This window comes from Ruegeria sp. HKCCA4008 (assembly GCF_013033125.1).
In the GTDB taxonomy this organism is placed as follows: Bacteria; Pseudomonadota; Alphaproteobacteria; order Rhodobacterales; family Rhodobacteraceae; genus Ruegeria.
In genome coordinates, this window is the sequence record NZ_WQDM01000004.1 from 1 (window position 1) to 113,844 (window position 113,844).

The window sequence follows — 113,844 nt, forward strand, 5'->3', positions numbered from 1 at the left end:
CGTGGTCCTCCGTTTCCTAAACATAACGGTGGACCAGTTCAGTGGGGGAGGCTCAGATGATGTTGCAGAACATCTCAGAGCGAGACCCGACTGGGGGCTCAGGTTCACTACACCTAGCGGCACCGCCGACATATTTTACGACGACATCATGATTAACGGCAAGCCGCGGTAAAGATCTTGCATCTATGTTTTCGCGCCATTCCAAACATTGAATCCAATGAGCCTAGTTGATTTCACGCATCGCCGCTTTAAGCATCGATCAGGTTTGGAGCTCCTTCTGAATTGGGGGTGCAGGCGCGAGAAATCGAGAAGAATGGGGTCGATGCATGAGAGTTATACTGCTTGGAGCTGGCGCATCAAAAAGTTACGACGCCTCACCGACCGGACAAAGAGTGCCGATCGCAAATGACTTCTTCCCAACTTTCTTCAAGCTGAAAGCTGCGGCGAACCCTTGGGTGTTGCGTGATGGGCTGATTCATTACCTTCAGTTGCAGAAGGGCGTCAGCGACACTGACGCCTATCTCGCGGCAGGCGTAGACATTGAAGATATACACAGTGAGATCGCCGACAGGTTGGCCAGTGTCGAGAAAGAGGCGGGTGGCATTAGTCGGATCATTCTTTCAAGGCCTTACAACCAGTTGATTTTTCTCTTCGCGACGACACTGAACGAGATCGCAAACGGCCCGGTGTCGCAGAGCCATGTCGATCTGGCCGAGTCTCTTCGGCCCGACGACGTCGTACTGACGTTCAACTGGGACACCCTGATGGATCGCGCGATGGCGGCGGCGGCGGGCTGGGCGGTCGACAGTGGATACGGGATCAAACCACATAGCGTGTTCCGCGATGGCTGGAGTCCTCCCGAATATCATCACTCGCCCAACAAATTAATCAAACTGCATGGCTCGGTGAACTGGCTCACCGCCCATCCGATCTACGAGGGTGAAGAACTAGTCTTGACGCACGCGCTTCCAGCGGAATCGCTGTTTGTTTACGAGCACGCCACCCGCCCATACGCGACTCACGCTGGTCGATATATGGATGGCTATGCGCCTTTGACTTACGGCTATTACCCACCAAACCTATCTAATGTCCCGGGCCGCTCGGCTCCAGATGGGTATTTGTTTGTTAAGGTTCAGCCCCGCATGCCTTGGATGCCGGAAGGCCGGTCGACGAAGGAAGGCATCCCTTCGATGCCACTGATTATCCCGCCAGTGAAAGACAAAAGTTACCAATTTTTTGGCTCCTTGTTCGAGTCACTTTGGCAGCAGGCGGGTGACGCCCTCCAAGCTTGCGACGAAGTAGTCGTAATCGGTTACTCCTTTCCCAGGACCGACCTCAAGAGCCTCGGCCTATTCAAAGACGCCTTCGTCCGGCGTAGGTCAGTTCCGCGCGTCACGATTATTGACCCTTCGCCAAACCGCCCGAAACAGGTTTTTCAACATGAGTTAGGAATTCCGAAGAGCCATCTCCGAGTGGTTCCAGGCCCTTTCCTTGGCGCAGAGACAATTTCCCCGCTCTTCGGGAGCTGATGCCGGAAAAAATTCAGCGTGCGTCCATCAAGGCCGCGGCGAACGACAGCTTCACCGCCGTCCCGTCCGCTGCCACGCTCCTGCAGAGAAAGACCGGAATCCGCCCTTACTTACGAATGCAGCTCCCGCAATGGTCAGGATTTCGCGCTTATGGCTAAGGTCCGGGAGGTCCGCGGAATTGCCCTCCACGATCGGCACTGCGAAAGGCTGGTTTAGCCTTGAACCGAAAGCCTGTGGTGATCTGCTCTACCGCCGGGGCGAGCAATACCCATTTGCGATGGTATCAAGCTTGGAATTTTTCGCAATTCAATCAACATGTTAATCTCATTTAAGCCTTCCGTTTCCGCTTGATATTGTCAGCCACTTGGGGTTGGCTGCGCAAAACGACAGTGATGGGCATTGCCCGACCTGAGATACAGGCAAAAGGAACCAATGATGAACCTTCTGGATTTCGCCAAACAACTACCCGAAGAGTGCTCCGAACAAGAATTTGTCGACCTCCTGAAACAGGTGATTGACCTGGGCGCGATCCAGAAGCTTTCGCGCAAGGAACGTGATGCCCTGTTCGACGCGGTGCAGTATCTCACCGATTTCGTTCTGTTTGTACGAGAGGCAAAGGGCGAAGTTGAAATGCGCGAGGGCGCGCCGATGATTGATTACCGGGGGCCCTTCATACCGAATATCCTGACCCGACCCGACGAAATGCCGTTGGACCACGCGGTTTTGCAGAACTTCGGTATTGGCGAGGCCGACAAGTATTTCGGATCTGAGGAAACGGACTGACGGCCGCGCACCACGGTCATTCAGGCCAGCGTGTTGACGCGAGCAGATCGTTCCAGGTTCGAAAGCTGCATTCAAAACCGTATGTTTCGGCGATATTCCGATATTCGCTAGTTCTGGCTTCCAGTCCGCCATCTGCTGCCACCATCACGATCTTGCGCGCGCCCGCGCCTTGCAACCGTCTCATTGCGCGCGGGAATTCCGTCTGCATGGGTGCTGTATGATCGTTCAGACAGTGAACGATAGGTGCGTAACCGGCGATGAGCTTTTCCAGTGTCTTCAGCATGAAATCCGCCGTCGGCTCCATGTCCTCCAACAGCAGAACCACATCAAAGATCAGGCGGTCACGGGTCAGCAACATGTGACGGTCTTCCATCGAACCGAGCCTGAGATCGAGGGGCATGAGGACCGTATGCGCAACCTCCTCTCCGGGGTTTTCCTCCCAGGTGAGCACCACGGCACGATTTGCGTGAGACAGGTGATGCAAGACCGGGATTGCGTCCTTCACGTTGCAAAATCGAAAACCTCCCCCGAGACTCTCATGGCGGGTGGGGTCGGAGATGAACAGGATGTCGGGCACGGCGCAACCGAGCCGGGTCCGCAAGGTTTGACAGAGGGCGGAGTCAGGGCTCTGATCCACCAGCACGACCTGCGCCTTGATCGCTTCCTCAAGAGCTTCGGAGCAGCAATCCTTGGTTGGAACGAACGCGACAATCGGGAGGCCCGTCGCCAGGGCGAGACGGCACAGAATGTCTTCATAGCGTTCGGAGTCCCGGTCAGCTTTGTATGGCCATGGCATTTCCGGCACCGGGCAAGACGGCAGAACTGGCGATGTCAGATCCAGGAAGATGGCACGCGGGCGGCTCTTGGGTCTTTCCGATGCTTCAGCCATGATGAATCCCTCTCCCCAAAACTCTCATGTGCGCCTGCCTTGAGTGGCGGCGCAACACAACCATTGCCTTAGTTCAGCATCGGCTTGCGGGCCAGCGCCTCTGCCCGCTCGAGCATCCGGCACACCGTTCTCAGGCTCAGTCGGGCATTTGCGATCGCGCCACCGTCAAACAGATCCCCTATGGCCGCAATGGCGGGCTCGGGCAACCCGCGCCGCGCCCCCTCGGCCAAGGTAAAATCGCGGAGCTGGTCCCTGGTGAGGTCCGGCAGGTCCAACACCACGCATCGGCTTTGCAACGGCTCGGGCAGGCCTTTCCGGCTGTTCGCCGTCATCACCCAGTTGACCCAGGACATGTCGCACTTGATCTGGAAGAACGGGCATTCCCACTGGGCCGCCGTCATGCGTTCCAGCAGCGGCAGGAGGGCGTCGGTGAGCGTATGCCGCACGCCCTTGTTCGAGTGCATTTCGCCCGATTTCTCGATCTCATCCACGATCACCAAGGGCCCCGCGTGACGCGCGCTCAGCACGGTCTGCATGAGCTTGCCCGGCGAGGCACTTCCCCAGCCCTTCTGCAAGCCCACCAGAGAGAAGGTTGCAGGCTCTCCCGTGGCTTCGATCTTCGTCGTGGGCACGGCAAGATGGTGCGCGAGGCGCCGCGCCCAATAGCTCTTGCCGATACCCGGCGCGCCGTTCAGCACCAGTGGCGCAAAGCGCACACCGGGCAAGCCGTCGCGGGCCGATGCCCTCAACCCGTGCCAGACCTCCTCGGTCGCGCGCGCCATCCAGGGCATCTCGGCGTGCAGGGCCGCGGCAATCTCGTCAGCCTCGTGTTCCGTCACGATGCGCGTGACGGGCAGCCCACCACGTAGCGGCGTCAACCGCGCGCGGGCCTCCTCGGAAAGGTGATACAAGCCGGTCGAAGATTGCACCCGCTCCACGTACCGCGCCGCACGGCGCTTGATCCGGGCGCGGTCCTGGTCCTCGACCAGTGTATAGGGGTTCACCAGGTCGTCCTCGGAGATCTTGCCGGCTTCATGGTCTCGGTCCTGCCTTTCCCTGCGCAAGCCGCGCAGGAACTTGTGCAGTCGGTCTTCGACGTTCCGCAACTTCGGGATGTCGTCGACGAAGGTCAGGTCATGAAACGGGATGGTCGTTGTCGAACGGTTCATGGCGGAGTCCTTTCATCGCACGACACGCGGGCCGCACAGCAATCCAGCGCCTTGGGCAACTGGGCCAATGGGGGAGAAAGGTTCCGGAACCTCGAGAACGAATAAGGAACAGATTTGCCGGTGGATCAAGTCAACCCAACAAGGCCGGCCCGCAACGGAAATGGGCGGCCCCGTCGAGAGCCGCCCACTTCGAAATCCTTATATTTCAAAGGCTTGGATTCTGATGGCAAAAATAGACCGTGTGGGTGGAAGGCAATTCGGGCCAAATGGCACTGAATAGCCTGTCATTTCACACACAAGCACTCGCCCGCGCGTCAGCCACATTTCGAATGTCCGCAGCTGCGGCAGGTCATGCAGCCCTCGATCATCACCATGTCATACTGGCCGCAGGACGGGCAGGCCTTGCCGCGGGGGGCGTCCATGTTGACCACCTGCGCCTGCGGGTCGGATTTCAGCCCCATCCCTTCGCCCTCGAGGAACCCGATCGCGATCATGTGCTGCTCGATTACGCCGCCGATCGCCGCCAGGATCGAAGGGATATACTTGCCCTGCACCCAGGCCCCGCCGCGCGGATCGAACACGGCCTTGAGCTCCTCGACCACGAAAGACACGTCACCACCGCGCCGGAACACGGCCGAGATCATCCGGGTCAGGGCCAGCGTCCAGGCGTAATGCTCCATGTTCTTCGAGTTGATGAACACCTCAAACGGACGCCGCCGACCGCCGATGACGATGTCGTTGATCGTCAGATAGATCGCGTGCTCGCTGTCGGGCCATTTCAGCTTGTAGGTCGAACCCTCAAGCGATTGCGGCCGGTCCAGCGGTTCGGACATGTAGATGACATCGCCGCCATCCACCTCGTGCGGCGCATCGGCGCTTTCGCCCGGCACCTTGTCGTCGCTTTCCGAGACGGTCAGAACCGAGCCGGTCACGTCGTTCGGGCGATAGGTGGTGCAGCCTTTGCAGCCCTGATCCCATGCTTGCATATACACGTCCTTGAAGGCGTCGAACGAGATGTCCTCGGGGCAGTTGATGGTTTTCGAGATCGAGCTGTCGATCCATTTCTGCGCAGCCGCCTGCATCTTGACGTGCTCGGCCGGGGTCAAGGTCTGGGCGTTCACGAAATAGTCGGGCAGCTCGACATCGCCGAACTTGTCGCGCCACATCTGAACGGCATAGTCCACCACCTCTTCCTCGGTCCGCGAGCCGTCCTTCTGCAAGACCTTGCGGGTGTAGGCATAGGCAAAAACCGGCTCGATCCCCGACGACACGTTGCCGGCGTAGAGAGAGATCGTCCCAGTGGGCGCGATCGAGGTCAGCAGCGCGTTTCGGATGCCGTGCTCGCGGATGGCCTCGCGAACATCGTCATCCATCTGCTGCATGGTGCCGCTGGCCAGGTATTTCTCGGCATCGAACAGGGGGAACGCCCCTTTTTCCTTGGCCAAGTCGACCGACGCCAGATACGCGGCGCGGGCGATCGCGTGCAACCAGCGCTCGGTCTGACGCGCCGCCTCGTCGGACCCGTAACGCAGGCCCAACATCAACAGCGCATCCGCCAGTCCGGTCACGCCCAGCCCGATGCGGCGTTTGTCCTGCGCTTCAGCCTCTTGTTCGGCCAGTGGGAATTTTGACACATCAACGACATTGTCCATCATCCGGACAGCCGTGGCGACAAGTTCTTGCAGGGCCTCTTCATTCAAACGGGCTTTTGCCTCAAACGGTTCAACCACCAAACGCGCCAGATTGATCGAACCCAACAGGCAGGCACCATAGGGCGGCAATGGCTGTTCGCCGCACGGGTTCGTGGCCGCGATGGTTTCAACATAGCTCAGGTTGTTGGCCTGGTTGATACGGTCGATGAAGATCACCCCCGGTTCGGCATAATCATAGGTGGCCTGCATGATCTTGTTCCACAGGTCACGCGCCTGAACCGTGTGATAGACCTTGCCGTCAAAGATCAGATCCCACGAGGCATCGGCCTTGACCGCTTCCATGAACGGATCGGTCACCAGAACCGACATGTTGAACATGCGCAGGCGGGCCGGGTCGGATTTTGCGGTGATGAACTGTTCGATATCCGGGTGGTCACAGCGCATGGTCGCCATCATCGCGCCCCGGCGCGAGCCCGCCGACATGATCGTGCGGCACATGGCATCCCAGACATCCATAAAGCTCAACGGCCCCGACGCATCCGCCGCGACGCCTTTCACGTCAGCGCCACGGGGGCGGATGGTCGAGAAATCATAGCCGATCCCCCCGCCCTGCTGCATGGTCAATGCGGCCTCTTTCAGCATGTCGAAAATGCCGCCCATGCTGTCGGGCACCGTGCCCATGACAAAACAGTTGAACAGGGTCACCTGACGCGCGGTGCCGGCACCTGCTGTGATCCGCCCGGCAGGCAGGTATTTGAAATCTTCCAGCGCCTCATAGAATTTCTCTTCCCAGTGCCCCGGGTCGTTTTCCACCCGCGCCAGATCACGGGCGATGCGCCGCCAACTGTCTTCAACCGTTTGATCGATGGGGGTGCCATCCGCCTGTTTAAAGCGGTACTTCATATCCCAGATCTGCTCGGCGATGGGGGCGGCAAAGCGGCTCATTGGTGATTCCTATTTAGCTAAGAGGCATACAAGATAGACCAATTCGCCTACATAGCGCTACAAGAACTTGATGCAAGAAACCAGCGACACTACCATATTAACCAATTCGTTCTGGGTGACTCTGTGGGAAAGCTGTGGATAATTACGTAAACCTCATAAAACTTTCGGTCGGGTCGGAAAGCGTCGACACGCTGATGGCCTGGCAGGACAGCTATTGCCAGCGGTTCGCCGATGGCCTGCCACGCCACGTCACCCGCATGTGGCCCAAGCGCGAAGCCGAAATTCTGAACGGTGGATCGATCTATTGGGTCATCAAGGGCGTAATCCAGTGTCGCCAGCGGATCCTGCGGCTGGATGAAGCGACCGGAGACGATGGTATCCGCCGCTGCGCCATTGTGCTGGACCCCAAGCTGCACCGCACCCAGAATGCCCTGAAACGCCCGTTTCAGGGATGGCGTTATCTCAAGCCTGAAGATACCCCTGCCGATTTGCCCCAAAACCGCGAGCAGGACGATGCCCTGCCCGATGATCTGAACCGCGCCCTGGCAGAAATAGGTGTGGTGTAGTTACCGCAACCGATCCAGCAGTTCGGATAGAACCGCTTTTTCTGTCGGATCATATTTTGCCACCCGACTGCGCCACAGCGTGGCCTGTGATTGCAGGATCAGACCGTCCGAGAGGATCTTCAGGTGATTCGCGCGCAGGGTCTCTCCGGTCGAGGTGATGTCGGCAATTGCTTCAGCGGTTTCATTCATCACCGTGCCTTCAGTCGCGCCCTGACTGTCGACCAGCGTGTAATCGGCCACGCCCGCGTCTGTCAGGAATTCCCGAACCAGACGGTGGTACTTGGTGGCGATCCGCAGCCGGTGGCCATGGGTTTTGCGAAACGCAGCTGCTGCCGCGTCCAGATCATCAAGCGTATCGACATCGACCCAACATGCCGGGATTGCGATGATCAGATCAGCCTTGCCGAATCCAAGCTGCGAAACCTCTTCAACCTGCTGTTCCCAGCGCGGCAGTTTCTCGTGCACCAGATCGATCCCGGTGACGCCCAGATGAATCCGCCCCGCCGCCAGTTCACGCGGGATTTCCCCCGCCGACAGCAAGATCAGAGAGACACCGTCGATCCCTTCGACCTTGCCCGCATATTCCCGGTCCGACCCGCTGCGTGACAAGGTGATGCCCCGTTTTTCGAACCATGAGAAGGTCTTTTCCATCAACCGGCCCTTCGAGGGCACACCCAGTTTCAGGCTCATACAGCACCCTCCTCGATCTCCAGCATCAGGTCGGGGCGCAACACGCCGCCGACAGCCGGGATTTCGTCTCCGCGGCCCAATTGCCGTGTCAGCGCGTCATAGCGCCCGCCCGTGGCGATCGGAGGCAGGTCAGGCCGACCTTCCGCGTAAAACCCAAAAACGAATCCGTCGTAATATTCCATCGAAGTCCGGCCATAGGCGGCCTCGAAATCCAACCGCTCGACATCGACTCCACGCGCTTGCAGCGCAGCCACACGCGCCTCCAACCGGTCCAGGGCGGGCGTGATCTGCGGCAGATCCACCGCCACGTCACGCAGCTGTTCCAACGCAAATGGCATGGTCTCGCGCACATTCAGCAACGTTTCCAGCCCGGCCAGCTCATTGTCGGAAATCGGCGGCGTATCACGGTCTTCGCGCAGGGCTTCGATGCGCGCTGCGATTTCGGCCTTGCGGCGCTTGCCGATCATAGGGGCATCAAACGCCATCGGATCGGCAGCGTCCAGCAGCGCGGCGCGCCCTTCCGAGGGCGCCTTGCGACCCGCAAACCGATCCAGCAAGACACGGAATCGGCGCGGTCTCCAAAGGTGCCGCATCAGGGCGGCCTTGCGACGCTCGGTCGTGCGCAACCCTTCGACCGCAGCGGTGAGGATGCCGATATCCCCGGTTGCCGCACGCAGGGGCAACCCACGCAACTGAAGCGCCATCAGCGAAAACACCTCGGCATCGGCCCCGGCCGGATCGTCGCGGTCAAAGACCTCATAGCCCACCTGGATGTATTCATTGGCGCGGTCGGGGTCATGCTCCTGACGGCGGAACACCTCGCCCGAATAGGTATAGCGCGCCGGTTCGGCCCCGTCGCGCATGTGCATCTGCACCACCGGCAGGGTGAAATCCGGGCGCAGCATCTGTTCGCCGCGCAGCGCGTCCGAGGTGACATAGGCGCGCGCGCGGATATCCTCGCCGTAGAGGTCCAGCAGCGTCTCGGCCGATTGCAGCAACGGCGGGTCGACGACCTGCGCCCCGGCGGCCTCGAAGCGCACGCGCATCATCGCGGCCCGGGCCTGGATCTGGGATCGGTTGGGCATGGCTCAGTCCTGACTGTCCAGAATCTCGCGCACCTTGGCGACCAGATCGCTGCGCGGCACCTCGAACTGGCTGGGGCGTTCCTTCCATTCCTCGAGCGTGGCGCTTTCGGCGATCTTGGCGCCCAGGATCAGGTCCTTGATCTGCACGATGCCTTTGGCTTTTTCGTCGCCGCCCTCGATCACCGCAATCGGAGAATTCCGCTTGTCCGCGTATTTCAGCTGATTGCCGAAATTCTTGGGGTTGCCCAGATAGACCTCGGCGCGAATGCCGGCATTGCGCAGTTCGGCCACCATCGCCTGATAATCGGCCATGCGGTCGCGGTCCATTACGGTCACGACCACAGGGCCGGTGGCCTGAGCGCTGATCCGGCCCTTTTCGCGCAGCGCGGCGAGCAGGCGATCAACACCGATGGAGATACCCGTCGCGGGCACTTCCTGTCCGGTGAAACGCTTCACCAGATCGTCATAGCGCCCGCCGCCTGAGACGGAACCAAATTGTCGCTTGCGGCCCTTTTCGTCAAAAATCTCGAACGTGAGTTCAGCCTCGTATACCGGCCCGGTATAATAACCCAGACCGCGCACGACGGAAGGGTCGATCTGGATGCGATCAGCGCCATAGCCGCCCGCGGCCAGCAATTCGCCAATCTGTTCCAGCTCGGAGATGCCTTCGGCGCCGATCTTGCTGTCACCCACGGCCGTGCGCAGGTTGGCCAGCGTTCCGGCGGCATCATCGGCCTTGGAGGTCAGGAAGGCGATCACCGGCTCGGCCTGATCGTCGGACAGGCCCACACCGTCGATGAACGCGCCCGAGGCATCCAGCCGGCCCTTGGTCAGCAACTCGCGCACGCCCTGCTCACCCACCTTGTCGAACTTGTCGATGGTGCGCAGAACGTCGTCGCGCGCTGCCGCGCCCGCGCCCAGGCCCATCGCCTCAAGCACGCCATTCAGAACCTTGCGATTGTTGACCCGCACCAGATAATCGCCGCGCGGGATGCCCACGGTCTCCAGCGTATCCGACAGCATGGCGCAGATCTCGGCATCGGCGGCCATGCTGGCCGTACCGACCGTATCCGCATCACACTGATAGAACTGACGGTACCGCCCCGGCCCCGGCTTTTCGTTGCGCCAGACCGGACCCATCGCATAGCGGCGATAGGGCGTCGGCAGGTCGTTGCGGTGCTGGGCATAGACCCGGGCCAGTGGCGCGGTCAGGTCATAACGCAGCGCCATCCAATCGCCATTGCCGCCCTCGTCAAACTCCTGCCAGGCGAACACGCCTTCGTTCGGGCGATCCACGTCGGGCAGGAATTTGCCCAACGCCTCGACGGTCTCGACCGCACTGCTTTCAAGCGCGTCGAACCCGTAACGATGATACACGCCCGCAATCGTCCGCAGCATCTCGGTGCGCTGCGTGACTTCCTCGCCGAAATAGTCACGGAACCCTTTCGGCGTGACGGCCTTGGGGCGGGGCTGTTTCTTGGGCTTGGCCATGTGGGGCGTCCTTGGGAGTGTCCTTGTTCCGCGCGCGGTCTATCCCATGGTCCGCATCGGGGCAAGGCGCGCTTTCTCTGGCCTTGGGCCGACTGTGTCGCTATGACCAGCGCAAGACAGGAGTTCCCCATGCAGCATCTGGAAGAAGAGATCGCCCATCTGACCCGTACCGTGGACGAACTGAACACGGTCGTCACCAGACAACAATCGGAAATCGACCGGCTGACCCAACGGGTTGAAATGCTGTTGCAGCGCGAAGCAGAACGGGCGCAGGAAGGTTCAGGCGGCGTTGTCTTTGGTGACGAACGACCGCCTCACTATTGATGATTTAAAGCCCAAGCGTCGATTTTACCGCGTTGTCCACAACGCCGCCCAACAGGGCGTTTTCGTCCCCGGTGCAACCCTCTTTCAAGGCGGCCACAAATGTTTCTCTCAGAGCCGCCTTTTCCTCATCCGAAGTCGCGTGGGCTTCGATGTCAACCTGACGGTTGTAAAGCGAAAGGGCCGTCATCTTCCCGACGACGTCCAGAATGTATTCTTCGTTCCCATCAGCCTCTTCGATAACAGAGGTGCAGGTGTGATACATCAGCGGCAGCGCGTCCTGCATCATCTGTTCGGCTTCCTCGTCGGCAAGGGCCAATCCGGGCGCTGCAAACACTAAGGCGGTGGCGGCTGGCTTAAGCAAATTCGTCCTCATCCGGATGCTCCTCCGCTTACTTGGAATTCGCGCCGATTAGCGCACCGGCCACCGCTCCGGCGGCGGCACCTTTGCCGTCGCCGATCAGCGCGCCGACACCCGCGCCAATCACGGCGCCTTTGATCGTGTTTTCTTTTTTCTTGTCATCCGCCAGACCAGCTGAGGCCGAGACCAAAGCCAGCGTCGCTGCTGCGCCGAATAATACCTTTCTGAACTTGAGACCTGCTATTGTCATAACAACGCCCTCCCGTGGCATGACCTAAAGACATCTCTGTCAAGTCAGCCTAGCGGGGCACCAACAGTCTGGCAACAAAGCGGTATCATATCTCTTCGACGGTCATGACGCCTTCAAGGGATTTGATCGCGCCCTTGATCTGCGGGTTGATGGGGAATTCACGTCCCAGTTCCAACTCAACATCGCCGGGCAGGCTGGGGTCCAGCAACATTAACTGGACTGGTCCCCGTGCAGCCCCTTTCGCGGCAGAGGCGGCGTCTTCCAAAACCTTGGCCACCGTTGGTACGGCCTGTGCTTCGTCAACGTAAATTCGCAGCCCAGTTGCTCCGGCCTCGGCCACGAGGGAATCCGCAGGACCAATCGAGCGGCCCAGCAGCTTGAGCTGATCGGCTTCCATCGTTGCCTCGGCAGTCAGCACGACCTGCGCGCCGGTTTCCAGAAACTCGCGACACTTCTCCAGCGTGTCCGAAAACAGCGTGACCTCATAGGCGCCGGTGGGATCAGACATTTGAACGAAAGCAAAGCGGTTGCCCTTGGCCGATTTCCGTTCCTGCCGCCCGGCGACAACCCCTGCCATCTTTGCGATGAGCGGACCAGACCGGGCCTTTTCCGTAACCTCATCCAGCGTCAGCACCTGTTTGCGCTTCAGCGCGGGCATGTAATCGTCCAGCGGATGCCCCGAGAGATAGAAGCCGATGGCCTTGAATTCTTCGCTGAGGCGCTCGGCCGGCAGCCAGTCGGGCGTCGGCGACAGGCGCGGTTCGGGCAGGTCGTCGCCTGCCTCGCCGAACAGAGACACCTGATTGGAGTTTTTCTGTTCATGGATCGCCGCCGAATACTGTACCAAACGGTCAAGGCTTTCGAACACACGGCGACGGTTCTTGTCGAGCTCATCAAAAGCGCCCGCACGCGCCAGCATTTCCAGCGGACGTTTGCCGACCTTCTTCAGATCGACCCGGCGGGCGAAGTCAAAGAGGTTGACGAAAGGCTTGTCTCCCCTGCCCTGCACCACCAGGTTCATCGCCTCGACGCCGACATTCTTGAGCGCGCCCAGCGCATAGACCAGTTGGCCATCCACCACGTCGAAGGTCGCCAGCGAGCGGTTCACGCAGGGCGGCACGTAGGGCAGGCCCAGCCCCTTGCGGACCTCTTCGAAATACACCGCCAGCTTGTCGGTCAGGTGGATATCGCAGTTCATGACGCCCGCCATGAACTCGACCGGGTGGTTCGCCTTGAGCCAGCCGGTCTGGTAGCTGACCACCGCATAGGCCGCCGCGTGGGACTTGTTGAAGCCGTAGTTGGCGAATTTCTCCAGCAGGTCGAACACCTCGGAGGCTTTCTTGGCGTCCACTCCGTTCTTGGCCGCGCCGGCCTCGAATTTCGGGCGTTCGGCGTCCATTGCCTCTTTGATCTTCTTGCCCATCGCGCGGCGCAGCAGGTCGGCGCCGCCAAGGCTGTATCCCGCCATGACCTGGGCGATCTGCATCACCTGCTCCTGGTAGACGATGATGCCCTGCGTTTCTTCCAGGATGTGATCGATCAGCGGGTGGACCGAGGTGATTTCGCGCTGGCCGTTCTTGACCTCGCAATAGGTGGGGATGTTCTCCATCGGGCCGGGACGGTAGAGCGCCACAAGCGCCACGATATCCTCGATACAGGTGGGTTTCATGCGCTTGAGCGCGTCCATCATGCCCGAGCTTTCAACCTGGAACACCGCCACGGTCTTGGCCGCGGAATAAAGCTTGTACGTCGCCTCATCATCCAGCGGGATGGCGTTGATCTGGTTTTCAGCCCCCTCGGCGGGCTCATAAAGTTCGGTGCCATCGGCGGCGATGTGCAACGGGCGCCCGGATTTGAAAATCAGGTCCATCGCGTTCTGAATCACGGTCAGGGTCTTCAGACCCAGAAAGTCGAACTTTACCAGCCCGGCCTGTTCCACCCATTTCATGTTGAACTGGGTCGCGGGCATGTCCGAACGCGGGTCCTGATAGATCGGCACCAGCGCATCCAGAGGCCTGTCGCCGATCACCACCCCCGCCGCGTGGGTCGAAGCATTCCGCAACAGCCCCTCGACCTGCTGGCCATAGGTCAGCAGGCGGTTGACCACCTCTTCCTCGCGCGCGGCCTCGCGCAGGCGGGGTTCGTCTTTCAGCGCCTTTTCGATGGAAACAGGTTTCACCCCCTCAACCGGGATCATCTTGGACAGGCGGTCCACCTGCCCATATGGCATTTGCAGCACCCGCCCGATATCGCGCACGGCGGCCTTTGACAGCAAGGCACCGAAGGTGATGATCTGACCCACCTTGTCGCGCCCGTATTTCTGCTGCACGTAGCGGATCACCTCTTCGCGGCGATCCATGCAGAAGTCGATGTCGAAGTCGGGCATCGAGACCCGTTCGGGGTTCAGGAACCGTTCGAACAGCAGGCTGTAGCGCAGCGGGTCAAGATCGGTGATCGTCAGCGCATAGGCCACCAGTGAACCCGCGCCCGAGCCCCGCCCCGGACCAACCGGAATGTCGTGATCCTTGGCCCATTGAATAAAGTCCGCAACGATCAAGAAGTAACCAGGGAAACCCATGCTTTCGATGATGCCCAGTTCGAAATCCAGACGTTCCTGGTATTCCTCGGGCGTCACGGCATGCGGGATCACGGCCAGACGTTTCTGCAAGCCGTCATTGGCGATGCGCCGCAGCTCGGCCACCTCGTCATCCGCAAATTTTGGCAGGATCGGGTCGCGTCGATAGGCCATGAACGCGCAGCGTCTGGCGATCTCGACGGTGTTTTCGATGGCCTCGGGCAAGTCGGCGAACAGGGTCGCCATCTCTTGTTGTGACTTGAAGTAGTGCTGCGCCGTCAGCCGACGGCGGCCTTCCTGCTGGTCGACATAGGCCCCTTCCGATATGCAGATCAGCGCGTCATGAGCTTCGTACATGTCCGGCGTCGGGAAATAGACGTCATTCGTGGCGACCAGCGGCAGGTTCTTGGCATAGGCCATCTCGACATGGCCGCGTTCTGTCAGGCGCTCGGCCTCGGGCTGGCCATCTTCACCCGGATGGCGCTGAAGCTCGATATAAAACCGATCGGGGAACATTGCCGCCAGCCGATCGACCAACGCTTCGGCCGCCGGGTGCTGACCCTGTTGCAGCAGCATCCCGACCGGGCCGTCAGGTCCACCGGACAGGCAGATCAACCCTTCAGATCGATCGGCCAGTTCTTCCAAAGTGACCTGAGGCAGTTGCCCGCCCTTGTCCACGTAGAGACACGTGCTGAGCTTCATCAGGTTTTCGTACCCGGTCTCGGACTGCGCCAGCAGCACCAGAGGCGCGGGGGTCTTTGGCTTCTCGCCCGGCTGGGCCTGGACATAGGTCAGATCGACCTGGCACCCCATGATCGGCTGTACCCCGGCGCCGCTTGCGGTGACCGAGAATTCCAGCGCCGAAAACATCGAATTGGTATCCGTCACGGCGACCGCCGGCATTTCCATCTTCTCGCACAGGCCCGGCAGCTTTTTCAGCCGCACGGCGCCTTCCAGAAGGGAATATTCAGTGTGAACGCGGAGGTGGATGAATCGTGGAGAACTGCTCATGACGCCCAAGCTACCCCAGCCGGCTGCGCGGCAAAAGGCTGAACCGCGTTACGTTTGCCGCAAAAAAAAATCGCCATTGATTATTCGGCTTTTTCAGAAGGTGCTTCGGGATTGACTGGGCGTCGCAATCAAAAACCGCTTTATTTACAAGTGGCTGCCCATTAATCAGAAAAGACGGTCACAGGCCGTATACGTCTAATGGTGTATAACAGAGGCGGTTTTTCTTGCCAGACAAGCCGCGCTGTTTCTAACATCTCATGGCAAGCAATTCGCCCGCCACTCTTTCTACGTCGCATCGAAGGAGGGCCACAAGGGCGCAACCGGGTAAGGCGACGGGTTTCTCGAATGAACATCACGTTTCTTCTGAACGGAGAGACAGTGGAGTTGGCTGATATCGATCCGACAGCCACCCTGCTGGATTGGCTGCGCGAAGATCGCGGCCTGACCGGCACCAAGGAAGGCTGCAACGAAGGCGATTGCGGGGCTTGCACCGTGATGGTGACGGATGACCAAGGCGCCAAGGCCCTGAACTCGTGCATTCTGTTTCTGCCACAACTGCATGGCAAAGCGTTGCGCACGGTCGAAGGTGCCAGCGGCCCGAATGGCGAAGCGCACCCGGTTCAGCAGGCAATGGTTGATCTGCACGGCTCGCAATGCGGCTTCTGCACACCCGGTTTCGTCATGTCGATGGTGGCCGGGCACACGAATGGCGCAACGGACCATGACACTTTGCTTGCAGGCAACCTGTGCCGCTGCACCGGCTATGCGCCGATCATTCGCGCAGCGAAAGCGGCCGAGGAACAGCCCGTTCCGGTTTGGGTCAAAGATAAACCACCTGCAACGATTGCCGCTTCGCGCATGCTGCCAACCTCATCCGACGAATTGGCCGCCGTGTATGCCGAGAACCCGAATGCGACTCTGGTCGCTGGTGCGACCGATGTGGGCCTTTGGGTCACAAAACAACTGCGCGAACTGGACCCGGTGATCTTCCTCAACCGCTGCGATGATTTGAAGAAGATCACGCTCGGCAGTGAAGAAGTCCGCTTTGGCGCAATGGTAGACATGAATCGCATGGGCGCGGCTATGGTCGATCTGCATCCGTCCTATGCCGAGATGATCCGCCGCTATGCCAGCGTTCAGGTCCGCCATGCGGCCACCGTGGGCGGCAATATCGCAAACGGTTCGCCCATCGGGGACAACCCGCCTGCGCTGATCGCATTGAACGCGACACTGCACCTGCGCAAGGGCGACGAGCGGCGGTCGATCCCGCTGGAAGAGTTCTTCATCGACTACGGCAAACAGGATCGGGTTCCGGGCGAGTTTGTGGAAGCCGTCAGCTTCCCCCGCCAGCCAGATCGCCTGAAGGCTTACAAGCTCAGCAAACGGTTCGATCAGGATATCTCGGCCGTCTGCGGCTGTTTCAACATAACCGTTTCGGAGGGCAGCGTCACACAGGCGCGCATCGCCTATGGTGGCATGGCTGCTGTTCCGAAACGGGCAACCCATGTCGAGGCCGCTTTGATCGGCAAACCGTGGACGCGCAAGACCGTTGACGCCGCGCTGCCATCCTTTGCCGACGACTTTTCGCCACTCACGGATATGCGCGCCTCGGCCCTGTATCGACTGGAAACCGCCAAGGCGATGCTTCAACGGTATTTCCTGGAAGATCAGGGCGAGATCACCAATGTGCTGGAGGTGTCGGCATGAGTGTGACGCAAGCCCTGCCCCACGACGCCGCCCCTTTGCACGTTTCGGGCGCGGCACGGTACGTGGATGACATCCCGACACCCAAGGGCACGCTGCACCTGGCCTTTGGCCTGAGCCAGATCGCCAAGGGCAAGATCACCGCAATGGATCTGTCGGCTGTCAAAAACGCCGAGGGTGTCGTGATGGTCATGACGGCAGAGGATCTGCCGTTTGCCAACGATGTCTCGCCCTCGATCCATGATGAGCCGCTGCTGTCGGACGGCACGGTGCATTATATCGGTCAGCCCGTGTTCCTGGTCGTTGCCACCAGCCATCTGGCCGCCCGCAAAGCGGCGCGATTGGGCAAGGTCGACTATGCCGAGGAAACGCCGATCCTGACGATCGCGGACGCCTTGGCCGCCGACAGCCGGTTTGAAGATGGTCCACGCATCTATGCCAAGGGCGATGCGGATGCGGCCATTGCCAGTGCGCCGCATGTGATCGAAGGTTCGTTTGAATTGGGCGGGCAGGAGCATTTCTATCTGGAAGGTCAGGCCGCGCTGGCCGTGCCGAATGAAGGTGCGGATATGCTGGTGCACAGCTCGACCCAGCACCCGACCGAGATTCAGCACAAAGTGGCCGACGCTCTGGGTGTTCCGATGCACGCCGTCCGGGTCGAGACCCGCCGCATGGGCGGAGGGTTTGGCGGCAAGGAAAGTCAGGGCAACGCTTTGGCAGTGGCCTGCGCCGTGGCCGCCCGCGCAACCGGCAAGGCCTGCAAGATGCGCTATGACCGTGACGATGACATGATCATCACCGGCAAGCGCCACGCTTTCCGCATTTCGTACAAGGCCGGGTTCGATGAGCATGGCCATATACAGGGCGTCTCATTCCTCCACTATGCGATCTGCGGCTGGGCGCAGGACCTGTCCTTGCCCGTGGCCGACCGGGCGATGCTGCACTCGGACAACGCCTACCTTTTGCCAAACGCCCGGATCGAAAGCCACCGGTTGAAGACCAACACCCAATCTGCCACCGCATATCGCGGGTTCGGCGGCCCGCAGGGCATGGTCGGCATCGAACGGGTCATGGACCATGCCGCGCATGCGCTGGGTTTGGATCCCGTAGAGCTGCGCCGCCGGAATTACTATGCACCCGCGCACGCTGTGGCCGAGAGCACACCGACGGAAAAACCACTGGGGCATCCCAATCCGCACGAAGACCTGACCAGCCGCGGCGCCGTTGAAATGGGCGACGCACCGGTGCGTCCTCTGCCCGCCGGCGGCAACACCACACCCTATGGGATGGAGGTCAGCGATTTCGAACTGCACGGCATGACCGAGGCGTTGCTGAAATCCAGCGACTACGCCGCGCGCAAGGCGGCTGTCGCGAAATGGAATGCCGAGAACAGTGTAATCAAAAAGGGCATCGCCTTTTCGCCGGTCAAGTTTGGTATCTCGTTCACGCTGACCCACCTCAATCAGGCGGGTGCGCTCGTACATGTTTATCAGGACGGATCAGTCCACCTGAATCACGGTGGCACCGAGATGGGTCAGGGCCTGTTCCAGAAGGTCGCACAGGTCGCCGCGTCGCGCTTTGGCATACCGCTGGAGATGGTGAAAATCACCGCAACCGACACGGCGAAAGTACCAAACACGTCTGCGACGGCGGCATCTTCGGGAAGTGACCTGAACGGTATGGCGGTGAAGGCCGCTTGCGACACGATCCGCGACCGGATGGCCGCCTATCTTGCGGAACGTCATCAGGCCGATCCATCAACGGTCACGTTCTCGGATGGGCATGTCTCGGTCTCAGAAGAACGCTACACCTTCGCCGAAGCCGCCGCACTGGCCTATCAGGGGCGCGTCAGCCTGTCGGCGACCGGGTTCTACAAGACGCCCAAGATCGAATGGGACAGGATCGCCGGGCGCGGTCGCCCCTTCTTCTACTTTGCCTACGGCGCTTCCGTTACCGAGGTGGCGGTGGACACTCTGACCGGTGAAAACCGCATTCTGCGAACGGATATCCTGCATGACGCGGGCGCGTCGCTGAATCCGGCTTTGGACATAGGTCAGGTTGAGGGCGGCTATGTACAGGGTGCAGGGTGGCTGACGACCGAAGAGCTGGTCTGGGATGACACGGGCAACCTGCGCACGCACGCGCCCTCGACCTACAAGATTCCGGCCTGCTCGGACCGGCCGGACATCTTCAACGTCACGCTTTGGGATGGCGAAAACCGTGAGGACACCATCTATCGTTCGAAAGCTGTGGGCGAGCCGCCTTTCATGCTGGGAATCTCGGCCTGGCTGGCGCTGTCGAACGCAGTTGCCGCCTGCGGAGACAGATACCCGGCCCTGAACGCTCCGGCCACGGCCGAAGAGGTTTGGCGCGGGGTCCAGAGGATGAAGGGAGGCATCTGATGGGATTTGACCTTGAGGCTTTGAGGGAGGCGGTCAAAACCCACGGGAAAGTGGTTCGGGTGGTCATCGCCGGGATCAAAGGGTCGTCCCCGCGCGAGGTGGGGGCTGCGATGCTGGTCTGGAAAGACGGGCAAAGCGGAACCATCGGTGGCGGTACGCTGGAATACCAGGCCGCGGAGGCCGCACGAACGCAAACAGTCGCCACGCGCCTGACGCATCACACGCTGGGACCGGACATGGGCCAATGTTGCGGCGGAGCAGTCTCGTTGTTCAGCGAAGTCTATGATCTCAAGAAGGTTGAAACGCTGGATGATACGATCATTGCACGATCAGCATCCGGTGGCGCCGTGCCTCTTTCGGTCAAGCGAGTGCTGGCGGCAGCACGCAGTCAGGGTATCGCACCCGAACCACGCCTGATCGACGGCTGGATGATCGAACCGGTGCACAAACCGGCACGAAACCTGTGGATCTGGGGCGCAGGTCACGTCGGACGGGCGCTGGTGGATGTTCTGTCCCCCCTGCCCGATCTTGCGATCACTTGGGTCGATACCGGCCCCGAGCGCTTTCCGGACGTGATTCCTGCAGGCGTGACCGATCTGCCAGCGACGAAACCGGCCGAACTTGTGCGACATGCACCGCCCAATGCCGAGCACCTTGTGCTGACTTATTCACACAATCTGGATTTAGAACTCTGCAACAGGCTGCTTTTGCACGATTTCCGCTTTGCGGGACTGATCGGCTCGGCTACCAAATGGGCGCGGTTCCGATCGCGGCTGGCGGCCTTTGGGCATCCGCCCGACCGGATAAGCCGGATTACCTGCCCGATTGGTGAAACGTCGCTGGGCAAACACCCGCAGATGATCGCCGTGGGCGTCGCAGCACTACTGCTGCGTCCGGCCCGGCAGAATGAGTTGAAGAAGGACCTGAGCGCGTGACCACTCCATTGCTGAGCCTGCAAGGGTTGACCAAAGCCTATCCCGGTGTCGTGGCCAACGATCAGGTGTCCTTTGACATCGGAGAGGGCGAAGTTCACGCCCTGTTGGGGGAAAACGGGGCCGGGAAATCCACGCTGGTCAAGATGATCTATGGGCTGGTGAAACCTGACAGTGGCACCATGCTGTTGCGCGGTCAGCCTTTTGCGCCGCCCGAACCCCGCTCCGCGCGGGCAGACGGAATTGCAATGGTGTTCCAGCATTTTTCGCTGTTTGACGCCCTGAACGTGGCCGAGAACATCGCCTTGGGGATGGAAAACCCGCCCGCCATGGGTGATCTGGCCTCGCGTATCCGCGAAGTATCGGAAACCTACGGCCTGCCGTTGGATCCGTTCCGCACTGTCGGCGATCTGTCCGCCGGGGAACGCCAGCGTGTTGAAATTATCCGTTGCCTTCTGCAAGACCCGAAACTGCTGATCATGGACGAACCGACCTCGGTACTGACCCCGCAGGAGGTCGAGATCCTGTTCGAGACGCTGAACAAGTTGCGGTCCGAAGGCACGTCGATCTTGTATATCTCGCACAAGCTGGAAGAGATTCGGACCCTGTGTGACCACGCCACGATCCTGCGTCTGGGCAAGAATGTGGGCGAGTGCGTCCCGTCTGAGACCTCGGCCCGCGACATGGCCGAACTGATGGTGGGAACGGCCCTGCAAACCCCGGAACGTTCGGGGCGTGAATTTGGCGCAGTGACGCTGGATGTCAGCGGGCTGTCGGTGCCTTCTCCGTCAGAATTCGGCACCGCATTGCGCAACGTGCATTTGACCGTCCGCAAGGGCGAGGTTCTGGGCATTGGCGGCGTTGCGGGCAACGGGCAGGATGAATTGCTGGGCGTCCTGTCCGGTGAAATTCTGACATCTGCCGACGCGATCAAGTTCAACGGTCAGGCGATCGGCAAGCTGGGCCCGACCGCACGACGCAAACTTGGCGTGTTGACCGCGCCCGAAGAGCGGCTGGGCCATGCCGCCGCCCCGAACATGAGCCTGACCGAAAACGCCCTGTTGACCGGGTCGGTTCGAGAGGGTCTGGAAAGCAACGGCTTTCTGAAATGGGCCGAGACCAAGAGCTTTGCAGAGAAGATCATCGAGATTTTTGACGTCAGGACACCAGGCCCGGACAACGCGGCGCGGTCCTTGTCCGGGGGGAACCTGCAAAAATTCGTGATCGGACGCGAAGTGCTGCAAAACCCGGATGTGCTGGTGGTGAACCAGCCAACCTGGGGCGTGGATGCCGCGGCGGCGGCGGCCATCCGGCAGGCAATCCTCGACCTGGCGGCAAAGGGAACGGCAGTTGTCTGCATCTCTCAGGATCTGGATGAGTTGATGGAAATCTCGGACAGCTTTGCTGCGCTGAACGAGGGCCGCCTGAGTGCACCACGTCCGACAACCGGACTGACAGTGGACGAAATCGGGCTGATGATGGGCGGTGCCCACGGAATGGAGGTGGCGCATGTGTGATCTGTTGGGCCGCCTTCGGCGAGAGCATTTGAAAAAAGATGAAGAAGTCAGGGGAACGAGCTGATGATTTTGCTGGAGAAACGTCCTCAGCCTTCCAGGGTCTGGTCTTATGCGACGCCGTTGGTTGCAGTTTTGGCGACGATGTTTTTTGGCGGGTTATTGTTTGCCATACTGGGCAAGAATCCGGTTGAGGCCATCGGCACCATCTTCTGGGAACCTCTTTTTGGTGAATTCGCCTTTTATTACCGCCCACAGCTGCTGGTGAAAGGCGCTCCGCTGGTGCTTATCGCCATCGGTCTGTCGCTGGGCTTTCGTGCAGGTATCTGGAACATCGGGGCCGAGGGACAGTATATCATGGGCGCCATCTTCGGGGCGGGTGCCGGGCTGGCCTTTTACCCTTTGGATGCCTTCTATATCTTTCCGATCATGGTGATTGCCGGCGCCTTCGGCGGCTGGTTGTGGGCCATGATCCCCGCCTTCCTGAAGGTGCGTTTCGGCACCAACGAAATTCTCGTCTCGTTGATGCTGGTCTATGTGGCCGAGCAGATGCTGGCCTCGGTTTCTCTGGGTTTGCTGAAAAACCCCGAGGGGTTTGGCTTTCCGGGGTCCCGAAATCTGCAATCCTATGACAGTGCACACAATGCCGAACTGATCGCCGGATCCGGCATGCACTGGGGTGTTGTGACCGCGTTGATCGCAGTGATCTTTGCCTATGTCCTGCTGAACCGGCACATGCTGGGCTTTCACATCCGCCTGACCGGCGAAGCACCGCGCGCCGCGAAATTTGCGGGTGTGAACCCGGCCCGGTTGATCCTGTTCTGTCTGGGTCTGTCCGGCGCGCTTGCAGGACTTGCGGGCATGTTCGAGGTTTCCGGCCCTTCAGGCGTAGTCAGCATCGATTTCAACGTGGGCTACGGTTTCACTGCCATCATCGTGGCCTTTTTGGGCCGTCTGCACCCTGTGGGCATTCTGCTGGCCGGTGGCCTGATGGCGCTGACCTATATCGGCGGTGAAATCGCGCAGTCGCAGCTCGGCCTGCCCGCCGCTGCCATTCAGGTGTTCCAGGGCATGCTGCTGTTCTTCCTGCTGGCCTTCGACCTATTGACCAATTACCGCATCCGTGCGGCCCGTAACGAGGTGGCGTGACCCATGGACCTTGGTGAAATCAATCCCGTACTTCTGGTCGCTTCACTGATGGTGGCCGCGACCCCCTTGCTGCTGGCCGCGATCGGAGAGCTGGTCGTAGAAAAAGCAGGCGTTCTGAACCTCGGCGTCGAAGGCATGATGATTGTCGGTGCGATCAGCGGCTTCGCGATTTCGGTCGAGACCGGCTCGCCCTGGCTGGGCTTTGTTGCTGCCGCGATCGGCGGCGCTGTTCTATCGCTGCTGTTCGTCTTGCTGACGCAGTTTGCGCTGGCCAATCAGGTGGCCAGTGGTCTGGCGCTGACCCTGTTTGGCCTGGGGTTCAGCGCGTTGATGGGGCAAAGCTATGTGGGGATCAAACCCCCCAGTATGGGCGACATCCATATTCCGCTGATCAGCGATATCCCGGTTGTCGGTCCGATCCTGTTTCAACATGACCCGATCCTGTATGTCGGCATCGCGATCACGGCGTCCGTCTGGGCGGTGCTGAAATACACCCGTCTTGGTCTGATCTTGCGGGCCGTCGGTGAAAACCACGATGCCGCGCATGCGCTGGGCTACAAGGTGATCAAGATCCGCATTCTGGCCATCATGTTCGGCGGCGCCTGCGCCGGTCTGGGTGGGGCCTATATCAGCCTGATCCGCGTGCCGCAGTGGACCGAGGGCATGACCGCGGGTGTCGGCTGGATCGCATTGGCCCTTGTTGTCTTTGCAAGCTGGAAGCCGTGGCGTGTCCTGCTGGGTGCCTATTTGTTCGGCGGCATTACCGTCTTGCAGCTCAATTTGCAGGCAGCGGGCGTTGCCATTCCCGTCGAGTATCTGGCAATGTCGCCCTATATCATCACGATCCTTGTGCTTGTGATCCTTTCGGCCGACAAGAGCAGCGCACCTGCCTCGCTGGGCCGGACCTTCCATGCCTCACACTAGGGGCCAACAGTACCAACTTGGGGAGTAACACATGAAATTCACTACACTTCTGACGAGCGCCGCCATGGCGCTGGGTCTGGCCTCGGGGGCCATGGCCGAAGACAAGACCAAGGTCGGTTTCGTCTATGTCGGCCCGGTCGGCGATGGCGGCTGGACCTATGAACATGACAAGGGCCGGCAGGCCGTTGAAAAAGAGTTCGGCGACAAGGTTGAAACCGTATTCGTTGAATCCGTTCCCGAAGGCCCGGATGCCGAGCGTGTGATGACCCAGATGGCGCTGGAGGGCGCTGACCTGATCTTCACCACCTCGTTTGGCTACATGGACCCGACCATCAACGTGGCCAAGAAATTCCCGGACGTGAAGTTCGAGCACGCAACCGGCTATAAAACCGCCGACAATGTCTCGGTCTACTCGGCCCGTTTCTACGAAGGTCGCGCGGTACAGGGCCACATCGCCGGTAAAATGACCAAGTCGAACATCATCGGCTATATTGGCTCCTACCCGATCCCCGAGGTGATCCGCGGCATCAACTCGGCCTATATCCACGCCAAGAAGGTGAATCCGGATGTCGAGTTCAAGATCGTCTGGGCCTACACGTGGTTCGACCCGGCGAAAGAAGCTGACGCCGCCACCGTTTTGATCGAACAGGGCGCGGACGTAATCCTGCAACACACCGATTCGACAGCGCCGCAAGCAGCAGCGCAAGAAGCCGGCAATGTGATCACCTTCGGTCAGGCGTCGGACATGAGCGAGTACGCACCGCTTCCGCGTGTGTCATCGATCATCGACAACTGGGCCCCTTATTACATCGCGCGGACAAAAGCGGTAATGGACGGGACCTGGACGTCTTCCAACACCTGGGACGGTATTGGAGCAGGAATGGTTGAAATCGGCGAGATTTCGGACGCGGTTCCCGCAGATGTCAAGGAAGAGGCTTTGGCCCTGAAGGCGGCCCTTGCAGATGGCAGCTATCACGCGTTCACCGGTCCGCTGAAGAAGCAGGACGGCAGTGACTGGCTGGCTGAAGGCGAAACCGCTGACGATGGCACGCTGGCAGGCATGAACTTCTATGTTGAAGGGTTGGAAGGCGAAATTCCGCAGTAAGCTGTATCGTCAAGGAACGGAAAGGGCCCGCAATCCGTGTGCGGGCCCTTTTTTGTGCTGTGCTCACCTGAGGTGCCGAACAACGAATGAGATTACCTGGTCGGCGCAATCGAGCTCAGATCCATCACACCCTGCCCTGTCTTCGCCACCCCAACACGCTGAGACAGGCAAACAAGACTGCGGCGACGCAGACAATTGATGGCCCCGCCGGAGTATCGAACACATAAGCTGCCCGTAACCCCGCAACTGAGGACATCGCGCCTATTGCTGCCGCTATCAACGCCATTGATTCGGGCGACCGGGCCAGATTTCGTGCCGCCGCCGCGGGAATGATCAGCATCGCCGCGATCAGCAATACCCCCACAACCTTGATCGCAACAGCCACGGTCACCGCCAGGGACAGAGTCAGAATCAACTGTTCCCGCCTCGGGTCGAACCCACTGGCATAGGCCAGTTCCTCATTCAATGTGGCCGTCAAAAGCTGAGCCCATCGCCAGGCGATCAGCGCCACGACAAGCGCCGCGCCGCCCCAGATCACAAGCAGATCCGAACGGGATACCGCAAGAATATCGCCGAACAGATATGCCATCAAATCAATGCGGACGCCGGACAAAAACGAAACGGCAACCAGACCGAAAGCCAAGGCGGAATGCGCCATGACCCCCAGCAGCGTGTCCATCGCATAACCACGACCCGCCAACAAAGTGACCGTCAGCGCCATAATCAGCGCAACAGCCAACGCACCGGTGAAGATCGACATCTGAAAGGTCAGCGACAGGGCCACGCCCAGAATCGCGGCATGTGCGGTAGCGTCACCGAAATACGCCATGCGGCGCCACACCACGAAACATCCAAGAGGTGCCGCCGCAAACGCAACGCCAATACCTGCAAGCGTTGCACGCATCATGAAATCGTCAAGCATCATTCCGCCGCTTCCTGAGGATTTGCATCATGGTCGTGATGGTGATCATGCTCGTGCCGGTACAGGGCAAGCGCACCGCCTGTTCCCGTTCCGAACAAGGCCCGGTATTCCGGTGCCGAAGCGACCACCGCCGGCGATCCTTCACAGCACACATGGCCGTTCAGACAAATCACCCGGTCCGAGGCGCTCATGACCACGTGCAATTCGTGACTGATCATCAGAATTGCACATCCGGTTTCGCGGCGCACGGCCTCAATCTGCTGATAGAAACTCGCCGATCCGCGCTGGTCCAGCCCCTGGGTCGCCTCATCCAGCAGCAGAAGGTCAGGCTGGTTGATCAGCGCCCGCGCCAGCAACACACGCTGAAACTGCCCGCCGGACAGTTGCGACATCTGACGTTTCAACAGATCCGGGACGCCCGCTTTTTCCAATGCCTCGGCGCACTGACGGCCGGAGACACGGTCTGTCAGTCGCATGAATCGCTCGACCGAGATTGGCAAGGTGGGATCCACGTGCAGTTTCTGCGGCACGTACCCGATCTTCAATCCGGGTTTCAGCGATACATGCCCGGCACTTGGCCTGGTCGCACCGATGATGGCGCGCAACAGGCTGGTTTTGCCCGACCCGTTCGGCCCGACGATGGTGACGATCTCGCCGGGTTCGACAGCCATGTCCACATGGCTCAGAACAGTGTTTGAACCATAGCGAACACTGAGATTCTCGACAGAGACGAGCGTCATTTTCAGGCCTTTTCGGTGCAGTCGGGGCAAAGTCCCTCGGCTTCTACAACCGTTCGCTCGATCTCGAAACCCGCTGCGCGCGCAGCGGCACCCAGAACACCTTTGGCCGGCGTGGACTGCGCCTCGGCAACGGCATCGCACTTTCTGCAAATCATGAATGCCGGCGAATGCGACGCGCCGGGATGAGAGCAGGCAACGAATGCATTCAGCCGCTCGATCTTGTGAACGAAGCCGTTTTGAACAAGGAAATCAAGCGCCCGATAGGCGACCGGAGGTTGAGACCCGAACCCTTCCTCTCGCAGGCGGTCAAGAATTGCATAGGCACCAAGGGCCCGATGCTCTTGCAGCAGCATTTCCAAGACCTTGCGGCGAACCGGCGTCAGGCGCAGCCCCTCGCCCTTGCAGCGCGCCTCGGCGGATACCAACGCAGTTTTGACACAACTCTGATGGTCATGTTCCTGAAACCCGACCGGGGCCGCCTCATCGACAGAGGCAGGGTTCGTATCGCTTGTCATGTTATTTCATATCATGTATTGCCATTCGTGACGTTATAAAATCACACAGAGGGTCTGATGTCCAGAAGGCTTCTTCCAGTTTCGATCACGGTTGCATTGATGGGAGGAACGGCCATCGCAGACGTTCCGAACGTCGCGGTCGATATCGCGCCGATCCACTCGCTCGTTTCCCGGGTTATGGACGGCGTCGGAACACCGGCCCTGATCGTCGCACCCGGTGCCTCGCCCCATGAATACAACCTGCGCCCGTCCGAGGCGGCCGCATTGCAGGATGCCGATCTGGTGTTCTGGGTAGGAGAAGACCTGACACCTTGGATGGAAAACGCCATCGAAACCCTTGCCGACAGTGCGACGGTCACGTCCCTTCTTGACGCGGATGGTACCGTTCTTCTGGAGTTCCGCGAAAGCGCTGTTTTCGAGGCACACGATCATGGCGGCGAAGACGAACATGATCATGATGATGAGCACATCGAAGACGACGGGCACGATCATGATGATCATGAACATGGTCACGACGACCATGCAAAGGATGATGACCACGAGCATGATCACGACGACCACGCCAAGGATGATGATCACGATCACGAAGACCATGCCGATCAAGACAAACATGATGAGCATCATGATCACGCGCATGGCGCGCACGACCCACATGCGTGGCTTTCACCGGCAAATGCAGAAACCTGGCTGAATCTGATTGCCGCGCAGCTGTCGTCTGCCGACCCGGACAATGCAGGTGCATATTTTGCCAATGCCGCAGCCGCGCGCGCTGAAATGGCCGCGCTGTCCGCACAAGTGGCCGAGACGCTTGGACCGGTTCGCGGAGGAAGCTTCGTCGTGTTCCACGACGCCTACCAGTATTTCGAGGATGCATTTGACTTTCCGGCCGCAGGTGCGATTTCCATCGCCGACGCCTCGGACCCGAGCCCGGCTCGTATCGCCGAGATTCAAACCCGTATCCGCGAAGAAGGTATCAACTGCGTTCTCGCCGAGCCGCAATTCAACCCGGGTATCGTCAAAACCGTGCTAGACGGGACCGAGGCGAAAACTGGCGTAATCGATCCGCTGGGCTCTGATCTGGAACCCGGAGCCGATCTCTACCCGCAAGTTATTCTCAACATGGCAAAAACTCTGGCCGAGTGTCTCTGACCCTGTTGCAAGCCCGGTTCAGTTTGAGAAACTGGCCGGGTTCAACCTTCCAGAAGACAGGGCGGATCAACTCCCAGACCGAAAAAATCGGCAGCTACTTCATATATGATGCCATGGTGCATCCGTATTCACTGCGCGGCACGGTTCACGGCTTGAAAACCGAAGCGTTAACACGCGTTTTTTTTCTGGTTGACCGGCGCGCAGATGGCTAGGCATGCCCCCTTCTTCGTGAAGTCGCCCGGCAGGCCTCGGGTTGATGACAAACCGGTATAACGCGGGATTATCTTCATCAACTGCAATGTTTCGCGGTGGCGCGATACTCACGAGGAATACAGAACTCACAAGACGCTTAACAGCCGGTGGAGGCGTTGGTGCAAACAGGGTATCTTCGCCCGGATGCTGGCCGAGCTGATTGCCGAGAATGGAGAAAGGAAGACCACGATCCCCTGCCGGGCAATGGACGCGACCTATCTCATAGCACATCGCAATGAAACCGGTATGGCCGCAAAAAGGGGGGGCGTGGCCGCCTGATCGGGCGCACCAAGGGCGGTATGAATACCAAGCTGATGCCCGCCTGCGATGGCCAGGGTCGCCCGCTCAACCTGTTCGTGACCGCCGGGAGCGACAGTGATTACATCGACGCCCGGGCTCTGCTCAGTAGCATCCCAAATGTGGATTGGCTGCTTAGGGAACGTGGCCGTGATGCCAGTCAAGGAAGACAAGCGCCGCAACAGCATCGAGACTATGTTTGGCGGGCTTAAGAATTGGAGGCGTGCGGCAACCCGCTATCACCGTTGATCCGGGGTCTTCCAATCAGCGACCGCACTCAAAGAAACCGTCATCCACAGACTCGGAATCCTCGCCTATGCACATTAGCTCTTTTTCGAAACCTTTCCGCCGGAATAGAGATGCAAAGCGCTGTGCTCTTAAATCCTCGCGCTACGTCAGTCACATTGTTTTTTTGTTTTCAATATAGTTAGTCACTGTATCTTGATCGGAACGACCCTGAAGAGAGACGCAGGAGATTTCAAAATGGAATTGATTTCTGAGCAGCTTCGTACCTTCCCGATTATGGCGCTGTTTCTTTGTCTGGGCTTAGGTTATGGCGTTGGAAAGTTCAGGGTCGGCAAGTTCGAACTTGGTGGCATCGCCGGAACCCTTTTGGTGGCCGTTCTTGTAGGTCAAATCGGGGGCATTAACCTAAGCACCGATGTCCAGAATATTTTCTTCTCTCTCTTCATTTTTATGGTCGGCTATAATGGTGGCCCTCAATTTTTTGCAGCTCTGAACCGAACCGCACTTACCAAGTTACTGGCTGCATTTATGATGACTGTCTGGGGACTTTTCTTTGTGGTGGTCGTCGCCCGTTTGGCTGGGTTGGACAAAGGGTTGGCCGCCGGGCTGGCTGCAGGAGGGCTTACGCAATCCGCAATCATTGGTACCGCTGGAAATGCCATCGACCTGCTTGGGCTGGCCGCTGACGAAGCGGAAAAGCTCAAAACCAACATCGCCGTGGGATATTCAGTCACTTACATCTTCGGCTCGATCGGGCCAATTTTGGCGGTGAGTGTCATTCCAATCATAATGCGCGTGGATCTGCGTAAAGAGGCGATTAAGCTGGCCCAAAAACTCAGCGGAGGTGGCCGCAAACTGGAAGAAGGCGAGTTCCTCCCAATGAACCGCTTTAACGCCCGCGCCTATCAGGTAGGTTCCGACGCCTCGATTGCAGGAGAGTCAGTTAAATCCATCGAAAACACTTACGACGGCGACCTGATCGTCGAGAAAATTCTGCATGAAGGTGCCCCGTTAGATCCAAAACCGGACATGGTTATCAGCCCAGGAGACGTCATCGTTGTATCGGGGCTTGTTACAACCCTGACCCGGTTCGAAGGTAGTGCAAGCGGAGAAATTGGTGAGTACCCACCTGAATTGACGGTGGTGGAAGAACGTCGAAATGTTGTTGTCACTAATCGGAAACTGACAGGTAAAACTCTTGCCGAATTGCGCGAAGCCCTGACAGCCGATCAACGACGCGGCGTTCACATCTCAAAGATTACCCGAATGGGTCACGAAGTGCCGGTGCTGCAAAATACCGAAATTCATGCAGGCGATGAGATCTGCATCGTCGGCCACAAAGACGATTTGAATCGTGCGGCAAAAGAGGCGGGATATGTACCGCCATTGGCTTCGGCCACAAATTTCATCGCGTTGGGGATTGGTGTGGCAATTGGCTATTTGATTGGCGAAATCAGCTTCGTGATCGCTGGAACCAAAGTGTCGCTCGGCTCGGGCCTTGGGTGCCTCGTGACAGGGTTGATAATCGGGTATTTGCGTATTCGCCGACCAAAGATCGGCGGGATCAACCATGGGGCCGCAAATTTTCTGCAGAGTTTCGGATTGGCGGTATTCGTCGGGGTTGTTGGTTTGAATGCCGGTAAACCTGCTCTGGAAGCAATTCAACAGTACGGCGTTACCCTGCTTCTGTTGGGAGTCCTGGTCACAATGATGCCAATGATTGTTCAATTCCCTATTAACTACTATGTCTTGCGCATCAAAAACCCGGTCGAAGCCTGCGCGGTTGTTACCGGGTCCCGGTCCGGGAACCCGGGGTTTGCCACGTTGCTTGAAAAGGCAGGGAACTCCACCCCCACGCCAGCGTTCACCATGACCTATGCGGTTGCAAATATCTTTTTGACGCTCTGGGGCCCGCTCGTTGTGGCGTTCGTACCGTAAGTCGCTTCAGAATTACCTCAACTTTCGATCGCGACTATGTGGCATGCGGCTAGGACATGACCCGCTGAGAAGACAGGCTGATAGTTTGGGTCGCCTGCGTCCTCAGCGGCCATGTTTTTAACCGTGCAACGGCAATCCTTTTGACGCGCGATAAGCCTGCACATATCCAACGGCCACAGCCCGTACAGCGCGACCGATCTGGCGATAGGCACTGTCGTCCAAATTGGCGAAAGACACGCGTGCAGACCAGTTGGGCGCATCAAAACCGGACCCGTTCAACAGCACGATTCCGTGGTCCTGCGCCAGTTTGAACGAGATATCCAACGGGTGAACGTTTTCCTTGATCCATTCGACCACATCTTCGCCGACGTATTTCCGCAGCCAGAACTCGAAATCTATGATGCCATAATACTTGTCGAACAACGGGTTGTCGGCGACTTCAACGCCCAATCCGTCGACCAGTTCATCAAAACGGTGCTTCAAGATACCCCAACAGAACTTCTGATAAACTTTTTCTTGGTCCATCAACTCGACAAGCGAGAACAATGTCATCATCACTTGTTGTGGCACCGACAGACCCGCAGTGTGATTTAGTGCGACATCCCGGCTGTCGGCGACGATCCGGTCAATGAACTTGAACGAGGACGGGTCGGGGGTCAGCGATTCATACCGGGCGTTCACCACAGCTTTGGTCTCGTCCGGTGCCTCAGCAATCATCTTGTCGAAGATGTTGTTCTCGGCCACCAGAATTGCGCCCAGACGCCAGCCCGTGCAACCAAAATACTTCGAGTAGGAGTAAACCCCGATCGTATTTTCAGGAAGATGCCCCATCACCGATTGAAAGTCAGGTACGAAGGTGCCGTAGACATCATCTGTCAATATGATCAGGTCAGGACGGCGGGTCTTTACGAAGTCCACAAGTCGGGTCATGACTTCGGGGCTGATCGCGACAGAGGATGGATTCCCTGGGTTGACCAAGAACAGCGCTTTGACTTTGGGATCGGCCAGCAGTTCAAAATCGTTGTCGTTAAGTTGAAAATGATCTTCTTCAGCAGAAGACACATCCACAGTATTCAACCCGTAATCTTCAAGCACCGGCATTTCCAGATAAGGCGTGAAGATCGGCGTGCCCAATGCAATTGTGTCGCCTGCATTAAGCAACCGCTGGTTCTTGAGCGCCTTGAAAATATAGCACATCGCAGCAGTTCCGCCCTCTACTGCGTAGATATCGAACTTTGCGTCGGGCCGATGGCCTGCGCACATCGCCCACATCACGTATTCGTGGACGATCGCCTCATTGTGTTCCAAGCACCTGTCCGGCATCGGGTAGTGGTCGCCAATGATACCGTCGGTCAATTCGAGTACGAAATCGTCTGCTGTGAAACCAAATTTTTCAATCGCAAAATCCACCACGGCCACCAAAGTATCTGCACCCGGAGGACCGTTTTTTTCCGACGTTTCGGCGCAGTATGCCTTGAGCCGTTCGTAACATCCCGGCCCTTGTGGCATACCGGCTAGTCCAACTTGTGGTTCATTGCGATGTCGCTGTGCCTCGGTCATCGCGAACTGACCCAAAAGGAAGAACGCCTCTCTCGCCTTGGTAGCGATCCAATTCGGGTTGCCGCGCCCTGCGTTCAAATATGGCAGTGCCATTTGGCGCGACTCCCTCTGCGCCAGCTTTATGAGTTCGTCTTTGATCTGGAAAGGACTTAGGTTCTCGAACTTATGCAGGTCCAGCGTTTCTGCCATGGCATCAAACCTTTGCGTTAGAACAATCGAAAGAATTCAACCGGATCGTATGCAAGGTGATGTGCAAATGTAAACAGAACTATCAGAATGGAGCGACCGACGAAAAGAAAACCATGAACTTCAAAACAGGCTCTGGGGTCGCGATTCCTAACCAGTAAACGACTGTTGCTGCGGGTGCGATCGCTGATTGAAAGATCCTGGAACAGGTCGCGCCTATTGCCCAACAGGGTAGCACGCCAATGATGTCACGAGAGGGATCATCACAGTCTTCTTCTTCTCGCCCTGCCCGGCAACAAGGCCGGCCAACATTCGGGCGAAGATACCTTTCTCGCACCAACGCTTTCTCCGGCTGTAAAGCGAGTTGTACGCTCTGTTTTTTTGGGAGTGTCGCGCCACCGCGAACCATTGCGATTGATGAAGATAGTCCCGCTTAATACCCGTTTGTCATCAGCCCGAGGCGTGGCACGCGACTCCGCTAAGAAGGGGGCGAGCCTGGCCTCCTGCTCGTCAGTCAACCAGAAAGGATCACGCGTGTCACCGCTCTGTTTTCTAGGACGTGTACCCTGAAGTACCTTGAAATTGGATGCATCGTGGCACTATGAGGGTGAATTCAAACCCAACTGTTTCAGAGCTTCGTCCGCTGACCGAGCCCAACGTTCCCGAAGGGCAGCGTTGGTGCTATGGCGCAAACCAAGTGATCTCAGATGCTCAAATCGGTTCGGGTCATCCCTCCCGAAAGACACTGCTACGCGTGGCCACCAATAGTCCACAGCGTCTTGCATGTCTTGCGACGCTCCGTTTTCAACCAGCTTCACAGCGCCTTCCAACGCCAGTTCGCCGTGATGCGCCTCGATCGGTGCGATCTGCCGGAAAGCCTCGGCCAGTGGCTGGTAAGAGACGGTCGAGAACTCCGCCAGTTGCTCTGCCACGGCACGGCTCATCAGCAGGTTCATGACGACGGCATCAGTCCAACCGGAAATCGGATAATTGAACACCGCAAGCCGCATGTCATGTTCGCTGCGGGTCGCGCCGATATCCGCTTTTCGATCCAACCGGGCAGTCCACGGGTGATGCGTGGCATAACGATCCGTGTCGGCGCCGAACTCACCCATGATTTTCAGAACCCGATCCGCATGGTCCGTCTTTTCCAACACGATCTTCGCCGCCGCGATGCGTTCCTTTATGCCGGGGCCCTGGTTGATGACATCAGCAAAGCCTGCGGCACCTGCGAGTTCGCTGTCTACAAACGTAGCCATCAGTTTCATCAGCTCGGCGCGGTAACGCGGCGGTACGTTGGTCGGATTGGTCAGCACTCCGCCTGCGGCCAGATAGCTGTCAAGTGTCATGGCGTCGGTCATTGATCCTCTCCCTTTACTGGTCGTAGTCCACGACCACGCGGTCGGTCACCGGGTAAGCCTGACAACTCAGCACGTAACCTTTTTCGACCTCGTAATCTTCCAGCGCGTGATTGGCGAGCATCTCGACTTCGCCCTCAAGAACACGGCAGCGGCAGGTTGAACAGACCCCGGCCTTGCAGGCGTAAGGTGCGTCCATGGCGTTTTCCAGGGCGGCATCCAGAATGGACTGATCCTTCGGCAAGGTGACGGTCTGCGTCGCGCCGTCCAGTGTGATCGAAGCACTGGTCTGGTTTGCCTGCGTGCCTGCGTCGGCCGCGTCTGTCTTGCGCCTGGCCCGACCCGGCTGGGCGCTGGCGAAGAGTTCGAACTTGATCTGGCTGTCCTCAAGTCCGTGTTCCCGCAGAGCGGCGGCAATGCCCAGCATCATCGGCTCTGGTCCGCAGATGAATGCGGTGTCTGCATTCTTGACATCGATCCAGTGCTTGAACAGCTCACGGCATTTTTCCTGCGTTACCAGACCGGTGAACAGGTCAATCTCCTGCGCGTCGGTTTCCAGAATGTGGATGACGTTCAGCCGACCCATATAGAGGTTCTTCAGATCCTCCAGTTCCTCACGGAACATGATCGTGTTGATGCCCTTGTTGGCATAGATCAGCGTAAATCGGGATTTGGGTTCGCGGGCCAACGTGGTTTTGAGGATCGACAGAACAGGTGTGATCCCCGATCCGCCGGCGAAGCCAAGATATTGTTTTTCCGCATCCGCATCGATGGGTACGTGGAAATTGCCCATGGGCGGCATCGCCTGCACAACGTCACCTATGTTGAGCTCTTCATTTGCCCAGCTTGAGAACGCGCCACCCTCGACACGTTTTATGCCAACCTGAAGAACACCGTCATCCTTGCCGGCACAGATGGAGTAGGAGCGGCGCAGTTCTTCACCGTCGAATTCGCGCCGGAACGTCAGGTACTGGCCGGCGGCGAAGTCGAACTGTTCCGTTGCGCCGTTAACGGGTTCAAGCGTAACGACAACCGCATCGCGGATGGTTTTGTGGATGTCGGTGACTTTCAGGTCGTGAAAACGTGCCATCCGGTGCTCCTCCTCAGATGCACTTGAAATAGTCAAAGGGTTCCAGACAGTCCGCGCAGCGCCAATGGGCCTTGCACGGGGTCGAGCCGAACTGGCTGACCTTTTCGACTGCTTTGCTGCCGCAATGGGGGCAGCGATCCGGGCCGCCCGCGGGTTGCGGCGGCGCAATGCCATAATCTTCCAGCTTGGCGCGGCCTTTTTCGCTGAGCCAATCGGTGGTCCAGGCGGGTGAAATGCTGGTTTCTATGAGCAGATCCCCGATGCCGTGATCGCGCAGGGCGGTTTCGATATCCATACTAATGATGGATGTCGCCGGGCAACCGGAATACGTTGGCGTGACGGTTACGACCAGCGTGTCAGCGTCCCAGCGCACATCGCGCACAATGCCCAAATCCACGACGGAGATCACCGGGATTTCGGGATCGGGCACGGCATCCAGCCAGCTCCATATCTGGTCAGTCGAGACCCGCATCCGCTTTTACCACTTTGCTCCGGGATAGGCGCGTTGCAGCCATTGCATCTGCGTCAGCAGATGGCCCAGATGTTCGGTATGCATGCGCCCGTCGCGGCCGCCTTTATGGGCAAAACGGCTTTCCGGAATGGTCAGAGTTGCCTGATTGAGGACCCGCTCAACCAGAGCGTCGTATTCCTCTCGCAAATCCGCCGGATTCGGAGCGATCCCTGCGGCGACCATCTGGGCGTCCACCTCGTCGCTGGCAAACATCTCGCCCACATAGGGCCACAGGTAATCCAGAGCATCCTGCATCCGGGCATGGCTTTCCTCGGTTCCATCACCAAGCCCGACAACCGTGTCGCCCGAACGTTCCAGATGGTAGGTCACTTCCTTGCTGGCCTTGGCGGCGATTGCCGCGACCCGCTCGTCCGAGGAAGCCATCAGGCGCCCCAGCATGATCGAGTGCCACGCATCGAACAGGAATTGACGCATCAGCGTACGGCCGAAATCGCCGTTCGGCACTTCGACCAGCAACACGTTGCGGAAATCCCAGGCGTCGCGCAGGAAAGCCAGCTCGTCGGCGCTTTTGCCACCATCGGCCTCTCCCGCAAGGCCCAGCCACATCTGGGTCTGGCCAATCAGGTCCAGCGCGGTGTTGGCCAGCGCTATGTCTTCTTCCAGAACCGGCGCATGGCCGCACCACTCACTGACACGATGGCCGAGGATCAGGGTGTTGTCCCCCATCCGCAGCAGGAATTGCAGAAATGCCTCGTCCCGGGTCATCACATTGCCCCCACTTCATCGGGAATGTCGAAGAAAGTCGGGTGGCGGTAAACTTTGCTTTGGCTCGGTTCGTACAGCGGGCCTTTGTCGCTGGGCGACGACGCCGAGATGTTGTTGGCTTCGACCACCCAGATCGAGACGCCTTCGTTGCGGCGGGTGTAGACATCGCGCGCGTTCTTGATTGCCATTTCCGCGTCAGGGGCATGTAGCGAACCGACATGTCGGTGGCTCATCCCATGCTGACCGCGGATGAAGATTTCCCACAGGGGCCATTCGGTATTCATCGGGTATCCTCCTCAGGGTAAGCTTATTCAGCAGCCAGATTGCCGGCCTGTTTCTTGCGGGCGTGGGCCAGCAGCCCGTCACGGACCCACTTGCCGTCGTCCCATGCCTTGTTGCGCGCGGCCAGCCGATCCACGTTGCAGGGGCCGTTGCCTTTGATCACGTCAAAGAATTCCGACCAGTCGGGTTCCGTAAAGTCGTAATGCCCCCGCTCTTCATTCCACTTCAGATCCGGATCAGGGATTGTCAGACCCAGATATTCAGCCTGCGGCACGGTCTGGTCGACGAATTTCTGGCGCAGCTCGTCATTGGTGTTGATCTTGATCTTCCACGCCATCGACTGTGCCGAATGCACCGAGTCCTTGTCGGAGGGGCCGAACATCATCAGTGACGGGTACCAGAAGCGGTTCATCGCATCCTGCGCCATCTTGCGTTGCTCGGGCGTGCCTTCGGCCATTTTGCGAATGGCATCGTAACCCTGACGCTGGTGAAAGCTTTCTTCCTTGCAGATGCGGATCATCGCGCGCGAATACGGCCCGTAGGACGTTCTTTGCAGCGGCACCTGGTTCATGATCGCCGCCCCGTCAACCAGCCACCCGACCGCACCGATATCGGCCCAGTTCAAGGTCGGGTAATTGAAGATCGACGAGTATTTCATGCGGCCATCCAGCAGCATCTCGGTCAGTTCATCGCGGCTGACACCCAACGTTTCGGCAGCACAATACAGGTAAAGACCGTGCCCGGCCTCGTCCTGCACCTTGGCGAGAAGGATCGCCTTCCGCTCCAGCGTCGGCGCGCGCGTGATCCAGTTGCCTTCCGGCAATTGGCCCACAATCTCGGAATGAGCGTGCTGTCCAATCTGACGGATCAGCGTCTTGCGATACCCATGAGGCATCCAGTCCTTTGGCTCGATCTTGATATCCGCGTCGATCCGCGCCTGGAATTCAGCAAGCTTGTCCGGATCTTCATTCGACGCTTCGGATTCTACCATCTGAGCATACATGTCCCGTCTCCTCCGTTACACGCGTTCAAGTATAAGGGCCGCACCCTGCCCGACACCCACACACATGGTGCACAGGGCATAGCGCCCGCCGGTACGTTTCAATTGATAGGCCGCGGTCAGCACAAGACGCGCACCGCTCATGCCAAGGGGATGTCCCAGCGCTATTGCGCCACCGTTGGGGTTCACATGGGGCGCGTCGTCAGGAAGGCCCAGCTCGCGCAAGGTGGCAAGACCCTGAGACGCAAACGCCTCGTTCAGTTCGATCACGTCCATCTGATCCACGCTCAGCCCTGCGCGGGCCAGCACCTTGCGGCTGGCCGGCACCGGGCCGATGCCCATCACACGTGGCGCAACACCCGCAACCGACATGCCAACCACACGGGCCATCGGGGTCAGACCGTTCTGGGCTGCCGCGGCCTCATTCGCCATCAGGATCGCCGCCGCGCCATCATTCACACCGGACGCATTTCCCGCCGTCACGGTTTTGTCGGGCCCGTTCACACCTTTCAGACCCGCGAGTTTTTCTGCCGTAGTTCCCGGGCGCGGGTGCTCGTCCGTATCAACGACAATCGGATCACCCTTGCGCTGGGGAACCGAAACCGGGGTGATTTCATCCTTGAACACCCCAGCCGCATGCGCGGCGGCCCAGCGGGACTGGCTGCGCGCGGCAAAGGCATCCTGGTCTTCCCGGCTGATACCATAATCTTCCGCGACATTGTCGGCCGTTTGCGGCATGGAATCGACGCCGTATGCCTGCTTCATCTTTGGGTTCACGAAACGCCACCCGATCGTGGTGTCGTACACCGCGTTGCTGCGGGTGAACGCCGAGCTTGCCTTGGGCATGACGAACGGCGCACGGGACATGCTTTCCACGCCACCCGCAATGGCCAAATCATAGTCGCCCGCCTTGATGCCGCGCGCCGCCATTCCCACGGCGTCCATGCCGCTGGCACACAGACGGTTCACCGTCGTTCCCGGAACGTCAATCGGCAAACCCGCCAGCAGTGCCGCCATACGCGCAACGTTTCGGTTGCTCTCACCCGCCTGATTGGCATCGCCATAGATCACGTCGTCAACACTGGCCCAGTCGACCTGAGGGTTGCGCGCCTTCAATGCCGCCAACGGCAGAGCAGCCAGATCATCTGTGCGGACCGACGAAAGCGCTCCTCCGTAGCGTCCGATCGGAGTGCGCGTCGCGTCACAAATGAAAGCGTCCATCTTAGAGTACTCCTGTTCCCGTGGAACAATATCAACCGTCTGGTCGGTTAATAAATCTTCCCCTGATTCGATGCAAGTCTTATGTTACTCAATCTTCTCATGTGTCGCTCATCTTGTAACATTAAAGGTGACTGCTGACCAAAGAGATGTTCTTGACTGCAAAAAAGACGACGCAGCCCTTAGCGATGGCAGGACATCCAACAGCTCGCCCGAACTTTGCCCCGCTGTGGGTCAGTCCATCAGTTCGGCTTCCAAGCTCGATAGCGAGGGGCGCGGTAGCCTGTCCAACAAGTGCGAGACAGCTTCTCTGCATGCGGCGCCTTTCCAGTCGTTCGGCAGGAAAACCGGCGGCAGGCTTGGATGGCGCAGAACGAGACGTCGCCAGGCATGCACCACCAGTACGCGCAGAACCGCCGACCGCATCGGATCGCCCGCCCCCTCTGCGGGCAAAAGCCGCTCAACAACCTGAATGGCATCCCAGAACTGATCATAGGCGGTTTTCAACGGCTCCGGCCCGCACAGGTCGCGAAGCCAGTTCGGGACGGACATCGTGTCGCTCTCGAAACCCAGAAGCTCTTCAAGATCATTCGGCATCGGCCCGGGCGCCATGGCCGTGGACGCATTCAGCGAGAAGTAATCCCCCGTCAGCATCAGGTCCGACAATTCCTTTCGGGAACTTTCCGAGTTGCTGGCGATGAGGACATGCCAGATATCAGGCATGTTCGGGTCGCGGGAATAGATACGCGGCGCGGCTGCAACGCTTTGACGGCGGCCAAAGCTGGTCAGCCTGTGTAGACTGTTCCGACCAACCCGCGTGCTTTCAATCCAGCCTTCCTTGCGCAAACGATGCAAGGCAACACGCGTGGCCTCGGCCCTGATCCCCGCCAGACGCGTAAGCGCGGTGATGAGTGATCCGCTGATCTGATCTGATCCATCCTGCGCCAGATCGCCGAAAATCGTGACCAGAACAGACCACACCCGCTGGGTGCTTGTCGTGGTCAGCCGGCTGACACAGGTTTCAAACCAGTCTGGAGCGGTATCTTTCATTTGCCCAGTATAATCGGGCCCGAAGGAAATGCCATCCGGCCCCGCGCGCCCGGTTTCGTACAGGGTCAGGATTGCGCCAACGGGGTCGGTTCAGTCAAGCGTTGTCGGGCAAGACAAATGATCGGCCGAGGCAGCGCCACCTGCGCGCGCCGCGTTGCCTGCCGCTCTATTTGGCGTGCATGTCACGTTTGCGGTTGCGAGTTCGTTTCGTGGCCTCTTCCGAGCCATCGTGATAGGTTCCGAACCACTTGTCCCAGGGCATTTCCGCGTTGCCGTAATTGCATTCGTAATACCGGTGATGCAACTGGTGGAAAAACGCCCCGATCAACAACGCCTGACGGTCGCGCGCCCAGATGGCCTCGTACCCGGAATGAGACGAGGCGGCACCCAACATCAGCCAATACCCCAGAAAGATCATGTGCACCGGGTTGCTGGGCAGCACCAGCACGATCAGGATGGCACTGAGATACCCCAAAGCCTCGACCGGATGCATCGACATGCCCGACCATGGGCCGGTGTTGACGTTGCGGTGATGCACGGCGTGAACATGTCTGTAGATGAATGGCTGATGCAGAAATAGATGCACCACGTAGAAATGAAAGCTCTGCCAGATCGCCAGGATCGGAAACAGCAGCACGAACCAGACCGGATGCGCCGTGAAGCTGAGCGTGGCGATATAGTCGTTGGCATACATCCAGCGCAGAAAGCACTCCAGCATCGACAGGAATGTCGCGCCAAAGACCATCGAATGGTAGATGTTGTCCCAGGTCTGATAGCCGAACTTGTACAAAGCGTTCTGGCGCTTCATGTAAGGCCGTGGGTCGTATTTCAGCAGCTTTCCCTGCCCGCCAACGCCGTAGAACCACATGTGCAGACCACCGGCGACGATCAACAGCAGCACCCAGTTCCGAATGAATACCCATGACATCCAGCCCGAGGCAAACGAGGCCTGCCCGGCATCGACGGGTTGTACCCAGAAGGCCACTAGGAAGGCCAAGGCCAGAAAGATCGAGCGGTCCGAGAACTGAAGCCAGTTCTGCCAAACCCATTTCGCCAGGACGCCGATTTTCGGCGGCCAGTTCCAGTACGGGGCGTATTTCACCGGCAAGTCCGGGTGCCAATGCCATTCGCGGCTCATGGGGCCGGGCGCGGGGCGTGCCTTGGTGGTGTCCTGAAGGTTCGCATCTTGGGTCGTCACGTGATTGTCCTTTCCTGAATAAAGTCGCCTTTTTCAGGACCAGGCCGGAGGCGGCTCGTAAGGATATTTGCGTGATGGCCGGCGATACATGATGTGACCTATTCGTGGAACGGGCGGTGGTTATCGAGCGCCTTGCGCAACCTACCCCGCCCATCCGGTTTCTTGCGGACACCGGCAGCGGAAAGCGAACCGCTCCCCTCAGAAACGGCGGCACGAAAAACGGCCAGACGTTCCAGCCGATTTGCTTCAGGCGTGGTGCAGGATCCCCCCATGTCGGCGAATGTAACGGCGCAAGGATGATGATCCGCCATGCTGTAGATCCGTTTCCTGCCCGCCGCGCACCGCCCTATTCGGCGGCCTTCAGGTCAGATCCTTGCGGGATCACTTCGTACCCGGGCTCTTCGGGTTCATCGTCCAGCATTTCCGATGGGAACCCCGGCGCGCGGATATCCAGCCCGGTTTTGTCTTCGAGACGGCGGATGATGTTGGGGGAAAACTCACGAGGTCCGTATTTCTCGATCCCGTCCTTGAAAATCTCGATCATCAGCGGATTGATCTCCAGCGGCACCCCGGCGCGATCCGCCACCTCCTGAAACAGGCCGATATCCTTCAACACCAGGTCCATCGTGAACGAGATATCGCGAGATCCGTTGAGGATGACCTGACTTTCGGTTTCATGCACGAAGGATGTCCCCGAACTGATCTTCATTGCCTCATACGCCGTATTCAAATCCATTCCGGCGGCCTTGGCGACGACAAGCGCCTCTGAACAGGTGATCAGGTTTGCAGTGGCCAGATAGTTGGTCAGCACCTTCAGCACCGAAGCAGATCCCAGCTCACCGGTATGAAGGATGCGACGCCCCATCGTGGTCAGAAAGGGCAGAATTCGTTCGAACGTGGCGCGATCACATCCGGCTAAAATCGAAATGTTGCCGGTATCCGCCCGATGACACCCGCCCGAGACCGGACAATCGACGACAGCACCACCGCGTTCCTTCACCATCGCACCCAGACGCTTGACCTCAGCTTCATCCGTGGTGGACATCTCCATCCAGATTTTGCCCTCGGTCACTTCGGGCAGCATGTCCTGCATCACAGCGTCCGAAGCAGCCGGAGAAGGCAGGCAGGTGATCACCGCATCACAATCCCGCATCAGTTGTGCCGGATTCTCGGCAGCCTTTGCCCCGCGGTCGACGAAACCTGACACCAGGTCAGAGTTCAGATCATGTACGGTCAGATCAACGCCATTGCGCAGCAAACTGCCGCTGAGTTTCCCGCCGACATTTCCAAGGCCGATGAATCCAACTTTCATACCTGCGTTCCCTTTCCGGTGGCCAATCAGAGGACCAGCGCTGTTTTTCCCTGATGAAATCTACGGGCGTTGAATGCAGCGTGTAAAACGAATAAATATCGCCGGTATCCATAAAATTTTTTGGTGCTGGAAATGTCAAAATCGCCCAATCTGGTCTGGCTGCGGTCTTTTGACTGCGCCGCACGGCATATGAGCTTTACTGCTGCGGCAGAAGAGCTTGGCATCACACAGACGGCCCTGAGCCTGCACGTCCGCTCATTGGAAGCACAGCTGGGCTGCCCTTTGTTCTTTCGTGCCGCGCGCAACCTCAGCCTGACAGAGGTCGGGCAGGCCTATGCGTTTTCAGTTCGGCGCGCCTTGGGCGATATTGATCTGTCGACCGCAAGCCTGTTTGGCTCCGGTCACAAGCACGAGCTGGTCGTGCGTGTGCCGATTTCCACGGCCAGCTTGTTCCTTGCCGGCAGATTGCCCGAGTTTTCACGCGCACACCCGGGTGTATCGATCAGGTTGGTTTCAAATATCTGGGCAGAATCCGCGGGCAGGGAAAACGTCGATGTCGAGCTGCGTTTGGGAAACGGGGAATGGAACGACGGGCCGTTCAGCAAGATCTCGGACGAACGTATCGTACCGGTTGCAGCCGGATCCCGAGATCGGAAATGGCCTTCGACGGAAGAACTGCTGGTCAAACCCCAGATACAGATTTTGGGATTTCAGGACATGTGGCACCGGTATTTTTCCGCTTTCGGCACAGAATATTCTCCTGCGGCGTCTTGCTTCACCGTGGACACGACAATTGCCGCCGTGGACATCGTGGCGGAAGGTGGAGGTTACGCAGTAATCCTTGAGCGCTTTGCCAGAACCGCAATCAAGGCCGGAAGGTCCATCGCGATTGTCGGGGACGCCGTTCCAATCGAACAGAGCCATTTCCTTGTCGATGGTCAGAGATCAAACGCGAACTCTGCCGCCAAACAGATGTTTGAAACCTGGCTCAAACAGATTTTCGCCTGAGATGTGCCTGCGGGCAATGAGTTCGATCTTCTGTATTTGACCAGTTACGCGCGTGCCCGCGTCTGCTTGCTGATCCAGTTTGCAAAAACTTGAACGGCGTCGTTCTTCTGACCTGTTGGCGTCGCGATGTAATAGGCGCTGTTCGACGTGTTGGCGATCTGGCCGATTTCGGTCAGAACGCCGGACGCCAGCTCTTCTTCAATCAAATACGAGGGCAGAATGGCGGCACCCAAACCGACGACGGCGGCCTCGATCAGCATCGAGAACTGATCAAACCGCATCCCCGGAAAAACCGCTCCCGGATCCAGCCCGAGCTGAGAGTGATAGGTAGACCACAGCTCGGGGCGCGAGGTCAGATGCAAAAGCGGCAGCTCAAAGGTTTGCGCGCGGGTGTCCAGCCTGTGACGTCTCAGCAGCGCGGGTGCTGCCGTGACCACCAGACGCTCGGGGAACAACCTGCGCAATTGCGCGCCCGGCCAATCCTCCTGCCCGAAATGGATGGCCAGATCCATACGTCGTTCTTCAAGGCTGAAAGGCGTCGTGTAAGAGTGCAGATCCAGTTCGATCCCGGGATGGCGCGTTTTGAAATCCGCCAGGCGCGGCACCAGCCACCGTGTCGCAAAGGTGGGTAGGACGGCCAGGGTCAAAAGCGACGCACCGTCTCCGGCTGCAATCGCACGGTTGATCGTACCACTGAGACGTTCAAGATCACCTGCCAGCTCGTCCCGCAAGGCCCGCCCCGCTTTGGAAAGGCGCACTGCGCGTCCAACCCGCCGAAACAGCGTAACGCCAATCGCGGCCTCAAGCTCTCGGACCTGGCGGCTGATCGCGCTTTGCGTCACGCCAAGCTCTTCGGCCGCCATGGTATAGCTTTCATGGCGCGCGGCGGCTTCGAAACTGCGCATAAGGGCCAGCGATGGCAGTGAGTTGATCCGGGGCATGTTATTCATGAGTTTTAGTCACTGAAAAGATACTCATTGGCGTATTTTTCTCAAGTGACTTTGTGGCTAAAACCGAACCTGTTTGCAGAGGAAGGTTCATGGTGTTCCAGCGCGCTGACCGGTTGAACGGTATCGAATTGTCGGAAATCGTCCAGATCTCAGAGGCCGCCGCCCGCCTGCGCGCCCAGGGGCGTGATATTCTGGCGCTGTCTACCGGCGAACCGGACCTGCCGACCCCGCCCCATGTGGTCGAAGCTGCGCATTCAGCGGCACTGGAGGGCAAAACCAGGTACCCGCCCACTGCGGGTGTGCCTGAACTGCGCACGGAAATTGCCCGACAGGCAGGTGCCGAGATGGCTCAGGTCATCGTATCAACAGGCGCGAAACAGGTGATCGCAAATGCCATGCTGGCCAGCCTTAACCCCGGCGACGAGGTCATCATGCCCGCCCCCTATTGGACCAGCTATTCCGATATTGTTCGGATGGCAGGTGGGGTGCCGGTTGTTCTGCCCTGCCCGATGGAGCAGGGCTTCAAACTGCTGCCTGAACAATTGCAGGCCGCCATCACACCGCGCACGCGCTGGCTGATGCTGAATTCACCCTCGAACCCGTCGGGCGCGATTTACTCGAAGGAAGAACTTGCGGGGCTGGCAGACGTGCTGGAGCGCCACTCGCAGGTCTGGGTTCTGGCCGATGAGATTTATCGCCATCTCAGCTTTGCACCTTTCACGTCCGCGGCCGAGGCCGCCCCGGCGCTAACCCATCGCATGCTGATCGTCAACGGTGTGGCCAAGGCGTGGTCGATGACCGGATGGCGCATCGGCTGGGGGATCGGACCGTCCGATCTGATAAGCGCCATGGTCGCTGTTCAGGGTCAGGTCACATCGGGGGCATGCTCGATCTCGCAATGGGCGTCGCTGGCCGCAATCACTTGCGACCCCGAGTTGCTGGAGGAGCGCCGCGCCCTCTTTGCCGCGCGCCGCGATCTGGTCGTCGACGGGTTGAACGCAGTACCCGGGCTGCGCTGTTCCACCCCGGACGGGGCGTTTTACGCCTTTCCGTCCTGCACTGGCCTGTTGAAGGAACAAGGCGGGCCATTTGACAGCGACGCGGAATTCTGCACGTGGTTGCTGGAAGATGCCGGCGTTGCCCTGGTGCCCGGCCGCGCCTTTGGGATGCCGGGCCATCTTCGCCTGTCGTTCGCATATGCTGAAGATACAATTGCAGCGGGCCTTGCGCGTCTGAAAACCGCTGTGGAAAGGAAACTTGCATGAAACCTCAATCCTCCCCGCACCTTGGCCCCTTTACCTGGGACGACCCGTTCCTGCTGGAAGACCAGCTGGCCGAAGACGAACGCATGGTTCGTGACGCTGCGCATGCCTACGCGCAGGACAAGCTGCTGTCTCGGGTAACTGCCGCGTTTGCCAATGAAGAAACCGACCCGGCCATCTTTCGCGAGATGGGTGAGATGGGTTTGCTGGGGACAACCATCCCCGAGGAATATGGCGGCATTGGGTCCAGCTATGTGACCTATGGTCTGGTCGCGCGCGAGGTCGAGCGTGTGGACAGCGGCTATCGTTCGATGATGTCGGTGCAGTCCAGCCTGGTGATGTATCCGATCTACGCTTACGGCACCGAAGAGCAGCGCCAGAAGTACCTGCCCAAACTGGCAACCGGCGAATTTATAGGCTGCTTCGGGCTGACGGAACCCGATGCCGGTTCGGACCCCGGCTCGATGAAGACTGTCGCGAAGAAAACCGAGGGCGGCTATGTGCTGAACGGGTCGAAAATGTGGATCTCGAACGCCCCGATCGCCGATGTGTTCGTCGTTTGGGCCAAATCCGAGGCGCATGGCGGCAAGATCAAGGGCTTTGTTCTGGACAAGGGAACGGCTGGACTGTCGGCCCCCAAGATCGAAGGCAAGCTGTCCTTGCGCGCCTCGATCACCGGTGAGATCGTGATGAACAATGTCGAGGTCGGCGAGGATGCCCTGCTGCCCAACGTCGAAGGTTTGAAAGGCCCGTTCGGCTGTCTGAACCGTGCGCGTTACGGCATTGCCTGGGGGTCGATGGGTGCCGCCGAGGCGTGCTGGCACGCGGCCCGGCAATATGGGCTTGACCGCAAACAGTTCGGCCGTCCGCTTGCGCAGACACAACTGTTCCAGCTGAAGCTTGCCAACATGCAGACCGAAATCACGCTGGGCCTGCAAGCCGCGTTGCGCGTGGGTCGCCTGATGGACGAAGCCCGCGCCGCGCCCGAGATGGTCAGCCTGATCAAACGGAACAATTGCGGCAAGGCACTTGAGATCGCCCGCCATGCCCGCGACATGCATGGTGGCAACGGGATCAGTCAGGACTTCCACGTGATCCGCCACATGGTGAACCTTGAAACCGTCAACACCTATGAAGGCACCCATGATGTGCATGCCCTGATCCTTGGCCGTGCGCAGACAGGTCTGCAAGCCTTCGCCTAAGGACATCTGACATGGATCGCGCCGCAATCGTGCATGACAATTTCCTGCGCCGTGTTGCGGCGCGGGACTTTCCCGAAGGGTCCGCAGCGGCCGGGCCGCTGAGCGGTCATCAAGCCGTCGCGCTTTACAGGGCGCAATGCCTGAGCCGCGCGCTGGACCGGCAAAGCCGCGCGATGCAGAAGGCGGGCCAGGGGTTCTATACGATCGGGTCGTCCGGGCATGAGGGCATGGCGGCCGTTGCCGCGGCCCTGCGCCCGACCGATCCGGCCTTTCTGCACTACCGCGATGCGGCCTTTCAGATTGCCCGCGCGGATCAGGTGCCGGGCCAAAGCCCGACATGGGATATTCTGCTGTCCTTTGCCTCGTCTTCCGAGGATCCGATCAGTGGCGGGCGTCACAAGGTTCTGGGATCGAAAGCGCTGTGCATTCCGCCGCAGACCTCGACCATCGCCAGCCATCTGCCGAAGGCGGTCGGCGCGGCATATGCCGTCGCTGCTGCACGGCGTCATCGCCCTGAACATGCAGACATGCCCGAGGATGCCATCGTCTATTGCTCGTTCGGGGATGCCTCGGCCAACCACTCCACCGCACAGGGCGCGTTCAACACGGCGCAGTGGACGTCCTTTCAATCTGTGCCTCTGCCCCTTCTGTTCTGCTGCGAAGACAACGGGATCGGTATCTCGACCAAAACGCCGAAAGGCTGGATCGCGGCCACATTCGCTAACCGTCCGGGCCTGAAGTATTTCTCGTGCGACGGGTTGGATCTGTTCGACACCTATCGCGTTGCGCAACAGGCGGCCGACTATGTGCGCAGCCGCAGGAAACCTGCTTTCCTGCATGTTCGGACTGTTCGCCTGTACGGTCACGCCGGGGCCGATATGCCAACCACCTATATGCCAAAGGCCGAGGTTGAGGCCGAAGAAGCCAACGACCCGCTGCTGCATTCCGTGCGCCTGTTGGATCAGTGCGGCGCGATGAGCCCGGAACAGGCGCTGAGCGTCTACAATGATACCTGCGCCCGGGTCGCCCGCGTGGCCGATCAGGCCATCACGCGCCCTCGCCTGCAAAACGCAAAAGAGGTGATGGCCAGCCTGATCCCGCCGGCACGCCCCTGCGCGCCGACCAACGGCCCTTCACCCGAGCGTAGGGCCGAGGTGTTCGGCGGCGATCTCAAGGCCCATTCCGAACCGCAGATCATGTCGCGATTGATCAACTGGGCACTGACCGATCTGATGCTGGAACATGGCGAGATCGTCATGATGGGCGAAGATGTCGGGCGCAAGGGCGGCGTTTACGGCGTGACCCAAAAGCTGCAAACACGGTTTGGCCCTGACCGGATGATCGACACGTTGCTGGACGAACAGTCGATCCTGGGCCTGGCGATCGGCATGGCTCAGAACGGGTTCACGCCAATGCCGGAAATCCAGTTTCTGGCCTATCTTCACAATGCCGAAGACCAGCTGCGAGGTGAGGCCGCCACCCTGCCCTTTTTCTCGAATGGTCAATACACCAACCCGATGGTCGTGCGCATTGCCGGGCTGGGGTATCAAAAAGGGTTTGGCGGACATTTCCACAATGACAACTCGGTCGCTGTATTGCGCGACATCCCGGGCCTGATCCTGGCCTGCCCGTCGAACGGTGCCGACGCCGCGCGGATGCTGCGTGAATGCGTGCGCCTTGCGCGTGAAGAACAGCGGCTGGTCGTTTTCCTCGAACCCATCGCCCTCTACCCGATGCGGGACCTGCACGAGGCCGGAGACGGCGGCTGGATGCAAACCTATCCCGACCCTTCTGAAAAGATCGGCTTCGGCGAGGTGGGCGTGGACGGTAACGGCGACGATCTGGCCATCGTCACCTTTGGAAACGGCGTCTATCTCAGCCATCAGGCATGCGCGGCCTTGCTGGCCGACGGGATCAAGACACGGATCATCGATATGCGCTGGTTGTCCCCTTTGCCCAAAGCGGCACTGACACAGGCCGTGACCGGGGCCAAACGCATCCTGATCGTCGACGAAACCCGCCACCATGGCGGCGTGGCCGAAGCTCTGATGGCGCATTTTCATGAAACAAGCGATGTGCCGCTGGCCCGCATCACCGCAGAAGACAGCTTTATCGCCACGGGCCCGGCCTATGCTGCGACCATGCCATCGAAGGACAGCATCGAAGCCGCCGCGCGATCCTTGATGGAGGTCGGCACATGAGTTCCGCCAAACAAACTGCCGTCGTCATCTGCCCTGGCCGCGGTACTTACAACAAACCCGAACTGGGCGTCCTGGGCCGGCAATTCAGTGACAAAGCGCTTCTGAGGCGCTTTGATGATATGCGGCGCGCGCAGGGGCAAGACACGCTCAGCGAACTGGACGGTGCCGCCCGATATTCCATTGCCAAGCACACGCGCGGCGACAATGCATCTGCTTTGATCTATGCCGCGACTTTGGGTGATTTCCGCGCCATCAATCCTGACAAAATCGAAGTGGTTGCGGTGACGGGAAATTCGATGGGCTGGTATTCGGCACTGGCCTGCGGCGGTGCGCTGTCCGCCGAAGGAGGGTTCGAGGTGGTCAACACCATGGGCACTCTGATGCAGGAAAACATGATCGGTGGTCAATTGATCTATCCTTTCATGGAGTCCGACTGGCATCCTGACCAGGCCCGCAAGGCAGAGCTGCTTGCCTTGGTGGATGACATCGACCGAACCGATGCGACGCTGACCCTGTCGATTGATCTGGGCGGCATGTTGGTGCTTGCAGGCGACGACGCCGGTCTGGCCGCGTTCGAAAAGGCCGTACCGGTGGTTCAGGAACGTTTTCCCATGCGATTGGCCAACCATGCCGGGTTCCATTCGCATCTTCAGGCTCCGGTTTCGGCGCAGGGCCGCACACAACTGAGCCCTGGCCTGTTCCGGCAGCCGGACCTGCCCCTGATCGACGGGCGTGGCCGGATATGGTGGCCCGGAGCATGCGACCCGAATGCGCTTTGGGATTACACCCTGGGCCACCAAGTGAGGGAAACTTATGATTTCACCCATGCCATCGCACAGGCCGCGCATGAGTTCGCGCCGGATCTTTTCATTGTTACGGGTCCCGGCACCACGCTGGGCGGTGCCGTCGCGCAAAGCCTGATCCTGAACAATTGGTCCGGACTGTCGGACAAGTCGACATTTCAGTCTCGCCAAAGAAACAGCCCGATTATGTGTTCGATGGGAATGGATGATCAAAGGAAACAGGTGACATGAACCTGCGGGCCGCCGGTCAGCCTCAGAGCCGGCGCGCCGAGGTTGCCAAGCCGTTTCAGAAAACCGGTGCAGCGAACCCGGTTTGTCAATTCCGGCGCTATTCAATGCGATAGAAACGTTCTGACGTGCCGCGAAAGACGTCGTCCAGCATCGCCCCCGGGATGAGCGTCTCATGCCGGGAAACGGTTTCCCTGTAGGTCGAGGTAAGGCTGTCGACCGGGAAATTCGATCCGAACATGCAACGATCGGCGCCAAATTGGGACAGGCAGGTTGAAACGATCGGCGAGACGCTCTCAGCATTCCAATCGTGGTCGAACATTCCCAGGCCGGAGAGTTTGCAATAGACATGTGGCAGGTTTGACAAGGCCGTCAATTCATCTGCCCACCGTCGCAACCCTTGCGGGGTCCGGTCGTATGGCGACCCTGCGTGGCAAAGAGCGATCCGGGTCTCCGAGGCCTGTGCAAGGATATTCGCGGTTTGACCCATCAGCTCTGGCAGCAGCTGAAGATCAAAGGAAAGACCGCGCGCGCCCAGTTGCTTCAGACCAGTCAAGAACTTTGGGTCTTCAAGCAACGCGTTCGTGCCAGTTGAGGCGTCTTCACCCGGAGCGCGGCCGATAATCTGACGAACGCCGCGCACCGAAGGCAGGGTTTGAAGACGGTCGAGCTGTGCATCCAGATCATCCGAGGTCAAATCGCAGAATGCCACCTGCACCAACGGCCAGTCAGGGAACTGGTCGGCAACGGATTGTACCCACTGCGCCTCGGTCCAGGGCTCAGCGGCGCCGACCTGAATGTGAACCGAAGCGCCGAACCCCATGGCTTCGGCGTCCGCGCGAAACTCTGGGAGCAAATAGTCCCGCTGGATGGAAGACGGATCGCCGAAAAATCGAACGATACCTTTCTCCATAAGCCAGGGGTAGTGCACGGCCGAAAGGTCCCACAGGTGGTGATGCGCATCTATCCTCATGATGCTTCAATCCCGGTGGTGCGCGCCAGAATATCCACACCCTGCCCTTTCCAGAAATGCAGCAAGTCGATGAAGATCCAGTTTTCGGCCAGCTTGTCTTCGACGCGGCGATAGATATCGATCACCCTGAATTCACCGGGTTTTCCGGTGGCTGGCATCCCCATGAAACCCCCTGTGGGCGTGGCCGTGAAGTTGGGCCATCCAAAGAAACCGCCGTAATGCCCTTCGGCCAGACGGCAGACGTGATTGGTCTTTGACCGGTCCGTGAAGGCAGCGCGAAACGGTCCGGAGTGTTGCCTGGCATAGCGTTCGATCGTGTAGGTCGCGCCAATTCCTTCGGGGCCCCACCAGATCATGTCCTGGTGCCACGTACGCGCCAATTCTTCTTCCAGCGACAGTCCGCTGTCCCAACGGCCCAGATCCGCGATCATCGCGTTGATGACCGCCAGCGTTTTTTCGCCTTCGTCAGCGGGTTGCTCATCATGCAGCAAACCATCATGGGTCCTTGGTCCGGGCTGCACCAGATGTGCCGCGGTCTGCGGGGGGAACGGATTCTGGCCGGCCTGGACCATCAGGTGCGGGATGTCGAAATACATCGCCGTTTCGACAATTCTGTCACCGGCCACCTTGTAGAACGCGCAATATCGCAGGAACGCCATCTTGCCGGTTGGGCGAATACCCAACCACGGTCGGTCGAACAGCCCCACCAGATGGCCCATGGCGACAACCCAAACGTCGGTTTCTTTCCGCAACGAGTTTTGCCCCGCAAACAGAATATCCACTCGGTTCCGCAAATGAGCAAGGCTGCCCTTCAGCGGCTGCCAGAATTTCCGGGCAACCTGTTCGGCGCCGTTGATTTCGTTGAACGGATGAAAGCCGCGCCACCTCGAATCCGAAGCGCAGAATTGGCTCATCACCGTCGGAGTTTCCGTCACTGCGGCGGATTCCAATGCGGTGTGAAACGCAGAGACCAGTTTTTTTTCTGTCTGAAAGTTCACGGTATTTACCATTGTAGTCAAAGTTTTGCGAGCGGCGCGAAGCCAGGTTGAGTCGGATTACCCCGTTATTTTTGCATACGTATGCAAAAAAGTCTTGCCTGATTTGATACATGCGAATTACAGTTTTGCAAACGTATGCAAAACGATTCCTTGCAGGGGGCACCATGGCGGAAATTCAATTGCGGAACGTCGGCAAGCGATGGGGCTCATTCGTTGGGGTTCACAATTTCGACCTGACGATTGCAGATCGTGAGTTTCTGGTGCTGCTCGGCCCATCAGGCTGCGGCAAGACAACCACCATGCGCATGATCGCCGGCCTCGAAGACGTGACGGAGGGCGAAATCCTTGTCGACGGCAACGTGGTCAATGATCTCGAACCCAAGGACCGTGACGTGGCGATGGTGTTCCAAAGCTACGCTCTGTATCCCAACATGAACGTTTACGAGAACATCCGCTTTCCGCTGAAAGTGCGTGGTATCGACCCGGCAACACACGACGAGAAAGTGCGCCGCGCCAGCGCCATGGTTGAACTGGACGATTTCCTGCATCGCAAGCCAGCCGAGTTGTCCGGTGGTCAGAGACAGCGTGTGGCACTTGCACGTGCCATCGTGCGCGAACCCAACGTGTTCTTGATGGACGAGCCGTTGTCCAATCTGGACGCCAAGCTGCGGGTTTCCACACGTGCCCAGATCAAGAATCTGAGCCATGAGCTGGCAGTCACCACCATTTACGTCACCCACGACCAGATCGAGGCCATGACCCTTGCGGACCGCGTCGTCGTGATGAAACATGGCGTGGTTCAGCAGGTCGGAAGCCCGACCGAAATTTATGACCGTCCCGCGAATACGTTCGTCGCCAGCTTCATCGGTTCACCCGCCATGAATTTGATGGACGGCGAAGTGGCGGGCGGAATATTCCGCGCAGAACATGTCGAAATTGCGGTGGATGCACCGGATGGCCCAATGACACTGGGTTTCAGGGCCGAAGATGCCAGCCTTGCCGATGGCAAAGGTCAGATCACCGCTCCGATCTATACGCTGGAACTGCTGGGCGACGCGACCATGATCTCGGTTCGGGTCGGCGGAGCTCTGGTTTCGGTGAAAGCAGACAAAGCATTCCGCGCCGAGATTGGCGAGACGGTCTCGTTCTCGGTGCCGACGGAAATCTGTCACCTCTTCGAAGCTGGAAGCGGTGCGCGGATCGGGGGCTGACCCCACAAACGGCCCGCAAGGGCATAACACCGGTCCGGACGTCGACGACGGACCGATCCTGACAGGGAGAAACCTATGAAACTCAAGACGATCCTCATGGCCGGTGCCATGTCCATCGCCGCCAGCGGCGCGTGGGCAGATTGCGCCTTTGAAAACGAAGTGCCGCTAAAATCGCTGTCCGCCGGTTTTGAAGCGTGGAAAGCCGTCACCGATGCGATGGCAGAATGCGGCAATTTCAGCGCATCGCTGGATCAGGAATTCCGTGAAAAGCAGCCCGAAGCATTTGCTGCGGATCCCGCGCTTTATCAGATCGGCGGTGTTTCAAACGCGACCCTGGTGCCGTTGCTGAACGCAGGCACGATCCGTCCGTTGGATGATCTGGTCGAAAAATACGGCCAGGACCTGCTTCCCAACCAGTTGATCAAGGTCGATGGCAAGACCATGGCCATTGCGATGATGGTGAATGCGCAGCACCTGATGTATCGCGATGATGTTCTGGCTGAACTGGGCATCGAAGAACCAAAAACCTATGATGACGTCCTGGCAGCGGCCGCCAAGATCAAAGAAGCCGGCGTCATGGACTATCCAATCGGGGGAACGTTCAAGACCGGTTGGAACCTCGGCCAGGAATTCGTCAACATGTACCTTGGCGAAGGCGGCTCGTTCTTTGGCGACGGCAACGTTCCAACGATCAACAACGAGCAGGGCGTCGCTGCGCTGGAAACACTGAAAGCCATGACCGAGTACATGGATCCGGAATATCTGGTTTCCGACTCGACATACGTTCAGCAACAGTTCCAGCAGGGCAAGATCGCCATGGCGAACCTTTGGGCCAGCCGTGCCGCCGCGATGAATGATGAGGCCGAAAGCCAGGTCGTCGGCAAAGTCACCATGGCAGCCGCTCCTATGGGTTCGGCAGCGCCGGCAACCACCATCTGGTGGGATGGCATCGTTCTCGCTTCGAACATGAGCGACGAAGAGGCCGACGCCGCATTCCGCGTCGCGCTTGAGGGCATGGACGGCGAAATGGTCAGCGCAAACAACGACGTCGCTGTTTGGCTGAGCCCTGCCTATTCAGCGGGTGCTTTGGCGGCAGGAGCAGCCGCTTCGGCTGAAGCGGGCGCAAAAGCGTACCCGGCATCTGGCCCGATGGGCATCATGCACACCGCCCTGGGCAACGGTCTGGCCGACTACCTGACCGGCGCCAAGGATGCTCAGACAACGCTAGCGGATATCGAGGCAGATTACATCACTGCCGCGAAAGAAGCAGGTCTGATCAGCAACTGATCCTCCCGTGGGAGGGCTACGGCCCTCCCGCCCCTTCCCCTCGAGAGTCATGAGAAAGGCAGAGCCATGAATTTCCGGACATTTGCCGCATTTGTCGGCCCCTCTGTCTTTATGATGCTTCTCTTTATCGCGTTTCCTCTGGTCAGCGTGTTCCAGCAGAGTTTTTACGTGACTCAGCCGATCTATGAGACGGTCGAAAAGGAAACCTGCACGCCCGGTTTCCTGACGCAGACCTGCGTGACCGAGATGGTTTCGCAGCCAAAGCTCGACGAACATGGCGAAGTCATTACCCAAACCCAATATGTCGGCTTGCAAAGCTATCGCAACGTATTGGAGCCTGAACGCGCATGGCGCGCCATAAGCGACGGCAGTTGGCATGTGCTGTCCACGATCAACTTCTGGAAGGCGCTTCGGTTCACCCTGACCTTCACATTGATCACTCTGCCACTGGTGGTCGGGTGCGGGCTTGGGATCGCAATACTGATCAACAACGCGGCGCGGTCCATCCGCGGGCCGGTTATCTTTGTATCCTTGCTGCCCTTCATCATCACACCCGTGATCGGAGTGCTGTCGATCAACTGGCTGTTCCGGGGCGACGGCATCCTGACCGCAATGATGGAATGGTGGCTGAACCGGGACATCGCCCTTTTCGCCCAAGCCTGGACCATCGAAATACTGATGATGCTCTACCGCGTGTGGCATGTGGCACCCTTTGCAGCAATCGTCTTCTACGCCGGGCTGCAAACGGTCAATCAGGACAGTCTTGAAAGTGCCGTGATTGACGGTGCGACCCGTTGGCAGCGCCTGAAATACATCGTCATTCCACACCTGATGCCGCTGATCATTTTCGTGTCGATGATCCACCTGATGGACAGCTACCGCGTGTTCGAAGAGATCGTCGGTTTTTCGAGCCAGGGCTACGTCATCTCGCTACAGTGGCTGACCTTCGATTACCTGACGCCGGATCAGGCCGGCAACCGGTCGATCAGCCGGGCGTCCGCCAACTCGATGCTGACCATGATCGGTGTCGTCATCCTGCTTATCCTGCCGCTGCGCCGAACATGGCGCGACCATAAAGGAGGTCACTGACATGTCCTCGCGTGCGCTTCGCCAGCCCTTCAGCCTGCGGTTGACCTCGAACATCTTCCTTGCGCTCTGGTGCCTGATCGCGGCCTTTCCGATCTTCTGGATCGTGGTGATGAGCTTCAAGTCACCCGTCGATGCGTTCGACAGCAACGCGCTGAACGTGATCTTCGGGCCGGCCACGCTGAGCGTCGGAAAGGGCTTGTCGCTGCTGGATATCATTCTGGGTATCGCGGTTATCTGGGGCACGATCTTCGCTGCCACCAAAACACTGCCTTCGATGATAAAGTCCTACACCAAGCCCGGTCAGGAATGGTTTGGATGGCTGATCGGTGTGCTGTCCTTGCTGGTGGGTTTCCTGTTGGTTTTCTTCGTGGTCCTGCCTGCAATCCTGAACGTGTTGAACCCGCTGTTTGGCCCACTGGGACGGGATGTGCTTGGTCTGACGACCGAGCATTACAAAACCGTCTGGATCGACCGGGGCTTTTCAAACAACTTCAAGAACTCGCTGATCGTAACGACGGGCGTGGTGACGGTGTCGCTGACCGTGGGCACATTGGCGGGCTACGGTCTGGCGCGGTCAGGATCAACTTTGGCCTTCTGGATCCTGATCGTCGCACTGGTGTTTCGGGCATTACCGCATTCAGTTCTGGTGGCGGGCTATCTGCCGGTGTTCATCAACTCGGCCGAATGGCTCAGCCCGATCTTGGGTGAGAACGCACCAACCTTGTACGGCAAGCCTTTTGCGGTGATCGCTGTTCTGGTCGCGATCAATCAGCCCTTCACGATCTGGATGCTGCGCTCGTTCTTCCAGAACATCCCGGCCGAGCTGGATGAGGCCGCCCGCGTGGATGGGTGCAGCCACTTTCAGGCCTTCCGCCGTGTCATCATGCCGGTGATGTGGCCAGGCGTGATCACCACAGGACTGTTCAGCTTCTTGCTGGCGTACAACGATTTTCTGGTCACCGCGCTGCTGCTTGATGCGCAGAACCAGACCATGGTTCCCGCCATCGTCGGCATGTTCAATCGCGAGACGACGACAACCGATCAGGTCGTTGCGGTTGCCGCTGCCGTATCGATCACCGCGCCTCTGATCTTCCTTGTGCTGATTTTCCAGCGCCAGATTGTCAGCGGTCTGACAGCCGGGGCAGTGAAAGGCTGATGAGCAAGAACGCCCGACATAACGCCATGTCGCGCCACCCGGCGCTGAACAGGATGCCGAGGGACTTTCTGAGCATTGGGGCCGCACGTCCCAATCCCTCCCTTCGGCAACCTCAAAGGATAGAAAAATGAAAGGTTCCCGTCCCGAACAAGCGGTTCTGACCCGCGACACGGACATGAGCAAGACGGAAGACACGCGCCGCGTGATCGAAACGATGGTTGATGGTCTGAATGATCACCGCATTGATGACATCGGTGAATTCTTCGCCCAAGGTTTTCGCTGGATGGGCAATCAGGGCTGCGGCACCAAGACCGGCCTGCAGGAATTTCAGGATAACTGGCAGCGCCCGTTTCAAGCCGCGTTTTCGGATAAGGTCTGCGTTGACGAAGCGCGCCTTTACATGGGTGAATGGGCCGCCGCCTTCGGCCGCCAGGAAGCCACGCATTCCGGCGAATTTCTGGGCATTGCCCCCACAGGCAAGCGTGTCGAAATCAGGTACATGGACTTCTGGAAAGTGGTCGACGGCAAAATTGTCGACAACTGGGTGAATGTCGACTTTGCCCACGTTGCGGCTCAGCTGGGCGTGGACCTGTTCAACGGCGAAGGCTGGGAAGCATTTGACCGCGGCGAGAAGACTCCGCCACGGCCGGAAAACTGAGGATTGGAAAGATGGCAATCGAGTATCTTAAACGCGGCAAATCCGATGCGGATCGGGCGGAAGATGATGCCAAGACCCGTGCCGTGGTTGAAGCGACGCTGAAAGACATCGAAACCCGTGGGGATGCCGCGGTGCGCGAGTTGAGTGAGAAGTTCGACAACTACTCACCTGCCTCGTTCCGCCTGAGCCAGCAGGAAATTGATGACCTGATCGGGCAATTGTCCGATCGTGAGCTGGCCGATATCAAATTCGCGCAGGAACAGGTGCGCAACTTTGCGCAGGCGCAGCGGGATTCAATGCTGGACATCGAGGTCGAAACCCTGCCCGGTGTCATTCTGGGGCACAAGAACATCCCGGTGCAATCCGTGGGTTGCTATGTTCCGGGCGGCAAATTCCCGATGGTCGCCTCGGCGCATATGTCGGTGGCGACCGCCTCGGTCGCCGGTGTTCCGCGCATCATAGCATGCACACCCCCGTTTCAGGGCAAACCCAATGCAGCGGTAATTGCCGCCATGCACCTGGGTGGCGCGCATGAGATCTATGTCATGGGCGGCATTCAAGCCATCGGAGCCATGGCATTGGGCACCGAAACAATCGATCCGGTTCACATGCTTGTTGGCCCCGGCAACGCCTTTGTCGCGGAAGCCAAACGTCAGTTGTTCGGTCGTGTCGGGATCGATCTTTTTGCAGGGCCGACCGAAACGATGGTCATTGCCGACGAGACCGCCGCAGATGCGGAGCTGTGCGCAACCGATCTGCTGGGGCAGGCCGAGCATGGATACAACAGCCCCTGCGTTCTGCTGACCAACTCACGCAATCTGGCCAATGACACCCTGGCCGAGGTCGACCGGCTGCTGGGCATCCTTCCAACCGCGGATACCGCGAAGGTGTCGTGGGACGAATATGGTGAGGTGATCGTTTGCGACACTTATGATGAGATGTTGCAGGTTGCCGATGACATCGCCTCGGAACATGTACAGGTGATGACCGACCGAGACGACTGGTTCCTTGAAAACATGACCTGCTATGGGGCGTTGTTCCTTGGGCCGCGCACCAATGTTTCGAACGGGGACAAGGTGATTGGCACAAACCACACGCTGCCCACCAAAAAAGCCGGGCGTTACACGGGTGGTCTTTGGGTTGGTAAATACCTGAAGACGCACAGCTATCAAAAAGTTCTGACGGATGAGGCCGCGACGCTGATCGGCGAGTATGGCTCGCGCCTGTGCATGCTCGAAGGGTTCGTTGGCCACGCGGAACAATGCAACGTTCGTGTGCGCCGATATGGCGGAATCAATGTTCCCTACGGTGCGCCCGCCCCTTACCGGGACGCTGCTGAATGAGTGACAAACACACACATCACAAGGCCCTGATCGAACCGCTCAGGGCTGCGATGTACGATTTCGATGAGGCCGGCGTACGCCGGGCTTTGGCGGAGGTCACGTCACTGGATGCCGTGTTCCGTCTGTGTCATCCCTTTGGGGACAGCGTCGGCAGTGATGCGTTCTATGACACTGGCTACAAAGACTTACTGGCGGCCTGGCCCGATCTTGAACGACGGGATTACATCGTCATGGCCGGCCCGGATGAGTTCGGCGCAGATTGGGTCGGATGTGGTGGGTATTACACCGGTGTTTTCACCGGCCCCTGGCTGGACATCCCGCCGACGGGTCATCAAGTCACGATGCGGTTTCATGAATTTTACCGCTTCGAAAACGGCAAGATCGTCGAGATGCAGGCCCTTTGGGACATCCCCGAAGTCATGATGCAGGCGAGTGCCTGGCCGATGGCGCCAAGTCTGGGCCGTGAATGGCATGTCCCCGGCCCTGCCACCCAGGACGGGTTTGTCCCCGGCCCTTATGATGAAGCCAAGGGCAAACAGACCTGCCAGCATATCATCGACATGCTGGAGCATCTCAAGAAACACCCGTCCCAAGGCGGCCCCGAAGTGATGGAGATGGAACGGTTCTGGCACCCGCGCATGAACTGGTACGGCCCTTCGGGCATCGGCACCGGGCGCGGGTACGCGGGGTTCCGAAATTGGCATCAGATCCCATTTCTGAACGGTATGCCGGATCGCGGGCAGTTCGTGGACGACATCACCTATCACTTCTTCGGTGACGGGGAATATGCGGCCGTGACGGGCTGGCCCAACATGATCCAGACCGTCACAGACGATGGTTGGATGGGCATCGCTCCGTCAGGCAAGAAGATCACCATGCGCAGCCTCGATTTCTGGCGTTTGGAAAACGGCAGGATCCGGGAAAACTGGGTGCTGGTTGATTTGCTGGATGCCTACCGGCAGCTTGGCGTTGACGTCTTTGCCCGCCTGCGGGAATTCAACAAGGCCCGCAATTTGGGCCGTATTGAAATACCGGATGGAATGCGCTGATGACGGAATTGCCACGCACCCCTTCGTTTTCTCTGAACGGAAAATCAGCCCTCGTTACCGGAGCCTCGTCGGGTATCGGTCAGGGTTGTGCGGTGGCTTTGGCCGAGGCAGGCGCGCATGTTGTTTGTGCGGCCAGAGGGGCGGACCGGTTGAATGACACCGTCTCCGCCTTGCGAGATCACGGCTGGTCGGCCGAAGCGCTTGTGATGGATCAGGGTGATCTGGATGCCCTGAAAAAGCTTTTCGATCACCGCACCTTCGATATCGTGGTGAATTCAGCGGGCCTGGCGCGCCACAGCCCGGCCATCGAAACCACGCCCGATGACTTTGATGTTGTCACCAACGTCAATTTGCGTTCGGCCTATTTCCTGTCGGCCTACGCCGCCCGCGCTTTGATCTTGGCAGGAAAGCCGGGATCGATCATCCACATCTCCAGCCAGATGGGGCACGTCGGCGGTGTCGACCGGGCGCTTTATTGTGCGACCAAACATGGGCTTGAGGGCATGGTCAAATCCATGGCCATCGAATGGGGCAAACAGGGCATTCGGATCAACACTGTCTGCCCGACTTTCATCAGAACCCCCCTGACCCAATCCACTTTCGACAATCCTGAACGCGCCGCGTGGATCATGGAAAAGATCAAGTTGGACCGGGTCGGAGAGGTCGAAGACATCATGGGCGCGGTGCGTTATCTCGCGTCAGACGCCTCTGCGCTGGTTACCGGCACGTCAATGCTTATCGACGGGGGTTGGACAGCAGATTGATGGCCGAAAAAGTAACATCCCTTCAGGTCGCCCAACTGGCTGGTGTCAGCCAGTCCGCCGTCAGCCGCGTCTTCACGCCCGGCGCGTCCGTCAGCAAAAAGACCGAAGAGAAGGTGCGCAAAGCCGCCGCTGAACTGGGCTATCGCCCAAACGTTCTGGCCCGCGCCATGGTGTCCGGGAAAAGTCGCATCATCGGTTTGGTGGTGGGCTACCTGGATAACTATTTTTATCCGGAAGCGCTCGAGAAGCTGTCCAACGCCCTTCAGGAGCAAGGCTATCACGTGCTGATCTTCATGGCCTCACGATCGGCCGGGAACATCGACGATGTGATGGAAGAGATTCTTGATTATCAGGTAGATGGCGTCATCCTGGCCTCGGTGCCCATGTCGTCGGATATCGCCATGCGCTGCCAACAGGCCGGGGTGCCGGTGGTGCTGTTCAACCGCAGCCAGGACATCGAGGGCATCACCACGGTCACGTCCGACAACTATGCCGGGGGCCGCAAAGTCGCGGAATTTCTGCTAGCCGGAGGGCACCAACGGATTGCCTATATCGCAGGTTGGCAAGGGGCCTCGACGCAGCGGGACCGCGAAGCCGGGTATCGCGCCGCACTGGCCGAGGCCGGGCAGGAATTGTTTGCCCACGAAGTAGGTGAGTTTCACACGGAAAACGCCCGTACAGCAGCCCGTCGGATGTTCGATGTCGCCCCCGAACGACGGCCGGATGCCGTATTTGTGGCCAATGATCACATGGCATTGGCAGCGATGGATGTGATCCGTTTTGAACTTGGCCTGCGCGTCCCCGAGGATGTCTCGGTCGTGGGCTATGATGACGTGCCGCCGGCCGGTTGGCCGGCTTACAATTTGACGACGATCCGGCAGCGGGCCAACCTTATGGTGGCCGAAACCGTTGCCGCCCTTTTCGAACATATCGACACCCCGGCGAAAGCCGAACCGCGCAAAGTGGCCATTGATGGACCATTGGTTGTGCGGACCTCGGCCCGATTGCCAAAGGGGTGGGCCCCACAAAGGACAGAGACATGAAAGGCTTCGATCCGAAATTCCGGGATTTTCCGGACTACATCATCGGCATCACCAAAGAGATTTGGGAAGACCGGGGAATCGCCACGCTGCACGAATATTACAGCGATGACATCGTCGTCCGTTCGCCTGGTTCGGTTGTTTTGGGCAATCAGAATGTCATCGGAGCCACAATGGCAACGCTGGCCGAGTTTCCGGATCGGCAGCTGCTGGGCGAAGACGTGATCTGGTCCGGCACACCGGAAGAGGGCATGCTGAGCTCTCATCGGATCATTTCAACGGCCACGCATTTGGCCGAGGGTGTCTATGGCAAGCCCACCGGCACCAAGCTGCGTTACCGGATTCTTGCGGATTGTTACGCCATCGACAATCAGATCAACGATGAATGGCTGATCCGCGACCAGGGCGCGATTGTGCGCCAGATGGGCTGGGATCCCAAGGAATACGCCGCTGATCTGATTGCCCGGGAAGGCGGCAAAGAGAACTGCGTCAAGCCTCTGACGCCCGAAATAGATCAGCCTGGACCGTACAAAGGCCATGGGAATGACAATGAATGGGGGCAGCGCTACGCCGACATTCTGACACGGATCATGAACGCAGATATGGGCGTGATCGGTTCAGAATATGACCGCGCTGTTCAGTCAGAATATGTGGGTGGCGTAACAGGGCATGGCTGGCAGGCCATCGACCGCTTCTGGATGGGGCTGCGGGCGAGTTTTCCGAATGCGGAATTCAAGATCGAGCATCAGATCGGGCGAGATGACCCTGATATGCCTCCGCGTGCGGCAATTCGCTGGAGCCTTTGGGGCAAGCATGACGGCTGGGGCGTGTTTGGCGCGCCGACTGGTGCACAGGTTTATGTCCTCGGGATCAGCCACGCTGAATTCGGCGCGCTTGTTGCAGGGCAGCCGCAGTTGCGCCGTGAATACACCCTGTTCGATGAAACCTCGGTCTGGAAGCAGATCCTGTTGCAGAGCGGCGAGGTCTGAGTGGGCCGCCCGGTCTCATATCGCATCCTGTCGGGCGGTCTGTCCGAGCCCCGGACCGTTCGGCGTTTCCACATGTACCGTCAAAGCCTGAGGGCGCGGCGACTGAACCTGCGCCCGCCCGGAAAGTAAGGGCCTGTCCTGCTTGGGCACACGCGCTTTCTTTCCAAAAACGTTCAATCGGATCGTACATCATGACAAAATCATCCATCCCTTCCCGCATCGTCCGCTATGGCGAACTTCAACCCTGCAAAACCGCTTTTATCGATGCCCATACGCCCGGCAGCGATCAGAAAGAGAATTTCACGATAATCGGCGGCGGCGTCTCGGAATCTCCGGACCAGCATGTCCACATCACCGACAAGATCGGCTTCAACATCGGAGCGGCCGGGCAGCCGCCGAAATGCCGCAACTCACTGCACAGCCACACCACCGCCGAGGTCTTTTTCGTTGCCAAGGGTCGTTGGCGGTTTTTCTGGGGCCGCTATGGCACGGCCGGAGAATTCATCGCCGAGGAAGGAGACATTTTCAACATTCCGACGGGTATTTTCCGGGGCTTTGAGAATGTCGGCCAGGATTACGGAATGATCATGTCGATCCTGGGCGGAGACGATGCGGGTGGCGGCGTCACCTGGGCGCCTCAGGTGATCGAAGATGCGCAGGCACATGGTCTGATGCTGGGCGACAATGGCGTTCTGTACGACTCCAAACTGGGCCAGGAACTGCCCCACAATGTCCGCCCGATGCCTGTGCTGACCGAAGAACAGCTGAAAAGCTATCCCGAAGTTCCCGTCGAGGATGTGGTCGGCAAATACGTTGCGCGGTATTGGGATCTGATGGCGTTGTCGGCCAATAAGCCCGCAAAGGTGATTGGCGAAAACGCGTTGATCAAGGACAAACCCGGATTCGAGGTCGATTTTCTGGGGCGCGGGTCCGCAGTGACCGAACCGATCGCTGCCGAGAAACCAGTGGTACTGATGCCGGCCAGCGGTCACTGGCGTGTTTCGATCGACGGGTACGAAACCACGATCTCGGTGGGCGACACGGCCTTGGTTCTTCCCGGCGAAACCTATGGCGTTCAGCCATCGATGACCGGACTGGCAGGCCTGTACCGCATCACCGCAACCGATGACCCGGCAGGAGCGACCTGGACAGGATGAACGCGGACCCGAATGACACCCACGCCGTTTATGAACGGCAGGCGACCGAGTATGACAGGCGCCGTTCCAAGGCCCTGTTCGAAGCGCGCTGGTTGGCGCGCTTCACCGCCAGCCTGAAGCCGGGTGACCGCGTATTGGACCTGGGCTGTGGCTCGGGCGACCCCATCGCACGCTGGTTCATGGCCGAAGGGTTCGACGTCACGGGTATCGATTTTTCCGACGCCATGCTTGCCATTGCCCGCGACCGTTGGCCCGATGGCGACTGGCGCAACGCGGATATGCGGAATTTTGAACTGGATCAACAGTTCGACGGCATCATTGCCTGGAACAGCTTTTTCCACCTCACGGCGGACGAGCAGAAAGACTGTATCGCCCGGATGGCGCGCCATTTGCGGCCCAAGGGAATGCTCATGCTGACCGTCGGACCTCGTGCCGGAGAGGTCAGCGGCACGGTGGGATCAGAGCTTGTCTACCACGCGTCACTGTCCCCGGCCGGTTACGCCGGGTGTCTCGAGGAAAACGGGCTGCAAATGACCGGATACCTGGCCGAAGACCCAGAAGCCCAAAGCCACACGATCCTGATGGCACGAAAAATTTAAGGAGGTCCCCATGACCGTAAAAACAACACATGTTGGCTCTCTGCCCCGAACGCAGGACGTCGTGGATTTTATTTTTGCCCGCGAAAACGGCGAACCTTATGACACAGGCGCCTTTGATACCTGCATGGCCGACGCCGTGGCCGAAACGGTGCGCAAACAGGTCGAAGCCGGTGTTGATATCGTCAGCGACGGCGAAACTTCGAAAATCTCCTATGCGACCTATGTCAAGGATCGCTACACCGGGTTTTCGGGCGACAGCCCTCGTAACGCGCCGGCAGACTTGAAGATGTTCCCCGGCTTTCTGCAAAGACTGGCCGATGACGGCGGTACGCCACAATACGCAAGGCCGATGTGCACGGGTGAGGTGCGATCAAAAGGGCAAGGCGAGTTGCAAAAAGACATCGCCAACCTCAAGGCGGCCATGGCTCGACACGGGGCCGAGCGCGGCTTCATGAATGCCGCGTCTCCCGGAGTGATCTCGTTGTTTTTGCAGAATGATTTCTACCCTACGCGAGAGGCCTATCTGGCAGCGTTGGCCGACGCGATGAAGGACGAATACGAAACCATCGTCGCCGCCGGGTTGGACCTGCAACTGGATTGCCCCGATCTTGCCCTGTCGCGCCACATGCTGTTCACCGACCTGTCGGATGAGGCGTTCATCAAGATTGCCGATATGCATGTCGAGGCACTGAACCACGCGCTTCAGAACGTCCCGCAGGATCGGGTACGGGTACATATCTGCTGGGGCAACTACGAAGGCCCGCATTGCTGTGACATCGCCATGGACAAGGTCTTCAGCACCCTGATGGCGACCAAGTCGCGCTATGTCCTGTTCGAAACGTCCAATCCGCGGCATGCCCATGAATGGACTGTCTTCCGGGACCGCAAGGCCGAGATTCCCGATGACAAGGTTCTGGTGCCCGGCGTGGTCGACACCACGACCAATTTCGTCGAACATCCCGAACTTGTGGCCCAACGGATTGACCGGTTCACGGAAATCGTGGGACCGGACCGGGTGATCGCGGGCAGCGATTGCGGCTTTGGCACTTTTGCGGGTTTCGGCGCCGTCGATCCCCAGATCGCCTATGCCAAGCTGGCGGCGTTGTCCGAAGGGGCAAAGCTGGCTTCGGCATGAAACCTCTGATCTTGTTGCCGGGCATGATGTGTGATGCCCGGCTTTTTGGCCCTCAGATCAATGCTCTGTCGGGCAAAATGCCCGTGATGACCTTTCCGTTGTCTCATCACGACAGCATAGAGGCCATGGCCCAGGATATCCTCGGGAATGCGCCGCCGGTCTTCGCGCTGGCCGGGCTGTCCATGGGGGGTATCGTGGCCATGGAGGTCACGCGCCAAGCCCCCGAACGTGTTTCGCGTCTGGCCTTGCTTGACACCAATCCACTGGCGGAAAAGCCAGAGGTAAAAGCGCGTCGTACGCCGCAGATGTCCGCTGTTCGTAACAGTCAGCTGAGGACCGTGATGCGTGACGAGATGAAGCCCGGTTATCTGGCTGACGGACCGAACCGGGGGGCGATCCTGGATCTGTGCATGGCAATGGCCACCGACCTGGGCCCGGACGTTTTCATACGTCAGTCCAAGGCACTTATGAACCGACCGGACCAAAGCAAGACCCTGACGGCTTATACCGGACGGGCTCTGGTTTTGTGCGGACGTGAAGACCGGCTATGCCCAGTTGAACGCCACCGACTTATGCATGATCTGCTGCCACGAAGCGCGCTTGAGATCATCGGCGACGCGGGCCATCTCCCGACATTGGAACAACCTAAAAAAACAACAGCGGCGCTGTCCCGCTGGCTGGAGGACACATGACACCGTCCCTTTTGTCTTTGCTTCGCAAAGTCGATACGCCAACTGTCTGCAATGCCATCGAGGTGGCACAGGGCAGGCGCGGGTTCGACAGGTTCACGCGTGGCATCATGCTGAGCTCGGCCCCCGAAGGGCCTGCCATCGTCGGCTATGCGCGCACCGCCAAAATAGCTGCGGTCAATCCCCCGACCGAGCCGCCCGACATCATCAAAGCCCGACGCATGGCCTATTACAAGTACATGGCCGAGGCACCCGGCCCTTCAATCGCCGTGATCGAGGATCTGGATTATCCCGATTGCATCGGCGCTTATTGGGGTGAGATCAATACGACGGTTCACAAGGGTTTCGGCATGTCTGGCGCTCTGACCAACGGTGTCATGCGGGATCTCGGGGATTTGCCCCAAGGGTTCCCGGTTGTCGCGGGTTCCATCGGCCCGAGCCATGGTTTCGTCCACGTCCGCGAGATTGACACTCAGGTTTCGGTTTTTGGTCTGACAGTTGACCCCGGTGATCTTGTTCACGCCGATCGTCATGGCGCATTGGTCATACCGAATGATGTCGTTGATCAATTGGAAGCTGCAATCCATAAGCTTTTGGCGACAGAACGTATTGTTCTGGACGCAGCCCGCGAGCCCGCGTTTGATTTCGAAGCATTCGAAACCGCCTGGGCCGCCTTTGAAAAAGCACGGGTCTGATCACAAGGGTCGGAGACAATGAAAGCCGGCTGGGTGAAATGCACTTACAAGCCCCTTGCTCGTCAACCCAAAGCAAGACGGCCTCTGCCAACGCAATGCCCGTGACGAAGGGTTACCCACATCTGTCTGTCCGGTGGCGGCGTCGCGCCGCTGCCGGTGACGCCCGAACGAAAACCGGACCGTTTCAGGCAGCAGTCCATTACACCGGAGTGTACGGGGTTTCAGATCCGTTCAGCCCCGCGTACAATCCGCGTTTCCAGACAGTTTCCCGAAAGAACAATCAAACCTTGTGAGAAGCGGCGCCCTGCGCATCCCTTCGCTGTTCTCCGATCACGTTCAGCATGGCATCTACATCTGTACGTACGGTTTGTGTTGCCGCTTCGCGCACCGGGCCAAAACCGCGGATATCCAGCGGCGCTGACAGGATCTTCAGGCAGGTTTCCGCCTCCAGCTCGGGGCTGGATTTTTCAATGCGATCCAAGACAGCCAGAAACCAGGCCAGGGTTTCGTTTTCAAGCTTGCGGTCCCTTGAAAACCGGAATGGATCAAGCCAGCCGCCGCGAAGCCTGCGTGCACGCGAAAGGAGCCTCAGAACGGGGGTCATCCAACCACCATAGCTTCGCTTGCGCGGTCGCCCGCGTGCATCCTTGCGACCGGTCAGAACCGGTGGCGCGAGGTGGTATTTGATCCGAAAATCCCCTTCGAACTCGGACCGCAATTGTTTCTCGAATTGTTGCGATGTCAGCAACCGAGCAACCTCGTATTCGTCTTTGATTGCCATGAGGCGAAACAGGGATTTTGCCGCAAGCGAAAGCGCTTCCTCGCGTATCTGGTCAGGCAGTGCTGCGGACAGACGGGCCAGGCGATCCCGGTACTGTTGCGCATAAGCGGCATCGTGATAGATCGCCAATTCATCGGACCGGTAATCGATTATCTGCTGCGACGATTCTTGCGAAAAGCTCTTTTCCTTCGCATTCAGCATCTGCGGGTTTGCAGCGATCACCCGCCCCAGATCAAAGGCCATTATGTTGGCCTCGATCGCGGTTCCATTGAGCTTGATCGCCTGTTTGATTGCAACCTCACTGATTGGAATGTTCCCCAGCTGCCACGCGACACCAAACAGCAAGGTATTGGCAAAGACCGAATCCCCCAGCAAATCCACGGCCAACTGGTTTGCATCCAACGCGAAGACATTTTCTTCGCCGACGGTCCGGCGTATCAGCGCTTCTCGTTCGTCGACCTTGAGCTGGGCATCGCGGTGCAAAACAAGGTCGCCTGTTGGCATTTCCGCACGGTTCAGTACGACTTTTGTGCCCTTGCGATAGTGAACCGAGGCTTTGGGCGCCGAAGACACGACCACGTCACACCCAATGACGGCGTCGGCGCTTTTGGCCTCAATTCGGACCTGATTGATTTCTTCGGGCGTGCGGGCAATGCGAACATAGCCGACAACCGTACCGAATTTCTGGGCGAACCCGGTAAAATCCAGCACGCTGGCGCCTTTGCCTTCCAAATGCGCCGCCATTGTCAGAACGGCGCCCACCGTTACGACACCGGTGCCGCCGACCCCGCCGACCAAAAGATCGTACGGCGCGTGCAGGTCAGGAAGCTGCGGGTCGGGAACCTTGGCAAGAAGCGACGGGATATCCAGTTTCTGCTTGGGTTCTTTTCGCCGCATCGCCCCTTCCACCGTAATGAAACTGGGGCAAAACCCGTTCAGGCAGGAAAAGTCCTTGTTGCACGAGTTCAGGTTGACCTTTCGCTTGCGACCCAATGGGGTTTCCAAGGGTTCGATACTCAGACAGTTGCTTTCGACCGAGCAATCGCCGCAACCTTCGCACACCGCGGGGTTGATGAAAGCAAACCGCTTGGGGTCTTCAGTTTTTCCACGCTTGCGGCGACGACGTTTCTCGGTGGCGCAGGTCTGCTCGTAGATCAAAACCGTCACACCTTGGATGTCACGCAACTCACGCTGCACGGCATCCATCTCTTCCCGGGGGTGAAAGCTCGTTCGTGCCGGAAAATCGCTGGAATCGAATTTTGTTATATCGTCAGAAACCAAGGCGATCCGGTCGACACCTTCTGCGCGACAGGTCTGGGCGATCCCGGAAACGCTGATAGGGCCATCAACAGGCTGCCCCCCCGTCATTGCCACTGCGTCATTGTACAGGATCTTGTAGGTGATGTTCGTACCCGCAGCCACGGCCTGGCGAATGGCAAGCGACCCGGAATGATACCAGGTGCCCTCGCCAAGGTTTTGAAAGATATGTTTGTTGCCATTGTATTTCGAGGCAACAACATGCGGCACACCTTCGCCCCCCATCTGCGCATAACCGACCGTGTTGCGGTTCATCCAACTTGCCATCACGTGACAGCCGATGCCTGACGCAGCCATGCTTCCATCGGGGACTTTGGTGGATGTGTTGTGGGGACAACCCGAGCAAAAATACGGAGCCCTGACCGCACCCGGAACATTCAGAACGGATGGCGGTTCGTCCGTCAGCGCCTTCGCCTTTTCCAGAAATCCCTCTTCCGGGAAAAAGCGGTCGAGTCGCTCTGCAACGACCGGAACCAGGTTCAACGGGCTCAACTCTCCGGTCCAGGGAATCAACGGATCGCCCGCTGCGCGGTGTTTTCCGACCATCTTTTCGGGTTTGTCCCCCGGCCAGTCATAGAAATATTCCTTGAACTGGCTTTCAATGATCCCGCGTTTTTCCTCGACGACCAGCACCTCTTTTTTGCCACGGACGAAAGACAACGCATCGCGCCGCGCCAAAGGCCAAACCATCCCGACCTTGTAGATGTCGATGCCCAAACGGCGGCATCCGCTTTCGTCGAGCCCCAGAAGACGCAGCACTTCCATCAGGTCCAGATGGCTTTTGCCCGTTGTGACAATCCCGAATGGGGCATCCTTGATGTCATAGATGCGCCGGTCGATCGGGTTCGCCTCGACAAAAGCCTCGACTGCCCGCAACTTGTGTTCGATCCGCGTCTCGATGGCCGGGCTTGGCAAATCGGCGCTGCGCACGTGCAAGCCGCCCGGCGGCAGATCTATTTCCGGCAAGGTAAATTTACGGTCCGGCTTCAACCGCACGGATTGCCCGCTTTCCACGGTTTCCGAAATCGCCTTGAACCCGACCCAGGTGCCCGAGTATCGGCTCAGCGCGATCCCGTATTCGCCGAACTCCAGGTATTCAGCCACGTTGGCCGGGTTCAGCGTTGGCATGAACCAGGTCATGAAGGCGACGTCGGACTGATGCGGCATTGAAGAAGACACGCAGCCATGATCGTCACCCGCGACAACCAGAACCCCGCCCTTCGGCGACGAGCCATAGGCATTGCCATGGCGCAACGCGTCCCCTGAACGGTCAACTCCGGGGCCCTTCCCGTACCACATCGAAAACACGCCCTCGACTTCACAATCGGGATCAAGCGAGGCCTGCTGGGCACCAAGAACCGCTGTGGCGCCGAGGTCTTCGTTTACGGCCGGCATGAATGTGATCCTGGCCGCCTCGGTTTCCTCTTTCGCTCGCCACAGCTCCAGATCCAAACCACCAAGAGGAGACCCCCGATATCCGGAAATGAACCCGGCCGTGTTGTTTCCCGCTGCTGCGTCCCTGCGGGCCTGGTCCAACATGATGCGCACCAGAGCTTGCGTTCCCGTCAGGAAAACACGACCCTCTGAGGCTTTGTATCGGTCCGACAGGGCGTAAGTATCGAATTTCAGGGACTGGTCAGTCATGGATGCCTCGCCTTTTCTGGGTATTTTACCGGAATCCTTTGAGGAATCTGTTCTAGCTTCCCGCCATTTCCGGATACTTTTGAAAAATCCTCTCTTATTTTGTCACGTTATGGGGTATTTTTCTCGGATGCTTCTCGACTCACGTGACTGCCAACTTCTCGCGCTGCTTCAAAAGGATTGCCGCATCTCAAATGCTGACCTTGCAGAACGGGTGGGCATGTCATCCTCTGCCTGCTGGCGTCGAGTCCGCGTGTTTGAAGAGGCCGGCCTGATTTCGCAGTACCGTGCCGAATTGTCGCCTGAACGCGCCGGGCTTTCGTTTCAGGCCCTGGTGCATGTTCATCTGACCCGGCACAATCCGGAACATCTTGAACGCTTCATTGCAGCGATCGAAAAGCGCCCGGAAGTTATGGAATGCTACGCAACGACCGGGCAGGCAGATTACCACATGCGGGTGATCTGCAAGGATATCGGGGCTTACAACGTTTTTCTTGAAGAATTCCTGTTTCGCCTGCCGGCGGTGGAAAGCGCGCAAACAAATGTCGTTCTGCGCGAAATCAAACGCAGTAACGCCCTGCCCATTCCTTCCTTTTGAGATCGGTTCCCCGGGTGGGACTTGCCGTCCGGTATCGGCTTTGTTGCAAAGCTTTGAACGCACCAAGCAAAAGTTCCACTCGAACATGTTCCCAAGCTACGATTTGGCCCGCCAAACTCCACGGAATTGATGTTCATAGAATTTTTCAAGGATCAGGTCTGGGAACGCCCCCAAAAACCGTCGCGCAATTCAGCTTCAAGGCAGGTAAAACGTGGTTGCCTTTTCGACCGCGACCTTTTGGATTCCGCCTTCTGCGCCGCGCTCTGGGCGGAAGCTTCCATCGACGCCGAAAAGCCGCAAAACCGAATTTCGAAACTGAAGCCATTTTGTTGCTTCGCGTTTCGATCTTCCTGTTTTCTTTACCCGTGCTTGCATCGAGTCCGGCTCCTGTTCGCTGCCGTCATCAGAAGTGTAGCATCATTCCTTTGCTTTTTCAGATTTTTATCACAGAACCTTCCGGCTATTTCGCAATTTCGTCGATCAGCCGCGTCTCGAGAAGCTGGCCATTCTGGTACAGCACCGGGTAAGCAATAGATGCGATATGGCTGTTGAACTCCCGGAACGCCCGCAACGTCTCAAGATGAATATCACTGGTTTCGAAGCTTTCCCGTGACCCGTGCTGCAATCGGCGCAGATGTCGTTTTCGGCTTTCACGTTCCACCCGTTTGATTTCGGTCTTCTCAAGGCTTAGCAGGCGCGCGCTTTCCAGATCGTCTGAAATAAGCACGTTTGATGCCAGCTTCATGTTGGCCAGAATGCCCTCGTGCATCTGAACAAGTTCCGACCAGCCTTCCTGCGAAAAGCTCGAGCCTTTGGCCCGCATTTCACCCGCCAACACGGTCAAGCGCTTGGCCACGACATCACCGGCGGTCTCCAGCCGGATAGCGAATTCCATCAGGTCGCGTGCGGATTTTTCATCCTTTTTTTCATATACATCCGGTGGAATCGCCGAAACGAATGCCCTGATCCCGGACAAGCAATTGTTCACGTCCTCGTCGATGGCCTGTACCGCTCGAATCTGTTGTTTGTCGCCACTGCGATACAATTCCAGGCAAGGCCGGAACATGGTTTCGACTAGGTCGCTCATCCGCAGCAGTTCACGCTTGAGGCTTGGCAGGGCCTGGCTGGGATTTGCCACATTGCCTATGTCCAACGCGCTGGCGGGTCGTGCCGGTTGCGAAACCAGTTCCTTCTTCTGATCCGGCAAAAACCTTTCGAACAGGTCCTTCAATTTCCCGCAAAATGGCAAGGCCAGAAGCAGCAGTGACAGGTTGAACAAAACATGCACATTGACCAGCATCTGCCCGCCTTGCGGGTCTCCTAACATTCCGGTCCGCAAAGCCATGTTGGCCGCAAACAAACTCACCAAAGCCCAACTGCCACGCAATGCCAGGTTGGCGTATGGAATGCGCCGGGCCTGGACTGGCATGGCGCGGGTGAGCCAGACCGGAATGAAGGCAGAGCCGAAATTCGCGCCAAACACCAAAGACATCCCGGCGGCGAACGGGATCGCTCCGATCTGCACAAGGGTGACACACATGAGGATGGCCGCCACCGAAGAATGCATGATGAAAGCCAAGGCGCCCCCGACCAGAAACGCGGTGATATAATCGCGCGCCAGATAATCTGCCACCGCGGGCAGAAATGCGCTGTCCCGAATGGGATCCATTGCCTCGCGAAGGAACCGAAGCGAGATCAGGATAAAGGCCACACCCATCAGGATGCGCCCCATTTGCCGGGTTTTTTTGGAGTCGGTCTTTACGAACAGATACCCGCCAACCGCCAACAGCATCGGAACAAGCCAGTCCAGTCGGAACGAAAGAATCTGGATGATCAGCGCCGACCCCAGATCGCCGCCAAGTACAATCGCAAGGCCGGCAGGAAAACTGAGCATTCCACTGGCCGCAAACCCCGAGGTCAACAGAGCAACGGCCGCCGAGCTTTGCAGCACGACCGCCATCATCAACCCAACCACCGAGGCCTGAAGGTAGCTGCGTTGTTGGGTCATTACCCGCTGGAACGACGCCCCATAGCTGCGCTCGATCCCGGTTCGCACCATACGAACCGCGTAAAGCAGCAGCATCGTCGCCCCGGCAAGGCTGATAAGGAAGCTGACAATTGCCATACTCTACCCCGTTATTCCTTTTGGCCCAGCTTGTCGCGGCGCATTGTATTGTTCATGTTACCGACCGCGATTGGGAAGGGATACATCCCATTTTTGGCCTACAAGGCGTAAACTCCTGTAAGCTTCACCGCAAGCACTTGACCGCGCTTTGACGGAACATCCGTCACCTATGAACTTGGCCAAGGGCGCCCGGAAGGGCGCGGCCCCTGATCCTCTATTGTGACACGAGATCGGTAAGGGGCGTCAACTCTCGGCCTTGATTGCAGCAATTACGATGTCGATTGCGCGGTCCAACTCCAAACGCGAGATCGTCAGCGGCGGTGACAGAGTCAGAACGCACCCCTGGCTGATCTTATAGCTCAGACCGGCCTCAAGGCAGGCATAGTAGATCCGTTCGGCGCACGCGTTTCCCGGTGTTTTGTCGGCGCGATCATCGACGATTTCGATCCCGAACATCAGGCCCCGCCCCCGGATGTCTCCGACAATCGGAACGTTCTGAAGTTCATCCATCAAGCGACCAATGGCATGTTCACCCAATTCGGCTGACCGGCGAACCAGGCCTTCGTCTTCGATGATCTGGATCGTCGTCAAAGCGGACCGGGCGGTGACCGGGTTCTTTTCGTGCGTGTAGTGCCCGATGGCATAATCTCCGCAGACATCCAGCTGTTTGCGGGCGACACAGGCGGCAATAGGCAGGATGCCGCCGCCAAGCGCCTTCCCAAGTGTCACGATGTCCGGGATGATCTCGTCATGTTCAAAGGCGAACATCCTGCCCGTCTTACCAAGACCCGTCGGGATTTCATCCATGATCAACAGCGCCCCGTGACGGTTGCATGCCTCGCGCACCGTCTTCCAGAACCCCGGCGGAGGGACATAGGGCACGGCGCGCATCGGTTCCGCAATGACCGCCGCCACATCTCCTTCGCGCTCGAGGACATATTCCACCATTTTCGCACAGGCCAGCCCGCAGGTTTCGGGGCCCGCATGATTGTACGGGCATCGATAGCAGGCGAAGGGGGCGACATGTTCGGTACCGGACAAAAGAGGCCCCGCAATGTGACTGCGAAAGGTCGCCTCTCCGCCGACACTTGCAGCGCCGAACCCTGCGCCATGGAAAGCATCCCAGAAGCTGATCGTTTTGAACCGACCCGTAGCGGCGCGCGCGATCCTGAGGGCAACCTCGTTGGCGTCAGAGCCGCCGGTGGTAAAGAGCATTTTGCCCAGATCACCAGGCACGATCTCTGCCAGTTTTTCAGCCAGCTCCACCGCCGGATCGTTGGTGAAGCGGCGGGGCGCAAAGGGCAGATCGTCAAGCTGTGCCTTTATGGCGGCGACCAAGCGGGGATGGCCATACCCGATGTGGTGCACCGAGTTGCCGTGGAAATCCATGTACCGGCGGCCCTCGATGTCTTCGATCCAGAGCCCTTCGGCCTTTGCAATGGTGCTGACGCAGGGTGAGGACAGAGATTGATGCAGGAACACGTTCGCATCGCGTTTGAGCAATGGCGATGATTTCGGCCCCATCGACTTTTGCAGCCACGCCTTGCGCGCCTCGGACGTGTTTGATTCCCCTTCAGTGTGGACAATTTGTGGCATCGCCGCTCCTCTTTGCCGTCATCGAAAGATGCGGACCCCGCAAGGCCCGCCAGTACCAGGGAGGAACTGTGTTGCCCTTTCCGCAAAAGGGGTAAGGGCAACAGACTCAGTTAGGCCACGGCAGCGAATAGGTTTTGACGTTGGTGAAAAACTTCATCGCTTCGATGACGCCTTCCTTCACCCCGTTTCCACTGTCCTTGATGCCGCCAAAGGGCGACATTTCAATGCGGTAACCCGGCTGTTCCCAGATGTTGCAGGTGCCGACGTTCAACCCGTTGATGAAGGCAATCGCCCGGTTCAGATCGTTTGTGCAGACACCCGAAGACAGGCCGAACTCGGTTCCGTTGGAAATTGCCATCACTTCTTCGTCGTTGTCCGGCACGCGAACGATCGGCACGATGGGTCCAAAGGTTTCCTCCATCACCAATTCGCTGTCATGGGGCACCTTGTCGACCACGATAGGCGGCAGCAGCGCACCCTGGCGACCGGGGTGGTACAGAATTTCAGCACCTTCTTTTTCCGCCTGAAAAACGCGGTTTTCAAAAACCTCGGCGGCCTTGTCATGGATCACGCATCCAAGTTCGGTTTCCGGGTCTTGAGGATCGCCGAACTTGATCTTCCTGGCCTTCTCAAGAACCAGCGGCACGAATGTATCGGCCACGCTTTCCTGCACGAGAATGCGCTTGACCGCCGTGCAACGCTGGCCGGAATTTCCGGTAGCCCCCGCCACCGCAATGGCTGCCGCCTTGTCCAGATCGGCCTCACTGAGGTCATTCAGAACGATCAGAGGATCGTTGCCGCCAAGTTCCAGCGCCTGACGCTTGTAGACGCCCTTTTCGGCGATCATCTTGCCCACGGGCACACCGCCGGTGAAGGTGATGATATCGATGTGTTCATTGGTGATCATTTCGTCGCCGATGTCACCGGGCCAACCTGTCACGACCTGGAACATCTCGGGCGGCAAGCCGGCCTCATAGAGTATGTCAGCCAGTGTCAATGCGGTCAGCGGCGTCAGCTCGGTCGGTTTGCAAACCATGCAATTGTTGGTGGCAATCGACGGCGCGATCTTGTGGCTGACCATGTTCAGCGGGTGATTGAACGGCGTGATTGCGCTGATTGCTTTCACCGGCTCTCGGGTGGTGAAAATCTTGCGGGCCTTGCCATTGTGGGTCAGGTCGCAGGAGAAGATCTCACCATCATCCTTCAATGCCTCGGCCGCCGCGAATTGATACACGTCCTGCGCGCGCTTGGTTTCGTAGATCGCATGCTGGTGACAGATCCCCAACTCCAGCGTCAGCCATTTCGCAAGATAATCGCGTTTTTCGCCGATCAACTCGCCCGCCCGTTGCAGGATCTGGCTGCGCTCGTATCGGGTCAGCTTGGGTTTGAAATTCGCCGCAATCTCGAACGCCCGGCGCGCATGTTCGGCTGTACCGGCTGGTACGTGACCCACAACCTCGTTTGTGTACGGGTAGAGAACGGGAACGGTGTCGTCTGTAAAGACAATCTCGCCACCGATCCGCATTCCCTCGTTGCGTACTTCGATTTTCGACATGGTCTGATCTTTCATAGCTTACTGTGCCGCCGCTGTTGTTGCGTAGAAGAAGGCATCGAAATTGCGCAGCACGGGTTGGTTTGGCAGGTCGATGACACGGTTCACGATGAAGGGAACTTCCTGCTCGGTCAAACCACCATGGCTGCGCAACGGTTCTTTGAGTGCTGCCAGATCGTGGCGATGCTCGGACGTGCCGATGCAGATGTTTTCACCGGAAACCATCACGATGTCGCCAATGCGGTCGCCCGGCAATTCGAATTGCTCGATCGCCTCGGCCTTGGTCAGCACATGAGTGATGCCGCTGGTCGCCTTGAGCTTGCGGATGATGTCGTCCTGGTCTGCTCCGTCAGGCAAATAGGCGGTTGCAAAAGACCCCAACGCGCCATGATGCACAACGTATGGATCGGTAATCGGAAGAATGACCCGCGCCGCATCCTTGCCCAGCCATTCGTCCATCAGGTCTTGCACGTACACCACCGAGGGGGATCCATCCGCCAAATGCTTGGGCTTCATGCCGTGATCCGCGGTCACCACGATGGCCGCACCCAGTTCATCCAGTTCGCCCAGATACCGGTCGAACATGGCATAGAAATCGAGAGCGCCTTTTTGATCGGGTGCAAACTTGTGCTGGATATAGTCGGTGGTCGACAAATACATCACGTCGGGCTTGAACTCTTTCAGCAGCTTGACGCCAGCGGCAAAGACAAATTCGGAAAGTTCTGCCGAGTAGACCTCGGGGACGTCCATGCCCAGCCATTTGCTGGCGTTGTCGATGCCATGTTCCGCCAGCGTCGTTTCACCCGACCGTTCGGAAGAAAACGCAACCGCCCTGCCCTCGTCAAATTTTAGCCCGGCCCCCAACAGCGCGCGCAGCTTGTCCTTGGCGGTTACCATCGCCACGCGGAAACCCGCGTCGTAGAATTGGGAAAAAATGGTCGGCGCACGCAGGAAGCGGACATCATTCATCATCACTTCCTCGCCGCTGTCAGGGTCGATGAGGTAGTTGCCGCAGATGCCATGCACGATCGGAGGGCGCCCGGTGGCAATCGAAAGATTGTTGGGGTTGGTGAAGGACGGGATAACGGAATGGGCCAGTCGGTCCGTACCCTCTTCGCGTATCCGCTTGAGATTGGGCATCAGCCCTTTCGCAATCGCGACATCAAGGTATTCGGGCTCGCATCCATCAAGGCAGATGGCAATAGCAGGCACCTTCGGCGTCGGATAGACGCGCTCATTTGCTTCGACGGGGGTTTGAATGGTCATCTGTATTTTCCTTGATGTTTAAGCGGCCAGCTTGGCGCGTTCTTCCAGTGCCCGAAGAGGAGGAGCGGCGTTTGTCACGCCCATTTCTTCCAGGGATTCCTTTGCTGCGCGCACGACATTGCGCATGACGTCTTCGTCCATCTGACCGATGCATCCGACGCGGAAACTGTCGACGACGGTCAGCTTGCCCGGGTAGATAATGAACCCTTTGTCCTTCATCAGGTTGTAGAACCGATCGAATACGAATTTCTCATCGGCGGGGCAGAAGAACGTGACGATGATCGGGCTGAGCCAACGATTGTCCAGCAGCGTTTCGAAACCCAGTTCACGCATGCCTGCAACCATGACGTCCCGGTTGCGGGTGTAACGCGCGCCGCGGCCGGCAACACCGCCTTCAGCGGCATGCGCCCGAAGCGCTTCGATGAAGGCGGCGACCACGTGCGTCGGCGGGGTAAAGCGCCACTGACCGGTCTTGTTCATGTGCGCCCATTGGGCGTGCACATCCAGAGACAGGGAATGACTGTTACCCTTTGCGGCTTCCAGCTCGTTCTTGCGCGCCACAATGAAGCCAAATCCGGGAACGCCCTCGATGCACTTGTTGGCCGAAGACACCATGGCTTCATATCGAATATCCGAGGGCCTGAGCTCGATCGCGCCAAAGGCAGACATCGAGTCGATCAACAGCTTGCGGCCGGCTGCATATGTGGCCTCGGATATTTCCTCGACGGGGTTCAAGATACCCGAGCTGGTTTCGCAGTGAATGGCAACAACATGCGTGATGGCCGGGTCATCCGCGAGAATGCGCGCAACCTCGTCGCCCCGTGGCGGCAGGTAATCGCCCTTGTCCAGCACGATATGGTCTCGGCCCAGATACTGTAGCGTTTGCGCAGAACGTTGCCCATAGGCGCCATTGGCCAGTACCAGCGCCTTTCCTTCCGGCGGAATAAACGACGCCAGCATTGCTTCGACCGAGAAGGAGCCGCTGCCCTGCATTGGCACGCAATCGAAGGCGTCGGCGCCGTCACCAAGCAGGCCCAGCAGGCTTGACCGCAGCTCTCTTGTCATGGCGCGAAAGTCGTCGTCCCAGCTGCCCCAGTCCTTCAGCATGGCCTCTTTCACGGCATAGGACGTTGTCAAAGGACCGGGTGTCAAAAGGTATGGTTCGCCGAGGCGCGGTTGCTCGATTTTTGGATGGGATGGCGTCATTACCGGGCTCCAGAACAGCGTTTTCACAAACACCATTGCAGCAACGGTTGCTATATGTGAAATTGCAAATATCAATCTAATTATAAGTGCAGCCTATGCACAAATCATTGGGGACCGGTGATGCGGCACAGCCAGCTCAAAGCCTTTCATTACGTGGCCAAACATGGCGGGTTTTCCCGCGCGGCCGAGGCGCTTTTTCTGACGCAGCCGGCGATTTCCGAACAGGTTCGAAAGCTGGAACAGGATCACGATCTGTTGTTGTTTCAGCGCGAACGAAAACGCGTGAACCTCACCCCCGAAGGCGAACAGCTTTACCGGTTCACAAAGCAGTACTTTGAGATCGAAGATCAGATCGAGGACTACCTTTCGGAAACCAAGGCCGCAATCGACGGGGAATTGCGGATCATCGCCGATTCAGCGCATCACATGACGTCTTTCCTGGGGTCGTTTCAAAAGAAGTACCCCAAAATCACCATCACCGTGCGGTCCGGAAACACCGAAGAAATTCTGGAGGAACTTCGGTCGTACAATGCCGAGATCGGTGTTGTCGGCAGCCTGTCCCCCGGCAAGGACATGGATGTGTTGAACCTGGGGTCCACTGAAATCGTGGCCTTTGCCGCCCAAGGTGTGCTGTTGGCATCCAAACCTTCGCTTTCTTTGGAAGAACTGGCCGATCTGCCGCTGGTTTTCAGAGAGCACGGGTCAAAAACACGTCAGAAACTGGAAGAAGAAGCCGAAAGGCGCGGTATCACGTTGAATCCTGCAATTGTTGCGGAAGGGCGCGAGGCCGTTCGCGAGCTTGTGGCCTCGGGCGCAGGCATCGGATTTGTCTCTCAGGCAGAGTATGGGCATGATGATCGGTTGCGACAAATCAAGCTCAAGGACGTGAAGTTGCAAATGGGTGAAAGCATGATTTCGCTGTCGCAACGGCGCAACGTAAAGATCATCCGAGCCTTCATGGACTTCGCCCAGCGCGCGCTGGAAGAAAAAAGCCCCCCCGCCGATACCTGACCGGCGGGGGCAGGGTTCTTTTGGTTACCGGCTTCGCCAAGCCTGAGTGCGCTTGAGAATGCCTTTTGAAGCAATCAGGTGAACGATCCGGGCAGCCGCGTTGGTGTAAAAGATCATCATGCCCATCGCCGCCGCAGGCGCGATATCCCCGGCATCATCCATGTTCAGCACCGCGATGGACGCAAGCGTCGTTTTGGGAGAGTAAAGAAACACCACTGCCGACACGGTCGTCATCGCATTGACGAACAGGTAGATTGAGATGTCCAACACCGCCGGCAGACAAACCGGAACCGTTACCCGTGCGAACAGCTTCATTGTCGGCTGTTTGAGCGAGGCAGACACTGACTCAAATTCTCTGTCCATTTGCTTGAGCGCGGTGACGGCCGTCAGGTGCGATACGGTGTAGAAATGCGTCACAGTGCAAATCACCAAAATCGCCATCGTGCCGTAAATCCCGTTCAGCGGATTGGACGGATTGTTGAAGAAGAAAATATATGACAGCCCCAATACCATGCCTGGGATCGCCATGGGCAGCATCGCGAACATCTGGAAAATCGACCGGCCGGTTCTGAACCCGTTTGATTTTTCCACCAGATAGGCCCCGAAGAACACAACCGTCGTGCCGATGACTGCCGTCAGCAACGCCAGTTTGATCGAGTTGAAATACGACCCCCAGCCGCCGCCGTCCATTCTGTTGAACTGATAGTTCTTGAGGCTCAGACTCAGGTCGTAGGGCCAGAACTTGATCAGCGCCGCAAACTGACACACTGCCAGAAGACCAACGATGAACAGGCCGATCAGGCTGCAATAGATCAGGAATATTCGGTCAGCTTTCGGGTTCGGAGTCGCCTGATATGGCACGGAACGCGCTGAAAGCAGCGCAACCTGCTTGGACTGAACCATTCGATCGATGGCAAAAGCCAGAATGGCCGGGATGACCAGAACCACAGAGACCACGGCGCCCATTTCAAAATTCTGCTGGCCGATCACCTGTTTGTAGATATCCACGGCAAGCACGTTGAATTGACCACCGATGACCTTCGGCAATCCGAAATCGGTGATCACCAGGTTGAACACGACAAAGGCCGCCGAGATCAGGCCATAGCGAGCCCCGGGAATGGTTACGGTCCAGAAGGTCCGCCATGGCGTCGACCGCAAGCTGGCCGCAGCTTCATACAGGCGCGCGTCAGATATCGCGAGCGCGGTCGATATAATCAGAAACGCGTGCGGAAAGGTAAAGAAAACCGATCCGATCACGATGCCTATGGGGCCGTAAATGCTGGCACCGAACAGCAACTCCTTGATCATGCCCTGATTGCCGAACAGGTAGACCAACGCGATGCCCGGCAAAAGCGACGGAACCAGGATCGGTGCCATCGCAATGAGGCGAAAAACACCCTTGAACCGCATGCAGCTTCGGTTCAGCGCATAGGCGAACCAAAACGCCAGTGTCACCGTCACGATGGTGCTGACGACCGAGATCCAAAGCGAGTTCTTGATCGAATTGAACAGTGCCGGTGTCGAGAAGTAGTTGATGAAATTGTCCAACCCTCGCGACTGGACCGGCCGCATTTGCACCCGGCGGAACGTGTTGGAATCCAGCTCGACCCAATCGGTGCCTTCATTCAATGTCGACCCGACCAGAAAGCGCCCGGTATCCGTCGTGTTGCGGATCTTGTACATCACCGGGCTGCGAAAGCTGAAATCAGGAAAGAATCCGGTCACCGGCAAGCGCCCGTCCGAACCCGTCACCAGATCAGAGTCGGAATAGACCCCCAATTGCTTGTTCAACTCGTCCGCCGACAGGATCGTTCCATCAAAGACGCCTGCGTCGTCACTTACCTGAAACTCGTACTGGGACAGCTCGACCCGATAGGTCGAAAACGACTTGGACAGCATCGTGTAAAGCGGCAACGCCAATGTCACGACCAGATACAGCGCGATCACCATCATGCTGCCGCGCATCAGGATATCATCACGGCTGAGCTTGGGCTTGATGTCCGGCCCGACCGGCAGGCTGTCCTGATTGGTAGAAACCGAGCTCATGCCTTGGCCTCCGGCACTTCAAACGCCATAAGGCGGTTCTCGGGAAGCTCAATCACCACGCTGCGCCCCTCTTCCAGTTCCAGACGACGCACGGCGTTGATCGAGAAATCCGCGATCAGTTCCGATGATCCGAACTTCTCGTTGTTCAAGCGGCAGCGCCAGAACGAGCCCAGGAACTCCATCTCATCCAGCGTCACCTCTATGCAGTTCCGATTGCCGCCCGTGTCGAGATAACCAGCTTCATGAGGGATGATGTCTTCGGGTCGAATGGCCGCAATGATCGGGGTTCCATCGTTGAACTTGTGGCTGAGGCAGGCAAAGGTCTTTTCCCCAACGCTCAAACGTCCGCCTTTGGTGACCTGTGAACGGATCTGGTTCATTTCACCGATAAAGTCGGCAACGAACAGATTGGCCGGTTCCCGGTAGATTTCGGTAGGGGGCCCCACCTGTTCGATCACTCCGTGATTCATGACTACGATCCGGTCTGCCATGGCCAGCGCTTCTTCCTGATCGTGGGTCACCATCACGGTGGTCACACCCAGCTTGCGCTGCAACTCCTTGATCTCGTGCCGCAGATGAACACGTACTTTGGCGTCCAGCGCCGACAGGGGTTCGTCCAGCAGCAAAAGTCCGGGGTTGGTCGCGATGGCACGCGCCAGCGCAATCCGCTGCTGCTGACCACCTGACAATTGCGCCGGATATTTCTTGCCCTGATCCGGCAGACCAACCAGGGTCAAGAGTTCGTTTACGCGAACAGCGATATCCGATTTGCTGCGGCCGGTGTTTTCAAGGCCAAAAGCGATGTTCTTTTCAATGGTCAGATTTGGGAACAACGCGTAGGACTGAAACACGATCCCGAAATCACGCTCGGACGGAGGCAGATTGGACACGTCCTTGCCATCCTGCATGACCGTACCCTTGGTCTGCAAATCCAATCCGGCGATTGCCCGCAAAAGAGTGGTCTTGCCGCACCCGGACGGGCCGAGGAAACAGACAAACTCGCCCTCGTTGATTTCCAAAGAGATGTCCTTGAGCGCCAGAAAGTTTCCGAACGCTTTCCACAAATTCTGGATGCTGAGATACAGTTCACCGGGTGGTGTTTTCTGAAGCACGGGAGAGGTCCTCACATCTGCACCTCGGGCACGGCCGGTCCTGGCCGGTTGAAACCGGGTGAGTAAGTTGTTTGTCGGGGAACAAGAGACTGGTGCGCAGGAGAGGCACGAAAGCCTCTCCTGCCAATGGGGTTACTTCGCTTCCGACTTTCCGTCATAGCGAGACTGCCATTCCTTCAGGATTGCCGCGCGATTGTTGGCGGCAAACTCAAAATCATTTTCGATCATTGCATCCAGAAGACCCTCTGGGAAGTGCTCAACCGGTTTTGCAACGCCCGGATAGGCGACAACTGCATAGCCGGTGTTGTACATCTCGTTGGCTTCCTTGGTGACGGTAAAGTCCACCAGCTTCTGCGCGGCCTCCAAATTGGCGGTGCCAGCAACAATTGCGGTGGCTTCCATGTCCCATCCCACGCCCTCAGAAGGCACGATGATCTCAAGCGGCGCGCCGTCGGCTTTGGACTTTGCCCCGCGGAACGCAAAAGAAATGCCAATCGGGATTTCGCCCGCCGCCGCCAGTTTGCAGGGTTTTGAACCTGAATGGGTGTACCGCGCGATGTTCTCGTGCAGCGCATCCATGTATTCCCAACCACCTTCGTCACCGAACATCTGCAACCAGCTGGACACATCAAGGAAACCGGTGCCCGATGAGTTCGGATTGGGCATGATCACCTGATCTTTGTACATTGGATCGGTGAGATCCTTCCAGGATGTCGGCGGGGTCAACCCGGCCTTTTCGGCCTCCACGGTGTTGTAGCAGACGGATGCAACCCAGGCGTCCATGCCGACCCAGGCAGGGGGGTTGTCGCCATCAACAAATTTTTTGTCCAGCTTTTCCACACCGGCCGGCGCATAAGGCTCCAACATACCTTCTGATTTCAGCAGTAGCAGCGACGTGGCGGCCAGGCCCCAAACTACGTCGGCCTGCGGATTATCACGTTCTGCCAGCAATTTCGCCGTAATGATCCCGGTCGAGTCGCGAACCCAATTGATCTTGATATCAGGATGGCTTTGATTGAACGTCTCGGCATACCGGGCCAAGTCTTCCGCCTCGACTGCGGTATAAACTGTCAATTCCGTTTCCGATGCCGCCGCCGTCGCCGTCAGCGCACCGATAGTCAGAGCTGCGAGAAGTGATGCTTTGTGTTTCATTGTGATCCTCTGTTGGTAGTAATGTTATTTTCGCCATTCTTGCGCGGCGTTAGAACTCGATTATTGTGCACCGATTGTTTGACAGCAGTTTGACAGATAAAAACGCCAATAAAAATCGATTATATCTTCGATGTCATAAGCATTTCCTATAGATGAAATCCGCCCGCCCCAGATGATCAGCGCGGAACTGGACCATGACGATCAACAGATCATCAGGGCATGTCAAAGGCGCTGAATTCTTCAGACTTTCCCTGCGGTGGCGCAAAAAACGCTTAACGTGTCATCGCAAGGAGTCCGATCCCGATCGCGACAATGGTCGCTGCAAGAAGCCTGTTGGATTTCGGTCCTTCGCCGAACCACATCACACCAATAAGCGATGCAAAGATAACCGAACTTTCCCTGAGGGCGGATACAACACCCAAGGGCGCGACCGTCTTGGCATACAGCACCAGCCCATACGCCAGGCCAGAGATGACGCCGCCTGTCAGAGCCGCCCAGACATAACGCCTGGGCAGCGCTACGAAACGCCGCCATCTGGTCGCGAAGATAAACCCGGCAACAAAAATTTCGGCAACGAACAGTGCCGCAATGTATCCCAGTATGTTCCCGGACAGCCGGATACCAATGCCGTCCACAATCGAATAGGACGCTATCATCAGACCCGTGCAAAACGCCGCCGCCACGGCGACCCAGCTTGTGTTTCGGCCCAACCCGATCAGGGACAGGCACCCAATCCCAGCCGAGATGCAGACAATGCCGACCCACGCGATCGGCGGCAGAAACTCACCCGCGAAAAGAATGGCACCCACCGTGACCAGGATTGGCGTCATCCCGCGTGAGATCGGGTACACCACCGACAGATCTCCATGTTTGTACGCGGTGTTGAGAAACCAATAGTACCCCCAGTGGATCAGGGTCGAGCCGATGATGAAGGGGAACGCCGCCCAAACCGGCAAGCCGATAAAAGGCAACGCAATCAGCGCAGGCACGGCGTGGCCAAGCGCCACCAACCCCAAAACAACCGCTTTGTCGGGCGCGCCTTTGACAACCGCATTCCAGAGCGCGTGCAACACGGCTGCGATCAATACGATGAGAACTGCCTGTAATGTCATTGTGGCCCGACGATATGAGCTGAATATTTGACTTGCGTCACAATTCGGCTTTCAGAGCGTTTGTTTGCGCGCGCGCATGCAGTGGCTCGACCAAAGCTTGACCTGTATCGCGGCGGCAACGGTTTAGGGGGCTCAAACCCGCTGGGCAATGCAACCCCGGCGAGGGGCGGATCAGGTTGGTCATTGCGGATTGGTTGCACAACTGACGATCCAGACCAGCCGCATGCCATGTGGTGCCACGGCTTGGTTACCCCTGCTCAATAAGCACCACATCACGATGCAACTTTCCGGTCAGATGATACGCAACCGTGCAGCCAATGATGATGCCTCCGACAATGACATGCTGCGCAGTGCGGAAGTTTGGTGTCAGCCATCGGGTCGCTCCGTACTCAGGGATTCGGATTTCCCTTCACCCTATTTGTACTTTGCAAATTTTGGCAATTTTTCCTGTTATTGCGTCATGCGATCACAATATCCACGGGCTGGCTTTGCAGCGCGCCAGCAATGCTATTTGGCAACTCCTCATCCACCACCAGTGTCGCTTTAACCGGCAGAGGTTTCATTACGATCGGACCAACCATGTCGAACTTGCTGCTATCAGCCAGGATCAGCGGCCGCTGCGACCGCTGCATCATCATATGACGCAGGTTGGCGCCTTCCAGCGAGAAATCCGTAAACAATGCCCGAGAGCTCACACCGCCGACCCCGATCAACGCATATTCTGCATTGTACCGCGACAGGTGGTCGAGCGTGTCCAAACCCAATGTGGCATTCTCTGAAAAATCCAGCCGCCCGCCCAGCAGCGTGACTTCGGCGGCCGCCGGCGCCAACACAGATGCAATCGCCAAATCATTGGTATATATGGTAAGATTTTGCCGTACAGCGGCCAGAGCCTGCGCCGCCGCCACTGTCGTTGACCCGCTGTCGATTATCACGCTGGCCCCGTCCGGGATCACGCTTGCCACATAGGCTCCAATCCGTTCCTTGCCTTGCGGGTTGGTTTGAGCCCGGTCGGCCATCGGAGGTTCCCGCCTGCGGATACTGGTCGCGCCGCCCCGCACCTGATGAAGCTTGTTCTCCAGTGCCAACTGTTCAATATCCTTGCGCACGGTTTCCCGTGACACACCAAGCCGTTCCGTCAGCGAACGGATCGAGACCGCAGGCTGGCGCGAGACTTCTTCCAGTATGATGGCGTGGCGTTCAGGTGCGAGCATTGGCCGGCCCTTTGGTTTTGGACTGCACGAATATGCCAAAATTTGCAAACAGGGTACAGCCCAAACACCCAATCAGGTACGCGTTGCCATGGCGCCGCGGTGACGCCCTCACACCAATGGTCCAGAGCGGTCAATGGGCCCTGCCACCGGGCACGCAGTGACTACGCTGGATAGATGGGGAACGATTTGCACAACGCTGCGACCGAGGCTTTGCAGCGCAGAATTGTCGCGTCGGTATCACCCGCGGCCTCAGCTTCGATCAAATCCGCAATCACGTTTGCCAACTGGTCGAACTCGGCCTCTTTCATTCCGCGGGTCGTTGCCGCGCTCACGCCCAGGCGCAATCCAACCCATTCTGGCGGTCGCGTGCTGTCATTGGGGATCGCGTTTTTGTTGGTCGTGATATTGGCCTTCTCCAGAACGAACTCGGCACGTTTGCCTGTGATACCCTTGGGGCTGAGATCCACGAGCACCAGATGCGTGTCAGTACCACCGGACACGATACGCAACCCCCGGGACTGCAAGGTTTCCGCGAGTTTGGCGGCGTTGGCTTTGACCTGCGCTCCGTAGTCCTTGAATTCATCCGTAAGCGCTTCGGCAAGGCAAACCGCTTTGGCCGCCAGAATCTGGCTGTGGATCGAACCCTGAACGCCGGGGAAAACCGCAGATTGCAGCGTTTTGAACCAATCCTCTTTGTTGGTGAGGATCAGCCCGCCACGAGGACCACGCAGTGTTTTTGTCGTGGTGCACGTCACAATGTCCGCATGCGGAAAAGGCGAAGGATGCACGCCCGCGGCGACCAGCCCGGCAATATGAGCCATGTCCACGTGAAAATGCGCGCCGACCTTCCTGGCGATTTGCCCCATGCGTTCGAAATCGATTTCGCGTGGATAGGCAGACCCACCCGCAATCAACAGCTTTGGCCGGGTTTCCTCGGCCAGTTTTTCCAGCGCATCGCAGTCAATGACCTCGGATTCGGCATCGACACCATAATGATGCGGTTCGAACCAGCGACCCGACAGGTTGGCCTTCAGGCCGTGACTCAGATGACCGCCGGCAGCCAGATCCAGCGACAAGACCCTGTCGCCAGGCTTGAGCAGCAGAAAGAAAACAGCAAGGTTTGCCTGGCTGCCGGAATGAGGCTGAACATTGGCATAGTCACACCCGAACAGTTCCCTGGCGCGGTCGATTGCCGCCTGCTCGACGACGTCGACAAACTGACCACCCCCGTGGAACCGGTTTCCCGGATACCCTTCAAGCGTCTTGTTGGTCATCTCATGCCCAAGAGCATCCAGTACCGCGCGGCTGACGATATTTTCGGACGCGATCAGCTCAATTTGGTTCTGCTGGCGCTTTTTATCGTTTGCAAGAGCTTCTGCGACGACGGGGTCGGTCATCCCGACTGGGTTTTCAAAGTGCCGCGACATCCGGGCTCCTCCGATGCGATTACGTTTTCTCCAAAATTCCAGAGTTCCACTGGCCGAAGCAAATCAGTATTGCTATTTATTTGCCGCAGAAAAACTAAGGCTTAAATGGATGTCACTTTCCCCTCGTCGCCCGAAAGGCCCACACCTCAACGCTTTACGAGCATTTGAAGCGGCGGCTCGGCTTGGAAGTTTTGCCGCTGCGGCAGACGAGCTATCCGTTACACCGGGCGCGATAACTCAGCACGTCAAGGCCCTTGAAGCCTGGGCTGGCACCCAACTTTTTGTCCGAAATGCCCGTGGGGTCGAGATGACGGCGCTTGCCGAAGAGCTTTTGCCCGGGTTCACCCAGGCGTTTGATCAATTGGGAATGGCCGTGCAGGAACTTCGAACCAAGGCCCTGCCGCGCAAGGTCAAGGTCGCCGCGTTGCCGTCGATCGCGCAATTGTGGCTGGCGCCCAGACTTGGAGCGCTCAGGCAAATTGCCCCGGATTTGTCCGTGTCTGTTGTGGCCCTTGAAACGCCGCCAAACCTTGCACGTGAACCATTTGACATGACTTTGTTCTTTTCCGGTGAACCGATCGGAATCAACGAAATCAAAATAGCCGAAGATGTGATTTTCCCGGTTTGCGCCCCCTCGGTCGCGGACAGATTGAAATCTGTTTCAGACCTGTCGCGGGAAACCATTCTTCATGACGGGGCATGGGCATATGATTGGGACAATTGGCTGAACAGCCAACCAGATGGCGCACGTGTACCGAAGACGGGAACCGTGCACTCGTTGTATTCCGTCGCGCTGGAAGAGGCGCGTCATGGCGGTGGCGTGTTGATGGCGCACGAAGTTCTGGTTCAGAACTTGCTGGACAATGGCGATCTGGTTCGCCCGTTTTCGGCCTCGTTGAAGCTTCCTCGCGCCATGGTGGCCAAATTCACACCCTCTTTCAGCAGATCCCCCGCCTTCAAAGAGTTCAGATCGTTTTTGCTGAACGCAAACTGAGGAGCGGTGCCCGCAAAACGGGGTGTTCGCGCCGATCAGGCCCGCCTTCTCCTGACAGTCTCGGCTGGCCAAATTCGGCGACGGATCCTTCGGGCAATACCATCAAATCCGTGAAGCTTCACATACTTAAGTCGTGGTCCGGCCTCGGACTGGAAGGTTGAGAAACGCGCCCCGACGATGCAAGCTGCTGTCAAGAACCATGGTTCGGGACGGAGGAAGAATGTCAGACGCGCGCCCCTCGGCGGAAACCGATCCTGGTCTCGCCGTACGCGACCTGAGCTTTCATTATGGCGCCAAGACGGCTTTGGATGCTGTCTCTTTTGACGTGTCGGCGGGGATGTTCTGCGGTCTGCTCGGTCCGAATGGGGCCGGTAAATCGACACTGGTGTCGCTGCTCACGCGATTGCTTGTGGCGCCGGACGGTGAAATCACGGTCGCGGGCCATGATCTGCGCCAATCCCCACGCAAGGCGCTGGCAAAGCTTGGCGTGGTCTTTCAGCAACCGACACTGGATCTGGGTTTGACGGTGCGCCAGAACATGGCCTATTTCGCAGCTCTGCATGGGTTGTCGCGATCCGAAGTCCCCGGCCGTATCGACGCGGCGCTGGATCGGCTGAACATGCGCGACCGCGCCGGGGAACGTGTGCGCGATCTCAATGGTGGTCATCGCCGCCGGATGGAACTGGCGCGTGCCCTGCTGCACGAACCTTCGGTGTTGCTGTTGGACGAACCGACCGTTGGGCTTGATGCCGCGGCTCGGCACGCGATAACCGACCATGTGCACGACCTGGCAGAACAGGGGCTGTGCGTCTTGTGGGCCACGCATCTGACAGATGAAATGCGCGACGACGACCAGCTGCTGGTTCTTCATCGCGGTCAGATTCTTGCCAGTGGGCAGGTGGGCCGCCTGCGGGGGGATCAAACGCTGTCTGATTGGTTCCTGTCCCGAACCGAGGTCCCGACATGAACGGATTCCTGGGAGTCGCCCGCGCCATCATCGGACGCGAGTTTCTGCGTTTCATCCATCAACGCGAACGATTTCTGGCAGCTCTGGTCCGGCCATTGGTTTGGCTTTTGATCTTCGCAGCAGGGTTTCGCGCGGCCCTCGGCCTGTCGATCATTCCCCCCTACCAGACCTATATCACTTACGAGACCTATATCGTCCCCGGCCTGTGCGCGATGGTTCTGTTGTTCAATGGGATGCAAAGCTCGCTCAGCCTTGTCTACGACCGCGAGATGGGCTCGATGCGCCTTCTGCTGACCAGCTCATTCCCGCGCTGGTGGCTGTTGTTCTGCCGTCTGCTGGGATCAACCGCGATATCCATCCTGCAAGTCTATACGTTTCTCGCATTGGCCGCTTTGTTCGGCATTGTACTGCCGTTACCCGGTTATGTCGCGGTTCTGCCGGGGCTGGTTCTGGGCGGTCTGATGCTGGGCGCGCTTGGGCTGGTGCTGTCCAGTTTCATCAAGCAGCTGGAAAATTTTGCCGGGGTGATGAACTTTGTCATCTTCCCGATGTTCTTCCTGTCCTCCGCCCTTTATCCGCTGTGGAAAATGGCCGAAAGCTCGCCATTGCTGCGTGATATCTGTGCGCTCAATCCTTTCACGCATGTGGTCGAGTTGATCCGGTTTTTGCTTTACTTGCAGATCAACTGGGGTGCCCTGCTGTGGGTTCTGGCGTCAACCGCAATACTGAGCGCGATCGCCGTTTGGGGGTATGATCCGGCCCGGGGCCTGATGAGGCGGAAATCATGACGGCCGCGCCACAAACCACAAAGCGGAGTCTGCTTCTGAAAACACGCTTGGGCCTTGGGGCCGTCGTGCTGGGATCAGGCACCCTGCTGGCGGCCGCAATCCTTTACTTCGGGATGCAGACCGTCGCCAGCCGCCTGGAAACGGCACTGGCATCGGAAACCCGCATGGCACGCTATGCTGCTCTGTCGACCCAGGCGGCCACATTTCTTGTGATCGCAACCGAGTCGATACAGACCGGCCAAACAGTCGAGTCTCGACTCGATCGCCTTTCGCCGATCCAAGACCAGATTGGGGCGACGTTTCTACAGCTTCGTTCCGATGTGGAAGATGCCGTTGCCGCGGTTCAATCCCTGGGGCTGGACGAACAATCGCGATACGGAACCCAATCCCTGGGTCTGGCCAGAATGGAAGCGCTGCTGGCCAGCACGCTGGAAGGGCTTGCCGACGCAGACGCCGATCAGGCCCAGCTGCGCGCCTATGTCGACTCGTTTGCGTCGGCGTTTGATCCTCTGCTCAGCCAGGCAGTGAATACCGAGGTTCTGTTTCGAAACTCCGTCATGGCGGGGATCGAACGGACCCGTTGGGTTCTGACCTGGGCGGCACTGGCACTGGCACTGTTCGCCTTGCTCAGCACGGCGTGGTTCTATTTTGGCCTGGTGCGACCGCAGTTCTCTCGTCTGGATCGGCTGCGCAACGCGGCGGTTCAGGTCGGCCGATCCGAATTCGCAATTTCGCTGCCTCAAACCCGCAATGATGAGATCGGCCAGTTATATGGCGAGACCAACCGCATGGCCGCTGCATTGAGAAAACGCCAGGCCGAGGTTGACGCAGAATGGGCCCGGTTGAACGAGACCATTGCCCAGCGAACCCGCGAACTGAGCGCTGCAAATGAATCCCTGTCCAAGATCGACGAAAACCGGCGCCGCTTTTTTGCTGATGTCAGTCACGAACTGCGCACACCACTGACGGTCATCATGATGGAAGCTCAGATTGGCCAGAGGGATATTCAGACCGCGCCAGAGGCGTTGGCAACAATCGAAAGCAGCGCGGCAAAACTAAACCAGAGAATCGATGATTTGCTGCGCGTCGCCCGTTCCGAAACCGGTGAGCTGGCTCTGGAACCAACCAACGTTGCACTATGCGATCTGATGCAAACAGTCGTGAGCGACATTCAACCTGAAATCGACGGCGCCGACATGCAGCTTGAAACAGGCGACTTCCCGGAGTGTTCGTTGCACTGTGACCTGAACTGGATTCGTCAGGTCCTGCTCAGTCTGATACGCAACGCGATCCGGCATGCGCGGGACGGAAGGGCATTGTTGCTGTCCGGCCAATCGGTTGACGGGGACGTTCAAATACAGCTGACCGATAACGGCCCCGGAATTCCCGATGGCGCCCAAAACCGGATCTTCGAGCGGTTTGTTCAGGGAGGGGCAGCAAACAGTCAGGGCTTCGGTGTCGGGCTGGCACTGGCCAGGTGGGTCGTCGAGGCCCATGAAGGAACCATTTCGGTGGCAAGCCCGGTTCCGCGTGAAAACGCCCTGGGATCAAATGCCGGTACAAATGTCTGCATTCGACTACCGCTGGCGGAGGCATAGAAAAATGGTCTCCAGACTGCTGATCATAGATGACGACCCCAGAATCACGTCGGCCCTTGTCCGGGGCCTGTCGCTGCATGGCTACTCAGCCGAGGCTGAAAACCGCGCCGACCAAGGGTTGGAGCGGTTGAAAAGCGGTGTATTCTCGGGCGCGATTGTCGATGTCATGCTGGGAACCGACAGTGGCATCGAACTGGTCCGGGCCGCGCGTCTTGCCGGGGTCGGAATCCCCATATTGATGTTGTCTGCCCTATCCGATGTCGATCATCGTGCCGCCGGGCTTGAAGCCGGGGCCGATGATTACGTCGTCAAGCCGTTCAGCTTTGATGAGCTTGTCGCCCGGTTGCAAGTACAGGAACAACGCGTGCTCTCTCAGCGCCCGGACCCCGCGCGCCTGTCGTCGCGGGACAGAACGCTTTCGATCCGCGAGACACGCATTGCGCTCACCGAACGTGAATTCGAACTGCTCACGCTGCTCAACAGTAAGGCCGGATCGCCAATATCCCGAGGAGAACTGTTTGACACGCTCTGGTCACAGGACGGGTCCAGTAACGAAAACGTGGTGGACGTCTACATCGGATATCTGAGGAAGAAATTGGGGTCGGATGATTTTGGGTTTGAAATCAAAACCATACGCAACCAGGGGTTTTGCATTCAGGGGGTCGCCCCTTTGTCGGATGACACCTGAGTACCGACCAAAGTCTAAATCCTTCTTATGAATTAAGAGTCGCACGGGCGCATGAGACCTGCCACATTGATCACAAGCACATCCTAGGAGGAGGACCCTGATATGGCTTGGAACAGACCTGTTATTCGCGAAATCGAATGCGGCATGGAAATCAACATGTACGGCCCCGATCACGATGATGAGCGCGGTGGCGGCCTGATCTGATCAGCCGCAGGCGCCAACAATAGATGACGTTGCGCGCGATAATACTTGGGGCCGCTGCTGGTGGCGGCCTTCCGCAATGGAATTGCGGATGTGAGAACTGCAATCTGGCCCGAAGCGGACATATTCCGGCGCAGACGCAATCATCACTCGCGGTCTCACCCGATGGTCAGAACTGGGCCATCCTGAACGCGTCTCCGGATATTCGAACGCAGCTTGGCAATACGCCTGTCCTGTATCCGACCGGGTTGCGAGCGGTGCCGATTCAATCGGTGCTGGTGACAAATGGTGACATCGACCATGTGGCTGGCTTGCTGACGCTGCGCGAGATGCAGCCATTCACGCTGTTTGCAACCCAAAGCATTCAGGACGTCATCGCGCAGAACCCGATTTTCGACGCCTTGAACGCCTCGGTCGTCACACGCGCGCCGATCTCGTTGAATCAGGCGTTCGATCTGGTTCCCGGCTTGCAGGCAACCTTGTTTCCGGTGCCCGGCAAAGTGCCTCTGTATCTAGAAGGGGAACATGTCAAAACCGAATTGGTTGGCGAACAAACCGTCGGGGTGGCGCTGAGCGCGCAGGGGAAGACGGCATATTACATACCGGGCTGTGCCGCGTTGACACCCGAGCTGCGCGCCCGACTTGACGAGGCCGATCTATTGTTTTTCGACGGCACGCTTTGGCACGACACGGAAATGGTGCAGGCCGGGCTGGGTCAGAAAACGGGCAAGCGCATGGGCCATATGTCGATGGACGGCCCCGATGGATCGATCGCTGGTTTCGCCGATATGAAAATCGGGCGGAAAGTGTTCATCCACATGAACAACACCAATCCGGTTCTGCGCCCCGACAGCGCCGAGAACGCCCAGGCACGGGCGAAAGGCTGGACGATAGGCCAGGATGGCATGGAGATAACGCTATGACCCAAAGCCGCAAAGAGTTCGAGGCCCGACTTCGTCAGATCGGAGCCGAGCGTTACCACGACCTTCATCCGTTTCATCATCGCCTGCACGGTGGTCAATGCACACCGGTCGAAGTGCGGGCCTGGGTGATCAACCGCTACTATTATCAGCATTCCATCCCGATGAAGGACGCCGCCTTCATGTCGCGTGTAGAAGATCCTGCGCTGCGCCGAGCCTGGCGGTCGCGGATCGAAGATCATGACGGCACGGAAGACAACGAAGGTGGTATCCGGCGCTGGTTGCGACTGGCCGAAGCAGTCGGTCTGGATCCGGACTATGTCGCCTCATGCGACGGCGTATTGCCTGCCACCAGGTTTGCGGTGGATGCTTACGTGCGATACGTCCGCGAAAAGTCGTTGCTGGAAGCGGTTGCGGCCTCACTCACGGAACTGTTTGCTCCCAAGATTCATGCCAACAGGATCGAAGGCCTGCTTCGGCATTACGATTTTGCGGATGACAGCTCACTTGCCTATTTCCGCAACCGCCTGAAAGAAGCCCCCAAGGATGTGGCCTTTGGTCTGGCATGGGTTCTGGATCATGCCGACACCGCAGAAAAACAGGACGCGGCAGCCAAGGCACTGATATTCAAGACCGATGTTCTCTGGTCGCAGCTGGATGCCCTGTGGGGCGCCTATGTCGAACCTGCCCGAATTCCTCCGGGGGCATGGAAGCCGGACACCGGTTTACGGATGCGGCAGGCGTCGTGATGTTGGCGCAGGAGGTCCCCTTGCTGCCGCGTGGTGTCCGCATCCACTTCGATTCCGTGCGGGAACAATGGGTTCTGCTGGCACCTGAACGGGCCGTGACGTTGGATCAGATCGGACATGCAATTCTGAGCGAAGTAGACGGCCAACGCAGCTTTGGTCAGATCACCGCAAGACTGTCCAGGAAATACAACGCCCCGGAAGAACAGATTGTCGAAGACAGCTCGGGGTTTCTGGATGCCCTTCGGGTGCGTCGCTTTCTGGATGTCATCTGATGCAGGTAAAACCCCCTCCCCCCATTGCCATGCTGGCCGAGCTGACGCACCGATGTCCGTTGTCCTGCCCCTATTGCTCCAACCCAGTCGAAATGGCCAAACTCGACAATGAAATGGATACCGAAACCTGGGCACGTATTTTCAGAGAAGCGACGGCGCTTGGTGTCTTGCAATTGCATCTGTCCGGTGGCGAACCCGCATCCCGCCGCGATCTGGTTGCGCTGGTCAATGCCGCGCGTGAGGCCGGGTTGTATACTAACCTGATCACGTCGGCGATCGGCCTGTCCGAGCGACGCCTGCATGAGCTGGACGAAGTCGGCCTGGACCATATCCAGCTTTCTCTTCAAGGCACCGACGCCGCGATGGCGGACAAGGTAGGCGGCTATCGGGGCGGGTTTGACCGCAAGACGAAAACGGTCGAATGGATCAAGAAGATCGGGTTTCCGCTGACCCTGAACTTCGTGCTGCACCGTCGCAATGCCCACCAACTGCCGCGGGCGCTGGAACTGGCACAGGAGATGGGTGCTCGGCGGATCGAAGTTGCAACGGTGCAGTTCCACGGCTGGGCCTTGCGGAACAGGGATGCCTTGATGCCGACGCGGGAACAGGCGCAACAGGTGACGCGACAGGTGGCCGAGGCCAGGAAAGACCTCAAGGGGCAACTGGTCATCGATTATGTTCCGGCGGACTATCACGACGACTACCCCAAGCGATGCATGGGCGGTTGGGGGACAACCGGGCTGAACGTGGCGCCAGACGGTCAGGTTCTGCCTTGCCACGCGGCCCAGTCCATCCCGCATCTGACATTTGACCGGGTACAGGACAAACCGCTTGCGGATATCTGGTTCCATGGCAGCGCGTTCAATGCCTATCGCGGCACGGATTGGATGTCGGACCCGTGCAAAACCTGCGAACGCAAAACCATTGATTTTGGTGGCTGCCGCTGTCAGGCCATGGCCGTTATCGGAGACGCAGCCGCCACCGATCCGGTTTGCATCAAATCACCCCACCATCAGACCCTGCAAAACCAGGCAAACGAACATGCCGCCAAATCGGATGCACCCTTTATATATCGTACCGCACCCGGTGCCGCGAGAGAGCCCGCAGAATGACCCTAACCAAGAACCGCACCGCCAGGTCCGGGTACCAGATTCAGGATCCGGTCGGAAAGCCGCTGTGCTTCCGGTTTGGAATGCGTCACGAACAGGGTCGCCGGGCGATGCCGCGTGATGAGGTCCTCGGTCAGCGTCAGCATCGTCTCGGCCGTTTCGGAATCCAGTGATACAAAAGGCTCGTCCATAATCAGAAATTCAGGCTGCCCGGCAAAGGCGCGCGCCAGAGAAAGCCGGCGCTGCTGACCCAATGACAATTGACCGGGAAACAAATCCCCCTTTCCGTCTAGGCCGACGTCTGAAAGCGCGGCGTCAATGTCAGCCTGCGACAGGTCACCATGGATCAGGGCGAGATTATCGAAAGCCGAACGCCATGGCAGCAAAGTGGGTTCCTGAAACACAATGGCAAGCCGATCCGGCCGCACGATCTGGCCTTCGAAATCCGGGTCAATGCCTGCCACCAATCGCAGCAACGTCGTCTTTCCGATGCCCGATGGTCCGGTCAGCGCGACCGTTTCCCCGGCGGCGATGTCAAATGCAATGGGGCCCAGAACGGCGTGGTGTTCAAAGCGCTTCTTTCGGATGTCAATTTGGATCATGCAGTTCTCCACCGTCGAGCGCTACGCTCCAAAGGTTGAAGAACCAGCCATTCGACAACCAGCATGACGGCAATGAACGAGAACGCGTAGACCAGCACCATTGCCACATCAAACAGCTGAAAATACAAGTGGATTTGAAACCCGACACCGGATGAACGCCCAAGAAACTCGACCACGAGCACGATCTTCCAGATCAGGGAAAGCCCGGACCGTGCGGCGGCTGCAATAAACGGGGCAAGCTGCGGCAGGATCACATGGCGCTGTCGCCTTTGCCACGGCATCCGGTAGACCCGTGCCAACGCATCCAGATCCGGGCTCAGCGCCCGGCCGCCCTCTCGGAGGATCGTCGCGACATTGGGAATTTTGTTCAGCGTAACCGCCGTGATCGCCGCAGCCTCGGTCAATCCGATCCAGAGGTAGCACAGCACGATCAGAACCAGCGCGGGCAGGTTCAGGAAGACAACCAGCCATGGATCGAGCCAGCGGTTCAGCGCATCCGACCGCCCCATGGCCAGGCCAATGATCGTTCCCAATGTCATTGCCAGCACGAACGCCCAGATCACGCGTGACAGGGTCGCGCCAAGGCTGCGCAGCAACTCTCCTGATGCAAGCTCGTGATGAAACCGGGGGATCAGGTCCCAGGGTTGCGGCAGTATCTGAGGGTCTGCGGTCAGCGACGCCGCAACAATCCACAACGCCACAAGGCCTGCGATAGACAAAAGCGGCGTGAGGCGCGCGTTTTGCATCTGATCCTATTCCACGTCAGCAAAAAGACCCTGTGGCACAGTCGTCGCAGCGCCCACCAGTTCAGCCCCGCCCAATTCGGCCATAAGTTCCAGCATCTTGTTGGTCGCGACCGCATCAACCGGGCGGCGATCGGGAATACCGGCGATCCAATCGAACTTGAGTTGTTCAAACTGTGCATCGGACGAGACGTTCATGCGCGGTCTGATCGCCTCCCATGCTTCGGGCGAATTGGCCAGCAGGTCCTTGGCGTCGCGGCTGGCGGCAAACAGGTTTTGGGCAAGGTCGGGGTGTTCGTTCAGAAAACTCTCTTTCAGGTAATAGCCCAGCAAGGGCGTATTGGTGTCGAGACCCAAGGCCTGCCCTGCTTCCTCAACCGAGATCAGCTCTTTCATGCCGGACGCTTTCATCTTGGCCAGGAAATGCCAGAAATTGATCGCCCCGGCATAATCGCCGTTCAAAGCAGATTTGAAGATCAGAGGCGGCGCACCGAACACCTGTTCGGTGTCGGCTTTCAAGTCCATCCCGTATTCCTTTGCTGCATATGCGCGCAAAATCAGCCAGGATTTATCCAGCGGACCACCCGCGATGCCGATCTTGCCGCCCGCCAGGTCCTTCAAACTGGTTGCCGGGCTGTCAGCGGGCACAACCACGCCGCCCACGGCTTTGGAATAAGGGATGAACACATAGTCCTTGCCGGCAGCCCTTTGACGAGCAACCCAAATCCAGTCGGCAACCGCCAGATCAGCCTCATCCCCCTCAACCGCGATACGCGTTGCGCCATTGTCGGCAAAAGGTTGAACATCAAGGACAAAGCCATGTTTCTGATCCAGGCCGTTCCGGCGAATGGTCTCAAGTTCCCAATTGACCGTTCCGATCTTGAGTACGGCCGCGCGAATGGTCGGCAGGGTCTCGGCGGCCAAAGCCCCCGAACTGAAAGCAAATGCAAGGCACGCGGCAAGAAGTTTGAACATGACCCGATCCCGTTTACTCGCTATTCCGCCTTTCGGCTGACTTCATTCAAGTCTTTGTCCAGTTTGATATCGAACTGGTTGCCGCCCTTGCAGATGACATCGTCCAGATCATAACCATCATCTTCAATTTCGATATCATCCGGGTCCATCTGGCACTCGACAGAGGCAAGATAGGCCTCGATCTTTGCCACCGTTTCCGCGTCAATGTCGTCGGCGAAAGCCGGGGCCGCCAGAAGCCCGGCGGTTATCAACATTGCAAATCTTTTCATGACGTTATCTCTCCTCTATTGAATACTCACCGTAATGCGTTGCGTGTCACCGGTGGAACCGGGGATGCGAATTTCATGACTGCCGGGTTTGATTGCGATAAACGACAATTCGGCGACGCCGGCCTTGTCAAACTCGATGCTGTCCACCGCCATCGGACGGATCTCGATCTTGTTGATCACGATTTCATTCATCCAGATCGCGCGAAAGAAAGACGGCCCTTCGATGGCCAGTTCCGCCGAACCGTCAGCGGTGATCTCAAGCTTGTAATACGCGCCGGATTGCAGAACCACGTCGTCACCCAGCGGTTGCCCCGAAGCAAGCGTCAGCTTGATGGTTTCCCCGCGGTTGCATTTCGCCAGAAGCCCGGCAAATCCCAGATCATCGCAAAGAGGTGCCGCCGATATCGGCCCACCCAGCGCCGCGACCATCGCTGCGATCACAAGTTTCTTCATTTCTGTCCCTCCCAGAACTTCAGTCAATGGTCACCACACCCCAGGGCTGTTGCCCGACCTGCACCGATTTGATCGCCTTTTCAGAGGCGACATCGATGATGGTGATGTCGTTTGAATTGCCATTCGTGGTCAGCAGGTATTTTTCGTCCGGCGTGAAATCCAACTGCCAGACCCGCTGCCCCACCAGGATATAGTCCAGCACTTCAAGACTTTGCGCGTCAACCACGGCAACCCGGTTTGCGGGCCCCAAAGCAACGAACAGGCGTTTGCCATCCGATGTCACCTTGGCACCGACCGGCTGCAACCATTCCGGCTGCACGCCCGCCACTTCGAAGCTGATCTTGCCGACAACCGTCGGCGCCCCGTCTTCTGCAATGTCCATGACCGTGACGGTTCCACCGATTTCCGATGTCACGAACAGGCGCTTTCCATCCGCTGTGTACTGGGCATAGCGCGGGCGCTGGTCGACCAGGACATTATGCTTGATGGAATAATCCTCGGTGGAAATGAAATGCGCCATGTTGGTGGTCTCGGACGTGTTGACCACGAACTTGGCGTCGGGGCTGATCCCCATGCCCTCGGGCTCGACACCGACCGGAACCTCGGCCAGAATGGTGCGGGTTTCAGTGTCGGTGACCGTCACCAGATTGTCGTCCTCATTGGCAATATAGAGCCGCTTGCCCGAGGGTTCGAGAATGAAAAGCTCGGGGTCCGGACCAGAGGGCAAACTGGGAAGTTCCTCATAGGTCTCGGTATCAAATACCCGGATGATATTGTCATCCGAGGCACAGACATACAGCGTGCCGCCATCCGGGCTGACGGTGATCCCGCGCGGTCGGTTGCCACCCGGAAATTCGGTGATCACCTCCCAGGTTTCGGTATCAACCACGGTAATCGTATTGCCCCGCTCGTTCGAGACAAAAGCCTTGCTCGCAAACACGGGACCCGCGGTCAGCGCAGCACAGGCAACGGTCAACAACAGTCGTTTCATCAATACCTCCGGTTACTCAAATGCGCGACAGCTGGATTCCGCACGATCCAAACCCATCGTATCGAGCGGTGAGACCTGATGCAGAAACCCCTCTTGCGGACTGACGCTGACAGTGATCGACCCGTCATACAGAAGGATCGGCTGACGCAACTGCCCGTTCCAATCGCGGAATGTCACTTTCTGTCCTTTGAATGCGGCAAGTTCGAACTCGTCCGACAGAGCATAATCCCGAACACCTTCGGCCTCTGCCGTACTGGCACGGGTCACGGCCTCGCCGATCACGCGCAGTGCAAGCCAGGTGTTGTAGTCTTCGGGGCGGACATAGCGACCTGTCAGATCCTCGAAACGGGTCTGGAACTGGGTCGCGCCCCATGCCTCGTGCGCGCCGTGAAACGTCGTTGGGCGCAAGCCGCCTGACCCCATCACGGGGCGCGGGGTCCAAAGGTGATAGGACAGATAGCGCGCGAAATAATCGGTTTCGTCCGCGGCAATCACAACATCATGGTCTCGCGCATCCTGCGTGTCCAATGGCAATTGGCGCTGAACAAGAACATGACCGGAATCCGTTCTACGAGATCCCCCGGTATCCGCAAAGGTTCGATCTTCTGCAATCTTCGCGCCGAACTTGTTGGCTGCGCGGCGATACGCGTCTGCAAGCTGGACATCCTCGGGGTTGGATCCCGCCAACAGGAACCAGTCGCCCCATTTCTTCCAGACGGCAAACTGTGCAACCGCATCGGCCTTCATGGCGCGGGACGGCGCGATATGAAGCAGGTTGCCCCGGCAGTTTGCGTCGCGAAGATCGACATCAGGTGCAGACACGTTGAAAACAAGCGCCCCGGACTCTGCCGCCTTGTCCGTCAGGCGCAACATGTCAGGCGCCTTGGCCAAAAGGACGATCAGGCGCACGCCTCCGGCAAGGATCCGGTCCATTGCGGCGTCAGCCTCTTCCGGCGGAACGGCCATCGTGATGGTTTCATAGGTATGTCCCAGAAATCCGCCCGTGGTTCCGTTATCCTCATCCCCAAGCGCGGCACCGGCAAACCCCAGGTCGTCCGGTTTCAGATCATAACGCGAGATCGGCAGAAGCGACGGATAGTCGATCCGCAGCACCGCAGCCTTTACATCCAGCGCCGCCGCGGTCATCGCGGATGCACACCAAAGAAGCGCCGCAAGCAGCGGCAGCAGACGAATATTCAAGATGTCCTCCCGTTGCTTGAAAGTCAAAGTTCAGGTTGAAACATCCGGGGCATAGCGCCCCGAAAAACGGAACCGATACTTTTGGCCGTGTTGTAAAACAAAGCCTATCAGCTTCATCATTGAGCTCGATTCTTATTTTATAAGAATGCGCGTATACGGTTGATCTTGCTGCGGTTTCCCGCGACACCTGTCGATTTTTCAGGGGGTGTTGCGGGTGACCGGCGAGGTGCGCTCGCACGTCAGGCCTGACAGAAGAAATGCCGCGAGCGCGCAGCGTCTTCCGACGCTCTGCGCATTCAGGGAGGACATGGAATGAATCGACGATTTCTTCTTGCCGCAACCACCGCTCTGCTGGTTCCGGGTCTGGTTTGGGCCCATGGGCCGACCCGGCAGAAAGTCACGCTGACTGCCGAGGTCGCAGCCTCACCAGAAGAAGTCTGGGCCGTTGTCGGGAACTTTGATGATATGTCGTGGCATCCGGCTGTGTTTGCGACCGAAGGAAACGGCGGCAATAAGATTGATGCGACCCGATTGCTGACACTTGGCCAAGAAGGCGGTCCGACGATCAATGAAATCCTGTACAAGTACAGCGCAGAGAAAATGAGCTACTCCTACCGGATCACCGAGGTCGCGGTAGAGGTGCTGCCAGTCACCAACTATTCGTCGCATCTGACGGTAAAACCGCGCGACGGAGGTGGTTCGGTCATCGAATGGCGCGGTGCCTTCTATCGCGGGTATCCAAACAACGATCCTCCGGCCGAGTTGAATGACGAAGCCGCCATTGCCGCCGTGACCGGCGTCTATCAGGCGGGTCTCGACGCGTTGATCGAGCGGTTCGGTGCGGCAAGTTAGCAACCCGCTGATGTTGTTTTTGGCGCTCTCTGGCTGCCCGACACTGGCACAGACAGCATTCATCACCTGTCAGAACGGTGAGGAACTAAGCCGGATAGATCTTGCACGGATGCAGGAAACGGCCCGCTGGCCCCTACCTGGCAAGCCGGCGGGTGTGGCGGTTGGTCTGGATGAAACGCTGTTCACCGTATCCCCGGACAGCAAAATGGTCAGGCGTTTGTCTGCCGAGACCGGTGAAACGATCGCGCAAGTCACGCTTGAAGGGGGGCCGATTGGAATCGCTCTGGATCAGGATCGCGGGCGGGTTTTCGTCTCGGACTGGTACAACGCCCGACTGTGGGTGTTGGACAGTGAAACTCTGAAAGTTAAATCCGAGTTGCCCACCGGAGCCGCCCCGGCGGGAATTGCGATGTCGAAAGACGGGCGCTTTCTGGCGTCGGCCGACAAGGACGCGGACCAGGTGTCGGTTTTCGATGCCGACACTCTTCAGCCTCTGCACCGCAGCCCGGTTGGATCACGCCCCTTCGGGCTGCGTTTTGACCCGGATGGGCGTCTGTTCGTCGGAAATGTCGGCAGCAATGATGTCAGCGTGGTCAATGCGGAAACCGGCTCCGTCGTCGCAACGGTCCCGGTCGGAGAACGCCCTTACGGCATCGCCTTCGCCCACGGCCGGGCGTTCGTCACGAACCAATATGCCAATACGCTCAGCGTCATATCTCTGGAGACGCTCGAACATGAGGCCGTGATTGATGTTGGAGAATACCCCGAAGGCATTGATGCGACGGCGGGCGAAGATCTTCTGGTCATCGCAAACTGGTTCGACAACACCGTCAGCATCGTGGACCCGCAGGCGCTGTCGGTGGTAGAAACAATGGAAACCTGTGATGGGCCCCGTGCCTTTGGCCGGTTCCTGCAAGGAGGACGACCATGAAAGTTTCTCATCTGATTGCAGTCCTGTTCTGTGTGCTGGCGGCTCCGGTTTGGGCATCCAACGAGGCATGGGAAAATGTCCGAGCGATGTTGTATGGCGACCGACCGATGCACAACGGAGATGCGTTCATCGCGATTGATGCCCCCTATCGCACGCCCGACGATGCGCGGGCTCAACTGGCGGCTCAGATTGCGGCCCCTCGGGGGACGAAAGTGGCCAAGGTGACTTTGGTGCTGGACGAAAACCCGATGCCGGTTTCTGCCGTGTTCGAGTTGGAAGAACCATTGCCGAGTTTCTACTTCGACGTGACCATGCGCGTGAACGGCCCGACGCCGATACATGTCATCGCCGAAACCACGGATGGCCACCTTTGGGTGTCAGAAACTTTTGTCAAAACCTCGGGCCTTGGCGCCTGCGCGGCACCTCCCGGAACTGATCCGGAACTGGCGTTGGCAAACCTTGGAACGATGGAGGCCGAACTGGTGGGCCGCGTCCCTGCGTTGAACACACGGGCACGATTGTCCAGCTTGGGGGCGAACCGGGCCAACAAGATGGATCTGAACATTGATCACCCGTCGCATTCCGGAATGCAGATGGATCAGATTTCCCTGCTGTTCATCCCGATGCGATATGTAGAGACCGTGGATATCGATCTTGATGGCGCGGGGTATGTCCAGATGACGGGGTCGATTTCACTGTCCGAAAATCCAAGGGTCGGCATTTCCGTTCCAAGCAGGGCGCAAGCAGTTGACGTGACCATGACGGATACGGACGGCACGGTCAGTCATTTACACAAAAAACTGGCGGGTTTTTAGATCAGCCGCCTCCGGCAACGGGTTGGCCCGGGGCTGGCTCTACCCGTTCCAGCGGATAGCCCCACAAGGCCCAGCCGTCGGTACCTTCCGGGAACCAATAGACTTTGGTGTATCCCCATTCGATTGCGCGTCGGGCGGCGTTCCAGCTCATCCAGCAATCTTCCAGACAAAAGAACACGACACCGTGGTTGATATCGCCCTTGGTGCTGGCCTCCAGACCGGTTCGAAAATAGTCTGCCGTAACATCGGCAATTGCGCCGTAGCCGACATTGGGCAACCACAGTGATCCCGGAATGCTGTCGCGCGGCTTGTCGCGCCAGATCGTGCCTTCAGGCAGATTGGCCGGTTTGGGCGGCTGTGGCAAAACATCGATGAACGCGACGCTTTGTTCCTGCCACAGGCCGTACGCCTCTTCCGGGCCGATGACCGTCCCGCCGGTTATCTGATCCGGCACCGGCGCGCGGTAGTGATCCATGCGATAATCACCTGGTTCGGGAACTGTCTGCGCTATTGCGGCAGTCGAGATCAACGCAATTGCCACCGTTGCCCGCATCATTGCGACAGGTCCAGAACCTCGGTCCCCAGATCATTCACCAGGGGAACACCAGCCTCGGCCAATAACGAATTGATCTCGTCCTGGTTGCGCCGGATCTGGGAATTCAGTTGTCTTTGCCATACTTTCTCACCCTGCCGCACGCCCATGGTGATACGATAGAACAGGCGCGGCGGCAGCTCTTCCTTGATCAGTGGGATCACCTTGAAATCAGGATGGTCCGCCTTGACCAGTGGTCCGCCCAGCGGGCCCCAGAGAATGGCCGCATCGATTTCACCTGTTTGCAGGTCATCCAGCATGTCGATGGCCGGGCTTTCCACACGTCGGTCAACGAAAAGATTGTAAGGCTTGGCTTGCCCGATCAGCCCGTTCCGCGCCATATGAGCCGCAGGCGGTGTACCCGCCACGATCCCGATCCGTTTCCCTTTGAGCATGGGATCGTTCAGCCTGTCCACCTGGGCCAGATCACTGTCCATCGGCACGATCAGCGCATAGGCGGACGTGTAGTAGTGGTTGGTGTTCTGCACCAGCTCATGACCTTGCGCATAACCGATCACCACATCGCAACGTTTGGCGGCCAGCGTGTTCCGTATGAAGCCTGTCGCCTGCGGAAACCAGACATATTGCACGGGCAGTTCCAGCTTTGCGGCAATCAATTCGGCCAGTTTGTTTTCATATCCCGATCCATCCTTTGATGACACGGGATAGTTGGCTGGATCCGCACAGACGCGAAAAGCCGTTCTTGAAACCAGGTCAGACGTCTGCGCCGACACGGGCACTGCCTGACAAAGCCAGACGCAAAGTCCGAAAATCGGCAGGCAGGCCTTAGCCCATACACGCATCTTCATCCTCGCGGATCACGTCAGATTTCGTCTCTTTCTTGGGAGGGCGGCCACGCGGGATCGCGCCCGATCCATGGGCTTTGAGATATACATAGATATCATCAAGAAAGCACATCACATTCGGGTTGTCGCCAAATCCCGGCATCACCGAGTTTTCAGCGGCGTTCACCACCTGGCGACCATTTGTGACGATATCAACGAAGTCGTAATAATCCATTTCCAGCGCTGAGTTTTTCAGAGCCGGCGCATAGGTCGAGCCCTCGCCATCCGGGCCATGACAGACATGGCATTCCGCGTGATAGCGCCGGAAGCCTGAAAATGTCATCCAGTCCACGGTTCCATCCTCGGCCACGTTGAATGTCGGGATATCGTCTTCGGTGTAATACCGTCCATCTTCGGAATACGCGACTGCCAGATTGTCAGCAATGGCGGCAACAGGAAGGCACAATGCAAGAATTGATGCCAGAAGACGTACAGAATGGTTCATGGAACGCTCGTTTCTTTTCAAGTGAATACCGGCGCGGTCCGATTGAACCGCGCCGGCCAGATCTTTGGCTCAGTTCGGCAATGCGAACACGGTGAGCTGACCGCCCAGCGCGGTATAGTCGCTGAGTGCGGCATAGCCACCCACTGCGCCCAGACCGTCATTCGGGTTGGTCAAACCAGCCGCCAGACCAATACCGGCCCAGCCACCGACACCTGACAGGATGCCGATATACTGCTTGCCACCTTGCTCGTACGTCATCACGTTGCCGATGATACCAGAGGGTGTTTTGAACTTGTAAAGTTCTTCACCTGTCTCGGTATTCACCGCCTTGATGTAACCTTCTAGTGTACCATAGAAAGTGACGCCTCCTGCGGTGGTCAGCGAACCCGACCAGACCGAGAACTGCTCGGGAATAGACCACTTGATCTCACCTTTGATGTTGTCCCAGGCGATGAAGTTACCCATACCACCGTGGCTATCCGGTGCAGGATACATCGCCAGCGTCGCGCCCACATAGGGTTGACCGGCGGTGTAGCTGACACGGAACGGCTCGTAGTCCATGCAAACGTGGTTCGTCGGCACGAGGAACAGACCAAGGTTCGGGTCATACGACGCCGGCTGCTGGTCTTTGGTGCCCAAAGCCGCCGGGCAGATACCGGTCGAGTTCACGTCCTCGCCGTTCTGTTCCGTCGAATACTGCGCAACCACGGCCGGGCGGCCATAGGTTTCGCTGTTGGGATCCATGTCGACGCCAGTTGTCCAGTTCACAACCGGGTCGAATTTTTCGGCCACCAGCAGCTCACCCGTGACGCGGTCCATGGTATAGGCAAGACCGTTGCGGTCGAAATGGGTCAGCAACTTGCGTTGCTCGCCATCAATTTCCTGTTCGGTGAGGATCATTTCATTGATGCCGTCATAGTCCCACTCGTCATGCGGCGTCATCTGGTAGAACCATCTTGCCATACCGGTGTCGATGTCACGCGCCATGATGGTCATGGACCAGCGGTTGTCGCCCGGGCGCTGCGCCGGGTTCCAGGTCGATGGGTTGCCCGTTCCATAGTACATCAGGTTCTCGTCCAGATCCGCAGAATACCAGCCCCATGTGGTGCCGCCGCCAATCTTCCACTGATCGCCTTCCCAGGTGTTTGTACCCGAGTCCGCGCCAACCGGCTTACCCAGATGGGTGGTCTTTTCCGGATCGACAAGAATGTCCGAATCCGGCCCCATGGAATAGGCCCGCCAGACCTGCTCGCCCGAGTTCATGTCATAGGCCGTAACTGACCCGCGCACACCGAATTCGCCACCCGAGATGCCGACAATGACCTTGTCCTTGATTGGCAACACCGTGGCTGTGTTGGTTTCACCAATCGCCGGGTCGCCATTCTGGACTTCCCAGACGACATCCCCGGACTTGGCATCAAGCGCCACAACCTTGGTGTCGGCCTGATGCAGGAAGATCTTGCCATCCGCATAAGCCACACCGCGGTTCACCGTGTCGCAGCACATGACCGGAATCACGTCCGGGTCCTGCTTGGGCTCATACTTCCAGACGATTTTGCCCTCATTTGCCAGATCAAGAGCATAGACAATGTTCGGGAACGGCGTGTGGACATACATCATGTCACCAATCACCAGCGGTGAGCCCTCGTGCCCGCGCAGAACACCGGTCGAGAAGGTCCAGGCCACTTGCAGATCACCTACATTGTCTGCGTTGATCTGATCCAGTTCGGAATAGCGCTGATTTTTGTAGTCACCCGTCTGGATCGCCCATTGTTTTGCGTTCTCCATCTGGGCAACCAGGTCGTCATTTGCGTAGGCCGTGGTGGCCAATGCAATGGCAATCCCGGAGGTCCAAAGCGATAGATTTTTCATTCAATCTCCTCCCTTTCGTGCAGCGATCTCTCTCTCTGCATTGCAACACCTCACCCAGATCGGATTACGGTGTCTGTTGATGCTCGCCCTGACCGACGGTTTTCCGGTCGCTTAGGTGGGAGAGCAATGCGATCTCTTACGACCCGCTGTCCTCAAAGGTCGCGAGATATGCGATGATGTTGGCCCGATCGTCCTCTTTTCGCAGCCCGGCGAAGGTCATCTTGATCCCCTTCGCATAGTCGCGCGGTTTCGTCAGAAACGCGTCCAGTTCTTCGGGTGTCCAAACCAGCCCTTCTTCGGACAGCGAAATCAACACCGGTGAATAGCCAAACCCTTCGACGGTTGCGGCCTGACGTCCAACGATGCCGTTCAGCACCGGCCCCACCTTGTTTTCAGCCCCCTCGCCCACCGCATGGCAGGCCTTGCACTTGCGAAAGACCTTCTCACCCGCTTCGGGGTCGCCATCGGCACTTGCGAAGGCGGGGGAAAGCATGAGGCAGGTTGCTGCGAATACCGTTCTGATCACTATCAATCTTTCCTTGTTATTTTCATTGGCTGAGACGTTCCGCGTGCCATTCGACATGGTCGCGCGCAAAACTGTTCACGAAGAAATACGAATGGTCATACCCCTCCTGGATTCTGATCTGTCCGGGCTGGCGGCGTTTGGCCATCATGTTGGCCAGAGCTTCGGGTTTGAGCAGATCAAGGAACTGATCATCCGCGCCCTGATCGATCAGCAGGTCACCTTTCCAGCCGTGCTCTTCCAGCAGCAGCGTGGCGTCATGCGCGACCCAAGTGTTTTCGTCGTCACCCAGATAGCTGCTGAGCTGCTTACGGCCCCAATCCGACCGCGTCGGGTGCGCAATCGGCGCGAATGCCGAAAGAGACCCGAATTTATCGGCGTTGCGTATCGCGATCGTAATCGCACCATGTCCACCCATGGAATGGCCCGTGATCCCGTGGCGATCCTGCACGGGGAAATTCTTCAGTACTATGTCGCGCAATTCGTCGACGATGTAGTCATACATCCTGAAATGGGCCCGCCAAGGGTCCCGGGTGGCGTTCACGTAGAACCCGGCTCCCTGCCCCAGATCATAGGCGTCATCATCGGCAACATTGTCACCACGCGGGGACGTATCGGGAAACACAACCGCGACACCGTAATCCGCGGCCGCCTCCTGAAATCCGCCTTTGGTCATCGCGTTTTCATGGGTGCAGGTCAGGCCGGACAAGTACCACAACACCGGCACAGGGCCGGATTTGGCCTGAGGCGGCAGGTAGACGGCAAAGGTCATCTCGCAATCACAGGTCTCGGACGAGTGGGAGTACACGGTCTGCTCCCCTCCGAAACTGCGGTTTTGCGAGATGATTTTCAAACCCATGTCAGTACTCCACGACCGCGCGGATCGACTTACCCTGGTGCATCAGGTCAAAGCCGTGGTTGATTTCATCAAGTGTCAGCTTGTGCGTGATCATGGGATCGATCTCGATCTTCCCGGCCATGTACCAATCCACGATCTTCGGAACATCCGTCCGGCCCTTGGCACCGCCGAACGCGGTTCCGCGCCATGACCGGCCGGTGACCAGCTGGAACGGACGCGTTGAAATCTCGGCGCCAGCGGGTGCCACACCGATGATGATGCTTTCACCCCAACCTTTGTGTGCGCATTCCAAAGCAGTCCGCATCACGCCGACATTGCCGGTCGCATCAAAGGTATAATCCGCACCGCCGCCGGTCAGTTCGACCAGATGCGCCACGATATCACCACTGACGTTCGAGGGGTTCACGAAATCGGTCATACCGAAATGAGTCGCCATTTCGGCCTTTCCGTCGTTCAGGTCGACACCAACGATCTGGTCACAGCCCGCCATGCGACAGCCCTGAATGACATTCAGGCCGATTCCGCCCAGGCCAAAGACCACGCAACGCGAGCCAATTTCGACCTTGGCGGTGTTGATGACGGCCCCGATGCCGGTGGTCACGCCGCAGCCGATGTAACAAATCTTGTCAAACGGCGCATCCTTGCGCACCTTGGCCAACGCTATCTCGGGCACAACGGTGTGATTGGCAAACGTCGAACAGCCCATGTAGTGATGGATCGGTGTGCCATCCAACATGCTGAACCGCGTCGTTCCATCCGGCAACAGACCGGCACCCTGAGTCGCCCGCACTTTTTGGCACAGGTTCGTCTTGGGGTTCAGACAATATTCGCATTCGCGGCACTCGGGTGTGTACAGCGGGATCACGTGATCCCCGACGGCAAGGCTGGTAACGCCTTCCCCGACCTCCAGAACAACCCCGGCACCTTCATGGCCCAGAATTGCAGGGAAAATCCCTTCGGGGTCATCTCCGGAACGGGTGAACTCATCCGTATGACATAGACCGGTCGCCTTGACCTCGATCAGGACTTCACCTGCTTTCGGGCCATCCAGCTCAACCTCCATGATTTCCAGAGGTTGGCCTGCCGCCACAGCAACCGCCGCGCGTGTTCTCATCTCCGTCTGTCCTCCCATGGCACCGGAATCAACCGCAGTCCGGCAGCTTGGGTCGAGTATGGGGGCGAGCACCGCGTGCAAACAATTAAGACAATGGTGTGTATTGGGTTGAATGGACTTCGCGCGCAGAGTCCGTGCATGATGTCCGCGTGGAGGAAAGCTGTGATGTCAAACGGCAAGCTGATTGTTTTGGCGCTGGCCTGTCTGGGTGCGGCTGGCCCTGGCTTGGCTGCGGATTTCTCCGATCCAACATGGCCGTGCATTCAGCGCAAGGTCGAGGACCTGTCGCTGGGCCTCATGTGGCCGTATCAGGTTGTTGACGGCGAAACCGCTGAAAACAGTACCGACATCGACGAAATCGCCGGGCTGTTGGCCCTGAGGCGGATCGAACTGGAAGACCTTCGGCCCCAGGTTGCAGAGTTTGCCGCGCGGCACAATGGGGATCCGGATATTCTGGGTCAGGTGTTCCAGCGCGTCTTTGACACCCTGTCCAAAAGGCGCAAGCACATCATCGCGGGGATCGGAGAGTTTTCGCTGAAGCAGATCGATCTGGCCGAAAAGATTGATCTGGCTAGGGTGGAAATGGATCAAGCCCTGTCTTCCGACCCGCCCGACTATGACCGCGTTGACGCCCTGGAAGAGCAGCTGGATTGGGATCAGCTGATCTATTCTGACCGTCAACGCTCGATCACCTATCTGTGTGAAACGCCGCAAATCATCGAGCGGCGCCTGTTCGCGATTTCGCAAATGCTGCAACAATTGACCTCAGACCAGGGTTGACGCAGCGGCCTCGGGGCAAGGAGGGACACATGAAACACGTATTGATCATCTTTCTGACGCTGTCGCCCCTCTCGGCCCTGGGCCAGTCCCCACTCAGCGGCGTTGACATGACCCTGCCCAAAATGACCCAAGCGCAAATGACCCGCGCCGATGTCGTGGCCCGACTTGCGGCTGCCACGGCCGACGCCCCTGCCGATTTCACCAGGGTCTGGCTGAACAATCTCGACTTGTCCGGGTTGGATTTCAGCAACGCGATCCTGCGAGCGACATCATTGAACGGCACCAATTTGTCGGGATCCACTCTGGACGGCGCGATTCTCAGCCAATCCTGGATGATCGGCGCAAACCTTTCAGGCGCATCTCTTGTCGGGGCCGAGCTGTTCCAGACTCAGCTCAGCCGGGCGGATCTGAGCGATACGGATTTCACAAACGCCAGAACAGCCGCCGATTTCACCAAGGCCAATCTTAACCGGGCAGTATTCAAAGGGGCGGATTTTTCGGCCGACATGCGCAACCAATCCATGGGGCTTATGCGCGGCGTTCTGTCCTCGGCTCGTGGATCGGACGTGGATTTCACTGACGCGCAAATGTCCCGCGCCGATCTGGAATTTGCCAAATTGCCCAACGCCAATTTCACCAATGCGGATTTGTCGATGGCAACATTGGGCGGGGCGGACCTGACAGGGGCCACATTGTCCGGTGCCGATTTTACGAATGCCGATTTGACGGCAACGCGGCTGACTGATGTTCAGGGCGCAAATCAGGCCAATCTGGACGAAGCGAAAAACCTGGATCGGGCCATTCGCTGACCGGGCTATTCCCATTCGAGTTCGGTGAATGCGACCGTTGCATTGCGCGGGTTGTAGGCGTCAAACAAGTCCCAGTGCACCGCTTCTTCCTGAGCGATCGTTTCAACCGCATCCCCCAACCGCTGGCCACTGTCGATTGCTTCGCGCGTGTCGCTTTCCAGCACGTTCAAATAGCGCATCATATCCTCGGCCCCTTCAGGCCACGCCAGGATCGGCCCACCATGGCCCGGCGCGATTTGGGTGACCTCAAGCCCGGTCATCTGTTTCAAGACGCGTTGCCAGCCGATCAGTTGACCATCCAGTGCCGGGGTATGCCGGTGAAATACAAGATCGCCGGTGAACATGACGCCGGTGTTTGCATCCATGACGGTCAAGTCATTCCCGGTATGTGCCCGGGGCCAGGCCCGCAGGATCAGTTTGCGCCCACCCAGATCAATCTCGTCCGTGGTTTCGACGGCGATGTCGACGGAAATCGGCCCGACGCCCACATAGGCGCTTTCGCCGATCGCGGCGCTCAGGCTTTCGACATAGTTGCCCAACCGGTCCAGCAACGCTCGCTCCAGCCCCACATGGCCGACAACCTGCGCACCTGAAAGGGCCAAAGGCTCTGTCCCCAATGTGTGATCGGGATGCATGTGAGTCAAAATTACGTGACTGACCGGCTTGTCCGTCTCGGCCCGAATGGCCCGCCAGACAGCCTCGCCTATCCAGGGTGCCGTGCCTGTATCAATCACGGCGACACTGTCCTGACCGATGACGAACCCGATATTGGACACGTCGCCCAGATTGTCCGCGTCGGGTTCCGCTATCAAACCGCGATGCACGAACAGACCGGGCGCAGCTTCTTCAAATTCCAGAGTCTGGCCAATGGGTTGGCAAAAAGGCGCGCCGCTACGCCAATCCGGCAGCGGTGGAGGAGTTGTTATCAGCTTCTGCTCGCATTCAGCCTGGGATCGGGCTTCGTAACCCGGCAAAAGTTGTTCTCTGCAAGGCTCTGTCGCAACCTGCGCGCATAGCAAAATCACGGCTTCAAACATGGCAGCCCTCCGACCTGAACATTGGCATAGATCTCTGCCCGAACCACCGCGCCTTTCGTCGGCATGTATTTTCCCCGCATTTTATGGCACATTCTTGGCCACCGGTTGCCGGAGGAGACACCATGGCCAGAGCACTAGCACCCGCAGCGATCCTTTCTCTTGCGCTGTCCCTGCCGGCATGGGCACAGCAGCCGATCAAAAATCCGCTGGTCGACAGCGAAACCTGGAAGGATCTGCAATACGATGTCGTGGGCGATGCTCAGATCGGGAATGCGGACACGCTGCTTGCGCTGGACGCCCCTTACCGGGCGCATGATGCCGCAACGGTGCCGATCGTTTTGAAACAGCTTGATCCCGATGCCCGGATTTCCGCTGCTACAGTCGTGATCGACGAAAACCCGGCCCCGATCGCAGGCGTCTTCAGCTTTTCACCGGCCATGGGTCAGTTGGATTTCGAGATGCGCGTTCGCGTGAACCAATATTCGAATGTCCGCGTGATCGCTGAAACGCCGGACGGGCTTCATATGACAGGCCGGTTTGTCAAAGCATCGGGCGGCTGTTCGGCACCGGCCAGCAAAGACCCAGAGGTCGCATTGGCGTCCATGGGCAAGA

105 protein-coding genes and 2 pseudogenes (1 of these 107 only partly in view) are annotated in these 113,844 nt (G+C 58.4%); 52 read left to right on the forward strand and 55 right to left on the reverse strand.

The features are described 5' to 3' along the window. The first annotated feature begins 326 nt into the window (after nt 1-326). Nucleotides 327-1,529, forward strand: coding sequence for a hypothetical protein (locus GOW60_RS10530; RefSeq protein WP_171229224.1), 1,203 nt, complete (start codon nt 327-329; stop codon nt 1,527-1,529). Nucleotides 1,530-1,964: 435 nt separating this feature from the next. Further along, complete coding sequence (locus GOW60_RS10535; protein ID WP_171229225.1) at nt 1,965-2,312, forward strand: hypothetical protein; 348 nt, start codon at nt 1,965-1,967, stop codon at nt 2,310-2,312. Between the two features lie 16 nt (nt 2,313-2,328). Here GOW60_RS10535 and GOW60_RS10540 read toward each other — a convergent pair whose 3' ends face one another. From GOW60_RS10540 to GOW60_RS10550, 3 genes are all read right to left on the reverse strand, one after another. Then, the gene (locus tag GOW60_RS10540) at nt 2,329-3,201 is read right to left on the reverse strand and encodes a hypothetical protein (RefSeq protein ID WP_171229226.1); all 873 of its coding nucleotides are present in this window, start codon (nt 3,199-3,201) and stop codon (nt 2,329-2,331) included. Between the two features lie 68 nt (nt 3,202-3,269). Beyond that, on the reverse strand, nt 3,270-4,370 hold the full coding sequence (locus tag GOW60_RS10545; protein WP_171229227.1) for an AAA family ATPase: 1,101 nt from the start codon (nt 4,368-4,370) through the stop codon (nt 3,270-3,272). Nucleotides 4,371-4,684: 314 nt separating this feature from the next. Then, nucleotides 4,685-6,967: an adenosylcobalamin-dependent ribonucleoside-diphosphate reductase gene (locus GOW60_RS10550; protein WP_171229228.1), complete on the reverse strand. Its 2,283-nt coding sequence runs from the start codon at nt 6,965-6,967 to the stop codon at nt 4,685-4,687. A gap of 134 nt (nt 6,968-7,101) precedes the next feature. Between GOW60_RS10550 and GOW60_RS10555 the strand changes: the two genes are divergently transcribed. After that, nucleotides 7,102-7,533, forward strand: coding sequence for a DUF1489 domain-containing protein (locus GOW60_RS10555; RefSeq protein WP_171229229.1), 432 nt, complete (start codon nt 7,102-7,104; stop codon nt 7,531-7,533). Here the strand turns inward: GOW60_RS10555 and hisG are convergent, their stop codons facing one another. The 3 genes from hisG to hisS are packed head-to-tail and all read right to left on the reverse strand — an operon-like array spanning nt 7,534 to nt 10,799. Beyond that, complete coding sequence (gene hisG / locus GOW60_RS10560) at nt 7,534-8,223, reverse strand: ATP phosphoribosyltransferase (protein WP_152460146.1); 690 nt, start codon at nt 8,221-8,223, stop codon at nt 7,534-7,536. Continuing rightward, a complete protein-coding gene (locus GOW60_RS10565) occupies nt 8,220-9,308 on the reverse strand; it encodes an ATP phosphoribosyltransferase regulatory subunit (protein WP_171229230.1) in 1,089 nt (362 codons plus the stop codon). The genes hisG and GOW60_RS10565 overlap by 4 nt, the downstream gene beginning before the upstream one ends. Before the next feature lie 3 nt (nt 9,309-9,311). Continuing rightward, on the reverse strand, nt 9,312-10,799 hold the full coding sequence (hisS, locus tag GOW60_RS10570) for a histidine--tRNA ligase (RefSeq protein WP_171229231.1): 1,488 nt from the start codon (nt 10,797-10,799) through the stop codon (nt 9,312-9,314). A 129-nt stretch (nt 10,800-10,928) separates the two neighbouring features. Between hisS and GOW60_RS10575 the strand changes: the two genes are divergently transcribed. Further along, on the forward strand, nt 10,929-11,123 hold the full coding sequence (locus GOW60_RS10575; RefSeq protein WP_152460143.1) for a SlyX family protein: 195 nt from the start codon (nt 10,929-10,931) through the stop codon (nt 11,121-11,123). 4 nt (nt 11,124-11,127) lie between these two features. Here the strand turns inward: GOW60_RS10575 and GOW60_RS10580 are convergent, their stop codons facing one another. From GOW60_RS10580 to dnaE, 3 genes are all read right to left on the reverse strand, one after another. Then, nucleotides 11,128-11,496, reverse strand: coding sequence for a hypothetical protein (locus GOW60_RS10580; protein ID WP_254443905.1), 369 nt, complete (start codon nt 11,494-11,496; stop codon nt 11,128-11,130). A 16-nt stretch (nt 11,497-11,512) separates the two neighbouring features. Further along, nucleotides 11,513-11,731: a hypothetical protein gene (locus tag GOW60_RS10585; RefSeq protein WP_171229232.1), complete on the reverse strand. Its 219-nt coding sequence runs from the start codon at nt 11,729-11,731 to the stop codon at nt 11,513-11,515. A gap of 85 nt (nt 11,732-11,816) precedes the next feature. Further along, nucleotides 11,817-15,317 carry a DNA polymerase III subunit alpha gene (gene dnaE, locus GOW60_RS10590; protein WP_171229233.1) on the reverse strand — a complete coding sequence of 1,167 codons (3,501 nt, stop codon included), beginning with the start codon at nt 15,315-15,317 and terminating at the stop codon, nt 11,817-11,819. Nucleotides 15,318-15,662: 345 nt separating this feature from the next. On the opposite strand from dnaE, the gene xdhA reads away from it, so the two are divergent. The 7 genes from xdhA to GOW60_RS10625 all read left to right on the forward strand — a co-directional run bounded on the left by xdhA (nt 15,663) and on the right by GOW60_RS10625 (nt 25,047). Then, nucleotides 15,663-17,024, forward strand: coding sequence for a xanthine dehydrogenase small subunit (xdhA, locus tag GOW60_RS10595; protein ID WP_171229234.1), 1,362 nt, complete (start codon nt 15,663-15,665; stop codon nt 17,022-17,024). Further along, nucleotides 17,021-19,423 (forward strand): xanthine dehydrogenase molybdopterin binding subunit, encoded by a 2,403-nt coding sequence (gene xdhB / locus GOW60_RS10600; RefSeq protein ID WP_171229235.1) that lies wholly within the window; start codon nt 17,021-17,023, stop codon nt 19,421-19,423. The genes xdhA and xdhB overlap by 4 nt, the downstream gene beginning before the upstream one ends. Then, a complete protein-coding gene (gene xdhC / locus GOW60_RS10605) occupies nt 19,423-20,358 on the forward strand; it encodes a xanthine dehydrogenase accessory protein XdhC (RefSeq protein WP_171229236.1) in 936 nt (311 codons plus the stop codon). Before xdhB ends, xdhC begins: the two co-directional genes overlap by 1 nt. After that, entirely contained in the window at nt 20,355-21,872 is a 1,518-nt protein-coding gene (locus GOW60_RS10610) for an ABC transporter ATP-binding protein (protein WP_171229237.1), read from the forward strand. The genes xdhC and GOW60_RS10610 overlap by 4 nt, the downstream gene beginning before the upstream one ends. A 63-nt stretch (nt 21,873-21,935) precedes the next feature. Continuing rightward, on the forward strand, nt 21,936-23,018 hold the full coding sequence (locus tag GOW60_RS10615; protein ID WP_171119070.1) for an ABC transporter permease: 1,083 nt from the start codon (nt 21,936-21,938) through the stop codon (nt 23,016-23,018). Nucleotides 23,019-23,021: 3 nt separating this feature from the next. Next, nucleotides 23,022-23,942: an ABC transporter permease gene (locus tag GOW60_RS10620; RefSeq protein WP_171229238.1), complete on the forward strand. Its 921-nt coding sequence runs from the start codon at nt 23,022-23,024 to the stop codon at nt 23,940-23,942. A 31-nt stretch (nt 23,943-23,973) separates the two neighbouring features. Further along, nucleotides 23,974-25,047 carry a BMP family ABC transporter substrate-binding protein gene (locus GOW60_RS10625; protein WP_152460134.1) on the forward strand — a complete coding sequence of 358 codons (1,074 nt, stop codon included), beginning with the start codon at nt 23,974-23,976 and terminating at the stop codon, nt 25,045-25,047. A 124-nt stretch (nt 25,048-25,171) separates the two neighbouring features. Here the strand turns inward: GOW60_RS10625 and GOW60_RS10630 are convergent, their stop codons facing one another. The 3 genes from GOW60_RS10630 to GOW60_RS10640 are packed head-to-tail and all read right to left on the reverse strand — an operon-like array spanning nt 25,172 to nt 27,224. Next, entirely contained in the window at nt 25,172-25,969 is a 798-nt protein-coding gene (locus tag GOW60_RS10630; RefSeq protein WP_171229474.1) for a metal ABC transporter permease, read from the reverse strand. Beyond that, entirely contained in the window at nt 25,969-26,709 is a 741-nt protein-coding gene (locus GOW60_RS10635) for a metal ABC transporter ATP-binding protein (RefSeq protein WP_171229239.1), read from the reverse strand. Before GOW60_RS10635 ends, GOW60_RS10630 begins: the two co-directional genes overlap by 1 nt. Before the next feature lie 2 nt (nt 26,710-26,711). Beyond that, nucleotides 26,712-27,224, reverse strand: coding sequence for a Fur family transcriptional regulator (locus GOW60_RS10640; RefSeq protein ID WP_171229240.1), 513 nt, complete (start codon nt 27,222-27,224; stop codon nt 26,712-26,714). Nucleotides 27,225-27,281: 57 nt separating this feature from the next. On the opposite strand from GOW60_RS10640, the gene GOW60_RS10645 reads away from it, so the two are divergent. The 3 genes and pseudogenes from GOW60_RS10645 to aspT all read left to right on the forward strand — a co-directional run bounded on the left by GOW60_RS10645 (nt 27,282) and on the right by aspT (nt 31,106). Beyond that, on the forward strand, nt 27,282-28,373 hold the full coding sequence (locus GOW60_RS10645) for a zinc ABC transporter substrate-binding protein (protein ID WP_171229241.1): 1,092 nt from the start codon (nt 27,282-27,284) through the stop codon (nt 28,371-28,373). A 204-nt stretch (nt 28,374-28,577) separates the two neighbouring features. Further along, a pseudogene (locus GOW60_RS10650) lies at nt 28,578-29,171 on the forward strand (IS5 family transposase). Between the two features lie 234 nt (nt 29,172-29,405). Next, entirely contained in the window at nt 29,406-31,106 is a 1,701-nt protein-coding gene (gene aspT, locus GOW60_RS10655) for an aspartate-alanine antiporter (protein WP_171229242.1), read from the forward strand. A 117-nt stretch (nt 31,107-31,223) separates the two neighbouring features. On the opposite strand, the gene GOW60_RS10660 is transcribed toward aspT, so the two are convergent. The 13 genes and pseudogenes from GOW60_RS10660 to GOW60_RS10715 all read right to left on the reverse strand — a co-directional run bounded on the left by GOW60_RS10660 (nt 31,224) and on the right by GOW60_RS10715 (nt 42,597). Continuing rightward, nucleotides 31,224-32,855: a bifunctional aspartate transaminase/aspartate 4-decarboxylase gene (locus GOW60_RS10660; RefSeq protein ID WP_152460129.1), complete on the reverse strand. Its 1,632-nt coding sequence runs from the start codon at nt 32,853-32,855 to the stop codon at nt 31,224-31,226. Between the two features lie 255 nt (nt 32,856-33,110). Further along, nucleotides 33,111-33,370 (reverse strand): annotated as a pseudogene (locus GOW60_RS21130) (transposase); the annotation flags it as partial. 81 nt (nt 33,371-33,451) lie between these two features. Then, entirely contained in the window at nt 33,452-34,213 is a 762-nt protein-coding gene (locus tag GOW60_RS10665; RefSeq protein WP_171229243.1) for a Phenylacetic acid catabolic protein, read from the reverse strand. 13 nt (nt 34,214-34,226) lie between these two features. Continuing rightward, nucleotides 34,227-35,300, reverse strand: coding sequence for a 2Fe-2S iron-sulfur cluster-binding protein (locus GOW60_RS10670; RefSeq protein WP_171229244.1), 1,074 nt, complete (start codon nt 35,298-35,300; stop codon nt 34,227-34,229). Nucleotides 35,301-35,313: 13 nt separating this feature from the next. Next, complete coding sequence (gene paaD / locus GOW60_RS10675; protein WP_171229245.1) at nt 35,314-35,772, reverse strand: 1,2-phenylacetyl-CoA epoxidase subunit PaaD; 459 nt, start codon at nt 35,770-35,772, stop codon at nt 35,314-35,316. Nucleotides 35,773-35,778: 6 nt separating this feature from the next. Continuing rightward, a complete protein-coding gene (gene paaC, locus GOW60_RS10680; RefSeq protein WP_171229246.1) occupies nt 35,779-36,537 on the reverse strand; it encodes a 1,2-phenylacetyl-CoA epoxidase subunit PaaC in 759 nt (252 codons plus the stop codon). Beyond that, on the reverse strand, nt 36,537-36,821 hold the full coding sequence (gene paaB / locus GOW60_RS10685; protein ID WP_171118424.1) for a 1,2-phenylacetyl-CoA epoxidase subunit PaaB: 285 nt from the start codon (nt 36,819-36,821) through the stop codon (nt 36,537-36,539). The genes paaC and paaB overlap by 1 nt, the downstream gene beginning before the upstream one ends. Nucleotides 36,822-36,844: 23 nt before the next feature. Continuing rightward, complete coding sequence (gene paaA / locus GOW60_RS10690) at nt 36,845-37,822, reverse strand: 1,2-phenylacetyl-CoA epoxidase subunit PaaA (RefSeq protein WP_171118422.1); 978 nt, start codon at nt 37,820-37,822, stop codon at nt 36,845-36,847. Between the two features lie 15 nt (nt 37,823-37,837). After that, nucleotides 37,838-39,040 carry a 3-oxoadipyl-CoA thiolase gene (gene pcaF / locus GOW60_RS10695; RefSeq protein ID WP_171229247.1) on the reverse strand — a complete coding sequence of 401 codons (1,203 nt, stop codon included), beginning with the start codon at nt 39,038-39,040 and terminating at the stop codon, nt 37,838-37,840. Nucleotides 39,041-39,271: 231 nt separating this feature from the next. Further along, entirely contained in the window at nt 39,272-40,087 is an 816-nt protein-coding gene (locus GOW60_RS10700) for a PaaX family transcriptional regulator C-terminal domain-containing protein (protein WP_171229248.1), read from the reverse strand. A gap of 166 nt (nt 40,088-40,253) precedes the next feature. Then, nucleotides 40,254-41,285, reverse strand: a complete 1,032-nt coding sequence (locus GOW60_RS21420; RefSeq protein ID WP_171229249.1) for a sterol desaturase family protein — start codon at nt 41,283-41,285, stop codon at nt 40,254-40,256. Nucleotides 41,286-41,383: 98 nt separating this feature from the next. Continuing rightward, nucleotides 41,384-41,596: a hypothetical protein gene (locus GOW60_RS10710; RefSeq protein ID WP_171229250.1), complete on the reverse strand. Its 213-nt coding sequence runs from the start codon at nt 41,594-41,596 to the stop codon at nt 41,384-41,386. Between the two features lie 35 nt (nt 41,597-41,631). Next, complete coding sequence (locus tag GOW60_RS10715; protein WP_171229251.1) at nt 41,632-42,597, reverse strand: NAD(P)-dependent oxidoreductase; 966 nt, start codon at nt 42,595-42,597, stop codon at nt 41,632-41,634. A 132-nt stretch (nt 42,598-42,729) separates the two neighbouring features. On the opposite strand from GOW60_RS10715, the gene GOW60_RS10720 reads away from it, so the two are divergent. After that, complete coding sequence (locus GOW60_RS10720) at nt 42,730-43,605, forward strand: LysR family transcriptional regulator (protein WP_171229252.1); 876 nt, start codon at nt 42,730-42,732, stop codon at nt 43,603-43,605. Between the two features lie 44 nt (nt 43,606-43,649). Here the strand turns inward: GOW60_RS10720 and GOW60_RS10725 are convergent, their stop codons facing one another. Beyond that, complete coding sequence (locus tag GOW60_RS10725) at nt 43,650-44,546, reverse strand: LysR substrate-binding domain-containing protein (protein ID WP_171229253.1); 897 nt, start codon at nt 44,544-44,546, stop codon at nt 43,650-43,652. A 98-nt stretch (nt 44,547-44,644) separates the two neighbouring features. Here GOW60_RS10725 and GOW60_RS10730 point away from each other — a divergent pair, with 98 nt between their 5' ends. The 4 genes from GOW60_RS10730 to GOW60_RS10745 are packed head-to-tail and all read left to right on the forward strand — an operon-like array spanning nt 44,645 to nt 50,254. After that, nucleotides 44,645-45,820 (forward strand): pyridoxal phosphate-dependent aminotransferase, encoded by a 1,176-nt coding sequence (locus GOW60_RS10730; protein WP_171229254.1) that lies wholly within the window; start codon nt 44,645-44,647, stop codon nt 45,818-45,820. Next, nucleotides 45,817-47,019 carry an acyl-CoA dehydrogenase gene (locus GOW60_RS10735; RefSeq protein ID WP_171229255.1) on the forward strand — a complete coding sequence of 401 codons (1,203 nt, stop codon included), beginning with the start codon at nt 45,817-45,819 and terminating at the stop codon, nt 47,017-47,019. Before GOW60_RS10730 ends, GOW60_RS10735 begins: the two co-directional genes overlap by 4 nt. A gap of 11 nt (nt 47,020-47,030) precedes the next feature. Next, on the forward strand, nt 47,031-49,220 hold the full coding sequence (locus tag GOW60_RS10740) for a thiamine pyrophosphate-dependent enzyme (RefSeq protein WP_171229256.1): 2,190 nt from the start codon (nt 47,031-47,033) through the stop codon (nt 49,218-49,220). Continuing rightward, on the forward strand, nt 49,217-50,254 hold the full coding sequence (locus GOW60_RS10745) for an ACP S-malonyltransferase (protein WP_171229257.1): 1,038 nt from the start codon (nt 49,217-49,219) through the stop codon (nt 50,252-50,254). The genes GOW60_RS10740 and GOW60_RS10745 overlap by 4 nt, the downstream gene beginning before the upstream one ends. 97 nt (nt 50,255-50,351) lie before the next feature. Here GOW60_RS10745 and GOW60_RS10750 read toward each other — a convergent pair whose 3' ends face one another. Beyond that, complete coding sequence (locus GOW60_RS10750) at nt 50,352-51,224, reverse strand: amidohydrolase (RefSeq protein ID WP_171229258.1); 873 nt, start codon at nt 51,222-51,224, stop codon at nt 50,352-50,354. Then, nucleotides 51,221-52,234 carry a nuclear transport factor 2 family protein gene (locus GOW60_RS10755; protein ID WP_171229259.1) on the reverse strand — a complete coding sequence of 338 codons (1,014 nt, stop codon included), beginning with the start codon at nt 52,232-52,234 and terminating at the stop codon, nt 51,221-51,223. The genes GOW60_RS10750 and GOW60_RS10755 overlap by 4 nt, the downstream gene beginning before the upstream one ends. A gap of 152 nt (nt 52,235-52,386) precedes the next feature. Between GOW60_RS10755 and GOW60_RS10760 the strand changes: the two genes are divergently transcribed. The 15 genes from GOW60_RS10760 (at nt 52,387) to GOW60_RS10830 (ending at nt 67,083) form a co-directional block, all read left to right on the forward strand. Beyond that, the gene (locus GOW60_RS10760; RefSeq protein WP_171229260.1) at nt 52,387-53,433 is read left to right on the forward strand and encodes an ABC transporter ATP-binding protein; all 1,047 of its coding nucleotides are present in this window, start codon (nt 52,387-52,389) and stop codon (nt 53,431-53,433) included. A 75-nt stretch (nt 53,434-53,508) separates the two neighbouring features. After that, the gene (locus GOW60_RS10765) at nt 53,509-54,720 is read left to right on the forward strand and encodes an ABC transporter substrate-binding protein (RefSeq protein ID WP_171229261.1); all 1,212 of its coding nucleotides are present in this window, start codon (nt 53,509-53,511) and stop codon (nt 54,718-54,720) included. 66 nt (nt 54,721-54,786) lie between these two features. Continuing rightward, the gene (locus GOW60_RS10770) at nt 54,787-55,809 is read left to right on the forward strand and encodes a carbohydrate ABC transporter permease (protein ID WP_171229262.1); all 1,023 of its coding nucleotides are present in this window, start codon (nt 54,787-54,789) and stop codon (nt 55,807-55,809) included. Nucleotide 55,810: 1 nt separating this feature from the next. Beyond that, nucleotides 55,811-56,965, forward strand: a complete 1,155-nt coding sequence (locus tag GOW60_RS10775; RefSeq protein ID WP_171229263.1) for a carbohydrate ABC transporter permease — start codon at nt 55,811-55,813, stop codon at nt 56,963-56,965. A 127-nt stretch (nt 56,966-57,092) separates the two neighbouring features. After that, nucleotides 57,093-57,623: an ester cyclase gene (locus GOW60_RS10780; RefSeq protein ID WP_171118397.1), complete on the forward strand. Its 531-nt coding sequence runs from the start codon at nt 57,093-57,095 to the stop codon at nt 57,621-57,623. 11 nt (nt 57,624-57,634) lie between these two features. Next, nucleotides 57,635-58,966, forward strand: a complete 1,332-nt coding sequence (gene hisD, locus GOW60_RS10785) for a histidinol dehydrogenase (protein ID WP_171170235.1) — start codon at nt 57,635-57,637, stop codon at nt 58,964-58,966. Further along, a complete protein-coding gene (locus tag GOW60_RS10790; RefSeq protein WP_171229264.1) occupies nt 58,963-60,015 on the forward strand; it encodes an ester cyclase in 1,053 nt (350 codons plus the stop codon). The genes hisD and GOW60_RS10790 overlap by 4 nt, the downstream gene beginning before the upstream one ends. Then, nucleotides 60,015-60,779 (forward strand): SDR family NAD(P)-dependent oxidoreductase, encoded by a 765-nt coding sequence (locus GOW60_RS10795; RefSeq protein ID WP_171118392.1) that lies wholly within the window; start codon nt 60,015-60,017, stop codon nt 60,777-60,779. The genes GOW60_RS10790 and GOW60_RS10795 overlap by 1 nt, the downstream gene beginning before the upstream one ends. Next, entirely contained in the window at nt 60,779-61,822 is a 1,044-nt protein-coding gene (locus tag GOW60_RS10800) for a LacI family DNA-binding transcriptional regulator (RefSeq protein ID WP_216597841.1), read from the forward strand. Before GOW60_RS10795 ends, GOW60_RS10800 begins: the two co-directional genes overlap by 1 nt. Then, a complete protein-coding gene (locus GOW60_RS10805) occupies nt 61,819-62,808 on the forward strand; it encodes a nuclear transport factor 2 family protein (protein ID WP_171229265.1) in 990 nt (329 codons plus the stop codon). Before GOW60_RS10800 ends, GOW60_RS10805 begins: the two co-directional genes overlap by 4 nt. 191 nt (nt 62,809-62,999) lie before the next feature. Further along, nucleotides 63,000-63,965 carry a cupin gene (locus tag GOW60_RS10810; protein WP_171229266.1) on the forward strand — a complete coding sequence of 322 codons (966 nt, stop codon included), beginning with the start codon at nt 63,000-63,002 and terminating at the stop codon, nt 63,963-63,965. Beyond that, nucleotides 63,962-64,564, forward strand: coding sequence for a trans-aconitate 2-methyltransferase (locus tag GOW60_RS10815; RefSeq protein ID WP_170346854.1), 603 nt, complete (start codon nt 63,962-63,964; stop codon nt 64,562-64,564). Before GOW60_RS10810 ends, GOW60_RS10815 begins: the two co-directional genes overlap by 4 nt. Nucleotides 64,565-64,574: 10 nt before the next feature. Beyond that, a complete protein-coding gene (locus GOW60_RS10820; protein WP_171229267.1) occupies nt 64,575-65,699 on the forward strand; it encodes a cobalamin-independent methionine synthase II family protein in 1,125 nt (374 codons plus the stop codon). After that, nucleotides 65,696-66,391, forward strand: a complete 696-nt coding sequence (locus tag GOW60_RS10825) for an alpha/beta fold hydrolase (RefSeq protein WP_171229268.1) — start codon at nt 65,696-65,698, stop codon at nt 66,389-66,391. Before GOW60_RS10820 ends, GOW60_RS10825 begins: the two co-directional genes overlap by 4 nt. Beyond that, a complete protein-coding gene (locus GOW60_RS10830; RefSeq protein WP_171229269.1) occupies nt 66,388-67,083 on the forward strand; it encodes an RraA family protein in 696 nt (231 codons plus the stop codon). Before GOW60_RS10825 ends, GOW60_RS10830 begins: the two co-directional genes overlap by 4 nt. Before the next feature lie 280 nt (nt 67,084-67,363). Here GOW60_RS10830 and GOW60_RS10835 read toward each other — a convergent pair whose 3' ends face one another. Further along, nucleotides 67,364-70,825, reverse strand: a complete 3,462-nt coding sequence (locus GOW60_RS10835) for an indolepyruvate ferredoxin oxidoreductase family protein (RefSeq protein ID WP_171229270.1) — start codon at nt 70,823-70,825, stop codon at nt 67,364-67,366. Between the two features lie 127 nt (nt 70,826-70,952). Here GOW60_RS10835 and GOW60_RS10840 point away from each other — a divergent pair, with 127 nt between their 5' ends. Beyond that, nucleotides 70,953-71,420 (forward strand): Lrp/AsnC family transcriptional regulator, encoded by a 468-nt coding sequence (locus tag GOW60_RS10840; RefSeq protein ID WP_171229475.1) that lies wholly within the window; start codon nt 70,953-70,955, stop codon nt 71,418-71,420. A 460-nt stretch (nt 71,421-71,880) separates the two neighbouring features. Here the strand turns inward: GOW60_RS10840 and GOW60_RS10845 are convergent, their stop codons facing one another. The 5 genes from GOW60_RS10845 to GOW60_RS10865 form a co-directional block, all read right to left on the reverse strand. Next, complete coding sequence (locus tag GOW60_RS10845; RefSeq protein WP_171229271.1) at nt 71,881-73,545, reverse strand: Na/Pi cotransporter family protein; 1,665 nt, start codon at nt 73,543-73,545, stop codon at nt 71,881-71,883. A 243-nt stretch (nt 73,546-73,788) separates the two neighbouring features. Then, nucleotides 73,789-75,141 (reverse strand): aspartate aminotransferase family protein, encoded by a 1,353-nt coding sequence (locus tag GOW60_RS10850; RefSeq protein WP_171229272.1) that lies wholly within the window; start codon nt 75,139-75,141, stop codon nt 73,789-73,791. A gap of 106 nt (nt 75,142-75,247) precedes the next feature. Beyond that, the gene (gene phnY, locus GOW60_RS10855; protein WP_254443907.1) at nt 75,248-76,711 is read right to left on the reverse strand and encodes a phosphonoacetaldehyde dehydrogenase; all 1,464 of its coding nucleotides are present in this window, start codon (nt 76,709-76,711) and stop codon (nt 75,248-75,250) included. Nucleotides 76,712-76,714: 3 nt separating this feature from the next. Next, nucleotides 76,715-77,959, reverse strand: coding sequence for a phosphonoacetate hydrolase (gene phnA, locus GOW60_RS10860; RefSeq protein WP_171229273.1), 1,245 nt, complete (start codon nt 77,957-77,959; stop codon nt 76,715-76,717). 18 nt (nt 77,960-77,977) lie between these two features. After that, complete coding sequence (locus tag GOW60_RS10865) at nt 77,978-79,165, reverse strand: 2-aminoethylphosphonate--pyruvate transaminase (protein WP_171205932.1); 1,188 nt, start codon at nt 79,163-79,165, stop codon at nt 77,978-77,980. 120 nt (nt 79,166-79,285) lie between these two features. Here GOW60_RS10865 and GOW60_RS10870 point away from each other — a divergent pair, with 120 nt between their 5' ends. After that, nucleotides 79,286-80,176 carry a LysR substrate-binding domain-containing protein gene (locus tag GOW60_RS10870; RefSeq protein WP_171118368.1) on the forward strand — a complete coding sequence of 297 codons (891 nt, stop codon included), beginning with the start codon at nt 79,286-79,288 and terminating at the stop codon, nt 80,174-80,176. A gap of 24 nt (nt 80,177-80,200) precedes the next feature. Here the strand turns inward: GOW60_RS10870 and GOW60_RS10875 are convergent, their stop codons facing one another. The 6 genes from GOW60_RS10875 to glyA all read right to left on the reverse strand — a co-directional run bounded on the left by GOW60_RS10875 (nt 80,201) and on the right by glyA (nt 88,209). Next, entirely contained in the window at nt 80,201-82,222 is a 2,022-nt protein-coding gene (locus tag GOW60_RS10875; protein WP_171229274.1) for a putative 2-aminoethylphosphonate ABC transporter permease subunit, read from the reverse strand. Beyond that, entirely contained in the window at nt 82,219-83,334 is a 1,116-nt protein-coding gene (locus GOW60_RS10880) for a putative 2-aminoethylphosphonate ABC transporter ATP-binding protein (RefSeq protein ID WP_371807901.1), read from the reverse strand. The genes GOW60_RS10875 and GOW60_RS10880 overlap by 4 nt, the downstream gene beginning before the upstream one ends. Before the next feature lie 132 nt (nt 83,335-83,466). Then, complete coding sequence (locus GOW60_RS10885; RefSeq protein WP_171229275.1) at nt 83,467-84,486, reverse strand: putative 2-aminoethylphosphonate ABC transporter substrate-binding protein; 1,020 nt, start codon at nt 84,484-84,486, stop codon at nt 83,467-83,469. 272 nt (nt 84,487-84,758) lie between these two features. After that, on the reverse strand, nt 84,759-85,598 hold the full coding sequence (locus GOW60_RS10890) for an EamA family transporter (protein ID WP_171229276.1): 840 nt from the start codon (nt 85,596-85,598) through the stop codon (nt 84,759-84,761). A gap of 458 nt (nt 85,599-86,056) precedes the next feature. Continuing rightward, nucleotides 86,057-86,812 (reverse strand): DeoR/GlpR family DNA-binding transcription regulator, encoded by a 756-nt coding sequence (locus tag GOW60_RS10895; RefSeq protein ID WP_171229277.1) that lies wholly within the window; start codon nt 86,810-86,812, stop codon nt 86,057-86,059. A 161-nt stretch (nt 86,813-86,973) separates the two neighbouring features. After that, entirely contained in the window at nt 86,974-88,209 is a 1,236-nt protein-coding gene (glyA, locus tag GOW60_RS10900; protein WP_254443908.1) for a serine hydroxymethyltransferase, read from the reverse strand. 139 nt (nt 88,210-88,348) lie between these two features. Between glyA and GOW60_RS10905 the strand changes: the two genes are divergently transcribed. From GOW60_RS10905 to pqqE, 10 genes are all read left to right on the forward strand, one after another. Next, nucleotides 88,349-89,233 carry a LysR family transcriptional regulator gene (locus GOW60_RS10905; RefSeq protein WP_171229279.1) on the forward strand — a complete coding sequence of 295 codons (885 nt, stop codon included), beginning with the start codon at nt 88,349-88,351 and terminating at the stop codon, nt 89,231-89,233. A gap of 220 nt (nt 89,234-89,453) precedes the next feature. Further along, entirely contained in the window at nt 89,454-90,200 is a 747-nt protein-coding gene (locus tag GOW60_RS10910; protein ID WP_171229280.1) for an ABC transporter ATP-binding protein, read from the forward strand. After that, entirely contained in the window at nt 90,197-90,988 is a 792-nt protein-coding gene (locus GOW60_RS10915; protein WP_171229281.1) for an ABC transporter permease, read from the forward strand. Before GOW60_RS10910 ends, GOW60_RS10915 begins: the two co-directional genes overlap by 4 nt. After that, nucleotides 90,985-92,586 carry a HAMP domain-containing sensor histidine kinase gene (locus GOW60_RS10920; RefSeq protein ID WP_171229282.1) on the forward strand — a complete coding sequence of 534 codons (1,602 nt, stop codon included), beginning with the start codon at nt 90,985-90,987 and terminating at the stop codon, nt 92,584-92,586. Before GOW60_RS10915 ends, GOW60_RS10920 begins: the two co-directional genes overlap by 4 nt. Before the next feature lie 4 nt (nt 92,587-92,590). Beyond that, nucleotides 92,591-93,274, forward strand: a complete 684-nt coding sequence (locus tag GOW60_RS10925) for a response regulator transcription factor (RefSeq protein ID WP_171229283.1) — start codon at nt 92,591-92,593, stop codon at nt 93,272-93,274. 102 nt (nt 93,275-93,376) lie between these two features. Next, complete coding sequence (gene pqqA / locus GOW60_RS10930) at nt 93,377-93,478, forward strand: pyrroloquinoline quinone precursor peptide PqqA (RefSeq protein ID WP_117873022.1); 102 nt, start codon at nt 93,377-93,379, stop codon at nt 93,476-93,478. Between the two features lie 23 nt (nt 93,479-93,501). After that, a complete protein-coding gene (gene pqqB / locus GOW60_RS10935; protein WP_171229284.1) occupies nt 93,502-94,398 on the forward strand; it encodes a pyrroloquinoline quinone biosynthesis protein PqqB in 897 nt (298 codons plus the stop codon). After that, a complete protein-coding gene (gene pqqC, locus GOW60_RS10940) occupies nt 94,395-95,144 on the forward strand; it encodes a pyrroloquinoline-quinone synthase PqqC (RefSeq protein ID WP_171229285.1) in 750 nt (249 codons plus the stop codon). The genes pqqB and pqqC overlap by 4 nt, the downstream gene beginning before the upstream one ends. Continuing rightward, entirely contained in the window at nt 95,102-95,416 is a 315-nt protein-coding gene (pqqD, locus tag GOW60_RS10945; RefSeq protein ID WP_253283556.1) for a pyrroloquinoline quinone biosynthesis peptide chaperone PqqD, read from the forward strand. Before pqqC ends, pqqD begins: the two co-directional genes overlap by 43 nt. Further along, complete coding sequence (gene pqqE / locus GOW60_RS10950) at nt 95,416-96,528, forward strand: pyrroloquinoline quinone biosynthesis protein PqqE (RefSeq protein WP_171229286.1); 1,113 nt, start codon at nt 95,416-95,418, stop codon at nt 96,526-96,528. The genes pqqD and pqqE overlap by 1 nt, the downstream gene beginning before the upstream one ends. A 2-nt stretch (nt 96,529-96,530) precedes the next feature. On the opposite strand, the gene GOW60_RS10955 is transcribed toward pqqE, so the two are convergent. The 7 genes from GOW60_RS10955 to GOW60_RS10985 are packed head-to-tail and all read right to left on the reverse strand — an operon-like array spanning nt 96,531 to nt 101,704. Next, nucleotides 96,531-97,127, reverse strand: a complete 597-nt coding sequence (locus GOW60_RS10955) for an ABC transporter ATP-binding protein (protein ID WP_171229287.1) — start codon at nt 97,125-97,127, stop codon at nt 96,531-96,533. Continuing rightward, entirely contained in the window at nt 97,124-97,873 is a 750-nt protein-coding gene (locus GOW60_RS10960) for an ABC transporter permease (RefSeq protein WP_171229288.1), read from the reverse strand. The genes GOW60_RS10955 and GOW60_RS10960 overlap by 4 nt, the downstream gene beginning before the upstream one ends. Before the next feature lie 6 nt (nt 97,874-97,879). Then, complete coding sequence (locus tag GOW60_RS10965; protein ID WP_171229289.1) at nt 97,880-98,845, reverse strand: ABC transporter substrate-binding protein; 966 nt, start codon at nt 98,843-98,845, stop codon at nt 97,880-97,882. Between the two features lie 20 nt (nt 98,846-98,865). Then, nucleotides 98,866-99,114 carry a PepSY domain-containing protein gene (locus GOW60_RS10970; RefSeq protein WP_171229290.1) on the reverse strand — a complete coding sequence of 83 codons (249 nt, stop codon included), beginning with the start codon at nt 99,112-99,114 and terminating at the stop codon, nt 98,866-98,868. Between the two features lie 15 nt (nt 99,115-99,129). Continuing rightward, complete coding sequence (locus GOW60_RS10975; protein WP_171229291.1) at nt 99,130-99,567, reverse strand: hypothetical protein; 438 nt, start codon at nt 99,565-99,567, stop codon at nt 99,130-99,132. Nucleotides 99,568-99,586: 19 nt separating this feature from the next. Next, nucleotides 99,587-100,558, reverse strand: a complete 972-nt coding sequence (locus tag GOW60_RS10980; protein ID WP_171229292.1) for a YVTN family beta-propeller repeat protein — start codon at nt 100,556-100,558, stop codon at nt 99,587-99,589. Between the two features lie 12 nt (nt 100,559-100,570). Continuing rightward, complete coding sequence (locus GOW60_RS10985) at nt 100,571-101,704, reverse strand: ABC transporter substrate-binding protein (RefSeq protein WP_171229478.1); 1,134 nt, start codon at nt 101,702-101,704, stop codon at nt 100,571-100,573. A gap of 366 nt (nt 101,705-102,070) precedes the next feature. On the opposite strand from GOW60_RS10985, the gene GOW60_RS10990 reads away from it, so the two are divergent. The 3 genes from GOW60_RS10990 to GOW60_RS11000 are packed head-to-tail and all read left to right on the forward strand — an operon-like array spanning nt 102,071 to nt 104,356. Next, nucleotides 102,071-102,610, forward strand: coding sequence for an SRPBCC family protein (locus GOW60_RS10990; protein WP_171229293.1), 540 nt, complete (start codon nt 102,071-102,073; stop codon nt 102,608-102,610). A gap of 10 nt (nt 102,611-102,620) precedes the next feature. Continuing rightward, nucleotides 102,621-103,541, forward strand: coding sequence for a YncE family protein (locus tag GOW60_RS10995; RefSeq protein WP_171229294.1), 921 nt, complete (start codon nt 102,621-102,623; stop codon nt 103,539-103,541). Then, complete coding sequence (locus GOW60_RS11000; protein ID WP_171229295.1) at nt 103,538-104,356, forward strand: quinoprotein dehydrogenase-associated SoxYZ-like carrier; 819 nt, start codon at nt 103,538-103,540, stop codon at nt 104,354-104,356. The genes GOW60_RS10995 and GOW60_RS11000 overlap by 4 nt, the downstream gene beginning before the upstream one ends. A gap of 1 nt (nt 104,357) precedes the next feature. On the opposite strand, the gene GOW60_RS11005 is transcribed toward GOW60_RS11000, so the two are convergent. From GOW60_RS11005 to GOW60_RS11035, 7 genes are all read right to left on the reverse strand, one after another. Beyond that, nucleotides 104,358-104,912: a PQQ-dependent catabolism-associated CXXCW motif protein gene (locus GOW60_RS11005; protein ID WP_171229296.1), complete on the reverse strand. Its 555-nt coding sequence runs from the start codon at nt 104,910-104,912 to the stop codon at nt 104,358-104,360. Beyond that, a complete protein-coding gene (locus GOW60_RS11010) occupies nt 104,909-105,751 on the reverse strand; it encodes a substrate-binding domain-containing protein (protein WP_371813346.1) in 843 nt (280 codons plus the stop codon). The genes GOW60_RS11005 and GOW60_RS11010 overlap by 4 nt, the downstream gene beginning before the upstream one ends. Continuing rightward, nucleotides 105,735-106,238: a c-type cytochrome, methanol metabolism-related gene (locus GOW60_RS11015; RefSeq protein ID WP_171229298.1), complete on the reverse strand. Its 504-nt coding sequence runs from the start codon at nt 106,236-106,238 to the stop codon at nt 105,735-105,737. The genes GOW60_RS11010 and GOW60_RS11015 overlap by 17 nt, the downstream gene beginning before the upstream one ends. 69 nt (nt 106,239-106,307) lie before the next feature. Further along, the gene (locus GOW60_RS11020; RefSeq protein ID WP_171118316.1) at nt 106,308-108,110 is read right to left on the reverse strand and encodes a methanol/ethanol family PQQ-dependent dehydrogenase; all 1,803 of its coding nucleotides are present in this window, start codon (nt 108,108-108,110) and stop codon (nt 106,308-106,310) included. A 136-nt stretch (nt 108,111-108,246) separates the two neighbouring features. Next, nucleotides 108,247-108,603, reverse strand: coding sequence for a cytochrome c family protein (locus GOW60_RS11025; RefSeq protein ID WP_171229299.1), 357 nt, complete (start codon nt 108,601-108,603; stop codon nt 108,247-108,249). A gap of 55 nt (nt 108,604-108,658) precedes the next feature. Next, a complete protein-coding gene (fghA, locus tag GOW60_RS11030; RefSeq protein ID WP_217355541.1) occupies nt 108,659-109,492 on the reverse strand; it encodes an S-formylglutathione hydrolase in 834 nt (277 codons plus the stop codon). Nucleotide 109,493: 1 nt separating this feature from the next. Continuing rightward, complete coding sequence (locus GOW60_RS11035; protein ID WP_171118312.1) at nt 109,494-110,606, reverse strand: S-(hydroxymethyl)glutathione dehydrogenase/class III alcohol dehydrogenase; 1,113 nt, start codon at nt 110,604-110,606, stop codon at nt 109,494-109,496. A gap of 165 nt (nt 110,607-110,771) precedes the next feature. Here GOW60_RS11035 and GOW60_RS11040 point away from each other — a divergent pair, with 165 nt between their 5' ends. Continuing rightward, a complete protein-coding gene (locus tag GOW60_RS11040; protein ID WP_171229300.1) occupies nt 110,772-111,386 on the forward strand; it encodes a hypothetical protein in 615 nt (204 codons plus the stop codon). Nucleotides 111,387-111,415: 29 nt separating this feature from the next. After that, the gene (locus GOW60_RS11045) at nt 111,416-112,195 is read left to right on the forward strand and encodes a pentapeptide repeat-containing protein (protein ID WP_171229301.1); all 780 of its coding nucleotides are present in this window, start codon (nt 111,416-111,418) and stop codon (nt 112,193-112,195) included. 5 nt (nt 112,196-112,200) lie between these two features. Here GOW60_RS11045 and GOW60_RS11050 read toward each other — a convergent pair whose 3' ends face one another. After that, nucleotides 112,201-113,232: a quinoprotein relay system zinc metallohydrolase 2 gene (locus tag GOW60_RS11050; protein WP_171229302.1), complete on the reverse strand. Its 1,032-nt coding sequence runs from the start codon at nt 113,230-113,232 to the stop codon at nt 112,201-112,203. 122 nt (nt 113,233-113,354) lie between these two features. Here GOW60_RS11050 and GOW60_RS11055 point away from each other — a divergent pair, with 122 nt between their 5' ends. After that, nucleotides 113,355-113,844: the 5' portion of a quinoprotein dehydrogenase-associated SoxYZ-like carrier gene (locus GOW60_RS11055; RefSeq protein ID WP_171229303.1), read on the forward strand. It continues 323 nt past the right edge of the window; 490 of the gene's 813 nt are visible here — the first part of the coding sequence; its start codon is at nt 113,355-113,357; its stop codon lies off the right edge, out of view.

Coding starts and splice junctions, on each gene's coding strand:
- GOW60_RS10995 (WP_171229294.1), top strand. CDS start 102,621: ATGTTGTTTTTGGCGCTCTCTGGCTGCCCGACACTGGCACAGACAGCA.
- GOW60_RS10540 (WP_171229226.1), bottom strand. CDS start 3,201: ATGGCTGAAGCATCGGAAAGACCCAAGAGCCGCCCGCGTGCCATCTTC.
- phnA (WP_171229273.1), bottom strand. CDS start 77,959: ATGACCATTCAAACCCCCGTCGAAGCAAATGAGCGCGTCTATCCGACG.
- GOW60_RS10835 (WP_171229270.1), bottom strand. CDS start 70,825: ATGACTGACCAGTCCCTGAAATTCGATACTTACGCCCTGTCGGACCGA.
- GOW60_RS10815 (WP_170346854.1), top strand. CDS start 63,962: ATGAACGCGGACCCGAATGACACCCACGCCGTTTATGAACGGCAGGCG.
- GOW60_RS10865 (WP_171205932.1), bottom strand. CDS start 79,165: ATGACGCCATCCCATCCAAAAATCGAGCAACCGCGCCTCGGCGAACCA.
- GOW60_RS10665 (WP_171229243.1), bottom strand. CDS start 34,213: ATGACCGACGCCATGACACTTGACAGCTATCTGGCCGCAGGCGGAGTG.
- pqqC (WP_171229285.1), top strand. CDS start 94,395: ATGACCCAAAGCCGCAAAGAGTTCGAGGCCCGACTTCGTCAGATCGGA.
- paaB (WP_171118424.1), bottom strand. CDS start 36,821: ATGAATACCGAATGGCCCCTGTGGGAAATCTTCATCCGCGGTCAGCAT.
- GOW60_RS10825 (WP_171229268.1), top strand. CDS start 65,696: ATGAAACCTCTGATCTTGTTGCCGGGCATGATGTGTGATGCCCGGCTT.
- GOW60_RS10975 (WP_171229291.1), bottom strand. CDS start 99,567: ATGAAGAAACTTGTGATCGCAGCGATGGTCGCGGCGCTGGGTGGGCCG.
- GOW60_RS10575 (WP_152460143.1), top strand. CDS start 10,929: ATGCAGCATCTGGAAGAAGAGATCGCCCATCTGACCCGTACCGTGGAC.
- GOW60_RS10630 (WP_171229474.1), bottom strand. CDS start 25,969: ATGCTTGACGATTTCATGATGCGTGCAACGCTTGCAGGTATTGGCGTT.
- GOW60_RS10920 (WP_171229282.1), top strand. CDS start 90,985: ATGACGGCCGCGCCACAAACCACAAAGCGGAGTCTGCTTCTGAAAACA.
- GOW60_RS10720 (WP_171229252.1), top strand. CDS start 42,730: ATGTCAAAATCGCCCAATCTGGTCTGGCTGCGGTCTTTTGACTGCGCC.
- GOW60_RS10755 (WP_171229259.1), bottom strand. CDS start 52,234: ATGGTAAATACCGTGAACTTTCAGACAGAAAAAAAACTGGTCTCTGCG.
- GOW60_RS10670 (WP_171229244.1), bottom strand. CDS start 35,300: ATGGCACGTTTTCACGACCTGAAAGTCACCGACATCCACAAAACCATC.
- GOW60_RS10890 (WP_171229276.1), bottom strand. CDS start 85,598: ATGACATTACAGGCAGTTCTCATCGTATTGATCGCAGCCGTGTTGCAC.
- dnaE (WP_171229233.1), bottom strand. CDS start 15,317: ATGAGCAGTTCTCCACGATTCATCCACCTCCGCGTTCACACTGAATAT.
- GOW60_RS11010 (WP_371813346.1), bottom strand. CDS start 105,751: ATGCGTGTATGGGCTAAGGCCTGCCTGCCGATTTTCGGACTTTGCGTC.
- GOW60_RS10830 (WP_171229269.1), top strand. CDS start 66,388: ATGACACCGTCCCTTTTGTCTTTGCTTCGCAAAGTCGATACGCCAACT.
- GOW60_RS10845 (WP_171229271.1), bottom strand. CDS start 73,545: ATGGCAATTGTCAGCTTCCTTATCAGCCTTGCCGGGGCGACGATGCTG.
- GOW60_RS10715 (WP_171229251.1), bottom strand. CDS start 42,597: ATGAAAGTTGGATTCATCGGCCTTGGAAATGTCGGCGGGAAACTCAGC.
- GOW60_RS11020 (WP_171118316.1), bottom strand. CDS start 108,110: ATGAAAAATCTATCGCTTTGGACCTCCGGGATTGCCATTGCATTGGCC.
- GOW60_RS10585 (WP_171229232.1), bottom strand. CDS start 11,731: ATGACAATAGCAGGTCTCAAGTTCAGAAAGGTATTATTCGGCGCAGCA.
- GOW60_RS10915 (WP_171229281.1), top strand. CDS start 90,197: ATGAACGGATTCCTGGGAGTCGCCCGCGCCATCATCGGACGCGAGTTT.
- GOW60_RS10645 (WP_171229241.1), top strand. CDS start 27,282: ATGTCCAGAAGGCTTCTTCCAGTTTCGATCACGGTTGCATTGATGGGA.
- GOW60_RS10750 (WP_171229258.1), bottom strand. CDS start 51,224: ATGAGGATAGATGCGCATCACCACCTGTGGGACCTTTCGGCCGTGCAC.
- GOW60_RS10625 (WP_152460134.1), top strand. CDS start 23,974: ATGAAATTCACTACACTTCTGACGAGCGCCGCCATGGCGCTGGGTCTG.
- GOW60_RS11005 (WP_171229296.1), bottom strand. CDS start 104,912: ATGATGCGGGCAACGGTGGCAATTGCGTTGATCTCGACTGCCGCAATA.
- GOW60_RS10925 (WP_171229283.1), top strand. CDS start 92,591: ATGGTCTCCAGACTGCTGATCATAGATGACGACCCCAGAATCACGTCG.
- GOW60_RS10775 (WP_171229263.1), top strand. CDS start 55,811: ATGTCCTCGCGTGCGCTTCGCCAGCCCTTCAGCCTGCGGTTGACCTCG.
- GOW60_RS10990 (WP_171229293.1), top strand. CDS start 102,071: ATGAATCGACGATTTCTTCTTGCCGCAACCACCGCTCTGCTGGTTCCG.
- GOW60_RS10635 (WP_171229239.1), bottom strand. CDS start 26,709: ATGACGCTCGTCTCTGTCGAGAATCTCAGTGTTCGCTATGGTTCAAAC.
- GOW60_RS10875 (WP_171229274.1), bottom strand. CDS start 82,222: ATGAGCTCGGTTTCTACCAATCAGGACAGCCTGCCGGTCGGGCCGGAC.
- GOW60_RS10960 (WP_171229288.1), bottom strand. CDS start 97,873: ATGCAAAACGCGCGCCTCACGCCGCTTTTGTCTATCGCAGGCCTTGTG.
- GOW60_RS10820 (WP_171229267.1), top strand. CDS start 64,575: ATGACCGTAAAAACAACACATGTTGGCTCTCTGCCCCGAACGCAGGAC.
- hisS (WP_171229231.1), bottom strand. CDS start 10,799: ATGGCCAAGCCCAAGAAACAGCCCCGCCCCAAGGCCGTCACGCCGAAA.
- GOW60_RS11025 (WP_171229299.1), bottom strand. CDS start 108,603: ATGCTTTCCCCCGCCTTCGCAAGTGCCGATGGCGACCCCGAAGCGGGT.
- GOW60_RS10710 (WP_171229250.1), bottom strand. CDS start 41,596: ATGGCGGATCATCATCCTTGCGCCGTTACATTCGCCGACATGGGGGGA.
- GOW60_RS10910 (WP_171229280.1), top strand. CDS start 89,454: ATGTCAGACGCGCGCCCCTCGGCGGAAACCGATCCTGGTCTCGCCGTA.
- xdhA (WP_171229234.1), top strand. CDS start 15,663: ATGAACATCACGTTTCTTCTGAACGGAGAGACAGTGGAGTTGGCTGAT.
- GOW60_RS10850 (WP_171229272.1), bottom strand. CDS start 75,141: ATGCCACAAATTGTCCACACTGAAGGGGAATCAAACACGTCCGAGGCG.
- GOW60_RS10745 (WP_171229257.1), top strand. CDS start 49,217: ATGAGTTCCGCCAAACAAACTGCCGTCGTCATCTGCCCTGGCCGCGGT.
- GOW60_RS10870 (WP_171118368.1), top strand. CDS start 79,286: ATGCGGCACAGCCAGCTCAAAGCCTTTCATTACGTGGCCAAACATGGC.
- GOW60_RS11050 (WP_171229302.1), bottom strand. CDS start 113,232: ATGTTTGAAGCCGTGATTTTGCTATGCGCGCAGGTTGCGACAGAGCCT.
- GOW60_RS10805 (WP_171229265.1), top strand. CDS start 61,819: ATGAAAGGCTTCGATCCGAAATTCCGGGATTTTCCGGACTACATCATC.
- xdhB (WP_171229235.1), top strand. CDS start 17,021: ATGAGTGTGACGCAAGCCCTGCCCCACGACGCCGCCCCTTTGCACGTT.
- pqqA (WP_117873022.1), top strand. CDS start 93,377: ATGGCTTGGAACAGACCTGTTATTCGCGAAATCGAATGCGGCATGGAA.
- glyA (WP_254443908.1), bottom strand. CDS start 88,209: ATGACCGACCCCGTCGTCGCAGAAGCTCTTGCAAACGATAAAAAGCGC.
- GOW60_RS10740 (WP_171229256.1), top strand. CDS start 47,031: ATGGATCGCGCCGCAATCGTGCATGACAATTTCCTGCGCCGTGTTGCG.
- GOW60_RS10780 (WP_171118397.1), top strand. CDS start 57,093: ATGAAAGGTTCCCGTCCCGAACAAGCGGTTCTGACCCGCGACACGGAC.
- GOW60_RS10770 (WP_171229262.1), top strand. CDS start 54,787: ATGAATTTCCGGACATTTGCCGCATTTGTCGGCCCCTCTGTCTTTATG.
- aspT (WP_171229242.1), top strand. CDS start 29,406: ATGGAATTGATTTCTGAGCAGCTTCGTACCTTCCCGATTATGGCGCTG.
- GOW60_RS10580 (WP_254443905.1), bottom strand. CDS start 11,496: ATGAGGACGAATTTGCTTAAGCCAGCCGCCACCGCCTTAGTGTTTGCA.
- hisG (WP_152460146.1), bottom strand. CDS start 8,223: ATGAGCCTGAAACTGGGTGTGCCCTCGAAGGGCCGGTTGATGGAAAAG.
- GOW60_RS10640 (WP_171229240.1), bottom strand. CDS start 27,224: ATGACAAGCGATACGAACCCTGCCTCTGTCGATGAGGCGGCCCCGGTC.
- GOW60_RS10795 (WP_171118392.1), top strand. CDS start 60,015: ATGACGGAATTGCCACGCACCCCTTCGTTTTCTCTGAACGGAAAATCA.
- GOW60_RS10905 (WP_171229279.1), top strand. CDS start 88,349: ATGTCACTTTCCCCTCGTCGCCCGAAAGGCCCACACCTCAACGCTTTA.
- pqqB (WP_171229284.1), top strand. CDS start 93,502: ATGACGTTGCGCGCGATAATACTTGGGGCCGCTGCTGGTGGCGGCCTT.
- GOW60_RS10550 (WP_171229228.1), bottom strand. CDS start 6,967: ATGAGCCGCTTTGCCGCCCCCATCGCCGAGCAGATCTGGGATATGAAG.
- GOW60_RS11015 (WP_171229298.1), bottom strand. CDS start 106,238: ATGAACCATTCTGTACGTCTTCTGGCATCAATTCTTGCATTGTGCCTT.
- GOW60_RS10760 (WP_171229260.1), top strand. CDS start 52,387: ATGGCGGAAATTCAATTGCGGAACGTCGGCAAGCGATGGGGCTCATTC.
- GOW60_RS10980 (WP_171229292.1), bottom strand. CDS start 100,558: ATGAAACGACTGTTGTTGACCGTTGCCTGTGCTGCGCTGACCGCGGGT.
- GOW60_RS10530 (WP_171229224.1), top strand. CDS start 327: ATGAGAGTTATACTGCTTGGAGCTGGCGCATCAAAAAGTTACGACGCC.
- GOW60_RS10565 (WP_171229230.1), bottom strand. CDS start 9,308: ATGCCCAACCGATCCCAGATCCAGGCCCGGGCCGCGATGATGCGCGTG.
- GOW60_RS10985 (WP_171229478.1), bottom strand. CDS start 101,704: ATGACCGCGGCGGCGCTGGATGTAAAGGCTGCGGTGCTGCGGATCGAC.
- GOW60_RS10970 (WP_171229290.1), bottom strand. CDS start 99,114: ATGAAAAGATTTGCAATGTTGATAACCGCCGGGCTTCTGGCGGCCCCG.
- GOW60_RS10620 (WP_171229238.1), top strand. CDS start 23,022: ATGGACCTTGGTGAAATCAATCCCGTACTTCTGGTCGCTTCACTGATG.
- GOW60_RS10965 (WP_171229289.1), bottom strand. CDS start 98,845: ATGTTCAAACTTCTTGCCGCGTGCCTTGCATTTGCTTTCAGTTCGGGG.
- GOW60_RS10765 (WP_171229261.1), top strand. CDS start 53,509: ATGAAACTCAAGACGATCCTCATGGCCGGTGCCATGTCCATCGCCGCC.
- xdhC (WP_171229236.1), top strand. CDS start 19,423: ATGGGATTTGACCTTGAGGCTTTGAGGGAGGCGGTCAAAACCCACGGG.
- GOW60_RS10730 (WP_171229254.1), top strand. CDS start 44,645: ATGGTGTTCCAGCGCGCTGACCGGTTGAACGGTATCGAATTGTCGGAA.
- GOW60_RS10615 (WP_171119070.1), top strand. CDS start 21,936: ATGATTTTGCTGGAGAAACGTCCTCAGCCTTCCAGGGTCTGGTCTTAT.
- GOW60_RS11040 (WP_171229300.1), top strand. CDS start 110,772: ATGTCAAACGGCAAGCTGATTGTTTTGGCGCTGGCCTGTCTGGGTGCG.
- GOW60_RS10660 (WP_152460129.1), bottom strand. CDS start 32,855: ATGGCAGAAACGCTGGACCTGCATAAGTTCGAGAACCTAAGTCCTTTC.
- GOW60_RS10885 (WP_171229275.1), bottom strand. CDS start 84,486: ATGAAACACAAAGCATCACTTCTCGCAGCTCTGACTATCGGTGCGCTG.
- pcaF (WP_171229247.1), bottom strand. CDS start 39,040: ATGGACGCTTTCATTTGTGACGCGACGCGCACTCCGATCGGACGCTAC.
- paaD (WP_171229245.1), bottom strand. CDS start 35,772: ATGCGGGTCTCGACTGACCAGATATGGAGCTGGCTGGATGCCGTGCCC.
- fghA (WP_217355541.1), bottom strand. CDS start 109,492: ATGGGTTTGAAAATCATCTCGCAAAACCGCAGTTTCGGAGGGGAGCAG.
- GOW60_RS10895 (WP_171229277.1), bottom strand. CDS start 86,812: ATGCTCGCACCTGAACGCCACGCCATCATACTGGAAGAAGTCTCGCGC.
- GOW60_RS10725 (WP_171229253.1), bottom strand. CDS start 44,546: ATGCCCCGGATCAACTCACTGCCATCGCTGGCCCTTATGCGCAGTTTC.
- pqqE (WP_171229286.1), top strand. CDS start 95,416: ATGCAGGTAAAACCCCCTCCCCCCATTGCCATGCTGGCCGAGCTGACG.
- paaA (WP_171118422.1), bottom strand. CDS start 37,822: ATGTATGCTCAGATGGTAGAATCCGAAGCGTCGAATGAAGATCCGGAC.
- GOW60_RS10840 (WP_171229475.1), top strand. CDS start 70,953: ATGCTTCTCGACTCACGTGACTGCCAACTTCTCGCGCTGCTTCAAAAG.
- GOW60_RS10535 (WP_171229225.1), top strand. CDS start 1,965: ATGAACCTTCTGGATTTCGCCAAACAACTACCCGAAGAGTGCTCCGAA.
- phnY (WP_254443907.1), bottom strand. CDS start 76,711: ATGAAAGATCAGACCATGTCGAAAATCGAAGTACGCAACGAGGGAATG.
- paaC (WP_171229246.1), bottom strand. CDS start 36,537: ATGACCCGGGACGAGGCATTTCTGCAATTCCTGCTGCGGATGGGGGAC.
- pqqD (WP_253283556.1), top strand. CDS start 95,102: ATGGAAGCCGGACACCGGTTTACGGATGCGGCAGGCGTCGTGATGTTG.
- GOW60_RS10735 (WP_171229255.1), top strand. CDS start 45,817: ATGAAACCTCAATCCTCCCCGCACCTTGGCCCCTTTACCTGGGACGAC.
- GOW60_RS10800 (WP_216597841.1), top strand. CDS start 60,779: ATGGCCGAAAAAGTAACATCCCTTCAGGTCGCCCAACTGGCTGGTGTC.
- hisD (WP_171170235.1), top strand. CDS start 57,635: ATGGCAATCGAGTATCTTAAACGCGGCAAATCCGATGCGGATCGGGCG.
- GOW60_RS10955 (WP_171229287.1), bottom strand. CDS start 97,127: ATGATCCAAATTGACATCCGAAAGAAGCGCTTTGAACACCACGCCGTT.
- GOW60_RS11035 (WP_171118312.1), bottom strand. CDS start 110,606: ATGAGAACACGCGCGGCGGTTGCTGTGGCGGCAGGCCAACCTCTGGAA.
- GOW60_RS10810 (WP_171229266.1), top strand. CDS start 63,000: ATGACAAAATCATCCATCCCTTCCCGCATCGTCCGCTATGGCGAACTT.
- GOW60_RS10790 (WP_171229264.1), top strand. CDS start 58,963: ATGAGTGACAAACACACACATCACAAGGCCCTGATCGAACCGCTCAGG.
- GOW60_RS11000 (WP_171229295.1), top strand. CDS start 103,538: ATGAAAGTTTCTCATCTGATTGCAGTCCTGTTCTGTGTGCTGGCGGCT.
- GOW60_RS10545 (WP_171229227.1), bottom strand. CDS start 4,370: ATGAACCGTTCGACAACGACCATCCCGTTTCATGACCTGACCTTCGTC.
- GOW60_RS10700 (WP_171229248.1), bottom strand. CDS start 40,087: ATGAAAGATACCGCTCCAGACTGGTTTGAAACCTGTGTCAGCCGGCTG.
- GOW60_RS11045 (WP_171229301.1), top strand. CDS start 111,416: ATGAAACACGTATTGATCATCTTTCTGACGCTGTCGCCCCTCTCGGCC.